This is a genomic window from Mycobacterium sp. (assembly GCF_036273375.1).
Classification (GTDB): Bacteria; Actinomycetota; Actinomycetes; order Mycobacteriales; family Mycobacteriaceae; genus Mycobacterium.
Window position 1 is genome coordinate 1 of sequence record NZ_DASUHS010000238.1, and the last position, 99781, is coordinate 99781.

A 99781-nucleotide genomic window follows, 5' to 3' on the forward strand; every position below is an offset into this window, starting at 1 on the left:
AAGGCCAACATGCGCCAAAGTACCAACACCGTCAATTATTTCCGGTGACTTACCGCTGGTCCAGGGAGTGGAGTTCGGATGAATCCAATGTGGCTGGCGTCTCATGTCAGATGAGTACTATCTGACACATGCCAACAGCCCGCAGGCGCTTATCCCCCGAGGATCGACGCGCTGAGCTGCTCGCTTTGGGAGCAGAGGTCTTTGGGAAGCGACCTTACGACGAGGTCCGCATCGATGAGATCGCGGAACGCGCCGGGGTGTCTCGGGCCCTGATGTACCACTACTTCCCCGACAAGCGCGCATTCTTCGCGGCGGTTGTCAAAGACGAGGCCGACCGCCTGTACGAGAACACCAACATGGACGACGCGACCGGTCTGACCATGTACGAGGAGATCCGGGCCGGTGTGCTGGCCTACATGGCCTACCACGAGCAGAACCCGGAGGCCGCGTGGGCCGCGTACGTCGGCCTGGGCCGGTCCGACCCGGTGCTGCTTGGCGTCGAGGACGATGCCAAGAACCGCCAGATGGAACACATCATGTCCCGGATCAACCGGTTGCTCGGCGAGGTCAACGGGTCGAGCATGGCGCCCGCCGTCGAGCGGCACCTGCGGGTGATTCTGAACGGCTGGCTGGCATTGACCTTCGAGATCTGCCGGCAACGGATCATCGACCCCACTACCGACGCCGAGAAGCTCGCCGACGCCTGCGCGCACTCGCTGCTGGACGCGATCGCGCGGGTTCCGGAGGTCCCCGAGGAACTCGGCGAGGCGATGTCCACCTCGCGCCTGTGAGCGGAGCTGCATCTTGTCGGTGGCGGTTGGCACGATGGGTGAGTGAGCACTCGCGCTGATTCCGGGCCGTCCGGCCGCCCCGACCCGCTGGGCCGGTTCAGCGCGATCACCCGCGAGTGGTTCACCAGCACCTTCGACGCACCGACCACCGCGCAGGCCGAAGCCTGGAACGCCATCGCCGACGGCCACAACACCCTGGTGATCGCGCCCACCGGATCGGGCAAGACGCTGGCGGCGTTTCTTTGGGCGCTGGACAGCCTCGCCGGCTCGACGGAGCACCCGCCCGGTACGCGAGTGCTTTACGTATCACCACTCAAGGCGCTGGCGGTCGACGTCGAGCGCAACCTGCGCACTCCGCTGGCCGGGCTCACCCGCATCGCGGAACGCCAGGGGCTGGACGCGCCCGACATCAGCGTCGGGGTCCGTTCCGGGGACACCCCGCCCGCCGCCCGTCGTCAACTGATCAACCGACCGCCCGACGTGTTGATCACCACTCCCGAGTCGCTGTTTCTGATGCTCACCTCGGCCGCCCGCGAGACCCTGGCCGGCGTGCAGACGGTGATCGTGGACGAGATCCACGCCATCGCCGCCGGAAAGCGCGGCGCGCACCTGGCCGTGTCGCTGGAGCGCCTCGACGCGCTGCGGGAGGACAAGCCCGCGCAGCGCATCGGGTTGTCGGCGACGGTGCGCCCGCCCGAGGAACTTGCGCGGTTCCTGTCCGGACAGGCGCCGACGACCATCGTGGCCCCGCCGTCGGCCAAGACGGTCGAGCTCAGCGTGCAGGTGCCGGTGCCCGACATGGCCAACCTGGCGAACACGCCCCCGCAAGCGGGAGGTACCCCCTCCATCTGGCCAGACGTTGAGAACCGCCTGGTCGACCTGATCGAATCGCACAATTCCACCATCGTCTTCGCCAATTCACGGCGGCTGGCCGAGCGACTTACCGCACGCCTCAACGAGATTCACGCCGAACGCAGCGGCATGGAGCTCACCACGGACGCCAATCCGAAGGTGGCCGGCGGCGCTCCGGCGCACATCATGGGCAGCGGCCAGACCTACGGCGCCGCCCCGATGCTGGCCCGCGCTCACCACGGTTCGGTGAGCAAGGAGCAGCGCGCGCTGGTCGAAGAGGACCTCAAACGTGGGCTGCTCAAGGCGGTGGTGGCCACCTCGAGCCTGGAGCTGGGGATCGACATGGGCGCCGTCGATCTCGTGATCCAGGTGGAGGCGCCGCCCTCGGTGGCCAGCGGCCTGCAACGCATCGGCCGCGCCGGCCACCAGGTCGGCGAGGTCTCGCAGGGAGTGCTGTTCCCCAAGCACCGCACCGACCTGATCGGCTGCGCGGTCAGCGTCCAGCGCATGCTCACCGGCCAGATCGAAACCATGCGGGTGCCCGCCAATCCGCTCGACATCCTCGCGCAGCAGACCGTGGCGGCGGCGGCACTGGAGCCGCTGGACGCCGACCGGTGGTTCGACACGGTCCGGCGGGCCGCACCGTTCGCGACGCTGCCGCGCAGCGTGTACGAGGCCACCCTGGACCTGTTGAGCGGCAAGTATCCGTCCACCGAATTCGCCGAGCTGCGACCGCGGTTGGTGTACGACCGCGACACCGGCACGTTGACCGCCCGCCCCGGCGCGCAGCGGCTGGCCGTGACGTCCGGCGGCGCCATCCCCGATCGGGGACTGTTCACCGTCTACCTTGCCTCCGAAGCCGAAAAGCCTTCGCGGGTAGGCGAACTCGAAGAGGAAATGGTCTACGAGTCGCGGCCCGGCGACGTCATCTCGCTGGGCGCCACCAGCTGGCGGATCACCGAGATCACCCACGACCGGGTGCTGGTGATTCCCGCACCGGGCCAGCCGGCCAGGCTGCCGTTCTGGCGCGGCGACGGCCTGGGCCGCCCGGCCGAGCTGGGTGCCGCGCTCGGCGCGTTCACCGGCGAGCTGGCCGGCTTGAAGCGCGAGGCCTTCGATTCGCGCTGCGCCGGCCTGGGTTTCGATGCATACGCCACGGACAACCTTTTGCGTCTGCTCGATGAACAGCGGAGCGCCGCCGGGGTGGTGCCCACCGACACCACCCTGCTGGTCGAGCGGTTCCGCGACGAGCTGGGCGACTGGCGGGTGATCCTGCACTCGCCGTACGGGCTTTCAGTGAACGGACCGCTGGCGCTGGCGGTGGCCCGCCGGCTGCGCGAGCGCTACGGCATCGACGAGAAACCCACCGCTTCCGACGACGGCGTCGTGGTGCGCCTGCCGGACGTGTTGTCCGACTCCGGGGATGCCCCGCCCGGCGCCGACCTTTTCGTCTTCGACGCCGAGGAGATCGACCCGATCGTCACCGCCGAGGTGGGCGGCTCGGCGCTGTTCGCCTCGCGGTTCCGCGAGTGCGCGGCCCGCGCCCTGCTGTTGCCGCGCCGGCACCCCGGGCGCCGATCGCCGTTGTGGCAGCAGCGCCAGCGCGCCGCCCAGTTGCTGGCAGTGGCCCGCAAATACCCCGATTTCCCGGTGGTGCTGGAGACCATCCGCGAATGCCTACAGGACGTCTACGACGTCCCGGCCCTGACCCTGCTGATGACCGGTATCGCGCAGCGGCGGGTGCGGGTGCTCGAGGTCGAGACGCAGCGGCCGTCGCCGTTTGCGGCGTCGCTGCTGTTCGGCTACGTCGGCGCGTTCATGTATGAAGGCGACAGCCCGCTGGCCGAGCGCAGGGCCGCCGCGCTCTCCCTGGACAGCACGCTGCTGGCCGAGCTGCTGGGCCGGGTGGAGCTGCGCGAACTGCTCGATCCCGAGATCATCGCCGCCACCGGCCGCCAACTTCAGCACCTCTCGGCCGACCGGGCCGCCCGCGACGCCGAGGCCGTCGCGGACCTGTTGCGGCTGCTGGGCCCGCTGGCCGAGGACGAGGTGGCCGCGCGTGCCGGCGGCGCCGACGTGGGCGGCTGGCTGGAGGGGTTGCGCGCGGCGCGGCGCGCGCTGACGGTTTCGTTCGCCGGGCGCAGCTGGTGGGTGGCCATCGAGGACATCGGCCGGCTGCGCGACGGCATCGGCATCGCGGTTCCCCTCGGCGTGCCGGCCGCCTTCACCGAGGAGGTCGCCGACCCGCTGGGCGAATTGCTGGGTCGCTACGCGCGCACCCACACCCCGTTCACCACGGCCGAGGCCGCCGCCCGGTTCGGGCTGGGGCTGCGAGTGACCGCCGACATCCTGGGCCGGCTGGCCGGTGACGGCCGGCTGGTGCGCGGCGACTTCGTCGCCGCGGCCGAGGCGGCAGGGGCGCCCGTGGCCGGGGGTGAGCAGTGGTGTGACGCCGACGTATTGCGCATCCTGCGGCGGCGGTCGCTGGCGGCGCTGCGGGCCCAGGTCGAGCCGGTGAGCACCGCCGCCTACGGGCGCTTCCTGCCGGCCTGGCACCGGGTGGGGGTGGCCGAATCGTCGCGCTCCCCAGGCCATTCCGGGCTGGACGGCCTGGTGTCGGTGATCGACCAGCTGGCCGGGGTACGGATGCCGGCCTCGGCGATCGAGCCGCTGGTGCTGGCCCCCCGGGTCCGCGACTACTCCCCCGCGCTGCTCGACGAGCTGCTGGCCACCGGCGAAGTCACCTGGTCGGGTGCCGGGTCGATTTCCAGCGGCGACGGCTGGATCGCGTTGCACCCCAGCGAATCCGCGCCATTGACACTGCCCGGGCCCGCCGACATCGAATTGGGCGACGCCCACCGCGCCGTCCTGGACACGCTCGCGCCGGGGGGTGCCTACTTCTTCCGCCAGCTCACGCAAAGCGGATTCCCCGAGTCCGAGCTCAAAGCCGCGCTGTGGGAACTGATCTGGGCCGGGTGGATCACCGGCGACACGTTCGCCCCGGTGCGCGCCCTGATCGGTGGCACCGGAACCCGCAAGCGCTCGGCGCCCGCGCACCGGTCGCATCGCCCGCCACGGCTGAGCCGATACAGCGTCGCGCACCCGCAGTCCCGCCCCGCCGACCCGACCGTGGCCGGGCGGTGGTCGATCCTGCCTGCCCCGGAGCCGGACTCCACGCTGCGCGCCCACTACCAAGCCGAACTCCTGCTGGGCCGCCACGGCGTGCTGACCCGGGGCGCGGTGACGGCCGAGGGCGTGCCCGGCGGGTTCGCCACCCTGTACAAGGTGCTGAGCACATTCGAGGACGCCGGCCGGTGCCAGCGCGGCTACTTCATCGAGTCGCTGGGCGGGGCGCAGTTCGCCGTCGCGTCGACCGTCGACCGGCTGCGCGCCTACTCCGACGGGGTCGACCCGGAACGGCCCGAGTACCGGGCGGTCGCGCTGGCCGCCGCGGATCCGGCCAACCCCTACGGCGCGGCGCTGGCATGGCCCGCCTCCCGGGGCGAGGCCTCGGGGTCTGGAGGGCCGGGGGCACGCCCGGGCCGCAAGGCCGGTGCGCTGGTGGTGCTGGTCGACGGCGAGCTGGCCTGGTTCCTCGAGCGCGGCGGGCGGTCGCTGCTCACCTTCACCGACGACCCCGCCGCACATCTCGCCGCGGCCACGGCGCTGGCCGACCTGGTCTCGTCCCGGCGGGTCGCGTCGATCCTGGTCGAACGGATCGACGCGGTGCCGGCCCTGCAGCCCCGCCCGGACGGGCCCGGCCCGGTCGACGCGCTCTCCGACGCCGGATTCGCCCGGACTCCGCGTGGAATGCGGCTGCGCTGACATGCCCGAAGGTGACACCGTCTGGCACACCGCCGCCGTGCTGCGCGAGCGCCTGGTCGGCGGCACCCTGACCCGTTGCGACGTCCGGGTGCCGCGGTTCGCCACCGTCGACCTCACCGGGCAAGTGGTCGACGAGGTGCTCAGTCGCGGAAAGCATTTGTTCATCCGGGTGGGAACCGCCAGCATTCACTCGCATCTGAAAATGGACGGCAGCTGGCGGGTCGGCAACCGCTCGGTGCGGGTCGACCACCGCGCGCGCATCATCTTGGAGACCGACAGCGTCCGCGCCGTCGGCGTCGACTTGGGCGTGCTGGAGATCCTGGAGCGCGAGCGTGACGGCGACGCGGTCGCGCACCTCGGACCCGATCTGCTGGGCGAGGATTGGGATCCCGCGCTCGCCGCCGCCAACCTGACGGCCGACCCGGACCGGCCGATCGCCGACGCACTGTTGGACCAGCGCCTGCTGGCCGGGGTCGGCAACGTCTACAGCAACGAATTGTGTTTCCTTTCCGGGCATCTGCCCACCGCGCCGGTGCGCGACATCGCCGACCCGCATCGGCTGGTCTCGCGCGCGCGAGACATGTTGTGGCTCAACCGCTTCCGTTGGAACCGGTGCACCACCGGCGACACCCGGGCGGGACGGCAGCTGTGGGTCTACGGGCGATCCGGGCAGCCGTGCCGCCGGTGCGGTACCCGGGTCACCTTCGACGACTCCGGGGATCGGGTGACGTATTGGTGCCCGTCCTGCCAGCGCTGAAGCGCGTGGCACTTCTTCGCGGGCTTAGTCGCGTGCGTGGGCGAGGAAGAACTGGGCGATGGCCTCGGACCCGTCGAGCGCGCGCGTGGTGGGACCGATGACGGCCGCCGGCAGATATTGCCTGCCGCCCGGCCAGGTGTGCCCGCCCCTGTTGATCTTGTAGAACACCACCTCGGTGTTGGCCGCGCACACCGTGGACCGGTAGCGGTGCACGACGGTGCCGTCGCGGACATCCGGTAGCGCCTCCATCGCCGGCTCTCCCTGGCAGCCATCGACCGAGCGCCACTTGTCCACCATGTTGTCCGCCGAGATGGAGTGGCTGACCCCGCCGCGCCCGCGCACTGTCCCACCCTTGAACGGCACCAGCGGGTCAGCGGTCCCGTGGGCTTCCCAGACCGACACCGGGCGCGACGGATTACAGGCCACCCCGACGCCCAGGGTCCCGGCCACCGGCGCGACCGCGGCGAAAACGTCGGCTCGGTCGCACGCCAGCCGGTTGCTCATGAAGCCCCCGTTGGACATCCCGGTGACGAAAACGTGCCCGGGAGCGATGCGGTAGTCGTTCTGCAGCTTGTTCACCAGCCCGACCAGGAAGGTCACGTCATTGATGTGGCGGCGATCGGCGGGCGACGCGCCACGCCCGTCGGCCCAGCTCTTGTCGTAACCGTCGGGGTAGACCACCAACAGATTGTGGGCATCAGCAACTGTGTTGAAGCCCGTCAGGCCGCGCTGCGAGAACCCGGTACCGCCGCCGCCGTGCAAACTGAGCACCAGCCCGACGGGCTCGCCCGCCGGCACGTGCAACATGTAGGTTCGGTCCATGCCGCCGGATCGAAATGTGCCGGAGATTTCTCGAGCGCTAGCCGCCGACACGTGCCGCACACCGCAGCCGACCACGCAAATTGCCACCACACCGAGCCACAACCACCGCGCGTATGCCATGTCGTCAGATCACCGGCGGCGCGTCGCCGAAGCCTCGCCGGTAACGCGCATCCGACCGCGGAGCAAACGCTTGTGTGGCACACACCGCATTATCGGCGATACGGCACCGGGCCACGCCGCGAGATGCAAGCATGCGAACTAGCCCCGCCTTCAGCAAGCAACGGCACTTCTGTTCCACGGGAGTATCAGAAATGACGACCACCCAGATGCGCAAGCCCATCCGACCGCTATCGCTCCTGGCGATCGGCGTGCTGCCGGCGGCCGGGCTACTCGGCACGCTGGTGGCATCCGCGACCGCCCACGCCACGTCCGCCGATGACGCATTTTTGGCCGCACTGAAAGCCAAGGGCATCAACTACGAGTCGCCCGACACCGCGGTCAACTCCGGGCATACCGTCTGTCACGAACTCGACACGGGCCAGTCACCGGAACAGGTCGCCAACAACGTGCTGTCCAGCAGCACGCTGGACAGCTATCACGCCGGCTATTTCGTCGGGGTCAGCATCAAGGCGTACTGCCCGAAGTACGCGGATAGTGCGGCATCGTCTGGATCCTGAGATCTGCACGTCAGCGCGACCCTATCCCAATCAGGGTATCTCCTAAGGAGTTTCGATTCGTCCCGTCGCTGCCCGCAACGCCGCCTACAGCCAGTCGCGGCGCTTGAACATCGCGAGCTGCGCCTTGCCCCCGCGCCATACCTGGCCCTGCACATGCGACCTGCGGAAATACGTTGTTCACGATCGGTAAACCCGCCAGCCACTCACTAGCGCCGCGGTCGCCGACTACCCGTGATGGTCTTGACGTAACCGGGGGTCGTCAGACCCCGGAGATTCTGCGAGCAGGTGGGTGACATGGAGCAATCAAACCGGTTGCAGCTCAAGCCATATCGGGCTGTGTCCGAGCACGTCGACGGCGCCTGGTGGCCGCGGTCGACGAACCTGGCCGACGAGCTGCCGGGCCTCGTGGCGTCGTTGTCGGGTCGGCTAGGGCAGATCGTCATGGTGGGCTACCGCCGCAACGGCTGGCACAATGCGCCCGCGCTCGCTGAAATCGACGGGCACACAATCGAATTACTGGGCTTTGCCAGTGACGAGGAGGCCAGCGTCATCGTGATGGGCGGGAACGGCCGCCACCTCACCCTGCATGTCATCCGGCCGGACACCGATGAGGACGCCGCCCTCCGGGCACTCGACGCGGTGCGAGCGTCCACCGCTGCCGCCGCCGCAGTTCCCCCGGCCGTCCGGGTCACGGTTGGGCGATCGGTGGCGGAAGTGGCCGACAAGCTGGCCCGTCACGAGGGGAACGCTGACGAACGGCGCAACGCTCAGATCAGGCGCTGGTGCGAAGAGACGGCGCAACGATTCATCGACGCGCCGGTGCAGACCTTCGTCCCCATCCTGGTCGAACACATCGTCCGCAACCGCATGATGAAATCGCGCAGGCAGCGCTATCCGGCCGACGGCGGCCTGTGCATTACGGTGCCCGGCAGCTCTGCGCCGTATTCAATATCGTCGTAGTCGCGTCCCTTACGCCGGCGACGGTTCGCCGAACCACGCGTCGGGCGCATCGGAACCATCGGGAGCATGGGTGTCTGGCCGGCCCCCGGGGGCAGCGCGGAGACCGCTGACGCCAGCTGCACCGGTGCCGAAGACCCCAGCATTCCCACCGTCGCGGGCGGCATGGTCAGGTTGCCGAGCGAAATACCGACGCCCAGCGTCGCACGGGGCGCCAAGGATCCGGCTGCACTGACCAGGCTCGCGTCCGCCGCCGACAAATCAGCCGCGGCTTCGGACAGGCCGCCGAAAATATCGGTGGCAACGCCACCTTGCAGGGCCTGCGCGCTGCTGACCTGCGCGAGGTAGCTGAGCATGTTGACCGGGAATCCACTTGCGATGAACTGCCATCCCCAAACGCTGAAGTATCTGAACCAGCCCGAGTCAGGATCTAGACCAAAGGCGCTGGAGGCGGCGAGGTTTTGACTTGTCCCCGAGAGAGCGGCCGCGGTCTGCGTTCCGACATTGGCGGTATTCGTGGCCGGCACCATGGCGGCTTGCGTCGTGACGCCCGACGGATTGGCAACTGGGGGCGGCGGCACGAAGGCGGGCGGTCTGACGGTGCTCGCCGAGGTCGCGTCGTAGCGGACCAATGCCGCCGAGTTGTTCACCCACATGGCGTTGTACTCGGCTTCGGTTTCAGTGATGGCCGGGTAGTTGATCCCGAAGAAGTTGGTGGCCAACAACATCGCCAGCCGCGCGCGGTTGGCGGCGACCAGCGAGGGATGCACCACCGTCCAGTGCGTCAACTCGAATGACGCGGCCATGACTTCCACCGACGCGGCGATCTCCTGGCACTGCTGCGCGGTGAGGCGCAGCCAGTCCAAATAAGGTTCTAGCGCTTGGGCCATCGCCAGGGCGGACGGGCCATGCCAGGTCGTCATCAGCCACGACAACTCCGCGGTGTAGCCGGCGGCGGATTGTTCGAGCTCCGTGCTGAGCTCCTGCCAGGCGCCGGCGGCCGCGATCCATGACCAAGCGCCGGGCCCAGAATGGATCAGCGCCGAAGTAACCTCCGGCGGCAGTATCCCGAAATCCATGAACCTTTACCTTGGGGAAGAACGTGGGTTGGGCGAACGCTCTGCGTCGGCCCGTCCGGCGATTCGCGAGAGAATGAGGGCTGGACATCGCGGTGTCGTGCTGCTGGTCGCCGTTGACCTGCGCGGTGGCGGTGTCCGGCATCCGCGGTCGTGGGGCGCCATCGCCTCAACCCGCCGATGGGTTTCGAGGCATCACTTTGCCCTTGACCTCCCGGCCGACGGCGACATCCTCGTACTTCTGCTGTTTGCGTTTGCGCCAGCCGGTGCCCGCCGAGCCCGTCGTCGGCGGCACCATCATCGGCATCATCGGGAACCCCGATTCCGCCGCCGACAGCGGCGAGGCGGCGGATGCGAGCTGCACCCCGGTCTGCGTGCCCGGTAGCAGCCCCACCACGGCGGGAGGAGCGGTCAGCTTGCCCAGCGACACCCCAACGCCCATTGCCCCCGTCGGCGCCATGCCCGCGCCGATGCCTTTGACCGCGTTGGACAGGCTCGCCGTGGCCGCTCCGAGCCCCTCCGACAGGCCGCTGCCGATGTCGCCGCCCACGCTCTGCAGCGCGCTGGCCGACGAGTTCTGCGCCAGGTAGCTGAGCATGTTGACGGGAAAGCCGGACGAGATGAACTGGTTGCCCCAGGTGCTGAAGTAGCCGAACCACCCGCCGTTGGGGTCACCGTCGCTGCCGAAGAGACCGGCGCCCGAGAGGTCCGAAGCCAATGCGTTCCCCGCGTTGCCTGCGCCCAAAGCCTGGGCCTGGTTCACCGCCAGCTCTTGCCTGGCCGTCCCGCTCGGATCGGTGGTGGACAGCGGGGAATTGAAATTCGACAGCGGCGTGGTCGCCTGCGACGACGACGCCTGATATCGGCTCATCGCCGCCGAGTTGTTCGCCCACATGGTCTGGTATTCGTTCTCGGTCTCGGCGATGGCCGCCGTGTTGGTGCCGAAACGGTTGGTGGCCAGCAGCCGCGCCAACCGCGTCCGGTTGGACGTAACCACCGAGGGATGAACGACCGTGGACCGGACGGCGGTGAAAGCCGACGCGGCGGCCTCGGCCGAGGTGGCCATCTGCGCGGATTGCTGGGCGGTCTCGCGCAGCCAGAGCAGGTAGGGCTGGACGGACTGCAGCATCGCCATCGCCGACGGCCCGTCCCAGGAATCGATGAGCGACGACAACGTCGAGGCATAGGTGGAGATCGAATTCTCCAGCTCGACGGCCAGACGCTGCCAGGCGCCGGCGGCCTCGATCAGCGAACCCGCTCCCGGCCCGGTGTGGATGAGCGTCGAGGTGACCTCTGGGGGTGCAAAAAGATCCATCACGTCTCACAATGCCCACGCTGAGAACGCCTCAGCAAATTTGCGTTGACCAGGCCGCGAAGAACCCTGAAACTCTGCAACTCGAAGCCTGTCACCTGCGGCCGGGACCTCCCAATTCGACCGACACGTGTTAGGACACCCTATACCCAACGCTGAGAGCGATTTGACATTGCCGGCCAGGTGCACTGGCGCGACACCGGCCGTCTTTCAAACGGTCACCGAGGCGCCGCGGTCCAGCGTGATGATCCGGTCCCCCATGCCTCGGTGCTGCATTTCCCGGGTGAAGTCGGCCAGCGGCGACGCGAAGACCGCATAGTCGTCAAAGTGCACCGGGATGGCCTTCGGGAGGGCCAGCATCGCGACGAGTTCGGCGCCCTGACGGCCGTCCATGGTCACGGTCAGTCCGAACGGAAGGCGCCCGCCGGCGGGCAGTCGGGTGCCGCCGAGGTGCAGCATGCCCACATCGATCGGGTTGAACCGCGCGGGAATCTCCGTGAGCTCCTCGATCAGCAGGGTGTCGCCGGAAATGTAGAGGCGGCGCCGGGCCGAGCCATCGTCGGCGGCGACCTCCAGCATGGTGCCCATCACCGGCGGGAGCAGCCGCTGGCTCCACCCCGGCGCGTGACGCCCCGGCAACGATGTGAGGGTGAACGTGGTGCGGCCCTTCGTGATCGTGTACTGCTGCCAGGTGGTCAGGCCACGCGCCTGCGCGAAGCCACGCCTGTGCAGCCGCTTGGCGGCGTGCGGGGTGGTGACGACGGGCAGTTCGTGGTCGAGGCCCTGCTGCGACACCCTGTCCCAGTGATCGCCGTGCATGTGTGACAGCACGATCGCGTCGACCGGGGGAAGTTCGCTGAGCCGCAACGCCGGCTCCTTGAGCCGCTTGGATACCAGCCCATGGCCGAGGTAGGCGCGTTGCCCCCGGTGCAAGAAATTGGGGTCGGTCAACAGAGTCAGCCCGCCCGCGGAAATCAGCGTGGTGGCGTTGCCCACGAATGTGACGGTGATGTCCATAGGCGCGGGCTACCCGGTCGTGCGGCGTCCATACCGCTAGAAGGGTGGCGGATCGTCGGCGCCGGGTGGCCCGGCACCGCTGCTCCAGCCCGAGCCCATGCTCACGCTTTCGGCCCGCCAACTCCCGCGGGCGTCGCTGTTGCGCCGGCGTTCGACCGCGATGCGCCCGGCGCGGTCCTGGGCGCGGGTGCGGCGCCGAGTGGGCATCATCGCCGTGCGGTCACCGCAGTAATCGGGCGCCACGTCGGCTTCGGCGGCCGCGATCGCGCCGACGCCCTGGCACAAACTCGGGAACAGCAGTGCGCTGCCCGGCGTGGTGACATAGGTGCGCCCGGCCGGTGAGGTCAGGATCAGCGTCGCGTCGGGCAGCTGCTTTTCCTGCCAGCCCCAGAAGGTTTCACCAAATGATGTGTGCGGCAATAACATTTGAGGTTCGACGCGTGCGTGCGCCCACCGTCCGCGTAAGGAATCGTATGGTCGACGTCGCAATTGGCGGCGGGCTGGTCGCAGCCGGGCCAGCGGCACGTCAGGTCGCGGCAGCGCACGAAATCGGCCAGCGCCTTTGACGGCACATAACCCGGCTCGGGTGGCGCATCGCCCGGGTGAGTCAGCGGCGCCGGCGTGGCCGAAGCGGCCAGCTCGGCGACCAACTCCGGCGCGATCAAACCCTCGGCGCCCAGTTCGTAGCCCGGCGCCGAGCCGGTGCCGTCCAGACTGCCGCGCTCGGCGACCACGTGGATCACCACCGGCCCCGCGGACCGTTTGCCGGCCGCGCAATCGCCGCGTCCGCAGCGACATCCCAGCCGGTCCGCCCCGCCCGCCAACGCTCCCAACGCATCGGCGCGGCGCTGCTCGCGGGTGCGTGGGTCGTGCACACACACCGTGGCCGCCAACGCGTCCAGGCGCCGGTCCAGCAGATGCGCATCCGGGGCGAGCAGGGTGCCCTCGATATGCGAAAGGCCGTCCCCCACGTCGCCAATCCATATCTCTCGCTGCACTACGCGCTCCCGGCGACGCCGCACCGCATCCGCGTCGGCCCGCGCGACGATCTTGTCCATCTGCGCGGCCAGCCGGCCGGGAGTCATCGACGGCCAGCGCGCCACATTGGCCGCCAGCAGGGCATCCACCGCCGCCAGCACCAGAGGGTCGGTGATCAGGTCCGTGCGGTATACCACCGTGGCGAACATCCGAAAGTCGATATCGCCGGCCTTGAAGACCTCGCCCACCCGCGGCAGCCGCTCCCGCATGGCGCGGGCGTAGCGAACCTTGCTGCCGGCCAGGCCCTGACTGATCCGCAGCTCGGCTGCGACCTCCGCGCTGACCGCCGCCTCGGTGTCGACGGCCCAGCTTTCGGTCTCCGCGCAGCGCGACAGCCGATACCCGAACAGCTCACCGATGGCCGCGAGCTGGGCGGCCGCCGCCCGGTTCTCCGCGCGCGCGGCCGCGCCGATCTGTTCCAACAGTCCCGCCGACACCGGCGTTCGTGACGGGTAGTGCCGCTCGAACAGCTCGTCGAAGTAGTCGATCACCTCCGGTGGGGACCGATGACCCGACGGTTGTTCAAACATAGTTCGACCATGCCACGGGCCACCGACAAAACCTCGGCGCAGCGTCACACCTACGGCTCGACTCGGCGGCTGACGAACTCCCGCCGGACGCCGGTCAGCGGATCGGTGAACTCGATGCGCTGCGCCAATAGCCGCAGCGGCGTGCTGAAATCGCCGGGTGCGACGTCAATGACATTGGGATACAACGGGTCACCCTCGATCGGTATCCCCAGCGACGTCATGTGCACGCGCAGCTGATGGGTGCGCCCCGTGCGGGGACTGAGCCGGTACAGCCCCTCCGGTGATACCAGCTCCACGGCGGTCTCGGCATTGGGCGCGCCGGGCTCGCACACGGCCTGTAAGTGACTGCGGCGCTTGATGATTCGGCTCCTCACCACGCAGGGCAACTCCAGCTGCGGGTGCACGGCGGCCCGGGCCAGATATGTCTTGCCGACCAATCCGCGGGAGAACAGCGTTTGGTAGGCACCGCGCACCTCGCGCCTTGCGGTGAACAGCAGCACCCCGGCGGTCAGCCGGTCCAGCCGGTGCGCCGGGCTCAGCTCGGGCATCCCCAGTTCCCGCCGCAACCGCACCAGCGCGGTCTGAGCGACGTGGCGTCCGCGCGGCATGGTGGCCAGGAAGTGCGGCTTGTCGACGACCACGATGTTGGCGTCGCGATACAGCACCGGGACGTCGAACGGGACGGGCACCTCGTCCGGCAGCTCGCGATAGAGGTAGACACTCGCGCCGGCGGGAAGCACTGTGGTGGTATCGATTACCGCACCATCGGCGCCGACGACCTCTGCAGCCAGCACCTTGGCGCGGGCCTGCGCACCGAACCGGGCGGTGAGCTCGGCCAGCACCGGGCCGCCCCGCAGCCGCACCCGCGCCGGGCCGAGTCCGTCCCGCATGGGCAGTGGCGCCGGCCTTGATGCCATATCAGGGCCTGCTCAACTGAGCGGGACCGGCTCGAGGATCTCGGCGCGGGCCTCGGGCGCGCTGGCCCGCAACTCGTCGGCGGACACGTCGTCGGGCTGGGCCTGCGACAGGATCTCCGCCTCCACCCGGGCGGCGTAGTTGGCGACCTCACGCTCGACATCCTCGACCGACCAGCCCAGCACCGGCGCGACGACGTCGGCAACCTCGCGGGCGCAGTCGACGCCGCGGTGCGGGTATTCGATGGAGACACGCATCCGCCGGGCCAGTATGTCCTCCAGATGCAAAGCGCCCTCACCTATTACCGCGTACAGCGCCTCCACCCGCAGGTAGCCCGGCGCTTCCTTGATCGGGTTGAGAAGATCGGGGCTTTCGGCCGCCAGCGATAGCACGTCGCCGATCAGCGAGCCGTAGCGGTCCAGCAGATGACGCACCCGGTAGGGATGCAAACCCTGTAGCTGGGCAACGTGTTCGGCCTGGTTGATCAGCGCGAAGTAACCATCGGCGCCCAGCAGGCTGACCTTTTCGGTGATCGACGGCGCTACCCGGGCCGGAATGAATTGGGCCGCAGCATCAATCGCGTCGGCGGCCATCACCCGGTAGGTGGTGTACTTGCCGCCGGCGATGGCCACCAAGCCCGGCGCGGGCACCGCTACGGCGTGCTCCCGGGACAGCTTGGAGGTTTCCTCGCTCTCCCCGGCCAACAGCGGCCGCAGCCCCGCGTACACCCCGTCGATATCGGCGTGGGTCAGCGGGATGGCCAGCACCGTGTTGACGGTCTGCAGGATGTAGTCGATGTCGGCCTTGGTGGCCGCGGGGTGGGCCAGGTCGAGATTCCAGTCGGTGTCGGTGGTTCCGATGATCCAATGGCTCCCCCACGGGACGACGAACATCACCGATTTCTCGGTGCGCAGGATGATCGCGACGTCGCTGACGATGCGGTCGCGCGGCACCACCACGTGCACACCCTTGGACGCCCGGACCTGAAATCGACCGCGCTGCTTGGACAATGCCTGGATCTCGTCGGTCCACACCCCGGTCGCGTTGACCACGACGTGTCCGCGGACTTCGGTGATCGCGCCGTTTTCGGTGTCGCGGACGCGCACACCGGTCACCCGATCGCCCTCGCGCAGCATGGCGACCACCTGAGTGGAGGTGCGCACCACCGCGCCGTAATGGGCGGCGGTGCGCCCGACGGTCAGGGTGTGCCGGGCGTCGTCGACCACTGTGTCGTAGTAACGGATTCCACCGATCAACGAGCTTCGCTTGAGGCCCGGGCTCAACCGCAACGCGCCGGCGCGTGTCAAATGCTTCTGCGCCGGAACAGATTTCGCTCCGCCCAGCCGATCGTAGAGAAAAATGCCGGCGGCGATGTACGGGCGTTCCCACATACGACTCGTCAGCGGGAACAGGAACGGCATCGGCTTGACCAGATGCGGCGCCAGCGTGGTCAGCGACAGCTCACGCTCGTACAGCGCCTCGCGCACCAGCCCGAACTCCAGTTGCTCGAGGTAACGCAGGCCGCCGTGGAACATCTTCGACGACCGGCTCGAGGTGCCCGAGGCGAAATCGCGCGCTTCCACCAGCGCCACCTTGAGCCCGCGGGTCGCGGCATCCAGCGCGCACCCCGAACCCACCACGCCGCCACCGATCACCACCACGTCGAACTGCTCGGTGCCCAGCCGGTTCCAGGCCAACGCACGTTGCCTAGGCCCCAGAGAGGAAGCCGTCCAGGTTTGCTCGCTACCCGGTGCCTGAATCGGGTTGCTCACGGCAGAGGACTCCTCATCGGGGAAACTCCTGTCGGTTACTCGTCAGTAGGAACGGTGCCTCACCAAGGCTAACTGTTCGGGCGCTGGCCCGTGGTTCGACGCCGGGTGCACTGGTCCGAGGGTGGCGACCCGCCGCGCCCGGCTACGCCGCGCTGGCGATCACCACTAGTCCAGGTCGTCGTGCGCCATCAGCCGCCGCGCGGCCTCGGTGACCGAGCCGGACAACGACGGGTAGACCGCCAGCGTCTGCGCCAGCTCGTTGACGGTGATCCGGTTCGTCACCGCCACGGCGATCGGCAGGATCAGCTCGGAGGCGATGGGGGCCACCACCACGCCACCGATGACCACACCGGTGGCCTGGCGACAGAACAGCTTCACGAAGCCCTGGCGCAGCCCCGACATCTTGGCCCGGGCGTTGGTCCGCAGCGGCAGCATGACCGTGCGGGCCGGTACCGAACCATCGTCGATCATGGTCTGCGGGACCCCGACGGCCGCGATCTCGGGCCTGGTGAACACCGTCGCCGCCACCGTGCGCAGCCGGATCGGGCTGACGCCCTCGCCCAGCGCGTGATACATCGCGATTCGGCCCTGCATGGCGGCGACCGAGGCCAGCGGCAGCAGACCGGTGCAGTCACCGGCGGCGTAGATGCCGGCCACCGAGGTCCGTGATACCCGGTCGACCGTCAGGTAGCCGCCGCGGCCAAGCTCAATGCCGACCCGGTCCAGGCCCAGGCCGCTGGTGTTGGGCACCGACCCGATGGTCATCAGGGCGTGGCTGCCCTCCACCGTGCGCCCGTCGGCCAGGGTGACCAGCACGCCGTCTTCGGTACGGGTGACCGATTGCGCGCGGGCGTTCTTCACCAGCTGGACGCCGCGCTCGGAGAACGCCTCCTCCAGGACCAGGGCGGCGTCGGCGTCCTCGTAGGGCAGCACTCGATCCCGGCTGGCCACCACGGTCACTGGGACGCCCAATTCGGTGTAGGCGTGCACGAATTCGGCGCCGGTGACCCCGGACCCGACCACGATGAGGTGTTCGGGCAGCGCCTCCAGGTTGTAGAGCTGGCGCCAGGTCAGGATCCGTTCACCGTCGGGCGGCGCCGACGGCAGCACCCGCGGGCTGGCGCCCGTGGCGATCAGCACGACGTCTGCCTCGTACTCGCTGTTTACGGGGCCGTCGGGCCCCGCATCGGAATGTGTCGCTTTGACGCGGTGGCAGGCCAGGCCGGGCGTGGGATCGATCAGCTCGCCGCGGCCGGCCACCACGTGCACGCCCACGCCGAGCAGCTGGTCGGTGATGTCGGCGGACTGCTCGGTGGCGAGTTGCTTGACCCGGGCATGGATCTGCGGCAGCGAGATCTTGGCATCGTCGATGTCGATCTCGAACCCGAGCCGCGGCGCCCGGCGCAGTTCGGTGCGCAGCCAGGTCGAGGCGATGAACGTCTTGGACGGCACACAATCATCTAGGACGGCCGCCCCGCCGATGCCCTCGGAGTCGATCACCGTGACGCGGGTCGTGTCGGGGTGCGAGGTCGCGGCCACCAGCGCGGCTTCGTAACCGGCAGGGCCTCCACCGAGGATCACGATGCGGGTCACCACAGCCCCTAACCTAACGAAGCAGCGGGGAGCCTGCGAATGCTCAGGGAAGACCGGCCAGCATCGGACGTCTAAGCTTTCCCCGTGCCGCTCTACGCCGCTTACGGGTCGAACATGGATCCCGAGCAGATGCAGAAACGCGCGCCACATTCGCCGATGGCCGGAACCGGCTGGCTGCACGGATGGCGATTGACCTTCGGCGGCGAGGACATCGGCTGGGAGGGCGCGCTGGCCAGCGTCGTCGAGGACCCGGAGTCGAAGGTGTTCGTCGTCCTCTACGACATGACACCGGCGGACGAGAAGAACCTGGACCGCTGGGAGGGCTCGGAGTTCGGCGTCCACAAGAAGATCCGGTGCCGCGTGGAGCGCATCTCGTCGGACACCGACACCGACCCCGTCCTGGCGTGGCTGTACGTTTTGGACGCCTGGGAAGGCGGAATGCCGTCGGCCCGATACCTGGGGGTGATGGCCGACGCTGCCGAAATCGCCGGGGCGCCAAGCGAATACGTGCACGGCCTGCGGACCCGCCCGGCCCGCAACATCGGCCCGGGCACCAGCGGCTGATCCGGAAGGAAACTCGGCTGTCAGTTTTGTCCCTACCGCTGGTCGCCGACACGCTCGCGCGCACGTTCGCCGCCACGGTCAACCCCACCCCCAAGGCCGTCGTTCGCTTCCCGGAGATTGCGGGCCGAACCACGCAGGTCATCATCGGAACCCGCCACGGCCCGGTATCGGCAACCGTCTATCACCCGCCGGCGGCGACGAACCCGCCCGTTTACGTCAATGTGCACGGCGGCGGGTTCGTGGTCGGACACCGCGAGCAGGACGATCCGTGGTGCCGATACCTGGCCGCCAACGCGGGCGTGCTGGTGATCAACCCCGACTATGTCCTGGCACCGCGGCACCGCTTTCCCGCTGCGGTGCATCAGATTTATGACGTCGTGTGCTGGGCGGCCGGCCCCGACCGCAACTGGGACGGCACGCGACTGTGCGTCGGCGGTCAAAGCGCGGGCGGCAACCTGTCCGCCGCGGCGGCGCGGCTCGCGCTGGAGAACGGCGGGCCCGACATCGCGCTGCAGGTGCTGCACTACGCGCCGCTGGACCTGGTCACGCCCAGCCGCGACAAGCCATCCACGGTCGGCCGCCGGGCGGTCATGAAGCCGTGGATGAGCGAGGTCTTCGACACCGCCTACATACCCGAGCTGGCGCAGCGGCGCGACCGCCTGGCCTCGCCCGCCTGGGGCGACAACGCCGACAACATTGCCGGCATCGCGCCCGCGCTGATTGTGACGGCCGAGCACGATCGGCTGCGCGACGAAGCCCGCAGGTACGCGGGCAAACTCGGCGCCGCCGCGGCGTTAGCGGAGTACCACGAGGTGGCCGGCGTCGACCACGGCTACAACATCATGAGCGAGGCCGGCGATGTCACGCGGCGCACGTACGCCCATATCGCCGAACACGTCGTCCGCGCCGCAGGCGCCTAGGACCGCTCGAACGCGGCCGACTGCTCGACGATGTTCGTCATCACCCGGACACCGATCGGCAGGGCCCGCTCATCGAGATCGAACGTCGGCTGGTGCAGGTCCAGCTGAGGCCCTACTCCCGGCCACACCCCCAACCGGGCCATCGCACCGGGAACCTCCTCCAGGTACCAGGAGAAGTCCTCGCCACCACCGGACTGACGGGTGTCGGCAAGCGCGTCCGGACCGATCTGTTCGATCGCGTGGGTGAGGATGCGCGTCGAGACGTCCTCGTTGACCACCGGCGGTACGCCGCGCCGGTATTGCAGCGTGTGCTCGATGGCCAGCGGCGCCAGCAGCCCGGACACCGTCTCGCGGATGATGTCCTCCAAACCCAACCAGGTCTGCCGGCTCGCCGTGCGCACGGTGCCCGCCAGCACGCCGGTCTGCGGGATGGCGTTGGCGGCCACGCCGGCGTTGACCGCGCCCCAGACCAGCACGGTGCCGTTGCGCGGGTCGATGCGCCGCGACAACACCCCGGGCAGCCCGGTGATCAGCGTGCCCAGCCCGTACACCAGGTCGGCGGTCAGGTGCGGGCGCGACGTGTGCCCGCCGGGTGAATACAACGTGATCTCGATCTGGTCGGCCGCCGAGGTGATGGGGCCGTGCCGGACGGCGACCTTGCCGACTTCCAGCCGGGGGTCGCAGTGCAGGGCGAAGATCCGCGACACCCCGGTGACGGCGCCGGCCGCGATGGCGTCGATCGCCCCGCCGGGCATCAGCTCCTCGGCGGCCTGAAAGATCAGCCGCACCCCGACCGGCAGCTCGGGCACCGACCCCAGCACCAGGGCGGTGCCCAGCAGGATCGCGGTGTGCGCATCATGACCGCAGGCATGCGCCACGCCTGGCATAGTGGAGGCGTACGGAACGCCGGCGAGCTCGGCCATCGGCAGGGCGTCCATGTCGGCGCGCAACGCGATCCTGGGCTCGTGCTGGGGGCCGATGTCGCAGACCAGTCCGGTGCCGCCCGGCAGCACCTTCGGGTTGAGCCCGGCTTCGGCGAGCCGCTCGGCGACGAACTGGGTAGTGGCGTACTCCTGGCGGCCCAACTCCGGGTAGCGGTGAATGTGGCGGCGCCATTCGACCAGGTCTTGGTGATGGGTGGCCAGCCAGAAATCGGCGGCGTCGATCAGGCTCATGATCGCCCCCCGCCGCGCCTGCGCTCCTGCGCGTCCATCACCCGGTCGCGCTGGGCGGGCGTCTGGGCCAGCTGAACCACCGTGCGCGCCAGCATGATCGCCCCCTCGACGACCGCGCGGTCGGCGCTAGGACCCGCGGCGGCGTCGGCGAAGGCGCGCTGGTGAACCATGGCCCCCCCGGCGTCGACCCCGACCACCGGGTGGATCCCCGGCAGCACGTGCGTCACGTTGCCCATGTCGGTGCTGCCCATGGGAAGCGTCGCCTCGTACTCGCGGGCCACCGGCTCGCGGCCGAGCCGGCACATCTCGTCACGGAAGGTGTCGGCCAGCCATTGGTCGGGCTGCAGTTCGTCATACGGGGGCGCGGGAATGTCGACCTCGTATTCGCAGCCGGTGGCCAGCGCGCCCGCGGCGAAGCAGGCGTACATCCTGCCCTCCAGCTCGCGCAGCGAATCCGATTCGACCGCTCGCATCGCGTACTGAAGCGCCGCGTGCCCGGGGATGACGTTGACCGCCTGTCCGCCGTTGGTGACGATCCCGTGCACCAGCTGCCCGGGCGCCAGTTGCTGGCGCAGCAGCCCGATGGCCACCTGCGCGACCGTGACCGCGTCGACGGCGTTGATGCCCAGGTGCGGCGCGACGGCCGCGTGGGATTCCTTGCCGCGGTAGTTCACGGTCGCCTCGGAGAGGGCCAGCGAGCGGGCCGCGGCGATGTCAGCCGGCCCGGGGTGGAGCATGACCGCCGCGGCGATGTCGTCGAACACCCCGGCCTTCAGTAGCAACACCTTGCCGCCGCCGGCCTCCTCGGCCGGCGTCCCCAGCAGCGACACCCGCAAGCCCAGGTCGTCAGCCACCTCGGCCAGCGCCAGGGCGGTGCCCACCGCCGACGCCGCAATGATGTTGTGGCCGCAGGCGTGGCCGATCTCGGGCAACGCGTCGTATTCGGCGCAGATCCCGATGGTCAGTGGCCCGCTGCCGAAGTCGGCGCGAAAGGCGGTGTCCAGCCCACCGGCGGCCGCGGTGATGTCGAAGCCGCGCTCGGCGACCAGCGCCTGCGCCTTGGCACAGCTGCGATGCTCGGCGAAGGCCAGCTCGGGCTCGGCATGGATGTCATGCGATAACTCGACAAGGTCGGCACCACGTCGCCGCACGACATCCTCGACGCTGTCTAACGGAGTTGTGGGCACTCTCGCAGTATGTCACCGCGGCCAGACGCCGCCGGCTACACCAGCCGGGCGATGAATCCCGCCGCCTGGCCGGGGTAGGGCGGTACGGAGTAGTCGTGGTGCGCGTCCCGGTCGCGGCCGCCGACGACACAGACGGGATCACCTTCGCTGCACAGGTCGATGGCGCGGCCGGCGAAGGCGCCCGTCGACGACAGCGGTGTGTTGAAGCGGTTGCCGGGGTTGCCGAACACCGCGACCGCCGCGATCTTGTTCGCCAGGCCGGGATCCAGCGCCGGAGCCGATCCGAAGTTGCCGATGCGCTGTCCGACCGGCGGCACCCCCGCGAGCATCGAGACCGCGGCGGCGCCCTGGGAGAAGCCACCCAGCACCAGCCGCGTGGACGGGCACTGGTCGACCATCTGCGCGATGTGATCGCGCGCGTCGTTGGCGCCGTCGGCGGTGGTCAGGAAGTTGTAGCTGGCCGGATAGTTCACCGCATAGGAGTCGACGCTGCGCGAACCCAGCGCGGGCTGCAGCGCGCCGAACAGTGCGTCGCCCGCCGCCCCCAGGCCGGGCGGCTCGGCGGTACCGCGGACGAAGATGAGTTGCACGTCTGGACAGTCCGCTTTGGCCTGCGGTGCCGGGCCGAGTGTGATCGAAACCACCGACAGCACAACACCGACGGCTAGTCCCATGACCGGGCCAACCACCGGCCCCCTACGAAGATTCATACGGCAGATCCTGACATATGGCGGGGACACCGTCGCGCGGCCAGGCTCGATCGCCCCGCTCCTCACTCGCGCCCTACCGGCGCTCGCCGTCGCGCGGCTAGGCTCCCCCACTGTGACCGAAACCCCGTCGGACCCAGGCGACCTCGCTCGCCGGGCGGCTGAGGTCATCGCCGAACGCACCGGAATCGCCGAGCACGACGTCGCGATCGTGCTCGGATCGGGCTGGCCGCCGGCGGTCACAGCGCTCGGGACGCCCACCGCGGTGCTGGCCCAGGCCGAGCTGCCCGGCTTCTCCCCGCCCACCGCGGTCGGCCACACCGGGGAGCTGTTGTCGATGCGCATCGGTGCACACCGGGTGCTGGTGCTGGTCGGCCGCATCCACGCCTACGAGGGCCACGACCTATGTCACGTCGTGCACTCGGTGCGGGCGGCCTGCGCGGCCGGCGTGCGCGCCGTGGTGCTCACCAACGCGGCGGGCGGCCTGCGCCCGGACATGACCGTCGGCGAACCCGTGCTGATCAGCGACCATCTGAACCTGACCGCCCGTTCCCCGTTGGTCGGCCCGCAATTCGTGGACCTGACCGACGCCTACTCCCCGCGACTGCGTGCGCTCGCCCGCCAGGCCGACCCGACGCTGACCGAAGGCGTCTACGCCGGGCTGCCCGGCCCGCACTACGAGACTCCCGCCGAGATCCGGATGCTGCGCACGCTGGGCGCCGACCTGGTCGGCATGTCGACGGTGCACGAGACCATCGCGGCCCGGGCGGCCGGGGCCGAGGTGCTGGGGGTGTCGCTGGTGACCAACCTGGCCGCCGGGATCAGCGGCGAACCGCTGAGCCACACCGAGGTACTGGCCGCCGGCGCCGCGGCGGCGACCCGGATGGGGGCGCTGCTGGCCTTGATCCTTTCTGAGCTCCCCCGGTTCTAGGGCCGTGACGCCCGAGGAGTGGATCGCCCACGATCCCGACCCGGCGACGGTGGCCGAGCTCGCCGCGTGTGACCCCGAGGAAATCGCCGAGCGGTTCGCCCACCCCCTGATGTTCGGCACGGCGGGCCTGCGCGGACCCGTGCGCGGCGGGCCGGACGCCATGAACGTCGCGGTGGTCTCGCGGGCAACCTGGGCAGTCGCACAGGTACTGATCGGGCGTGGCCTGCACGGCTCGTCGGTGATCGTGGGACGCGACGCCCGCCACGGCTCGGCAGTATTCGCCACGGTGACCGCTGAAGTGCTTGCCGCCCAAGGATTTTCCGTGCTGCTGCTGCCCGGTCCGGTCCCCACCCCGGTGGTGGCGTTCGCGGTGCGGCACACCGGCGCGCCGGCCGGGATCCAGATCACCGCTTCGCACAACCCGCCCGCCGACAACGGGTACAAGGTGTACCTCGACGGCGGCATCCAGATCGTCTCCCCCACCGACCGCGAGATAGAAGCCGCGATGGCAGCCGCCCCGCCGGCCGACCAGATCGGCAGGGCCCCCGTCGAACCCGCGCGGGCCGATCTGGTCGAGCGCTACATCGAGCGGGCCGCCGGGTTGCGGCGCGGCAACGGTTCGGTGCGGGTGGCGCTGACCGCGCTGCACGGCGTGGGCGGTGCGGTGGCCGTCGAGACATTGCACCGCGCGGGGTTCATCGAAGTACACTCCGTCGCAACGCAATTCGCACCCGACCCGGACTTTCCCACGGTCGCGTTCCCCAACCCTGAGGAGCCCGGCGCCACCGACGCGCTGCTGGCCCTGGCCGCCGACGTCGGCGCCGATGTGGCGATCGCGCTCGACCCCGACGCCGATCGATGCGCCGTCGGCATCAAGGATGGGCCGTGTTGGCGAATGCTATCCGGCGACGAAACCGGTTGGCTGCTTGGCGATTACCTACTGTCCACGACTCAGGCGGATAAACCCGTGGTGGCCAGCACGGTGGTGTCGTCGCGGATGCTGTCGGCCATCGCCGCACGCTACGGCGCCGTCCACGTCGAAACCCTCACCGGCTTCAAATGGCTGGCCCGCGCCGACGCGAAAGTGCCCGGCGGCACGCTGATCTACGCCTACGAGGAAGCGATCGGGCACTGTGTGGACCCCGCGGCCGTGCGCGACAAGGACGGCATCAGCGCCGCGGTGCTGGTGTGCGACCTGGTGGCCACGGCGATAACGCAGGGCGGTTCGGTCCGCAACCTGCTCGACGAACTGGCCCGGCGGTACGGGGTGCACGACGTCGCCGCGGTGTCGCGCCGGGTCGCCGATGCCACCGAGGCGGCCGGACTGATGCAGCGTTGGCGGGCGGACCCACCGAAAACGCTGGCCGGTCACACCGCGATTCTCACCGATATCACCGACGCGCTGATCTTCACCGGCGGCGACGGCGACACGTCGATCAGGCTGGTGGTTCGGTCTTCCGGTACCGAGCCGAAGCTGAAGTGCTACTTGGAGATTCGCTGTGCCGTTTACGACGACCTGGACTCTTCGCGGCGGCGCGCCGGCGCCCTGCGCGAGGAGCTGATCGCGGCTGTGCGGAGCTGGTGAACAGGTTGGAGCCGAATTGGCGATCGCCGGCATCGCCAAGACCCGGCACGATATAGGCCGACTTGTTCAGCCCCTTGTCGACCGCGGCGGTGAACACTCGCGCGTCCGGCGCCGCTTTCCCCACCGCCGTAAGCCCTTCCGGAGCCGCCACCACACAGAGCACGGTGATATCGGTTGCGCCGCGGCGTTGTAGGAGGCCGATGGTGTGCGCCATCGACCCGCCGGTAGCCAGCATGGGATCGAGGATCATCACCGGCCTGCCCGCAAGCTTGTCCGGCAGCGCCTCCAGATACGGCACCGGCAAGTGGGTTTCCTCGTTGCGGGCGACACCGACGAATCCGGCCTCCGCCTCTGGTATCGCGGCGTGGGCAGCGTTGAGCATGCCCAGCCCGGCCCGCAGCACCGGCACCAGCAGCGGCGGCTTGACCAAGCGCGTCCCGACGGCCGAAGCCACCGGGGTGCGAATCCTCACCGACTTTCGCGGGGCGTCCCGGCTGGCTTCGTAGACCAGCATCAGCGTCAGCTCGCGCAGCGCGGCGCGAAAACCTGCGTTATCGGTGCGTTCGTCACGCAGCGCCGTCAGCCGGGCGGCGGCCAACGGGTGGTCGATGACGCGAATCTCCATGGGGTCGAGGGTATATAACGATCAGGCTAAACCCTTCTGACACGCTTGCTTCCGACCCGGAAAACGCCTGCGCCCGTTCATATACTCCGGACGTGTTGCGCGAAATTCGAATTCCGGTCGCCACGGCATATCGGAGCCTTCGGCTACTGGGAGCGCTGGCGTTGGTTGCACTGGCGGCCAGCCCGTTGACGCCGCGCATAGGCCTTGCGGCAGCGGCCATTCCGCAACCCGCGCACATCGTGATCGTGGTCGAGGAGAACCGCTCCGAGAACGGCATCATCGGAAACAAATCGGCGCCGTTCATCACCACGCTGGCCGCCGGCGGCGCCAACATGACCCAGTCGTTCGCCGAAACCCATCCCAGCGAACCGAATTACCTGGCGCTGTTCGCCGGCAATACCTTCGGGGTGACCAAGGACCTGTGTCCGGTCAACGGCGGCGCCGCACCGAACCTCGGCTCCGAATTGCTCGCCGCGGGCCACACATTCGTCGGTTTCGCGGAGGGCCTGCCTGCGGTCGGCTCACCGGTCTGCAGCGCGGGTAAGTACGCGCGCAAGCATGTGCCGTGGGCCAACTTCACCAATGTGCCGGCGGCCAACTCGCTGCCATTCTCCGCGTTCCCGATGGGCAACTACTCCAGCCTGCCGACCGTCTCGTTCGTCATCCCCGACAACGACGACAACATGCACGACGGCTCGATCGCGCAAGCCGATTCCTGGCTGAACCGCGAGCTGTCGGGGTACGCGAACTGGGCGGTGGCCAACAACAGCGTGCTGATCGTGACGTTCGACGAAGACGATAACGGCAGCCGCAACCAGATCCCCACGGTGCTCTACGGCGCCCACGTCCGTCCGGGCAGCTACAGCGAACAGATCAACCACTACAACGTGCTGTCCACGCTGGAGCAGATGTACGGATTGCCCAAGACGGGCTATGCCGCCGGCGCCGCGCCCATCACCGATATCTGGGGCTAGGTCTGATGGTGGCGACCCGCTTCGCCCGGCTCCGCCGCGCTCGCGATCGCCACTAGCCCCGATGGCGGAGATAACGCGTTCGCCGGTCGTCGCTATTCTGTGCCGCATGGTTGCTGACCTCGTGCCGATCCGCCTGAGCCTGTCCGATGGTGACCGCTACACCGTGTGGGCGCCCCGCTGGCGTGACTCCGGCGACGAGTGGGAGGCGTTCCTGGGCAAGGACGAGGACCTGTTCGCGTTCTCCTCCGTCGCCGACCTGGTCGCTTTCGTGCGCTCGGACGACGACAACGACCTGACCGACCACCCGGCATGGAAGGAGCTGCGGGCGGCACACGCGCACGCGTTCGAGCCGGCCGACGACCAGCGGTTCGACCTGATCGCCGTCGAGGAGCTGGTGGCCGAGAAACCCACCGAGGAGTCGGTGTCCGCGCTGGCCGGCACGCTGGCCATCGTGTCGTCCATCGGATCGGTGTGCGAGCTGGCGGCGGTGTCGAAGTTCTTCAACGGCAACCCCAGCCTGGGCACAGTGTCCGGCGGAACCGAGAACTTCATTGGCAAGGCCGGCGCCAAACGCTGGAATGCGATCGCCGAGGTGATCGGGCGCAGCTGGGACGACGTGCTCGCCGCGATCGACGACATCGTCACCACCCCGGAGGTCGACTCCAAGCTGTCGGACAAGGCCGCCGACGAACTGGCCGAAGAGCGCGAAGAGGACGAGCCGGACGAAGACACCGGCACCGAGGACGCCGTCGAGGAACAGACCCCCGAGGAATCCGCGGCGGACGACGACGCGGCCGAGGACGAGGAAACCGAAGACGAGGCAGAGCGGGAGACCGGCGACGCCGTCGTGCTGGGCAGCGACAAGGACTTCTGGCTGCAGGTGGGCATCGATCCGATCCGGATCATGACGAGTTCGGGCACCTTCTACACGCTGCGCTGCTACTTGGACGACCAGCCGATCTTCTTGGGCCGTAACGGACGCATCAGCGTCTTCACGTCCGAGCGCGCGCTGGCCCGCTACCTGGCCGACGAGCACGACCACGACCTGGCCGACCTGAGCACCTACGACGACATCCGCACCGCCGCGACCGACGGCTCGCTGGCGGTCGAGATCACCGAGGACAACATCTACGTGCTCAGCGGGCTGGCCGACGACCTGGCCGACGGACCGAGCGCCGTGGATCGCGAGCAACTGGAGCTCGCCGTCGAGGTGCTCCGCGACATTGGCGACTACTCCGAGGAGAGCACCGTCGACAACGCGCTCGAGACCAGCCGCCCGCTGGGCAAGCTGGTGGCCGCCGTGCTCGAGCCCGACTCGGTCACCAAGCCGTCGCCGCCGTACGCCGCGGCGGTCCGCGAGTGGGAGAGACTGGAGCAATTCGTCGACGGGCGGCTCCGCCGCGAGTAGTGCCGTCGTTTGACGGGTCGGCTCTAGACGGGAAGGTTGGGTGACGTGTCCCTTCCGGGTATCGGTCCGCTACCGCTCTACGGATTCCAGCGCCCCGCCCTGTTGTTGTTCGGGTTGGTGCCCCTGGCCCTGCTGGCCGTGTACGTCTGGGTCCAGGCACGGCGGCGCCAACGGCTGCACCGCTACACCGATACCCCGGTCGCGCAGTCGCCGTGGCGGCATCTCCCGATCGCCGTGTCGCTGCTGTGCCTGGCGCTGTTGACCATCGCGCTGGCCACGCCCACCCACGACATGCGCATCCCACGCAACCGCGCCGTCATCATGCTGGTGATCGACATGTCGCAGTCCATGCGGGCGACCGACGTCGAACCCAACCGGCTCAAGGCCGCCGAACAGGCCGCGACCCAGTTCGCCGGTCAGCTCACGCCCGGCATCAACCTCGGGCTGGTCGGATTCGCCGGCACGCCTTATCTGCTGGTGCCGCCGACCCCGCAACACCAGGCCACCATCGACGCCCTGAAGAAGCTGGATTTCGCCGACAGCACCGCCACCGGCCAAGCGATCTTCACCGCCCTGCACGCGATCAGCGCCACCGCGGTCGCCGGCGGCGACACCCCGCCACCGGCCCGTATCGTGCTGCTCTCCGACGGTGGCGAGAACAAGCCCTCCAATCCCAGCGATCCGCACGACGGCGTCTTCACAGCGGCGCGGCTGGCCAAGGACGAGGGCGTGCCCATCTCGACGATCTCGTTCGGGACCAAGGGCGGCGAGATCGAGATGGACGGGCAGCGCCACGCCGTCCCGGTCTCGACCGACCAGATGAAGACGGTCGCCAAGCTGTCCGGCGGCCAGTCCTATACCGCTGGCACCCTCGGCGAGCTGCAAAAAAGCTACAACGCCATCGAGAACGAGATCGGCTACCGCACGGTGCCGGGGCCGGGCAGCAGCGGCTGGCTGCGCCTCGGCGTGCTGGCCGCCCTGATCGCGACGGCGCTGGCGCTGCTTATCAACCGGCGCCTGCCCAGCTGAGGAATCAGGCGGGCAGCCTGCGGTTCAGCAGCAGGCCGGCCAGGACGGCGCCGGCCATGACGAAGGCGCCGAGCAGCATCCAGGCCAGGCTCGCGTCGCCCTTCACGGTCTCGTAGCCAATCTGGCGCTGCAGCGTCGAATACACGTTCTTCAGCGATTCCAGGCTGTCGGCGTGGAACGACTGGCCGTCGGTGATCTCGCAGATCTTCTGCAGGGTCTGGTCATCCACCGGAACCGGGATGGTGGCGCCCTCGTAGTCGACGGTGCCGTACGGGGTGCCGAACGAGATCGTCGAGATCTGCACGCCCTCGGCCTTGGCGGCCCGGGCCGCGGTGAACGCCCCCTGCGGGGCGTTGGGGTCCAGCGGCACGTTCTCGGCTCCGTCGGACTCCAGCACGATCCGCGCCGGCGGTGGACCGTCGCCGCCGCCCATTACCGACCCCACCGTCGCGATCGCCTGCAAAGCGGTGAAAAGGCCTTCTCCCGTCGCGGTTTTGGGCAGCGGCTTGAGGCTGTCGATGCCCGCTTTCACCGCGCCGCGATTGGTCGTCGGGGGCACCAGCAGCGTGGCGTTGGCCGCGAACTCCACCAGCCCCAGGTTGATCGCCGGGGTCAGCTGGTCGGCGAACTGCTTGCCGGCCTCCTTGGCCGCATCCAGGCGGTTGGGCGGCACATCGGTGGAGGCCATCGATTCCGAGACGTCGATCACCAGCATCACGACCGCGCGGTTCAGCGGAATCCGGACATCCGAGGTCGGCCCGGCCATCGCGGTGGTCAACAACACCAGCGACACGGCCAGCAGGATGGTCGGCACGTGGCGCCACTTGCCGGGCCTCGGAGGCGCCACCCGCTCCAGCACCTCCATGTTCGCGAAGCGCAGCACCCGGCGACGACGGGCGAATTGCTGCACGACGTAGAGGCCGATCACCAACAGCACGATCAGCAGGACCAGGAAGAACCAGGCGTTCTGAAACCCGGTGAGCGACACCGGTCCCAGCAGGGGCACCTTCATGTCCAGTCACACTATGCGTCGAACTCCGGCGCTGCATGGGCCGCCGCCGGAGACTATCCGGCGACGAGATCGCGGCGCTGGGTGAACTTGATGTCGAGGCTGCGCAGGTGGGTCTGCAGCCCGGCGTCCTGGATCGGGACCAGGTGGGCGGACACGTCGGTCTCGTTGTAGTGGGCGTGCCACATTCCCGGCGGGGTGGTGAAGGCGCAACCGGCCCGCCAGTCCACCCGGGTGGGGTCGACGATGTGACCGTGCTCGTCGAGGCGGGTGCCCAGCAGCGTGTAGCAGCCGAACTCCGGCGCATCGAGGATGAGATCCAGAGCGACCGACTGGTGCCGGTGCGGGCGCTGGACCTGGTTGGGTGGCAGCACGCCGAACATGGCCCACAGCACGTGGGTGATGGTCAGCGTCTGCTCCTGACCGGCGTTGGCCAGCAGCACGCTGACCCGGCTCTTGTCGTTGGCGCCGGGGCGGGAGGCGATCTCTTGCAGCTTGGCCACGGCGTCGGCGCGGCGAAACTTGGTCGCCTCAAAGCGCGGCTGGGTGGCTTCGGCGCCCAGGTAGCGCATCAGCGGTTCGTCGTGCACCCAGTACATGACCGTGTCGGTGGCCGCGTAGAACACTGCGTGGCTGCTCGCGGGCAGTGTCACGAAGTCGCCCTTCTCCCACTCGATCAGCCACCCGTTGATCGCCGCGAAGCCCCGCCCGTACAGCACGTAGTACAGCTGCGAGGTGGCGTTTGGGCTGGTGTCGACTTGCTGCGTGGCGCGGATGCTGACGAAGTTGGCCAACAGCGCCGGGCTGGTCGCCGCGCCGGAGTCAATACCCAGTTCCTCGGACAGATCCAGCGGGATCACCCCGGTCGGTGCGTCGAGGTAGATCTCGGGATCGAACCGCCGCATCGGCACCGGTGGGACATGCCCGGATCCGATCGGGTTGGCCGCCTTGGAGTACTCGAAGTATTCGGCCTGCTGCGCCCACTCCTCGAAGCGGCCCTCGAACCCGTACTCGGCCACGTTGATCATCGGTGCCGGAATCGTGGGATCCAGGTTCGGCGTCACCAACTGCTGCGTGGCGGGCATTCGCGGCTCCTTTTTGCTTGGATTGTCTCGTATCTGAATAGTATTTATCTTGTATCTTAGTGTCAATCCTCGCAGGTAGGCCTGGCGGTGTACGGTCATGAGCAGGCTTGAGATACGACTTAGCTACCAGAAAAGGCGGCCATGGCAGCAAAGGACCCTCGGTCGGGCACGGCCAAGGACCGCGCGCTGGACTACGTCAAGACGCAGGTACTCACCGGCGAGTTCCCGGGGGGCGAGCTGATCAGCGAAGGCGACGTCGCCACCGCGCTGGGTATGTCGCGCACCCCGGTGCGCGAGGCGTTCCTGCGACTGGAGGCCGAGGGGCTGCTGCGGCTGTATCCGCAGCGCGGCGCCCTGGTGGTCCCGGTGTCGCCCGACGAGGTGCGGGCGGTCATGGAGGCCCGGCTGGTGCTGGAGCAGTTCGCGGCCGGCAAGGTGATCCAACGCGGCCCCGCCGTACGCGCCGTGGTCTTCGAACGGCAATCGGGCGAACTGAAGCGGCAGCGCGACGCCGCGAAGTCGGCCGACTGGTCTGGATTCCTGGAGTCCGACCGCGCCTTCCACGCCATCACCCTGGAAGGGTCGGCCAACACCATCCTGTCGAATTTCTACTCGACGTTGCGCGACCGTCAGATGCGGATGATCGGGGAATCGGCGCTGCGCGAACCCGATCGGGTGGCCACCATCATGGCGGAGCATCAAGGCATCGCGGAAACGTTGCGCGACGGCGACTTACCGCGCGCACTGCAAGCCGTGCAGACCCACTTGGCCAGCACGGTGCGGGCCATGGGGCTCTCGGTGCTCTAGGACTCGGGTCGCAGATCCGCGGCGATTGTCGGCCGCGCCGTGAGGTGATCGAGCGGTGTTCGCATCCGACCGCGGTCGATCGGCACGCATTCGTTGGGGAGTTGTGTGGTGACCTCCACACCGGAGTGAGTGAGTTCGTCGAGAAATCTCGGTAGCTGCTCCATCGCGCCGGTGGGCAGGTCGTGCAGTACGACCACGGTGTGCTGATGGCTGCGGGTATCGCCGAGCGCTCGGCTAACCCATTCTCCCGGGTCGGCCCAGTCGCGCGGGACGCTGTTCCACAGGACGCAGGTGTACTTTTCCGCGATGAGGTAGTCGACGGCCGTTTGATTCAGACAGCGCCGTTCGAGTGCGCCCTCCGTTCCCCACGGTCTGAAGTACCGATCGACATCGGTGAAATCGTCCAAAAGCGTTTGCGTGCCGCTGATTTCGTGAACGGTTTGCGCCGGGGAAAGCTCTCCGAGAGGTAGTCCGTGGGTGTACGAGTGATTGCCGATCCGATGTCCCTCACGCACAGCCCGCGCTATCAGCCGGCGTCCCGCCGGCGCGTGAACATTCTGCCCGACGACGAAGAACATGGCGGACATCTGACGCTGAGCGAGGGCATCGAGAACCCGATCCGTGACGCCAGGCGTCGGGCCGTTGTCAAAGGTCAAAGTGATCTTCGGCAACCGATTCTCCTCCATAGCAGGTACTCACCCGTCACATCATAGTTGCCTGACTGATTGATCAGACAGTATGTTATCGGGGAGCCGGCGATGAAGAGAAGAGTCGATGTTGACCGCAACCGTCCCGAAAGCGCTGCACACCGCTAATTCCGCGGTGGCGGCCGGCGACGCCCGACAGCGAATCCTGCAGACGACGATGCGGTGCTTCGGCGCGTACGGCTATGAAAAATCGTCGATGAAGCTGATCTCGGCGAAGGCCGGCGTTTCGCAGACCCTGCTGCACTATCACTTCGAGACGAAGGAAAAGCTTTTCCAGGCCGCGATCGACGACATGGCCAAGACGATGTTCTCTGCCGCGTCTGCACGACTGGCGGACCGGATGTCCGTGGGTGACAGCCTGAACAAGGCGGCCGATCTGGTGTATGCCCTGTTCATCGACAACCTCGAAGCGGTCACGTTCATGGTCGAGTTCGCCGCAGCGGCCAACCACAATGAGTTCTTGCGGACCGCGTATGTCGACTATCGCGATACTCAGCGGCGGCGGCTCGCCGAACTACTGCGCACAATCGTTGGTGACGATGCGCCGCCAACTTTGATCGACGAGACGGTGCATCTCCTGGAAATCGTGCTGCTGGGCATGTCGATGCAGCGCCCGTTCATTTCCGACACTTCACGCTTCCGCGGCGATTTCGACGCTTTCGCGCGCATGATCGCGACCCACATCACCGAAGGATTGAATTCGAGGCGCTGATGACCCCGGACACCACCACGCAGGCAGTACCGCCGATGATCGAGGATGCGGTAACCGGATCCGGCGCCAGACGTATCTTCGTGCGCCGCTACGACAACGACAACGCCGACTATGTCTTGGTGCTGGTGCATGGCACCGCCGGGAACAGCGAAGGTTACGACACGTTCGCCGAGCACATGCGCCGCCACCATCGGGCGGCGGTCTATTCGTTCGACCTCACTGGGCACGGTCGCACCGAAGGCAAGGCGGGTGTCTTCAGTTTCGAAGACTTCCTCGAAGACACCAGGGCGGTAACCGATTACGCCGCGCGACGCACTTCCCTACCCGTCATCGTGCACGGCGCGAGCCAGGGCGGCGAAGTCGCATTCCACGCGCTCGACGCGTGCCCCGCCGTGGTGGCCGGTGTGTGCATGAACATCTTGCTGAACCACGAGGCGCCAATGAGCTTGGCGATCCGGCTGTTTCAGTCGCGCCCAGCGCAATACGCGGCAGCGAAGATAGGTGATCGGCTGCCGATCCCGCTGCGGCGGTTCATCGACTTCAAGGCCGCCTACCAAGAAGACCCCGGATTACTGGAAACGAAGAAGAAGGACCCGCTGTACGTCTGGTCGTATGGGTTCAGAAGCTACCACTCGGTGTTCAACTATGTCCCGCCACTGCCCGCCGCCGCCAACACGAAACCTGTCCTGATCACTTGCGGCGAGCACGATGAAATAGTGGGCGCCCAGCACTGCCGGGCATGCTTTGAGCGGATCGGCGGGACCAAAGACTTTTTCATGATGCCCGGCGGCGGCCATCAGCTCATGTTGTTCGACAGAAACCTCTACAGCCGGGTCATCGACTCGTGGATTCGGGAGCGTGTGCTCAGCAAGGCCCAATCATGGGAAGCGCCAATCGAACCCGAAGAGCGAAGCTACTTCGAGTTCCTCGACCATGAACGGGCCAACGAAGCAGCTGGTGAGCCCGAGTACCACTATTCGATGATCGATCGCGCGCTGATGCGGATCAACAACGGCACGATCGAGCGCGGGGTCCGCTACTTCTCCAACGCTGACGTCAGCGCACAGTGGCGTTTCACCGCAGAACTGGTCAGCGAAATCGACTACACCGCATGGGATTTCCTCCGCGACTACCTACCATCCACAAACAATCAACGCCCTAGGATGGCAGTGGTCGGCTGTGGCGGCGGAGGGGCGATCGCGGGATTGCTGGAACGATATCCGGAGCTGGGCGAGTGGGACATCGTCGGCGTCGACGTTGACTATAAGGCGATCGACGCAGCCCGAAAGCGCTTCGCCGACCAGCCCGGGGTGAACTTGGTTGTCGGCGACGCACGAAACGCGGATGTGTTGGCGGCCAGTCGGTTCGACCTAATCTACCTGCACGGAGTCTTCGACCATTGCACGGAGCACCGCCGTCTGCTCGATAACGTGTTCACCGCGCTGAAGCCAGGCGGCCGGATGTTCTATGTCACGCCAGATCGCAACCTGTTTACCTGGCTTTGCTTCGTCGCGGTTGGGCCGCTGTACGTGTTCGGTCTGCACAAGCCCAACCACGACTTTCGGCGATTCCCCCGCCCAGCCGAGTTGAATACCATGCTCCAGCACGCCGGTTTCGAGCTGCTGCCCAGGCGGGGCCGGCCGACCGCACCGGCCATGGTCGGCCTCGAGTACAAGTCTGGGATGAATCCGTTCCCGGTCAGGCGGTCGGTGCGCACTCGCGTCCTCGACGACAAGATCTTCAAGCACACCAGCCCCAGGTGGTGGTTGCGGAACGGCTTCATCGGTGAGTATGTGGGAGCGGCCCAAAAACCGAGCCGATGATATTTCGAGTGCAGTGCTCGAAATTTCGTGGCCGTGCAAATTTACTGGCTTCCGATGCAGGGCGTCCTTAGTATGCTGCTATGCGTGCGGGGCGCCCGCACATAAAGGGGGGCTTATGGGTTGGGCGATGGTTTCGAGAATCCGCGCAGCGATGACGAGAGCGGCAGTGGCCGGGGCGCTGCTCGGGGTCGCCGCGACGGGTGCGGCAATTCCAGCGAACGCGATGCCGCCGCGCACACCCCTTGCGCCGCAAGACGATCCCGACCCTGGCCTACCCACCAACCCGCTCGATCCCCGATGTGCCGGCATCCCGGGGTTGGCGCAGTGTCAGGGCGGGCCGTATGCCAGCGGTGGCGCTCCCACCGGTCCGGCGGATTTGAGTTGCATCAGCATGCCCACCGACCCGGTGTGCGCGGGAGGCCCGTACGCCCCGCCGCCCCCGGCGCCGCCCATTGCGCCGCCCCCGCCCGAGCCCATGGGTGCGCCGCCGATGGAACCGCCACCGGTAGCCCCGCCACCTGTGGAACCGCCACCCATGGCCCCGCCGCCTATGGTGGAGCCGCCACCCATGGCCCCACCGCCTATGGCACCGGCGGCCGACCCGTCGATGGGGATGCCCGGGCACATCTGACGCCCCGACGGTCTAGCCGATCAGCACGGCATAGCGCGGTTTGATCACCTCGTCGATGATCGCCAGCCGCTCGCCGAACGGAATGAACGCCGACTTCATCGCGTTGATGGTGAAGCGTTCGAGGTCACTCCATCCGTAGCCGAAAGCCTTTACCAGTCGGTGCATTTCGCGGCTCATGAAGGTGTCGCTCATCAGCCTGTTGTCGGTGTTGACGGTCACCCGGAAGCGCGCGCGGGCCAGCAGATCGAACGGATGCTCGGCGATGCTCTTGACGGCACCGGTCTGCACATTGGAGCTGGGACACAGTTCCAACGGAATTCGCTTGTCCCGCAGGATCGATGCCTGTCGGCCCAGGCGGACTTTGCCGTCGTCGGACACCTCGATGTCATCAACGATGCGTACCCCATGACCCAGCCGGTCCGCGCCGCAAAAGGCGATCGCCTCGTGGATGGACGGCAGACCGAACGCCTCACCGGCGTGAATGGTGAAGCGGGCGTTGTGGTCTCGCATGTACTCGAAAGCATCCAGGTGCCGTGTCGGCGGGTTGCCGGCCTCGGCGCCGGCGATGTCGAACCCGACGACGCCCTTGTCCCGGAATCGGATTGCCAGCTCGGCGATCTCCCGGGACACCGCCGCGTGCCGCATCGCGGTGACCAACAGGCGCACCACGATCGGGCGCCCCGCCGCCGCACTTGCCTTTTCGCCCTCGGCGAAGCCGGCCAGCACGGCGTCGACGATCGCATCGAAGGACAGCCCACGGTCGATGTGCAGCTCGGGCGCGAACCGGATCTCGGCGTAGACCACCGAGTCCTCGGCCAGGTCCTCCACGCACTCGTAAGCGACCCGATGCAGCGCCTCGGGTGTCTGCATCACGGCCACGGTGTGCGAGAACGGCTCCAGGTAGCGCTCCAGCGAGCCGCTGTGCGAGCGGGTGCGAAACCACCTCGCCAGCTCGTCGACGTCGGTGGCGGGCAGCCCGTCGTAGCCGACCTGCCCGGCGATCTCCAGCACGGTCGACGGGCGCAGCCCGCCGTCGAGGTGATCGTGCAACAGGGCCTTGGGGGCCCTTCTGATCTGCTCCAGCCCCACCGGTGCGGTCATGTGACGATCCGATCGATGATCAGCGGTCGGGACTGGATCCCGGCCGCGTCGCCGTCGATGCTCCACCCGCCGTCCAGCTCGGCGAGCGCGGCATCGAAGCGCCCTGGGGTGTCGGTGTAGAGGGTGAACAACGGCTCACCGGCGGTGACGGGCTCGCCGGGGCGGCGGTGGATCCGGATACCGGCGCCCGACTGCACCCGTTCGCCCGGACGGGACCTGCCCGCGCCGAGCCGCCATGCCCCCAGCCCCACTGCCATCGCGTCGATATCGCCCATTGTGCCGCCCCGCGGGGCGGTCACGTTCTCGGCATGCCGACCGATGGGCAACGGCACCGCCAAGTCGCCGCCCTGGGCCGCGATGAGCCGGCGGAAGCGGTCCATCGCGGTGCCGTCGCGCAGGGTGTCGGCGGGATCGCGGTCGTCGATCCCGGCCAGCTCGAGCATTTCGGAGGCCAGTCGCAGGGTCAGCTCGACGACATCGGGCGGGCCGCCCCCGGCCAGCACCTCGAGCGACTCGGCGACCTCGAGGGCATTGCCGACGGTCGCGCCCAGCGGGCGGCTCATGTCCGTCAGCAGCGCGCGGGTGGGCACCCCGTGCGCCGCGCCCAGTTCGACCATGGTGCGCGCAAGTTCGCGGCACTGCCGCTCGGAGTCCAGCAACGCCCCGGAACCGACCTTCACGTCGAGCACCAGCGCGCCGGCCCCCTCGGCCAGCTTCTTGCTCATCACCGAGCTGGCGATCAGCGGCAGCGACTCGACGGTGGCGGTGATGTCGCGCAGCGCGTAGAGCTTGGCGTCGGCCCGGGCTAGGTCGCCGGCGGCGAAGATGGCCGCGCCGACCTCGCGCAGTTGGTCGCGCACGCGCGGAGAGGACAGCTCGGCGGTGAACCCGGCGATGGATTCCAGCTTGTCCAGCGTGCCGCCGGTATGGCCGAGCCCGCGGCCCGACGCCTGCGGCACCGCGGCTCCGCAGGCGGCGACGACGGGCACCAGGGGCAGGGTGATCTTGTCCCCCACCCCGCCGGTGGAGTGCTTGTCGACCGTCCGTAGGCCTAGGTCGTCGAAGTCGAACGTGTCGCCCGACGCCAGCATCGCCGCGGTCCACCGGGCGGTCTCGCCACCGTCCATGCCGCGCAACAGGATCGCCATCAGCAGCGCGGCCATCTGTTCTTCGGCCACCCGGCCGTCGGTGTAGGCGCCGATGACCCAGTCGATGGCGGCGTCGGACAACCGGCCGCCGTCGCGCTTGGTCCTGATCACCGTGGGCGCGTCGAACGCGGGTTCAGTCAAGTGGGTCCCGGGGGCTCAGGGTGTCGTCCCGTTCTCTTTGAGGAACGACGCGAGTGCGCCGGCGAGCTGGGTGGAGAGCGGTAGGGCCTTCGTGTAGTTGGCCGGCGTTCTGCTGGCGTCGTCCTTCAGGACATGGTCCACACCGGTCAGGTGGACATAGTCGGTCTTGGTGCCCGCGCTGGTCAGGCCGGACACCAGGTAATCGACGTCCTGGCAGGTGATCTGAAGATCGGCGTCGCTGCAGGTGACCAACACCGGCATGGCGCGCGGCAGCTTCGCGGCCAATGCCACCGGGTCGATTGCGTCTTCCTGCAACAGGGCATGCGCATTGGCGGCATTGATCACCGACTTCAGCGCCGGCGGTTCGTCGGGCGGGACCTTCCCGGTCGCGCGGAACTCTTGTATGGCGTTGTCGATCGCCGCCGTGCTTTGGGCAGCCTGCGCGGCGGTGAGCCGCCCGGACCGCACGGCCGCGTCGGCCTGGGCATGGACCTGCTGGGACACCAGGTCGAGGATGCGGCGGCTCGCCGGCTCCACCAGCCCCAGGGCCTGCACCGCGGGAGCGGTCCCGGGCGCGGCGGTGGCCAGCATCATCGCGTAGAGGGCGCCCTCGCTGTGACCGAGCACCATGAGGTGAGTCCGGTCGATGCCGGATTGGCCGGCCAGGAAGTTCAGCGCGGCGGTCGCCTCGTCTTGGAACACGCCGATATCGACCTGCGTCGGGTCCGTCGCGTAGTGGCCGAGCCCGGTCTGACCGGTGCCGAGCTTGTCGTAGCGCAAGCTGGCGACGCCATCGTTGGACAGGGTCTGCGCCAGATTGCGCAGCGTGTCGATCTGGCCCGGCATGACGGCCGAGTCACCGTTGCGATCCGTCGGCCCGCTGCCGGCGATCAACAGCGCCCCCGGCACGGCCCGGCCGTGCCCTGCCGGATGACGCAACGTGCCGTACACCGTCATATCCGCCACCGAGAATGAGACGGCGTCCTCCACCCACGACGCGGACGCCGACGCCGCGGACGAAGGTGTCGGCTTCGCGGTGGGCGATTGCGACGCGCATCCCGCCGCCGCCATTCCCGCCGCGATCAGCACCGCACCCAAGAGTCTGGGCAGCAACCTGGGCAGCGATCCCGTCGGCATCATCGGTGCGCTCCCCCGTTGCACACGGATGACGGTAAGCCGACCGCCAACGCTCAGCAAGCGGCGGCGCCCCGGTTCGCGGAGGCGTTCAGCTGCGCCCTGCGGCCAGCTCGTCGGGGCCGAAGGCGTCCGGCAGCAGGTCACCGAGCCGGCGCGGCCCGCCCGGATGGTCGATCAGCAGTTCGGGCCCGCCGTGTTCGGCCAGCACCTGGCGGCACCGACCGCACGGCATCAGCACCGAGCCCCGCCCGTCCACACACGCCAGCGCGAGTAGCCGGCCGCCGCCGGTGGCATACAGCGCGCACACCACGGCGCATTCGGCACAGAGACCAAGGCCATATGAGACGTTCTCCACATTGCACCCGGTGACCACCCGGCCGTCATCGACCAGCGCGGCCGCTCCGACCCGGAACCGCGAGTACGGTGCATAGGCACCCACAGAGACATCGATTGCCTTGTCCCGCAACATATTCCAGTCGATCTCAGGCATAACGAGACCCCGCTCACCCATCGCCGATTCCGACAGTCACCCTAGCCGCAAAACGGCATTTCCCCGTAACGGACATTGGCGCAAGCCACACCGGGTCCGAGCTAAGCTCAAGTGCCCGGCGTGACTGACGTTGAAGTCGGAAGAAGGCGGTGAGGACTGGGGTGACTACGCAACCGACAACCGCGGATCCGGCGGCACCGGTATCGGCTCCCTCGCGCAGACGCAGGCCACCGCGGACGCTGTACCGGGGCGACCCCGGCATGTGGTCGTGGGTGCTGCATCGGATCAGCGGCGCGACGATCTTCTTTTTCCTGTTCGTCCACGTTTTGGACGCCGCGATGCTGCGGGTCAGCCCGCAGACCTACAACGCCGTGATCCACGACTATCAGCTGCCCATCGTCGGCCTGATGGAATACGGCCTGGTCGCCGCGGTGCTCTTCCACGGACTGAACGGGATCCGGGTGATCCTGATCGACTTCTGGTCCGAAGGCCCACGCCACCAGCGCCTGATGTTCTGGATCGTCGGCATCGTGTTCCTGCTGCTGATGGTTCCGGCCGGCGTCGTGACGGTCATCCACATGATGGAGCACTTCCGATGAGCAGTCCGGAGGTTCAGCTGGGCTCGCAATCCCAGCGGGGCCAGGTGGCCCCGGTCAAGCAGCGCCTCTACGACCGCCCCGCCAGCCTGGACAACCCCCGCTCGCCACGGCGGCGGGCCGGCATCCCCAACTTCGAGAAGTTCGCCTGGCTGTTCATGCGGTTCTCCGGGATCGCGTTGTTCGTGCTGGCGATCGGGCACCTGTTCATCATGCTGATGTGGGATGACGGCGTTTACCGCATCGACTTCAACTACGTGGCCCAGCGCTGGGCGTCGCCGTTCTGGCAGTTCTGGGACTTGGCGCTGCTGTGGCTGGCGCAACTGCACGGCGGCAACGGCCTGCGCACCATCATCGACGACTACAGCCGCAAGGACAGCACAAGGTTCTGGCTCAACAGCCTGCTGCTGTTGTCAATGGGGTTCACCTTGGTGCTGGGCACCTACGTGCTGCTGACTTTCGACCCGAATATCGGAGGCTGACCCGTGATCTCCCAACACCGATACGACGTGGTGATCGTCGGCGCGGGGGGTGCCGGCATGCGGGCCGCGGTGGAGGCGGGTCCGCGGGTGCGCACCGCGGTGCTGACCAAGCTCTACCCCACCCGCAGCCACACCGGCGCCGCCCAGGGCGGCATGTGCGCGGCGCTGGCCAACGTCGAAGAGGACAACTGGGAATGGCACACCTTCGACACCGTCAAGGGCGGCGACTACCTCGCCGACCAGGACGCCGTGGAGATCATGTGCAAGGAAGCCATCGACGCGGTGCTCGACCTGGAGAAGATGGGGATGCCGTTCAACCGCACCCCCGAGGGCCGTATCGACCAGCGCCGCTTCGGCGGACACACCCGCGACCACGGCAAGGCCCCGGTGCGCCGGGCCTGTTACGCCGCCGACCGCACCGGCCACATGATCCTGCAGACGCTGTACCAGAACTGTGTGCGGCACGACGTGCAGTTCTTCAACGAGTTCTATGCGCTGGACCTGGTGCTCACCCAGACCCCGAGCGGGCCGGTGGCCACCGGGGTGGTCGCCTACGAGCTGGCCACCGGCGACATCCACGTCTTCCACGGCAAGGCTGTGGTGCTCGCCACCGGCGGTTCGGGCCGAATGTACAAGACCACCTCCAACGCGCACACGCTGACCGGTGACGGCATCGGCATCGTCTTCCGCAAGGGACTTCCGTTGGAGGACATGGAGTTTCACCAATTCCATCCGACCGGCCTGGCGGGCCTGGGCATTTTGATCTCCGAGGCGGTGCGCGGGGAGGGCGGCCGGCTGCTCAACGGCGAGGGCGAGCGTTTCATGGAGCGTTACGCCCCGACGATCGTCGACCTGGCACCGCGCGACATCGTCGCCCGCTCCATGGTTTTGGAGGTTTTGGAGGGACGCGGCGCCGGGCCGCACAAGGACTACGTCTACATCGACGTCCGCCACCTCGGTGAGGACGTGCTGGAGGCCAAGCTGCCCGACATCACCGAGTTCGCCCGCACCTATCTGGGTGTGGACCCGGTGCACGAGTTGGTCCCCGTCTACCCGACCTGTCACTATGTGATGGGCGGCATCCCCACCACCATCACGGGACAGGTGTTGCGGGACAACACTTCTACGGTGCCAGGCCTGTACGCGGCCGGTGAGTGCGCGTGCGTTTCGGTGCACGGAGCCAACCGGCTGGGCACCAATTCGCTGCTGGACATCAACGTGTTCGGTCGCCGGGCCGGCATCGCCGCGGCCAATTACGCGCGGGGGCACGACTTCGTGGACATGCCGCCGGACCCGGCGGCGATGGTCGTCGGCTGGGTCGGCGACATCCTCTCCGAGCACGGCAACGAGCGCGTCGCCGACATCCGCATCGCGTTGCAGCAGTCGATGGACAACAACGCCGCGGTGTTCCGCACCGAAGAGACGCTCAAGCAGGCGCTCACAGACATCCACGCGCTGAAGGAGCGGTACGCGCGAATCAGCGTGCACGACAAGGGGAAACGATTCAACAGCGACCTATTGGAGGCCATCGAGCTGGGCTTCCTGCTGGAACTCGCCGAGGTCACCGTGGTCGGCGCTTTGAATCGCAAGGAGTCTCGCGGTGGCCACGCCCGCGAGGACTACCCCAACCGCGACGACGTCAACTTCATGCGCCACACCATGGCCTACAAGCAGGGCAGCGACCTGCTGAGCGACATCGCGCTGGATTTCAAGCCGGTGGTGCAGACGCGCTATGAACCCAAAGAACGGAAGTACTGATGGCCGACAGCGTCGGAACCGAAGAGGAAGCCGAGGTCGAGACCAGCCTGGAGCCGCCGCTGCCGGCGATTCCCGACGGGGCGGTGATGGTGACCGTCAAGATCGCCCGCTTCAACCCCGACCAGCCCGACGCCTTCGCGGAAACCGGTGGCTGGCAGAGCTTTCGGGTGCCGTGCCTGCCCAGCGACCGGATGCTCAACCTGCTGATCTACATCAAGAGCTACCTGGACGGGACGCTGACGTTCCGGCGCTCCTGCGCGCACGGGGTGTGCGGCTCGGACGCCATGCGCATCAACGGTGTCAACCGCCTGGCCTGCAAGGTGCTGATGCGCGACCTGCTACCCAAAAGTAGGCCGGGCAAGCGCCACAAAACCTTGACCATCACGGTCGAGCCGATCCGTGGGCTGCCGGTGGAGAAGGACCTGGTGGTCGACATGGAGCCGTTCTTCGACGCCTACCGGGCGGTGAAGCCGTACCTGATCACGACCGGCAACCCGCCGACCCGCGAACGCATCCAGAGCCCGACCGACCGGGCCCGCTACGACGACACCACCAAGTGCATCCTGTGCGCGGCGTGCACCACCAGTTGCCCGATCTTCTGGCACGAGGGCAGCTACTACGGCCCGGCGGCGATCGTCAACGCGCACCGGTTCATCTTCGACAGCCGCGACGAGGCCGCCGCGGAGCGCCTGGACATCCTCAACGAGGTCGACGGCGTATGGCGGTGCCGCACCACGTTCAACTGCACCGAGGCCTGTCCGCGCGGCATCCAGATCACCAAGGCGATCCAAGAGGTCAAGCGCGCGATCATGTTCTCGCGCTAGACGGCTTCGCGGCCGCGTGTCGTCGGATCAGGGCTTTGACTCGCCCCGCCGAGCACCCGCCACGTGTCCCGGGCCGACGCCGTCGTCGTCGCGGTCGGATTCCGGCATCTCCGAAGCCGGTTGTTCGTCTGCCGGAGACTGAGTCGCACCGCCAGGGGTGTTCGCCGGGCTGGGTGACTTGTAATCGGAATCCGCCTCGGGGCTCGTCGCGCCTGTGCCTTCGGGGGTGCTCGTGGCACTTTGTTGGCGTCCCTCGTATGGCGGGATCGCACTCCCCGTGTCTTGCGGAGGCAACTCGCCCGTGCCGCCGTAGGTGTCCGACGCGGTCGGATCGCTCATAGGCGGATTCGCGTCTTCGTCTACGGTTCCGGCCGGACGGTCCCCCTGGCCCCGTTCGGGAGTGTCCGTGCCGGTGTCGCGCACGCCGCTACCCAACTCGGGGTCATCGAAGTGTTCCAGCCTCGTATTGTCCGACTGTTGATCATCTTGAGAGGTCATAACCTGTCTCCTCACCCTCTCGTTACCCTGCCGCACCGGTTGGCGTGGCGAGGGTGAGAGTCGAGTACCCGGACCTATTGACGGGAAACACCTGCTCACGCCGATCGGACCGACCGTGCCGTCACACATTGCGGTCCCGCCTCGTCTGAGGCGGTATGACACAGAAAACTCGCATCGAGCCTCTGCCGCCCAAGCGCACCGGATTGCTGACCCGGATTATGTACCGGATCGCCAAGCGGCGCTATGGCCAAGTTCCCGAACCCTTCACCGTCACCGCGCATCATCGCGGGCTGATGATCGCCGGCGCCATGCACGAGACCATGCTGGACCGGGCGTCGAAGACGCTGCCGGTCAGCGTGCGCGAACTCGCGGTGTTCTGGACCGCCCGCACGGTCGGCTGCTCGTGGTGTGTCGACTTCGGGTCCATGCTGCAGCGCCTGGACGGCCTGGACATCCAGCGCCTGAAGGAGATCGACGACTACGCCAGCGGGGCGGCATTCAGTGACGACGAGCGCGCCGCCATCGCCTACGCCGACGCGATGACCACCGATCCCCACACCGTCACCGACGAGCAGGTCGCCGATCTGCGGGCCCGCTTCGGTGATGCCGGGGTGATCGAGCTGACCTATCAGATCGGGGTGGAGAACATGCGGGCGCGGATGAACACCGCGCTGGGCATCACCGAGCAGGGCTTCAATTCCGGTGACGCCTGCCGGGTTCCCTGGGCCAGCGACGATCGCAAGCGCGGCGTAGCCGGGCGCAGCGGGTCGTCGCCATCGGCCACGGAGCTCAACCAGCCCGCAGCGGGGAGCCGGTGAATTTGTCGGGGTTGGCGACATCCCATAGGGCGCAGACCTTTCCGTCGCGCACCGTCGCCGCCATGATCCGCGGCATCATCTCGCGATACCCGTCACTGGCGGGGCAGCCGGTCGTGTAGCCGCCCAGCTCGCCGTTGACCAGCCCCAGCTGATACGAGGTGAACATCGCCGGGCCGTAGCGCTGGGCCAGGCCGAAGAAGAATCGGGCCACCTTGTCCGCGCCGTGGATGACGTTGATTGCGGTGGGCGCCTTGCCATTCGCGTCGCCGGTCAGGATCACGTCGGGGTGCAGCAACGCCACCACGGCTTCCAGATCGCCGGATGCCATGGCGGCCAGCAACTTTCCGACCACTTCGTCGTGCGCCGGATCGGGTTTGGGTGGGGCCTCGGCCGCGACGGCCTTGCGGGCCCGCGACGCCAGCTGCCGGGCGGCGGCCTCGTTGGTTCCCAGTACCTGTGCCACCTCCGCGAACGGCACGGCGAACCCGTCGTGCAACACGAAGGCAACCCGCTGATCGGGTGACAGCCGCTCCAGCACCACCATCGCCGCGAACCGCGCGTCCTCGCCGGCCACCACCGCGGACAGCGGATCGGCCGCGTCGAACCCGGTGACCACCGGCTCGGGCAGCCAGTTTCCGGTGTAGGTCTCGCGTCGATGCGCGGCCGAACGCAACCTGTCCAGGCCCAGCCTGCTCACCACCGTGGTAAGCCAGGCCCGCAGGTCGGTGATCTCTGTTCCCTTTTTGGGATCCTGCCGGTGCCAGCGCAGCCAGGCGTCCTGGACGATGTCCTCGGCATCGGCCACCGTCCCGGTGAGCCGGTAGGCGACCGACATGAGATGGGGCCGTAGCGACTCAAACTCGCTGACCTGCTGCGCTGCGGTCATGTCGTCGAGCCTAGCGTTAGGCTCCAACAACATGACAGATCACCTCTGGCTGCACTTCGCCCGGCATGGCCCGGACATCACGCCGCCGATCATCACCCGCGGCGAGGGTGTCACCATCTTCGACGACCGCGGCAAGAGCTACCTCGACGGCCTGTCCGGACTGTTCACCGTGCAGGTCGGCCACGGCCGCACCGAACTCGCCGAGGCCGCCGCCCGCCAGGCCGGCACGCTGTCGTTCTTCCCACTGTGGGGGTACGCGACTCCCCCCGCGATCGAGCTCGCCGAACGCCTCGCCGGCTACACGCCCGGCGATCTGAACCGGGTCTTCTTCACCACCGGCGGCACCGAGGCCGTCGAGACCGCGTGGAAACTGGCCAAGCAGTACTTCAAGCTCACCGGCAAACCCGGTAAGCACAAGGTGATTTCGCGCGCGGTCGCCTACCACGGCACCACTCAGGGCGCCCTCGCGATCACCGGGCTACCGAAATACAAGGCACCGTTCGAGCCGGTCACGCCCGGCGGTTTCCGGGTGCCCAACACCAACTTCTACCGCGCGCCCGAGCCGTTCGGAACCGATCCGAAGGCCTTCGGGAAATGGGCCGCCGACCGGATCGCCGAGGCCATCGAGTTCGAGGGCCCCGACACCGTGGCCGCGGTGTTCCTGGAGCCGGTGCAGAACGCGGGTGGCAGCATCCCGCCTCCCCCAGGGTATTTCGAGCGGGTGCGCGAGATCTGCGACGAATACGATGTGCTGCTGGTCTCCGACGAGGTGATCTGCGCGTTCGGCCGGATCGGGTCGATGTTCGCCTGCGACGACTTCGGCTACGTGCCGGACATGATCACCTGCGCCAAGGGAATGACGTCGGGCTACTCACCGATCGGCGCCATGATCGCCAGCGAGAGGTTGTTCGAACCGTTCAACGACGGCGCCACCATGTTCCCGCACGGGTATACCTTTGGCGGCCATCCGGTTTCGGCCGCCGTGGGGCTGGCCAACCTCGATATCTTCGAGCGTGAGGGCCTCAATGATCACGTCCGGACCCACGCGCCCGCCCTCCGAGCCACCCTGGAAAAACTCTACGACCTGCCCATCGTCGGCGACGTGCGCGGCGAGGGTTTCTTCTACGGCGTGGAGCTGGTCAAGGACAAGGCGACCAAGCAGACCTTCACCGACGACGAACGCCGCACGCTGCTCGGCCAGGTGTCGTCGGCGCTGTTCGAGGCCGGGTTGTACTGCCGCACCGACGACCGCGGCGATTCCGTCATCCAGCTGGCGCCGCCGCTGATCAGCGGCCAGGCCGAATTCGACACCATCGAAGCCATCGTGCGTGAGGTGCTGACGCGGGCCCAAGCGCGGCTCTAAAGTCCTGGGCATGGCCCGCAAACCCCCGATCCACCCGGTGCGGTGGCAGCCGCCGCCGGTCGAGAAGTTGCCCGATATGCCGGACCCGCGCGTCACCGTCGTCCCGCTGCCCGGCAACGGTCCCGAGGATGTCGTCGTCGACGCGGCCGGCCAATTGTGGACGGGCCTCGAGGACGGGCGCATCGTGCGGCTTTCCCCCGGCTCCGACGACCCCACGGTCGTCGCCGACACCGGCGGGCGGCCGCTCGGCCTGCACATCGCCCGCGATGGCCGGGTCCTGATCTGCGACAGCCATCGCGGATTGCTCGCACTGGACCCGGACAGCGGCACGCTGGACGTGCTCGCGGAATCGGTGGCCGGCAGACGGCTCAAGTTCTGCTCCAATGTCATCGAAACAACCGACGGGACAATCTATTTCACCGAGTCGACGAGCGACTTTCATTTCGAGCACTTCACCGCCCCCATCGTGGAGGCCCGCGGGCGCGGCGGGTTGTTCCGGCTCGGCACGGACGGCACCGTCAGCACGCTGGTCGACGGGCTGTACTTCGCCAACGGGCTCACGCCGACGGTCGACGGGTCGGCGCTGGTCTTCGCCGAGACGCAGGCGCGCCGGCTGTCGAAGTACTGGCTGAGCGGGCCGCAGGCCGGATCGGTGACGCCGTTGGCGGTGCACCTGCCCGGCATGCCCGACAACCTGTCCACCGGCGCCGACGGCCGCATCTGGACAGCGATGGTCAGCGAAGCGAACGCGTCGCTGGAGTGGATGCTGCCGCGCGCCCCGATCATTCGCAAGCTGGTGTGGCGACTGCCCGAACGGCTGCAACCGCAGATCAAGCCGGAGATCTGGGCGGTCGCGTTCGATCCGGACAGCGGTGCGCCCGTCGCCGGCCTGCGCACCCGGCATCCGGAGTTCGGCTCGGTCACCGGCCTGGTCGAGGCGGCCGGCAAGCTGTGGATGAGCACGATCAGCTTCCCGGCCGTCGCTCATGTGGACCTTGCGGCCACCACGCTGTGAGCCTCGCTAACCGGCGGGCACCCGCCTGACCGCGTCGGCGGCCATCACCACCTCACGTGCGTGCGTGGCGGTCGGGTTGTGCCCGAACCGCGATACGGCGTTGCACAGCCAGGCCAGCGCCGACCGCAGCTCCGGGTCGGTGGCGGCGTCACGGTGCAGCTTCAGCTCCGCCAACACCTGGTCGAACCCGGAACGTCGTACCTGCGTTGCCTTCTCGACCTGCTTGAGCAGATCGTTCAACGCTCGCGGGCCGACACCGGGCGAAACGCCCGCGCCGCCACGATTCCGCCGCCAGGCGGACCAAAACCGATCGCGTGAAATGGCAAAACCCCTCCGAATTCAGTGCGGTGGGTGGCTTTCGGGCTGACCGCGTGCCCAGCGTATCGCGGCTTCGCCGGCGCCGCCCAGTAACTTCCGTCTCACCAGTCACAGCGCGGCTGCTCGGATTCGGGCCGCCGATCGCATACTGTGCACAGACGATGACCCTGTTACGTTCCGCATCATGCCTGGCAGCGGCGCTTTTCCTAATGGCCGCCCCGGTCACGTTGGCAGCACCGGCAACGATGCCGCTCGCGAAGGCTGAACCCGGTGCCGAACCCAATGCCGCCCCGGCGAACTGCCCGTACAAGGTGAACACCCCGGCCGCGGTGGACTCGTCGGAGGCTCCCACCGCCGGCGACCCGCCGATCCCGCTGGCGGTGCCCGCCAAGCCGGTCGGCGGTGACGCACTGGGCAGCTGCGGCATCGTCGCCGCGCCGAATACGCCGGCGCTGCCGAACGACGTCTCCGCGGACGCCTGGCTGGTGGCGGACCTGGACAGCGGCGCGGTCATCGCGGCCAAGGACCCGCACGGTCGGCACCGCCCGGCCAGCATCATCAAGGTGCTGGTCGCGATGGCCTCCATCAACGCCCTCAACCTGAACAAGTCGGTCCCCGGAACCGCCGACGACGCCGCCGCCGAGGGCACCAAGGTCGGCGTCGAAGATGGTGGCGTCTTCACCGTCAATCAACTGCTGCACGGGCTGCTGATGCACTCCGGCAACGATGCCGCCCACGCGCTGTCCATGCAGCTGGGCGGCATGCAGCAGGCGCTGGAGAAGATCAATGTGCTGGCCGCCAAGCTCGGTGGCCAGGACACCCGGGCGGCGTCGCCGTCGGGGCTGGATGCGCCCGGCATGAGCACCTCGGCTTATGACATCGGGCTGTTCTACCGCTACGCCTGGCAGAGCCCGACGTTCGCCGACATCGTCGCGACGCGGACCTTCAACTTTCCCGGCCACGGCGACCACCCGGGCTACGAGCTGGAGAACGACAACCAGCTGCTCTACAAGTATCCCGGCGCACTCGGCGGCAAGACCGGTTACACCGACGACGCGGGCCAGACGTTCGTGGGTGCGGCCAATCACGACGGACGACGCCTGGTGGCGGTGCTGCTGCACGGGACGCGGGTGCCGATCGCGCCGTGGGAACAGGCCGCGCACCTGCTGGACTACGGCTTCTCCACGCCACAGGGCACACAGGTCGGCTCGCTGATCGCGCCCGACCCGTCCCTGGCGCCGGCCAAGCACGACGCCGCCGCGGACCCGCTCGCCAATAACGCTGCCGCCGGCGGGATCATCGGATCCGCGGACGCCATGCCGATCCGGGTGGGCGTGGCGGTGATCGGCACCATCGTGGTGTTCGCGCTGATCATGATGGCCCGCTCGATGAACCGCCGACCGCAACACCGCTGAGCCGTGCCCATCGGATCGCGGCGCGGACTGCTGGTCGCGCTGACCGCTGCCAGCGTGGGCATCATCTACGGCTACGACCTGTCCATCATCGCCGGGGCGCAGTTGTTCGTCACCGAGGACTTCGGATTGTCCACGCGCCAGCAGGAACTGCTGACGACGATGGTGGTGATCGGCCAGATTGCCGGGGCGCTCGGCGCCGGAGTGCTGGCCAACGTGATCGGGCGGAAAAGGTCGGTGGTGCTGATCCTGTTCGCCTACGCGGCTTTCGCGCTGCTGGCCGCGTTCTCGGTCTGTATGCCGATGTTGCTGACGGCGCGGTTGCTGCTGGGGCTGACCATCGGCGTGACGGTGGTGGTGGTCCCGGTCTTTGTGGCGGAATCGGCGCCGACGGCGGTGCGGGGTTCGCTGCTGACGGCCTATCAGCTGGCGATCGTCAGCGGCCTGATCGTCGGCTACCTGACCGGTTACCTGCTGGCCGGCACTCACAGCTGGCGGTGGATGCTGGGGCTGGCCAGCGTGCCCGCAGTGTTGTTGCTGCCGTTGGTGATTCGGATGCCCGACACGGCCCGATGGTACGTGCTGAAGGGCCGGATGGACGACGCCCGGCGGGCACTGCTGCGGATCGAGCCCACCGCGCGCGTAGACGACGAGCTCGCCGAGATCGGCCGCGCGTTGAGCGAGGCCCCGCCCGGGACCGGGGGCGCGTCCTCCGAGATGCTGCGGCCCCCGTATCTGCGGGCCACCGTTTTCGTGGTCGTCCTCGGCTTTTTGATCCAGATCACCGGCATCAACGCGATCATCTATTACAGCCCCCGAATCTTTCAGGCCATGGGCTTCACCGGCAATTTCGCGTTGCTGGGACTGCCCGCGCTGCTTCAGGTCGCCGGGTTGGCGGCCGTCGGCGTCGCGCTGCTGTTGGTCGATCGGGTGGGCCGGCGGCCAATCCTGTTGTGGGGCACCGCCATGATGATCGTCGCCGACGTCGTGCTGATGGCCGTGTTCGGACAGGGTTTCGGCGGCACGATCGCCGGGTTCGCCGGCATCCTGCTGTTCATCTTCGGCTACACCATGGGCTTCGGCTCCCTGGGCTGGGTGTACGCCAGCGAAAGCTTCCCGTCCCGGCTACGCTCGATCGGGTCGAGCACCATGTTGACCTCCAACCTGGTGGCTAACGCCATCATCGCCGCGGTTTTCCTGAGCCTGCTCCATTCACTGGGCGGCGCAGGGACTTTCGCGCTGTTCGCGGCGCTCGCGGCCGTCGCGTTCGTCTTCGTGTACCGGTACGCGCCGGAAACCAAGGGCCGCCAGCTCGAGGACATCCGCCACTTCTGGGAAAACGGCGGCCGATGGCCGTGATCGCCGCGGGCACCATGGTGCTCGGCGGTCAGGTCTGCCACCCCGGCTGGCTGCAGACCTCCGGCAGACGGATCGCGGCCTGCTCGCCCGGCCCCCCGCCCCGCCCGGCCGACTTCGACTTCCCCGATTGCACCGTGGTGCCGGGCTTTATCGACATGCACGTGCACGGCGGCGGGGGTGCCTCCTACACCGACGCCGGCGGCATCGTCGATGCCGCCGCGTTCCACCTGCGGCACGGCACCACCACCACGCTGGCCAGCCTGGTGACCGCCTCGCCGTCCGAACTGCTGGGCGGGGTGCGCGCGCTCGCCGAAGCCACCCGGCGGGGCATCATCGCGGGTGTCCACCTAGAGGGGCCGTGGCTGAGCCGGGCACACTGCGGAGCCCACGACCGCACCCAGATGCGTCACCCGGACGCCGCAGAGATCGACGCGGTGCTGGCCGCGGGCGACGGCACGATCCGAATGGTGACGCTGGCACCCGAGCTACCGGGGGCCGACGCGGCGATCAGGCGTTTCGTGGACGCGGGAGTCGTTGTGGCGGTGGGACATACCGATGCCACCTACGAGCAGACCAGGGACGCCGTCGCGCTGGGTGCAACCGTCGGTACGCATCTGTTCAACGCGATGCCGCCGCTGCACCATCGCGCGCCCGGCCCGGCGCTGGTCCTGCTGCAGGACCCGCGAGTGACCGTCGAGGTGATCGCCGACGGTGTGCACCTGCACCCCGACGTGGTGAAGGCGGTGATCGCGGCGGCGGGAGCGGACCGCGTCGCCATGATCACCGACGCGATCGCCGCGGCGGGTCGCACCGACGGCGCGTTTCGGCTCGGCGCGGTGCCCATCGATGTCGTCACCGGTGTCGCACGAGTGCACGGGACGTCGACGATCGCGGGCAGCACCGCCACCATGGATCGGCTGTTCCGCACGGTGCATACCGATGCCGGCCTGGCCGCCGCGGTGCAGACGACCGCCGCGACGCCGGCGCGAGCACTTGGCCTGCAGCGAGTGGGCGTTCTGCGCGCCGGTTACGACGCCAATCTCGTTGTGCTGGATCAGCGTTTAGCCATATTGGACGTCATGGTGCGCGGCGCCTGGCGCGGCCGTCCGTCGGATGTTTGTTAGCATCGAGCCCGTCGGCACCCGACACCAGGCCCGTACCCGGCCAGCGACAAGACGGCGCCGGGGAGGTGCGTGATGGCCTGGCTCGTCTTGATTGCGTCGGGGATCCTGGAGGCGGTGTGGGCGAGCGCCCTGAACAAATCCGATGGCTTCTCCCGGCTCGGGCCGTCGCTGGTATTCCTTGTCGCCGTGGCACTTTCGATGACCGGATTGGCGATCGCCATGCGCACTTTGCCGGTTGGAACCAGTTATGCGGTCTGGGTCGGCGTCGGGGCGGTGCTCACAGTCGGCTACGCGATGCTGATCGGTGACGAACCGGCGTCGTTGATCAAGCTGGTGCTGATCGGCGGGATCGTGGCCTGCGTCGCGGGCCTGAAGCTGGTCGGCTAGCGATCGCGGCGGGTCAAGCGGGCGATTCGGGAAAGTGTCAGGGCACCAACGGCTCCCAGCGCCATCGCGGTCAGCGTCTGGCGGGTACCCCGGCCCTCGTCTATTTGCACGCGCGGCGCGATGATCGCCGGGGCCGGAGGGGCGACGGGTTGGCTGCGCGGATCATTCGAGGCCGTCGCCGCCCACGCCGCGCAGAACAGGACGAGGTAGGCCGTGATGTAAGCGAACACCATCAATCCCAGCACCGGGCCGAAGGTCGCGCCCGCCGGGCTGCGCAGCACCGCCTTGAGATAGATGGAGGCGACCTGTTTGAACACCTCGAAGCCGATCGCCGCGATCAGCCCGGCCCGCATCGAATCGAGGAGGCTGACCTTTTCGCGGGGCAGGCGGGCGATCATCCAGGTGAACAGCAGCCACGACACCAGCGTCGCGATCAGAATCGAGAACAGCCAGAAGAGCCAGTCGAACACCACAAACTGCGGTATGCCAAGCCATTTCAACAGCGCGGCCATGGGCGCAGCATGGCCGAAGGTGGTCAGCGCGACGGTGGCCACGATGATCGCGAACGTCCCCATCATCGCCAGCAGATCGGAGAACTTGTTGCGCACGAAGCCCGGCGACTCGATGTGTTGGTCCCACCACATCTCCGTCAGCGCCTGGCGCAGGTGCGATATCCAGCCCAGTCCCGCCCACACCGCGGTGGCCAAACCGATCACGCCGACCGACGTCCGGGCGTCGATCGCCGAGTTCATCAACTCCTGCAGCTGATTACCCAGCGTGCCGGTCACCTGGGAGCGGATGTGGTCGTCGATGCTGCTCAGCAGCTGGGGCCTGCGGGCGAGCACGAACCCGAAGGCCGCGAAACCGACCATGAGCAAAGGGAACAACGCGAAAATCGTGTAATAGGTGAGGCCGGCCGCAAAGAACCCGCCGTTGCGCTCGTCGAAACGCTGGTAGGCGCGAATGACGTGATCGATCCACCCGTAGCGGGCCCGCAACCGATCAAAAACGCCCGCCTTGGCCGGCTCGCTCATCGCACGACTCCAAAGGGAAGCGGTACTAGCTCCGTTGTGGAAGAAACCCAAGCCGATCGTAAACCCGCTGAACCGTTTTCCCGGCCACATCGTTGGCCTTTTCCGCCCCGGACGCGAGCACGGCCTCCAATTCGGCGAGATCGGCGGTCAGTTCGTCGACTCGGGCCTTGATGGGGGCGACGAACTCGAGAACCGCCTCGGCGGTGTCCTTCTTCAAATCGCCGTAACCCCTTCCGGCATAGCCTCCCACGAGCTCATCGATCCCGACGCCGGTGATCGCGGACTGGATGCTGAGCAGATTGGACACGCCCGGTTTGGCCTCGGTGTCGAAGCGGATCTCGCGCTCGCTGTCGGTGACCGCCGAGCGAATCTTCTTGGCCGACACCGCCGGGTCGTCGAGCAGGTTGATCAGCCCGGCATCGGTGGCCGCCGACTTGCTCATCTTCGACGTCGGATCGGCTAAGTCGTAGATCTTCGCGGTGGCCTTGGGAATGAGCATGTCCGGCACCACGAACGTCTCCGGGAAGCGGCTGTTGAACCGCTCGGCGATGTCGCGCGCCAATTCGAGATGCTGACGCTGGTCTTCACCCACCGGCACCAGATCGGTGTCGTAGGCGAGCACGTCGGCCGCCTGCAGCACCGGGTAGGTGAACAACCCCACGGTGGTGAAGTCGGCGCCCTGGCGCAGCGACTTGTCCTTGAACTGCGTCATCCGCGACGCCTGCCCGAAGCCGGTGAAGCAGCCCAGTACCCAGGCCAGCTGGGTGTGGGCGGGCACCTGGCTCTGCACGAACACGGTGCTGCGGGCCGGGTCGATGCCGAGTGCCAGATACTGGGCGGCGGTGATCAAGGTGCGGCGGCGCAGCGACTCCGGATCCTGGGCGACGGTGATGGCATGCAGGTCGACCACGCAGAAGAACGCGTCATGGTCGTCCTGCAGCGAGACCCACTGCTTGAGGGCGCCCAGCGCATTACCCAGGTGAAGCGAATCGGAGGTGGGCTGCACGCCGGAGAAAATCCGGCGTGATCCGGTAGCGGTGCTCATGATGAACCGATCTTTTCACGCGCAACCGTTGGGGCCGCACAGACCGACCCCCGATGTTGCGGTACCCGCGGTACCGCATTTAATGTCGGGTTATGACGACTCGTTCGCCGATCCACCTTGGTTCCGGAGAGCCGGTCCTGATGCTGCACGGATTCCTGATGTCGCAGACGGTGTGGGATCCGGTCGCGCCGCGGCTGGCCGAGACGGGTCGCTTCGAGGTCTTCGCCCCCACCATGGCCGGGCACAACGGCGGGCCCTATGCGGGCACCTGGCTGCTGAGTTCGTCGGTGCTGGCCGACCATGTCGAGCGCCAGCTCGACGAGCTCGGCTGGGAAACCGCCCACATGGTGGGCAACTCGCTGGGCGGCTGGGTGGCCTTCGAACTCGAGCGGCGCGGGCGTGCGCGCAGCGTGACCGGCATCGGCGCGGCGGGCGGATGGACGCGGTGGAGCCCGGTGAAATTCGAGGTCATCAGCAAGTTCATCGCGGGCATGCCCGTCCTGGCGCTGGCCCGGCTGTTCGGCCAGCGCACCATGAAGCTGCCGCTGAGCCGGCGGCTGGCGACCCTGCCGCTCACGGCGACGCCGGACGGCATCAGCGAGGATCAGCTGTCCGTCGTCATCGACGACGCCGCGCACTGCCCCGCGTACTTCCAGCTGCTGGCCAAGTCGCTGCTGAATCCCGGCCTGCTGCAGTTGGCCGACACCGCGGTGCCGGTCCAGCTGGTGCTGTGCGAGAAGGACCGGGTGGTGCCCGCGAGCAGATTCAATCGGCACTTCACCAACTTCCTGCCCCCGGGCACCAAGATCACCAAGCTCGACGGCGTCGGTCACGTGCCGATGTTCGAGGCCCCCGACCGGGTCGCCGCGACCATCTCCGAGTTCATCGACGAGTGCGGCACCGGGGCCCACCGGCAGCAACCACCGGCTAGCTAGCCAGCCGCTTTTCCAGGTTTTCCGCGATCGAGTCGAGGAATTCCTCGCTGTGCTGCCACTTTTGGTCGGGGCCGATGAGGATGGCCAGGTCCTTGGTCATCTTCCCGCCCTCGACGGTGGACACCACCACGTTCTCCAGGGTCTGCGCGAACTCCGTCACCTCGGGGGTGTCGTCCAGCTTGCCGCGGTGCGCCAGTCCGCGCGTCCAGGCGAAGATCGAGGCGATCGGGTTGGTCGAGGTCGGCTTGCCGGCCTGATGCTGCCGGAAGTGCCGGGTGACGGTGCCGTGCGCGGCCTCGGCCTCGACCGTCTTGCCGTCGGGGGTCATCAGCACCGACGTCATCAGCCCCAGTGAGCCGTAGCCCTGCGCGACGAGGTCTGACTGCACGTCGCCGTCGTAGTTCTTGCAGGCCCACACATACCCGCCCTCCCACTTCAGGCACGCCGCGACCATGTCGTCGATCAACCGGTGCTCGTAGGTCAGTCCCTCGGCCTCGAACTGGTCGGAGAACTCCTCGTCGTAGACGCGCTGGAACTCGTCTTTGAACATGCCGTCGTAGGCCTTGAGGATGGTGTTCTTGGTGGACAGGTACACCGGCCACTTGGCGTTCAGCCCGTACTTCAACGAGGCGCGGGCGAAGTCCCGGATGGACTCCCTGAAGTTGTACATCCCCATCACGACGCCGCCGTCTTCAGGGATGGACACCACCTCGTGCACCATGGGTTCGCCGCCGTCGGCGGGGGTGAATGTGATTGCGACGGTGCCGGGTTTATCGACCTCGAAGTTGGTCGACCGGTACTGGTCGCCGAACGCGTGGCGGCCGATGACGATTGGCTTGGTCCAGCCCGGTACCAGCCGCGGCACGTTCGAGATCATGATGGGCTCGCGGAAGATGGTGCCGCCCAGAATGTTTCGAATTGTCCCGTTGGGCGAGGGCCACATCTTCTTGAGATCGAACTCTTCGACACGGGCCTCGTCGGGAGTGATGGTCGCGCACTTGACACCAACGCCGTACTTCTTGATGGCGTCGGCCGCGTCGATGGTCACCTGGTCGTCGGTGCGGTCGCGGTGCTCGATGCCCAGGTCGTAGTAGTCCAGATCGATGTCGAGGTGCGGCAGGATCAGCATGTCCTTGATCGACTTCCAGATGACGCGGGTCATTTCGTCACCGTCGAGCTCTACGACGCGACCTTTGACCTTGACCTTGGCTTCGCCTGCCATGTCGAGTCCGGCTTCCTGCTCGGGGGCCCTAGCCTGTCGAAGCCGCTAGCGCCTCATTGAAGGTCTTGCTCGGGCGCATGATCGCCGTCGTCTTTTCGGTGTCTGGCCGGTAGTAGCCGCCGATGTCGACAGCCTCGCCCTGCGCCTCGGCCAGTTCGGACACGATGGCGTCCTCGTTTTCGCTCAACGAATCGGCCAGAGCGGCGAAGTGCTTGCGCAACTCGTCGTCGTCGGAATTCGCCAGTTCGGCCGCCCAGTACAGGGCCAGGTAGAACTGGCTGCCGCGGTTGTCAAGTTCACCGGTCTTGCGCGACGGGCTCTTGTTGTTCTCCAGCAGCTTGCCGATCGCGGCATCCAGCGTCTTGCCCAGGACCTTGGCGCGCTCATTGTCGGTCTTGATGCCGATATCTTCGAAACACGCTCCGAGAGCAAGGAATTCACCCAGGGAATCCCAGCGCAGATGGTTCTCCTCGACGAGTTGGTGGACGTGCTTGGGCGCCGAACCGCCCGCGCCGGTTTCGTACATTCCGCCGCCGGCCATCAGCGGCACGATGGACAGCATCTTGGCGCTGGTACCCAGCTCCAGGATCGGGAACAGGTCGGTGAGGTAATCGCGCAGGATGTTGCCGGTCGCGGCGATGGTGTCCTGCCCGCGCATCGCGCGCTCGATCGTGTACCTCATGGCCCACACCTGCGGCATGATCTGGATCTCCAGGCCCTCGGTGTCGTGTTCCTTCAGGCACGCCTTGACCTTCTTGCGCAGCTCGACCTCGTGCGGCCGCTCGGTGTCCAGCCAGAACAACACCGTCATACCGGAGTTCCTCGCCCGGGTGACCGCGAGCTTGACCCAGTCGCGGATCGCTTCGTCCGTGACGATGGGCATGCGCCAGATGTCGCCCTCCTCGACGTTCTGGGTCAGCAGAACTTCCCCCGTGTCGAGGTCGACGATGTTGGCGACACCGTCCTCGGGAATCTCGAACGTCTTATCGTGCGAGCCGTACTCCTCGGCCTGCTGCGCCATCAGGCCGACGTTGGGAACCGTGCCCATCGTCCGCGGATCGAACGCGCCGTGGGTCTTACAGAAGTTGATGATCTCTTGATAGATACGGGAGAAGGTGGACTCGGGGTTGACGGCCTTGGTGTCCTTCTGGCGCCCGTCGGCGCCCCACATCTTGCCGCCCGCGCGGATCATCGCCGGCATCGACGCATCGACGATCACGTCGCTGGGCGAATGGAAGTTGGTGATGCCCTTGGCGGAATCGACCATGGCCAGCTCGGGGCGGTGTTCGTGGCAGGCGTGCAGGTCGCGGATGATCTCCTCGTGCAGCGACGCGGGCAGCGACTCGATCTTGTTGTAGAGATCGACCAGTCCGTTGTTGACGTCGACGCCGAGCTCGTCGAAGAGTTCCTGGTGCTTGGCGAAAGCGTCCTTGTAGAAGATCTTCACCGCGTGACCGAAGACGATGGGGTGCGACACCTTCATCATCGTCGCCTTGACGTGTAGCGAAAACATCACGCCGGTCTCGTAGGCGTCCTGCATCTGCTCCTCGTAGAACTCGACGAGGGCCTTCTTGCTCATGAACATGGAATCGATGACGTCGCCCTCGCGCAGCTCGACCTTGGCCTTCAGCTCAAGGGTCTCCCCGCTCTTGGTCTCCAGCACCATCTTCACGTCGCGCGCGCGGTCCAGCGTCATCGACTTCTCACCGTGGTAGAAGTCGCCGTGCCGCATGGTCGCCACGTGAGTGCGCGATGCCGGCGACCAGTCCGCCATGCTGTGCGGGTGCTTGCGGGCGTATTCCTTGACGGCCTTGGGCGCACGCCGGTCCGAGTTGCCCTGCCGCAGTACCGGATTCACCGCGCTACCGAGGCACTTGGCGTAGCGCGCGCGGATCTCCTTGTCCTCGTCCGTCTTTGGACTCTGCGGAAGGTCCGGGATCTTGTATCCCTTCCCCTGCAACTCCTTGACGGCGGCGATCAGCTGGGGGACCGAGGCGCTGATGTTCGGCAGCTTGACGATGTTGGTGTCGGCGAGCTCCGTCAGCCGGCCCAGTTCGCCCAAGTTATCCGGCACCCGCTGCTCTTCGGTCAGATGATCGGGGAACTCCGCCAGAATTCGGGCGGCCACGGAGATGTCACTGGACCTGATCTCGATGCCCGCCGGCTCGGCGAAGGCGCGCACGATCGGCAGGAACGCGTAGGTCGCCAGCAGCGGCGCTTCGTCGGTCAGTGTGTAGATGACGGTCGGCTGTTCGGCGCTCACGGTCCCTCTCCCGGCGGCAATGATGGGTTGGAAATTTTGGGGGCTCAGCGTTCTGACTGCCACGTTAGCAAGGGTGTTTGGACACGTGTCGACCTGCACGTGCACCGCGATAGTTGGCACCGACTCGGCACAGTACGATAATCTTCGTATTGGTCATGAGCGCCAGCATCAAGCCCCGGCTTGCTGGCCGGCAACCCTCCAACCGCGGTGGGGTGCCCCGGGTGATGACCAGGTTGAGTAGCCAAACGACCGGCTATCCGGCAAGCGCGGGTCCGCCATGACGGGCCCCTGAGTAGACAGGGAAACGTGATGTGCATTCTCCCGGCCTTTGCGCGCCTCATCGTGTGTCGCTGCTAACCCGTGGCGCCGGCTGACGCCCCATTCCGGCGTCCCGGCCGTCGATTAGCAGATTCCCTACCAGCAGAAAGCAACCCCGTGACCTCCGACAACGCCGATCACGACACCGACCCGACCGCAAATTGGTCGTTCGAGACCAAGCAGGTGCACGCCGGCCAGCAGCCGGACACGGCCACCAGTGCCCGCGCCCTGCCGATTTACCAGACCACGTCGTACACCTTCGACGACACCACGCACGCCGCCGCCCTGTTCGGGCTGGAAGTGCCGGGCAACATCTACACCCGGATCGGCAACCCGACCACCGATGTCGTCGAGCAGCGCGTCGCCGCGCTCGAGGGCGGGGTGGCGGCGCTCTTCCTGAGCTCCGGACAGGCCGCTGAGACCTTCGCCATCTTGAACCTGGCTTGTGCCGGCGATCACATCGTCTCGAGCCCGCGGCTGTATGGCGGGACATACAACCTGTTCCACTATTCGCTGGCCAAGCTCGGCATCGAGGTCACCTTCGTGGCGGACCCCGACGACCTGGATTCGTGGCAGGCCGCGGTCCGGCCGAACACCAAAGCCTTCTTCGGCGAGACCATCTCCAACCCGCAGATCGATGTGCTGGACATCCCGGGGGTCGCCGGGGTCGCGCACACCAACGGCGTTCCGCTGATCGTCGACAACACCATCGCCACGCCGTACCTGATCCAGCCGTTCTCCCACGGCGCCGACATCGTCGTGCACTCCGCCACCAAGTACCTCGGCGGCCACGGCTCGGCGATCGCCGGGGTCATCGTCGACGGCGGCACCTTCGACTGGACGCAGGGCCGCTTCCCGGGATTCACCACCCCTGACCCGAGCTACCACGGCGTGGTGTTCGCCGAGCTCGGCCCGCCGGCCTACGCGCTCAAGGCGCGCGTGCAGCTGCTGCGCGACCTCGGTTCGGCCGCTTCGCCGTTCAACGCGTTCCTGGTCGCCCAGGGCATCGAGACGCTGAGCCTGCGCATGGAGCGCCACGTCTCCAACGCGCAGCGCGTGGCCGAGTACCTGGCCGGCCATGAGGGAGTGGTGTCGGTCAACTATGCGGGCCTGCCCGGCTCGCCCTGGCATGAGCGGGCAAAGAAGCTGGCGCCCAAGGGAACCGGCGCGGTGTTGGCCTTCGAGCTGGCCGGCGGTGTCGAGGTCGGCAAAGCGTTCGTGAACGCGCTGAAGCTGCACAGCCATGTGGCCAACATCGGCGACGTGCGCTCGCTGGTGATCCACCCGGCGTCCACGACGCACGCCCAGCTGAGCCCGCAGGAGCAGCTCAGCACCGGGGTCAGCCCCGGGCTGGTCCGCCTGGCCGTGGGCATCGAGGGGATCGACGACATCCTCGCCGACCTGGAGCTCGGCTTTGCCGCGGCACGCAAGCTCGGTGCGACGGCGGGGGCGTCCGGCACCGATCCGCAAGCCGTGGCGGCATTTTGAGGAGGCCCGCGGTGACGATCTCCGACGCTGCGACCCAGCCGCTGCCGGCCGAAGGCGAGACCGGCGTGGTGCGGATCGGCTCACTGACCACCGAAAGCGGCGCGGTGATCGACGATGTCTGCATCGCCGTCCAGCGTTGGGGGGAGTTGTCCCCGAGCCGCGACAACGTGGTGGTGGTGCTGCACGCACTTACTGGTGATTCGCACCTGACCGGACCCGCCGGGCCGGGACATCCCACGCCTGGTTGGTGGGACGGTGTTGCCGCGCCGGGTGCCCCGATCGACACCAACCGCTGGTGTGCGGTGGTCACCAATGTGCTGGGCGGTTGCCGCGGCTCCACCGGGCCGAGCTCGGTTGCCCCGGACGGAAAGCCATGGGGCTCTAGATTTCCACAGATCACGGTGCAGGATCAGGTCGCGGCGGACGTCGCCGCGCTGGCAGCGCTTGGCATCGACCGGGTTGCCGCCGTCGTCGGCGGATCCATGGGCGGGGCAAGGGCTTTGGAGTGGATCGTCGCCCAGCCCGACCGGGTTCGGGCCGGGTTGGTGATAGCGGTCGGCGCGCGCAGCACCGCCGACCTGATCGGCCACCTGACTACGCAGATATCGCTGATCCAGGCAGACCCGGACTGGCAGGGCGGCGACTATTACGGCACCGGGCGTAAACCAGACACTGGAATGGCGCTCGCCCGGCAATTCGCCCACTTGACTTACCGCGGCGAGCTGGAGCTCGACACCCGGTTCGGCAACGGCAGCCAGGGTGGCGAAGATGCGGCGAACGGCGGCCGCTACGCGGTGCAAAGCTACCTGGAATATCAGAGCGACAAGCTGGTCGACCGCTTTGACGCCGGCAGCTACGTGGCTTTGTCGGACTCGATGACCAGCAACGACGTGGGCCGCGGCCGCGGCGGAGTCCGAAAAGCATTGAGCGAGTGTCCGGTACCGGTCGTGATCGGCGGCATCACCAGTGACCGGCTTTACCCGCTGCGTCTGCAGGAAGAGCTGGCTGAGCTGCTGCCGGGCTGCGCCGAACTGGACATCATCGAGTCCATCTACGGGCACGACGGATTCCTGATCGAAGCCGACGCAGTCAACGAATTGATTGGGAAAACCCTCAAACTGGCCGATGAGCAAGGCGCGTGACGACTGTGACCCGTTCTCGCCAGGACCGCTCCCTATCGTTTGGCTCGGCGGCCGCGGCTTATGAGCGTGGGCGTCCGTCTTATCCCCCGGAAGCGATCGACTGGCTGTTGCCGGTCGGGGCGCGCCAGGTGCTCGACCTGGGTGCCGGCACCGGGAAGCTGACGACGCGGCTGGTGGAACGCGGCCTGGACGTGGTGGCCGTCGACCCCATCCAGGACATGCTGGAGGTGCTGCGTACCTCGCTGCCGGAGACCCAATCGCTGCTGGGCACGGCGGAGGAGATTCCGTTGGAGGACAACAGCGTTGACGTGGTGCTGGTGGCACAGGCCTGGCATTGGGTGGATCCGGAGCGCGCGATTCCGGAGGTGGCGCGTGTGCTGCGGCCCGGCGGGCGGCTGGGACTGGTGTGGAACACCCGCGACGAACGGCTCGGCTGGGTGCGAGAACTAGGTCAGATCATCGGCAGCGACGGCGACGGCGGCCGCACCCAGGTGACGCTGCCCGAGCCCTTCGCCGACCTGGCGCATCATCGGGTCGAATGGACGAGTTACCTTACGCCGCAAGCATTGATCGACCTTGTTGCATCGCGCAGCTATTGCATCACCTCGCCGACCGAGGTCCGCACCCAAACGCTCGACCAGGTGCGTCGATTGCTGGCCACCCATCCGGCGCTGGCGAATTCGACGGGCCTGGCGCTGCCCTATGTCACGATGTGCACCCGGGCGACACTGGGAGGCTGACCGAAGGTCAGGGTGCCCGTCGATGATCCCCGGCACGCATGGGTGCTGCAGTGGGCAGGTCAGGCCGCATTTGACGGCGACGATCTCGCCGCATCAGCACTCTCGAGATGATCCACGATGAAATCGTTTGCGGAAGCTTGCTTCCCAGGAATTCCAAAGGCGAGTTACCACTCGTCGTCGTCTTCATCGCGAAGGAGTTTCTCGGGGTGATGGAACGTGTTGATTCGCGGCTGGCCTCGGTCCAAGTGCGCGGGCGGGATCCATTCGGTGTCGCCCCTGGCATTCTTGCGGGTGGTCCAGCCTCCCGGTTGCAGGAGGCGGTGGTGAGGTCCGCAGGCGAAGGTCAAGTCGTTGACGTCTGTGCTGTGACACTTGGCGTAGTCGGTGACGTGGTGGACTTGGCAGTAGTAGCCGGGCGTGGTGCATCCAGGCGCCGAGCACCCATGGTCCTTGGCGTACAAGACAATTCGCTGCCCGGGTGAGGCCAGCCGCTTGGTGTGATAGAGCGCCAACGCCTTGCCCTGGTCGAAGATCGCCAAGTAGTGGCCGGCGTGGCGGGCCAGGCGGATCACATCGCTCATCGGCAGGATGGTGCCGCCGCCGGTCAATCCCCTGCCGGCCGCGGCTTCGAGCTCATTGAGCGTGGTGGTGACGACGATGGCGGCCGGCAAGCCGTTGTGCTGACCCAACTTTCCGGAGGCCAGCAGTGCGCGCAGCCCTGCGTTGAGGCCGTCATGGTTGCGTTGCCCGGCTGATCGAGGGTCGTGGTCGATACCGTCGCGGGTGGGTGCCCCGTCCACGCACGGCGTCTCGTCGAAGGGGTTGCACATGCCCGGTGCGGCCAGCTTGGCCAGCACGGCTTCCAGGGTGGCACGCAGTTCGGGGGTCAGCCATCCGCGAAGCGCGGACATGCCGTCGGATTCTTGGTTGCCCAGCGTCAGCCCGCGGCGGCGGGTCCGGTCCTCGTCGCTGAACGTCCCGTCGGGGTTGAGGCAATCGGCCAGTGTGTCAGCCAGCCCGGCCAACTGCTCGGGCCGATACTGACTGCCTTGCTTGGCCAGATCGGATTCGGCGCGCTCCCGGGTGAGCTGGTCGACCCAGCCGGGGAGATGATGCCAGAAGCGGCGGATCACGGCGACCTGCCCGGCTCCCAGCGTGCCCTCGCGCTGCGCCGTGGCGGTGCCCGCCAGTGCCGGTGCAATGGGCTCGCCGGTCAGTCCGAGGCGAGGTCCCAGGTCGGCGGCTTCTTTGATGCGCCGCGAGGCTTCGGCGCGGCTGATCAAGGTCCAGTCGGCGAGCGCGTGGGAAAGTTTGCCGCCGAGTTCCACCGGGCTGGCTTGGCGGGCAACGTGATTGATTAATTGATGCTCGGTGACCGGCAGCCGTCGGCGCACCTTCTCGAGGCGCTTCAAGAGTGCCAGGCACTCTCGCGGCGTCAACGCGTCGAAAACTCAAATCCCCTACGCCGTCGAGCGCGTCATCGAGGGCATCGAAGGCCGATATGATCGCGTCCCGATCGATGATGCCACCCGAGCTCATACAGCGAAACTATCCGAGCCCACCGACAAAACGGACGCCTGTGCCGCCACAGATTCACACTCGCGCAAAAACTTTCGCGCAAGTATCCACCCCAGAACATCAGCCGGTTGGAGTTGGCGAGTTACTTCACGCCGCACGCATGATCCGGCTTATCGCTTCCGCAGCTGCTCCATCACCTCACCAGATCTTCGGTTCGAGCCGCCCGCGTTCAGATCACGGTGTGGCGTCGATCTGCCACCCGGCCTTGCGCAATCGGGCTGCGTAATAGCCGACGTTGCGGACACGGCGAGCTCACGAAACGCTTATTGTGCGAACCTTTATCCCACCGTGTCGCAAACGTGACAGTGATAGCTCAGAGTTCGTAGGCGTGATTCGAGTGCCGCTGACGCACTCCATGGCGGACGGGGAGGCTGGCGTGAAGGCACTTGCACGAACTCATCAATGGGTCTGGGTTTTTCGTCGTCAGCCCCTTACCATCCGCCTGCTGGCCGCGGCCGCCGGCCTGCTGACCGTGGCCTCGGCGTTCGCGGCGCCGGCCGGAGCGGAGGGGAACGGTGACGACTTCATCGACGCGCTCAACCACGCCGGCATCGACTTCGGCGAGCCCGGAAACGCGATGTCCGTCGGCGAATCGATCTGCCCGATGCTGTCGCAGCCGGGTGGCAATTTCGCGGCGGCGGCGTCCAGCGTCGCGGGCCGGGGCATGTCACCCATGATGGCCCGCATGTTCACCACGATCGCGATCCAGACGTACTGCCCCCAGGAGATGGCAAACATCGCCAACGGCAACCTGTCCGGCGCCATGCCGCAGGTTCCGGGAATGCCCGGGCAGATGCCAGGCATGCCGGGACAAATCCCGGGCATGGCAGGCCAACTGCCCGCGATGGCCGGGCAGGCCCCGGCGCTGCCGCGGTTCTAGCGGGTGCCCAGCGGGTCGATGGTCCACGCGATATAAAACATTGCCGCCCCGACCGTCGCGGTGGTCATGAAGTCGATTCCCTTGCCGCGCACCACCAGAAGGCCGGCCCTGTCCTCGGACAACATCAGCCGCAACAGCGCCGCCACACCGACACCGATACCGATCAACAGCGAACCGCGACGCCAGAAGTTGGCCCCCACCAGGGCAAGCGCCACCGCAAAGATCAGGACCACCAACACAATTGGCCATTGGGCTCGCAGCACGGTGCGCGCGGTCATTGCCGCTCGGCCAGCTCGACGACGTTGGTCAGCAGGAACGCGCGGGTCAGCGGTCCCACGCCGCCCGGGTTCGGCGACACGTGGCCGGCCACATCCCACACGTCGGGGTGCACATCGCCGGCGAGCTTGCCGTCCACCCGGCTGACGCCGACGTCGAGCACGGCAGCGCCGGGACGCACCATCTCGGGAGTCACCATGTGCGGCACCCCGACGGCCGCGACGATGATGTCGGCCTGCCTAGTGAGCGCCGGCAGGTCACGAGTTCCGGTGTGGCACAACGTCACCGTGGCGTTCTCGGAGCGACGAGTCAGCAGCAGCCCCAGCGGGCGGCCGACCGTGACACCGCGGCCGATGACGACCACGTGCGCTCCGGCGATCTCAACGTCGTAGCGGCGCAACAGGTGCACGATGCCGCGCGGGGTGCACGGCAGCGGGGCCGGGTTGTTGAGCACCAGCCGGCCCAGGTTGGTCGGGTGCAGTCCGTCGGCGTCTTTGTTCGGGTCTACCCGCTCCAGCGCCGCGTTCTCGTCGAGATGCTTGGGCAGCGGCAACTGCACGATGTACCCGGTGCAGTCGGGGTTGGCGTTGAGTTCGTCGATGGTCTCGTTGAGCGTCGCGGTGCTGATGTCGGCGGCCAGGTCACGGCGGATCGAGGTGATGCCCACCTTCGCGCAGTCGGCGTGCTTGCCCCGGACGTATGCCTGGGAGCCGGGGTCATCGCCCACCAGGATGGTGCCGAGGCCGGGGGTGCGGTCCGATGCCCTCAATGCGGTCACGCGCTGTTTGAGGTCGACGAACATCTCGTCACGGGTGGCCTTGCCGTCCAGCGTGATTGCTCCCACGCTGACAGTCTGGCAGACATCGATGATGGCGACCCGCCGCGCCCGGCTCCGCCGCGCTTGCGATCGCCATTAGGCTCCCGGTATGTCTACCCCTCCGGACGTGTTCAGCCCCGCGAAGCTCGGTCCGATAACGCTGCGCAACCGCACCATCAAGTCCGCCACCTTCGAGGCGCGCACACCCGAGGCGCTGGTGACCGACGACCTCATCGAATACCACCGGTTGCCGGCGGCCGGTGGGGTTGGCATGACGACCGTCGCGTACTGTGCCGTCTCCCCCGGCGGCCGCACCGAGGGCAACGGGATCTGGATGCGACCGGAGGCCGTGCCCGGGTTCCGGCGGCTCACCGACGCGATCCACGCCGAGGGCGCGGCGGTCAGCGCGCAGATCGGTCACGCCGGCCCGGTGGCCAACGCCAAGTCCAACAAGGCGAAGGCCCTGGCGCCGGTCCGGTTCTTCAACCCGATCGGGATGCGGTTCGCCAAGAAGGCGACCCGCGAGGACATCGACGAGGTGATCGTCGGGCACGCCAACGCCGCCCGCCTGGCCATCGAAGCCGGCTTCGACGCCGTCGAAATCCACCTGGGCCACAACTATTTGGCAAGTTCGTTTCTGTCCCCGCTGATCAACCGCCGCGACGACGAGTTCGGCGGATCGCTGCAGAACCGGGCCAAGGTCGCCCGCGGCATGGTGATGGCCGTTCGGCGCGCGGTGGAAAAGGAGGGCACGCCCATCGCGGTGACCGCCAAGCTGAACATGACCGACGGCGTTCGCGGCGGCATCAGCACGGAGGAGTCGCTGACCACCGCCAAGTGGCTGGAAGAAGACGGCGGGCTGGACGCGATCGAACTCACCGCGGGCAGCTCGCTGGTCAACCCGATGTACCTGTTCCGCGGCGACGCGCCGCTCAAGGAGTTCGCCGGCGCGTTCAAGCCGCCGCTGCGCTGGGGCATGCGCATGACGGGCAAGAAGTTCCTGCGCGAATACCCCTACCGCGAGGCCTATCTATTGCGCGACGCCAAGCTGTTCCGCAACGAGTTGAAGATGCCGTTGATCCTGCTCGGCGGAATCACCAACCGGGAGACGATGGACCTGGCGATGGCGGAGGGATTCGAGTTCGTCGCGATGGCCCGGGCGCTGTTGGCCGAGCCGGATCTGATCAACCGAATCGCGGCTGATGGCGCAGGGCACCACGTGCATTCGGCGTGCACGCACTGCAACCAATGCATGCCCACGATCTACACTCGAACGCACTGTGTGGTCACCGGCGCGCCCGACGCTCATCGGTAAACCACAGGGCTGCAAGCTACAGTTGTGGCGATGTCAGCACCAGCCCCGCCAGCGCTAACCGTCCATCACGAAGGATCGGAACACACCTTCGCAGCGGGCCACGACGTAGTAGTCGGGCGCGATCTGCGAGCGGACATGCGTATCACCCACCCGTTGATTTCGCGTGCCCACCTGCTGCTGCGTTTCGATCAGGGCAAGTGGCTGGCCATCGACAACGGTTCGCTCAACGGCACTTTCGTCAACGGTCGGCGCGTGCCGGTCGTCGAAATCCACGACGGGCAACACTTGAACATCGGCAACCCGGACGGACCGCTGCTGACGTTCGACGTCGGCCGCCACCAGGGCATGGCCGGGCGCCCGCCCCGAACCGAATCGATGAACATCCCGGTGGCGGCACCGCCGCAGGCCGCGGCGTGGTCGGCACAGCCGGCCCCGCCCGCCGTCACTCCACCGCCTCCGCCGCCGCCCGGGCGCACGCCCAATTGGGCGGCGCCGCCGCGACGACCGCAGCCCGCGCCCGTGCAGCGGCACGGCCCGCCGGGTCACAGCATGTACGGGGGCGGCGGCGGTGGACGCCCGCCCGCTGCACCACCCCCGCCGCACAACGCCCCGCCCATCGCGCAGATGCCGGCGAGGGGCTCGGGGAGCCCACACACCCGCATGGCCCCCGCCTCCGCCAAGCCGCCCGAGGTGGCGAACCTGGCGACGAAGATGTTCCAGGCGCTGATGCCGTCGCGGTCCGGCGCGATTGCGCAGCCGGCCGGGTCGCAAACCATCGGCCGTGCCACCGACAACGACATCGTCATCCAGGACGTTCTGGCCTCGCGTCACCACGCCTTCTTGATCCAGACGCCGCTGGGCACCGAGATCCGCGACGCGCACAGCGTGAACGGGACCTTCGTCAACGGCGTCCGGGTCGGTTCGGCGGTGCTGACCGAGGGCGACGTGGTCACCATCGGCAACGTCGACCTGGTGTTCACCGGCGACAGCCTGGTTCGGCGCACCGAGGCGGCGACACGCACCGGCGGGCTGGAGGTCAGCTCCGTCTGCTACACCGTCGACCACGGCAAGCAGCTGCTGGACCACATATCGCTGACCGCCCGGCCCGGGACACTGACCGCCATCATCGGTGGGTCGGGTGCCGGCAAGACCACCCTGTCGCGGCTGATCGTCGGCTACACCAGCCCGACCTCGGGCGTGGTGACCTTCGAGGGTCACAACATTCACACCGAGTACGCCTCCATGCGCAGCAGGATCGGCATGGTCCCGCAGGACGACGTGGTGCACCGCCAGCTGACTGTCAACCAGGCCCTGAACTACGCCGCCGAACTGCGCCTGCCACCCGACACCAGCAAAGAGGAACGGGCCCGCGTCGTCGCGCAGGTGCTCGAGGAACTCGACATGACCCAGCACGCCGACACTCGCGTCGACAAGCTCTCCGGCGGCCAGCGCAAGCGCGCCTCGGTCGCCCTCGAGCTGCTCACCCAGCCGTCGCTGCTGCTGCTGGACGAGCCGACGTCGGGACTGGACCCGGCGCTGGACCGCCAGGTGATGCTGATGCTGCGCCAGCTGGCCGACGCGGGCCGCGTGGTGCTGGTGGTGACCCACTCGGTGTCGTATCTGGACGTCTGCGATCAGATCCTGCTGGTCGCGCCCGGCGGTAAGACCGCTTTCTGCGGGCCGCCCGACCAGGTCGAGTCCGCCATGGGGACGCGCAACTGGGCCGACATCTTCGCCAAGGTGGGTGCCGACCCGGACGAGGCCAACCGCCGGTTCAAGGAGCGCAACCACCAGTCGTCGCAGCCACCAACCCCGGAGAGCCCGGCGGATCTGGGCGAACCACCCCAAACCAACCTGTTCCGGCAGCTGTCCACGATCGCCCGCCGCCAGGTTCGCCTGGTCGTATCCGACCGCGGTTACACGATCTTCCTGGCGATCCTGCCGTTCCTCATCGGTGCGTTGTCGCTGACGGTGAAGGGCCCCCACCCCGGGCTCGGGCCGGCCGACCCGCTGGGCCCCGCCCCGACCCAGCCGCAGTACATCATGGTGCTGTTGAACATCGGTGCCGTCTTCATGGGCACCGCGCTGACCATTCGCGACCTGATCGGCGAGCGCGCCATCTTCCGGCGAGAGCAGGCCGTCGGCCTGTCCACCACCGCCTATCTACTGGCCAAGATCGCGGTGTTCTGTGTCTTCGCGACGGGCCAGGCGGCGATCGCCACCATGATCGTGCGGCTGGGCAAGGGAGCGCCGACGGCGCATCCCCAGTTCTTCGGCAACTCCACCTTCTCGCTGTTCGTCACCGTCGCGGGCACCTGTGTGGCGTCGGCCATGCTGGGCCTGCTGCTGTCCGCCATCGCGCAGTCCAACGAACAGATCATGCCGCTGCTGGTGGTGTCGATCATGTCGCAGCTGGTGTTCTCCAGCGGCATGATCCCGGTGTATCAGCGCGTCGGCCTCGAGCAGATGGCGTGGCTGACGCCGGCCCGGTGGGGCTACGCGGCGGGGGCGTCCTCGATCGACTTCCCGTCGCTGGTGAAGGTCAAGCAGATCCCGAGCAACGACCCGATCTGGCAGCACTCGAAGCACATTTTCGTGTTCGACATGTTCATGCTCGCGGCGCTGTCGATCGGCTACACCGGCTTCGTCCGCTGGCATATCCGGCTGAAACGCTGAGGCCGCTCACAGGCAACGATCTTTAATCTGGATGTGATGACTCGACCTGCGCAGCCCGTGCTGACGGCTCGATCTGACCGCTCCCAAGGTAGTTTCGCCGCCGGGCGCGACGTGGTCGTGGGCAGCGACCTGCGCGCCGACCTGCGCGTGGCGCACCCGCTGATCGCCCGCGCGCACGTGCTGCTGCGCTTCGATCAGGGGCGCTGGCTGGCCCTCGACAACAACTCGCTGAACGGGGTCTACCTGGACGGCCAGCGGGTGCCGGTCGTCGACATCCACGACGGCCAGACGATCAACATCGGCAAGCCCGACGGTCCGCGGATCACCTTCGAAGTGGGCCAGCATAGGGGCGACGTCGGCCTGCTCCCGCCGACCACGAAGTCGATCCCCATCATCACCGCTGCGCCCAGCGCCCCGGCGCCCCTGCGGGCGCAACCCACCGGACCGCGACCCGCGGCCGGCCCGCCCCGGCCCCCTGCGCATCCTCCAAGACCGCCCGCCCCGCCGCCGTCGCGCCCCTTCCCGCGGCGCGACCGACAGCGCAGGTCGGCCGTTCCGATCGTCCCGCCTGAGGCCGCGACCCGCGCCGTACCGCACTCCGGGCCGAATCCCGCCGCGGTGAATCCGCCCGTCGGCAGGAGCAGCGACGCCGGAGAATTCCCGACCACACAGGTCAGCGTTCCGGGAGCCGAGTCCGATCGCCGGCCGTCCGCCGGCCGCGGCGCCTCGATCGGGCGCGCGCTCAACAACGACATCGTCATCCACGATGTCCTGGCGTCGCGTCATCACGCCTTCCTGACGCCGACGCCGACGGGCGCCGAGATCCGCGATGCGAACAGCGGCAACGGCACCTTCGTCAACGGCGTCAAGGTTGGGTCCGCGGCGCTGTCCGAGGGCGACGTGGTGACGATCGGCAACGTCGACCTGGTGTTCCACGACGGCATGCTGGTCCGCCGCCAGGAGGCGGCGACCCGGGCCGGCGGCCTGGAGGTGCGCGAGGTCAACTTCGGCATCGACGGGAAGAACCTGCTCGAGAGGATCTCGCTGGTCGCCCGGCCGGGCACGCTGACCGCGCTGATCGGCGGGTCGGGTGCGGGCAAGACCACGCTGTCGCGGCTGATCGCCGGGTATGCCACGCCGTCGTCTGGCTCGGTCACCTTCGAGGGGCACGACATCCACAGCGAGTACGCCTCGTTGCGCACCAGGATCGGGATGGTCCCCCAGGACGACGTCGTGCACCGCCAGCTCACGGTCAGCCAGGCGCTCGGCTACGCCGCCGAGCTGCGCCTGCCGCCCGACACCAGCAAGACCGATCGCGCGCAGGTGGTCGCCCAGGTCCTCGACGAGCTGGGCCTGACCGAGCACGCGGACACCCGGGTCGACAAGCTCTCCGGGGGCCAGCGCAAACGCGCCTCGGTGGCGCTGGAACTGCTGACCGGGCCTTCGCTGCTGATCCTCGACGAACCGACCTCCGGCCTGGATCCGGCGCTGGACCTGCAGGTCATGACCATGCTGCGACAACTCGCCGACGCCGGTCGCGTGGTGCTGGTGGTCACCCATTCGCTGACCTACCTCGACGTCTGCGACCAGGTGCTGCTGATGGCGCCGGGCGGCAAGACGGCGTACCTCGGCCCGCCCGGCCAGATCGGCGCGGCCATGGGGACCGCCAACTGGGCGCACATCTTCGCCAAGGTGGGCGCCGACCCGGACGAGGCCAACCGCCGCTTTCTGGCCCAGAACAGACCCCCGCCGCCAGCGCGGACCGAGGCGCCGGCCGAGCTGGGCGTCCCGCCGCACACCAGTAAGCGACGCCAGTTCTCCACGATCGCCCGCCGCCAGGTCCGGTTGGTGGTCGCCGACCGTGCCTACTTCCTATTCCTGGCGGTATTGCCGTTCGTCATGGGCGTGCTCTCGCTGACCGTTCCCGGCAGCGTCGGTTTCGGTTATGCGGATCCGGTGAGTGAGTCGGCCGGTGAAGCGGGGATGATCCTGACCCTGCTCACCATGGCGGCCGTGTTCATGGGGACCGCGCTGACCATCCGCGACCTGATCGGCGAGCGGCCGATCTTCCGGCGAGAACAGGCGGTTGGCCTGTCGAGCACGGCCTACCTGCTGGCCAAGGTCGTGGTGTTCTGCACGTTCGCGGTCATTCAGGCGGCCATCGCCACGGCCATCGTGGTGCTGGGCAAGGGGCCGCCGACGCGCCCGGCGGTGCTGCTCGGTAATGCCACCTTCGAGCTGTTCGTCGGGGTTGCGGCGACGTGTGTGGCGGCGGCGATGATGGGCCTGCTGCTCTCGGCGCTGGCCCGCACAGGTGAGCAGATCATGCCGCTGCTGGTGGTGTCGCTGATGATGCAGATGGTTCTCTCCGGCGGCATGGTGCCCGTCACCCACCGGATCTTCCTCGATCAGCTCTCCTGGCTGGTGCCCTCGCGGTGGGGTTACGCGGCGCAGGGGTCGACCGTCGACCTGTGGACGGTGTCACCCGGCCCGCAAAGCCCGCGGGACAGCCACTTCGAGCACACGGCGGCGGCCTGGCTGTTCGACATGGGCATGCTCGCGGTGCTCACCGTCGCCTACGCCGCGCTGGTGCGCTGGCGCATTCGGCTCACCCGCTGAGCACTCAGCCGTCGCCGTCCAGCCGCAGCCCGTGGGCGAGCGCGAACGCCACGGCCTGGTCGACATCGACGCGGGCGCCGGTTAGCGAAGCCGTCGTCCACAGCGTCGGATCCACGGTGCTGCCGCGCAGGTCGGCGCCGTCCAGCCGGGTGCCGGCGGTCCGCGCGCCACGCAGGTCCGCGCCGCGCAGCACGGCCTTGCGCAGGTCGGCCTCCACCAGGCTGCTGTCCCGCAGCCGGCAGCCGCTCAGGTCGACGCCGCGAAGGTCGATGCCGCCGAGCACGGCCAGCGTGAAATCCACCTCCTCGAACGTGATCGGCCGCAGCCGGCACTGCACGAACACCGAGCCCAGCATGGTGCACTGGGAAAAGCTGCTGTGCCACAACGACGTCCGCCGGAATGTGCAGTTACGAAAGGCCGAACCGCGGTGCCCCGACTCGGCGAGGTTGGCGCCGCTGAAGTTACATTCGGTGAACACGACCCGCTCGGTCTGCACGCGGCTGAGGTCGTCGTCGGTGAAGTCGTGGCCCTCGAATTCTTGGTCGACCAACCGCGTGGTCAATTGGCCGACAGGCTGGCCAGGGCGTATTCGCTGACCGCGATCAGGGCGTCGGTCGCCGACCGGCGATCCCTGGCGTCGACGGTGATCACCGGGATGTGCGTCGGCAGCGTCAGCGCCTGGCGCACCTCGGCGACGGGGTAGCGGGGCGCGCCGTCGAACTCGTTGACCGCGACGAGAAACGGCAGGTTGCGGTGCTCGAAGAAGTCGACCGCGGCGAAGCTGTCCTGCAGACGGCGGCAGTCGACCAGCACGACCGCGCCGATCGCGCCGCGCACCAGGTCGTCCCACTTGAACCAGAAGCGGCGCTGTCCCGGCGTACCGAACAGGTAGAGCACCAGGTCTTCGGCCAGGGTGATCCGGCCGAAATCCATTGCGACGGTGGTGGTCCGCTTGTCCGGCGTGGCTTCGAGCGCGTCGACACCGGTCGAGGCGTCGGTGAGCATCGCCTCGGTGCGCAGCGGCATGATCTCCGACACCGCCCCGACGAAGGTGGTCTTGCCGGCCCCGAATCCGCCGGCGATCACGATCTTCGTCGACGCGTGGGCGCCGGAATCACGCTGCACGTCAGAGTGCGCGTAAGCCACGCAGTGTCCTTCCTATGAGTTCGTGGCGCTCATCTCTGGTCGAACGCTCGGACAACGTCTTGTGCACTCGAACGTAGCCGGACAGCACCAAATCTCCGACCAGGACGCGCGCAACGCCCAGCGGAAGGTCCAGCCGGGCCGAGATTTCGGCGACCGACGGGTGCTCGACGCACAGTTGAATGATTCTGCCTCTGGGGTCGTTGGGCGGCCACCGGTGCGTCAGGCCGGCCTGCAGCGACTGAATCGGCGCCTCGAGGGGAAGGTCGACCTTGGTGTCGGTCCGCCCCGATGTCAGGGTGTACGGGCGGACCAGGTTCCCCTTACGGTGCGCCGGCCAGGTCTCGGGAGTATCCATCGGGCTCAGGAGTGCTGCTCCACGGCAGACCGGCGGGTCGACTGGACCACGCCGCCCACCCGTTCGACCAGGACGGCCATCTCGTAGCCGATCTGACCGATGTCGCACGACGCCACCGCGAGCGTCGCCAGGTGCGATCCGTCCCCGACGCGCATCAGCAACAGGTAGCCGTTCTGCATTTCGACCACCGACTGCAGCACCTGCCCGCCCTCGAACAGCTGCGCGGCGCCGGTGGCCAGGCTGGCCAGTCCGGAGGCCACGGCCGCGAGCTGGTCGGCGCGTTCCCGCGGGAGATGCTCGCTGGCGGCGATGGGCAGCCCGTCGACGGACACCAGCAGCGCGTGCGCGACGCCGGGGACCTCGCGGGCGAACTTGGTCACCAGCCAGTCCAGGGAGTTGTCCGATGACGTCATTGTTGGTCGGATCCTTGGTCGGTCTCACGGGCGTGCGAGCGTCCGGTGCGCACGCCACCGAAATGGCTACTGAACGAGGCGCGAACCGCCTCGGGGTCGCGGGCTAGGGGTCCAGTGGCCGCGTGCTGCGGCTCCCGGTGCGACGGGGACCGGCCGTTCATGCCCTGCTCGGGCTCGGCCGGCTCGTCCTGTTCGACGCCGTCGGCGCCGCCGGGCACCAGCCGGGCGCCCGGCGTGCGCACCGGCAGGCCGTGGTCGGTGGTGTGCGCCTCGACGGGTTTTTCGTCGGCCGCGGCCGCCAGCGTCCAGCCGCGATCCCAAACCGACTGCCAATCCAGGTCGGGGCTGTTGACCAGGTCGTGTGGGTCGCCCAGCATCTCCGACAGCATCCGCCGGTAGATGACGTCGTCGTCGGCCGGACCCGTCTGGGCCTGCGGGGCCGACGGGATGGACGAGACCGGGGCCGGTCGCGCCGGCTGGTCGTGCCGGAACTCCGTGCGGCTGTCCGCCTCCCGGGAGCGGGCGGAGAAGAACGCCGAGGTGTCCGACGCCGCCCGGGCCGGCTGCGCCGACGCCGGTTTGGGCGCCGGTTTCGGCTCGGGCGCCGGTTCGGGCTTCCGAACCGCCGTGGGCGCCGGCTTGGGGGCGTTCTCCCACCAGGGGGTCGCCAGCTCGCGGCGCTGGCGGCGCGGCGGCTGTTCGGCGGGCGGGGCGGGCACTTCGGTGATGCCGCTGGAACCCGGGTTGCGGCGCGGCAGCAACGTGACGGACGGCCCGGACGCGTCCGGGGCGGTGCGCGCCGCCGGCTCCATAGGGCCGTCGTCCTGCCCGGTGTCATCCGCGGCGGCGTTCACGCTGGCGAGCTTCGCGCTCGGCGAGGAGACGGCGCGGATGTGGCGGGGTGCCGCCGACTCGGCGACGGCCAGGCCGGCGAGCACCGTCGGCGGCAGGTAGATCTCGGCTGTGGTACCCGAGCCCGATTCGTTGGCCGCCGGACCGCGCAGTCCCACCCGCATGCCGTGCCGGGCCGCGATCCGGCCGACCACGAACAGACCCATGTGCCGGGCGTTGTCGGGGCTGACGTCGCCGCCGGCCTGCAGCCGCATGTTGGCCATGCGCCGGTCGGCGTCGTTCATCCCCAGACCGGCGTCGGCGATGCGCACCACGACTCCCCCGTCGCCGCCGCGTGACGCCGAGACCCGGGCGGAGGTCGTCGGCGGTGAGTAGCGCAGGGCGTTGTCGATCAGCTCGGCGAACAGATGGATGGCGCCGCCGGCGGCCGCGCCGATCAGCGCACACTCGGGCATCCCGGCGAGTTCGACGCGGCGGTAATCCTCGACCTCGGACACCGCGGCGTTGATCACCGTGGCCAGCGGCACCGGGTCGCGCTGGTCGCGGGCGAGCTGCGCGCCGGCCAGCACCAGCAGGTTGGCGCTGTTCCGGCGCAGCCGCGCCGCAAGGTGGTCGAGCCGGAACAGGCTGTCGAGGCGTTCGGGGTTCTCCTCGTTGCGCTCCAGCCGGTCGATGAGCGCCAGCTGCTGGTCCACCAGCGTGCGGTTGCGCCGCGACATGGTCTCGAACATGTCGTTGACCAGCAGCCGCAACCGCGCCTCGTCGCCGGCCAGCAGCAGGGCTTGGGTGTGCAGCTCGTCGACCGCGTGGGCGACCTGGCCGATCTCCTCGGTGGTGTACACCGGCAGCGGGCTCGGAACGGGTTCGGCCCCACCGGCTTTCACGCTCGCGATCTCCTCTTCGAGATCGGTGTGGGCGACTTTGAGGGCGCCGTCACGCAGCATGCGCAGCGGCCGCACCAGGGCGCGCGCCACCAGCAGCACGATCAGCAGCGCGATCACGATGGCGGCCAGCACCAGGACGGCGTCCAGGATCGCGGCCGAGCGGCGCTCGGCGGCCTGGGCGTGCACCGACTTCGTCACCGACGCGGTGGAATCTTTGATGACCTGATCGGCGATGTCGTCGGTGGTCTGGATCGAACGCAGCAGGTCGCCGTTGTCGACGAGCACGCTGGCCGGATCGGACATGATCGCCATCCGGCTCACCATCTGCTGTTGCAGCGTCTTGGCCTGGGGCGATCCGGCGCCGAGTACTTCGCTCATGCCGAACAGCGTCGACGGTTCGGTGCCCGCCAGGGTAATCATCGACGTCCGCAGCTGCGGCTCGGGAAGCTCGGCCCCGCGGGTGATCAGGATTTTCTGCATGGTCATCTGTCCGCGGGCGCCGACCGCTCGGCTCAGGCCCTGCGCCTGGGCGCGGATCTTTTCGTCGTCGACGCGGACCGAGGCGTTGATGACGTCTTCGGCCGTCAACAGGATCGGCGCGTAGAGCGTCACTCGCTCCCGCAAACCGAGGCCGGCGTCGGACGCCTTGTTCACCAGCATCTGACCGCCATCGAGCAGGTTGCTCACCCCCGAGCTGACGTCGGCACTGATGTTGGTGTCGTCCAGCCTGGTCTGCAACTCGTACCTGCGCGCCTCATAGTTTTTCTTGGCGCCCTCGACGTCGCGTCCGCTGGAACTGGCCAGCAGCGCGACGTCCAGCGCCGACATGTACTTGGTGATCACCGGCACCACGTCGGCGCGGGTGGCGGCCACCCGCAGGCCGGCCGCGTTGGCCATGGCGCCGTGGATGCGCAGCACCCCGAACACCGTTGCCAACATCAGCGGGACCAGCACAATCGCCAGCACCTTCCAGCGCACCGGCCAGTTGCTCAGTGACCAGGTCGGTGGGCGTTTGGCCGGCGCAGCGCCTCCACCGCTGTTGGGTGCCGGCTCTACGACATCCGCCTCGGCCGGGTTGGTCGGGCGGCTGAACATGGTCACGTCATCGCGGCCGCGCGACCGGCCGCTGCGCTGACGCTGAGCGCTGAAAGAAACGAGAGGCTCATGAAACTTCCTGCTTTATTTGGCCCGCCCCGCGCCAAATACGCGTGTGCGTGTAGGTGTGGCAATCCGACGAGTATGACAGCCCGCGGCGCATGCCACCAGAATCGTTACTGAGCAGACAGGTCCCTCCAAGGTGACGCCGCACCCGCGGGGCCACCCCTGGCAAACACCGGAAGCGCGAGAGTCTAGGCGGGGCGAAGGAGCGCGACGAGGAAGTCGGAGTGGTCGGTGAACGGCCGCATATCCCAGGTCGATAGCAGCAGATCGGGCGCGAAGCCGGCGTCGACCGCGTCGTTGAGAAAGTCGGCGAACTCGTATTCGCGGTAGGCGCCGAAGCCGATCGCCGCCCGGCCGTCTTCGGCGACGTGGGCGCGTAACCGGCTCAGCACCTGAACCCGGGTGCTCGGGGCAAGGAACGCCATGACGTTGCCGGCGGACACGATCACGTCGAAGGGTTCGGCGATGCCGCACGCGGGCAGGTCCAGCTCGGCGAGGTCGCCGACGAGCCAGCGCGGGCCGGGATAGTCGTGCTCAGCCGCCTCGATGAGCGCCGGATCGACGTCGACACCGACCACGTCGTGACCGGCCTTCGCCAGATACCCGCCCAACCGACCGGGCCCGCAGCCGGCATCGAGGATCCGCGCGCCGCGTGGCGCCATCGCGTCCACGAAGCGGGCCTCGCCGGCCAGGTCGTCGCCGGCGCGGGCCATGGCACGGAAACGCTCGATGTACCACTGCGAATGCCCCGGATCAGCAGCGACCTTCTGCATCCAGATGCTCTGCTCGACCATGCGACCATTATCCCGTTGTGTTCAAGCTGATGTTCTACTCGCCGCGGATCCCGCCCAACACCGGCAACGCCATCCGAACGGCGGCGGCGACGGGCTGCGAATTGCATCTGGTCCAGCCGATGGGCTTCGACCTGTCCGAACCCAAGCTGCGCCGGGCGGGCCTGGACTACCACGACCTGGCATCGGTCACCGTGCACGCGTCGCTGGCGGCCGCGTGGGCGGCGCTGTCACCGCAGCGGGTGTTCGCGTTCACCGCGCACGCGCCCACCTCGTTCGCCGATGTGCGCTACCGGGCCGGCGACGTGCTGATGTTCGGTCCCGAACCCACCGGGCTGGACGCCGCGACGCTGGCCGACCCACACGTCACCGCGCAGGTGCGCATCCCGATGCTGGCTGGCCGGCGCTCGCTGAACCTGTCCAACGCCGCGGCGATCGCCGTATACGAAGCCTGGCGGCAGCAGGGCTACCCGGGCGCGGTGTAGCGACGAGTTCTGCATCAGAGAAGAGTCAGCATTAATATGCCTATCTTCATCACGATCGGTTACGGCGAAGAGGCCGGATACCACCAATTGGCCGACGACCGCAAACAGGCCGCGCACGCCCGCGACGACGAACTCGGCGCGTCCGGCGCGCTGGTCGGGCGAGCTGGAGATCCCGTCCAGGTGCGCAATCCGGACGGCGCGGGGGTACGGATCGAGCCCGGCCCCTTCCTCCGATCGGCGTTGCCGATCGCGGGGTTCGCGGTCATCGACGCCGAAGACATTGACGCGGCGATTGAGCGGGTCAGCCAGACGCCATGTGCGGTCGCGCACGGGGTCGTCGAGGTTTGGCCTCTTCAGACCTGATTACCAAGTGTCCCAGTGCGTGACCTGGTCGGCGGGCAGCCGCTTGGCCGGGCGAAAGTCGGTCCCCTTGGTGTAGGCGATCGGGAACAGCCCGCCCTGGCTGTATTGGTCATGGGGGATGCCGAGCACCTCGGCGGCCTGCTTGTCGCCGTCGTTGATCAGGTGCAGCGTGGTCCAGCAGGTGCCCAGGCCGCGCGAGCGCAGCGCCAGGCAGAAGCTCCACGCCGCCGGGAACAGCGACGCCCAGAACGACGCGCTCAGTCCCAGCGGCGCCTTCTCCACCCGTCCCTGAAGGCACGGGATCATCAGCACCGGCGCCTCGTGCATGTGCTCGGCGAGGTAGACCGCGGAGTCCTTGACCTTGGGCATCCGCTCGCCGCGGGTATCGCCCTCGGGGTACTCGGCCGACGGCATGCTCAGATAGCCGCGGGCGTTGGCCAGGTAGATGTCGGCGATCGCCTTCTTCTTCTCGGCATCCTCGACGAAAATCCATTGCCAGCCTTGCGCATTGGATCCGGTGGGCGCCTGCAGCGCCAGTTCGAGGCATTCCATCAGCACATCGCGGCCCACCGGCTTGTCGAAGTCGAGACGCTTGCGGACCGAGCGGGTGGTGGTGAGCACTTCGTCGACGGACAAGTTGAGGGTCATGAATGGAGGCTACATTCGCAACTATGGGCATCGAACTGACACGAGAGGTTTCCAGCAGGCTCAAGACTGACGACTTCGGGTGGTTGACCACAGTCGCCAAATCGGGACAGCCGGTGCCCCGGCTGGTCTGGTTCTACTTCGACGGCACCAGGCTGACGGTGTACTCCATGCCGCAGGCCGCCAAGGTCACCCACATCAAGGCGCACCCCGAGGTGAGCCTGAACCTGGATTCGGACGGCAACGGCGGCGGCATCATCGCCGTCGGTGGGACCGCGACCGTCGACGCAACCGATGTGAATTGCAAGGACGACGAACCCTACTGGGCGAAGTATGGCGAGCTCGCCAAGGAATTGGAGTCGGCCGAGGGTATTTCGATGGACGCGTTCAGCACCCGATTGGCGATCACCCCGACCAAAGTCTGGACCACCCCGGGCGCATAGAACGCCCGTCACCGAAAGTCGCGGGATTTGGAACCGACCGCCAGGGTGATGCGGCCCAGCCGTTCGGCGACGACGGTGATCGCGCCGCTGGCGTTTTGGACCTGCCCGCGCACCAGCAGCGCCGGGGCCGAGTTCGCCAGCTTGCGATGCCGTGCCCACACCCCCGGCACGCAGAGCACGTTGACCATCCCGGTTTCGTCCTCGAGGTTGATGAACGTGACCCCCTGCGCCGTGCCGGGCCGCTGCCGATGGGTGACCGCGCCCGCGATCAGCACGCGGTCGCCGTCGGGCACCGAGCCCAGCTTCTCGGCGGGCACCACGCCCATCGCGTCCAGATCGGCCCGCAGGAACTGTGTCGGATAACTGTCCGGGGAGACGCCGGTTGCCCACACGTCGGCGGCGGCCAGTTCCAACTCGCTCATCCCGGGCAGCGCCGGGATGTGCGACGACGATCCCACCCCGGGCAGCCGGCCCGGCCGCTGGGTGGCCGCGGCCCCGGCCGCCCACAACGCCTCGCGCCGGGACATGTCGAAGCAGCCCAGCGCCCCCGCCGTCGCCAGCGCCTCGGTCTGCGGCACCGAAAGCTGCAGCCGGGTCGTCAGGTCCAGCAGAGAAGCGAACGGGCCGTTGGCTTTTCGCTCGTCGACGAGTTCTTCGGCCAGGTCGTCGCCGATATGGCGGACGGCGCCCAGACCGAGGCGGACCTCGGTTCCGGCGTCGTGCAGGGTGGCGTGCTCCAGGCTGGCGTTGACGTCCGGGCCGTGCACCGTCACACCGTGCCGGCGCGCGTCGGCCACCAGCGATTGCGGCGAGTAGAACCCCATCGGCTGGGCGCGCAGCAGCGCCGCACAGAACGCCGCCGGGTGGTGCAGCTTGAACCACGACGAGTAGAACACCAGCGACGCGAAGCTCAGCGCATGGCTTTCGGGAAAGCCGAAATTGGCGAAGGCTTCCAGCTTTTCGTAGGTGCGGTCGATCACCTCGTCCGGGGCGCCGTGCAGCGTGCGCATGCCCTCGTAGAACCGGCCGCGCAGCCGTCGCATGCGTTCGGTCGAGCGCTTGGACCCCATGGCGCGGCGCAGTTGATCGGCCTCGGCGGCCGAGAATCCGGCACAGTCGACCGCGAGCTGCATCAGCTGCTCCTGAAAGAGCGGCACCCCCAGCGTCTTTCGCAGTGCCGACTCCATCGACGGGTGGTCGTAGACCACCGGGTCCAGGCCGTTGCGCCGCCGGATGTAGGGATGCACCGACCCGCCCTGAATGGGGCCGGGGCGGATCAGCGCGACCTCCACCACCAGGTCGTAGAACACCCGCGGCTTCAGCCGCGGCAGCGTGGCCATCTGCGCTCGCGACTCCACCTGGAACACGCCGACGGAATCGGCGCGGGACAGCATCTCGTACACCGCCGGCTCGGAGAGGTCGAGGCGGGCCAGGTCCACCTCGATCCCCTTGTGCTCGGCCACCAGGTCGATGGCATAGTGCAGCGCCGAGAGCATCCCCAGCCCCAGCAGGTCGAACTTCACCAAACCGATTGCCGCACAGTCATCTTTGTCCCACTGCAGGACGCTGCGGTTCTCCATGCGCGCCCACTCCACCGGGCACACGTCGGCGATCGGGCGGTCGCAGATCACCATGCCGCCGGAATGAATACCCATGTGTCGCGGCAGGTTCCGGATCTGGTTCGCCAGGTCGACCACCGGTTCGGGAATGCCCTCCACGTCGGGCGCTGGGTCACTTGAATTGGGGCCAAGCCCGTTCCAGTGGCTGATCTGCTTGCTCCACGCGTCCTGCTGGCCCTGCGAGAAGCCCAGGGCGCGGGCCATGTCGCGCACCGCGATCTTGCCCCGGTAGGTGATGACGTTGGCGACCTGGGCGGCGTAGTCGCGGCCGTATTTGTCGTAGACGTACTGGATGACCTTTTCGCGCTGATCGGATTCGATGTCCATGTCGATGTCGGGCGGCCCGTCGCGGGCCGGCGACAGAAAGCGCTCGAACAGCAACTCGTTGGCCACCGGGTCGACGGCGGTGACACCAAGGGCGTAACAGACCGCGGAGTTGGCCGCCGATCCCCGGCCCTGGCACAGGATGTTGTTGTCCCGGCAGAACCGGGCGATATCGTGCACCACCAGGAAATAGCCCGGAAACGTCAGCTGGGCAATGACTTTCAGTTCGTGTTCGATCTGGGCATACGCGCGCGGCGCGTGCTCGGCCGACCCGTAACGGTCGCGCGCCCCGGCCATGGTCAACTGCCGCAGCCAGCTGTCCTCGGTGTGCCCGTCGGGCACGTCGAACGGCGGCAGCTGCGGCGCGATGAGCGCCAGCCCGAACGCGCACTGCTCGCCCAGCTCGGCGGCCGCGGTCACCACGTCGGGCCGCTGCCCGAACAGTCGGGCCATCTCCTCACCCGAGCGCAGGTGCGAACCGCCCAGCGGAGCCAGCCACCCGGCGGCCGAATCCAGCGACTGCCGGGCACGGATGGCGCCCATCGCCATGGCCAGCCGGCGCCGCGACGGCCCCGCGAAATGCGCGCCGGTGGTGGCGACGACGCCGACACCGAAGCGTGGGGCCAGCGCGGCCAGCACCCCGTTGCGTTCGTCGTCGAGCGGTTGACCGTGATGGGTCAGCTCGATGCTTACCCGGTGAGCACCGAACCGTTCCACCAGATCGGCCAGCGCCCGCTCCGCCGCCGATGGGCCGCCCTCGGAAAGTGCTTGGTGGACATGACCTTTGCGACAGCCTGTCAGGATGTGCCAGTGCCCGCCGGCGGCCTCGGTCAGCGCGTCGAAATCGTAGCGGGGCTTGCCTTTCTCGCCGCCGGCCAGATGCGCCGCGGCCAGTTGCCGCGACAACCGCCGGTAGCCCTCCGCGCCGCGGGCCAGCACCAGCAGGTGCGGGCCGGGCGGATCCGGCTGCTCGGTGCGGGCACCCGGGCCAAGCGACAGTTCGGCGCCGAACACGGTGCGCATGTCGAGCTCGGCCGCCGCTTCGGCGAACCGCACCGCCCCGTACAAGCCGTCGTGGTCGGTGAGCGCCAGGGCGCGCAGGTCCAGCCGGGCCGCCTCCTCGACCAGCTCCTCGGGTGTGCTCGCCCCGTCCAGGAAGCTGAACGCCGAATGCGCATGAAGTTCGGCATAAGCGACGGACGAGCGAGACGCCCGGCCGTCATCCGGCGGCTGATACGTCGCGCGCCTGCGCGACAGCGGGCCGTCGGATTCCGGACCCGCCGACTCCCCGGCATGGCGCGGCTTGCTGTCGAGCACCCGCTCCATTTCCGCCCAGCTCGGCGGCCCGTTGAACCAGCCCACGGATGCGAGTATATCGAACTGGTGTTCGATATAACCGCGGCTCAGCACAACGGTTGTTAAGCCGATCTTCAACTCTTAAACAAGGTTTTAACGCGCGGGTACTACCGCGGATCACGAGGTCGAAAGATACTGGCACAAGTTCAACAAAGCGGACTACAGCGGGAGCCGGCATGGCACAGACATTGGACACGGCATTCCTTCAAGCCCACGATCCGGATCGGCACGCGAGCTTGGCGATTGGCGCGGTGGCCATCGTCGACGGCACCGCGCCCGACTACGAGCGGCTCAAACGCCTTCTGGCGGAACGCATCCTGCCGATCGCACGGTGCACGCAGCTGCTGCGGGCTCATCCGCTGAACCAGGAATGGATCGACTGCCCGGACTTCGACCTGGCCCACCACGTGCGCCGGGTAGCCATTCCCCACCCCGGCGACGAGGCCGAGCTGTCCAGGGCCATCACCTACGCCCTGGAACGGCCCCTCGATCTGGACCGCCCACCGTGGGAGTGCTGGGTCATCGAGGGCCTGATGGGCAACCGGTGGGCGATCCTGATGAAAACCCATCACGGCATGCTCGACGGCAACTCGGCCGCCCGCCTGATCAGCAGGCTGTGCGACGACGCCGACGCCGATACCTTCGCCAACAACGCTACGGGAAAACAGGTTTCGCCACCGGTAGCGAGCAAGCCGGGCTGGGTGGACGCGCTGTGGCGGGCTTCGTCGGCCGCCGGCAACCTCACCGGCGCACTGGTCGGCGCGATGTGGCCGGCCGTGCGCACCGAGGCGGTCACCGCCTCGCGGCGCTACAGCACGGTGCGGGTCCCGATCGCCGACGTCGACAGCGTCTGCCGCAAGTTCGGTGTCAGCGCCAACGACGTCGCGCTCGCCGCCGTCACCGAGGGATTCCGCACGGCGCTGCTCGGGCGCGGCGAGGAACCGCGGGCGGACTCGCTGCGTACCCTGGCGCCGATGCCGGTCCGCTCGGCGATGCTCTCGCACCTGCCCGTCGAGCACGACGACCCGGTGCGGCGGTTGCAGACGGTGCATACCAGGTGGCAGGCCAAGCAGACCGCCCAGCCGCGACCGGTCGGCATCGTGGAGTCGGTGATCGGCTTCCTGCCAACCGTGTTGCGCAGCAACGTCTTACAATTGCTCTCCCGCCTTCCGCAGCGCGCCATCGTGACCCTGGCCACCAACGTGCCCGGGCCGCGGAGTCACCTTCAGGTGATGGGCCAGACGTTGGAACGGCTGCTGCCGATCCCCCCGACCGCCACGGCACTGCATACCGGCGTCGCGGTGTTGAGCTACGGCGACGAACTGGTCTTCGGGATCACCGCCAAACAGGGCGACGCGTTCGACGTCCAGCAGCTGGCCGCCGGCATCGAGTTGGGCATGGCGCGCCTGGTGGCCCTCGGCGACGATTCCGTGCTGGTGTTTGCGCGCAGGCGTTCCGCGCGCCCGGTAATCCGCCCCGTGCCGCCGACGCATCCGTCGGCGCCGGGTCGCGCGCGTCGCTGACCCGTTCTCCACGCGGCTGACCACCGTGAGAAGGTTGGTCAATGGGCAAGTTCGGGCCGGTCATCATCGACCCGCGCCGCCATGACGCGGTGCTGTTCGACACCGAAACCGCGCTGGGCTCCCCGCTGGCCACACAGCTGCGCGAGAGCGAGCTGGGCATCGCCGTCATTTCGGCGGACGGTCCGGTGCAGGCGGCCAACCGTCTGCGGGTGCGCCCCGGCCGCTGCGTCGTGATCGCCGGGGACGCCGCGGGCGTCGAGGCCGCGCGCGCCGACGGCTTCGCGTTGGTGATCGGCGTCGCACCGGCCGGGCACGGCGATGCGGTGCGCGAGGCGGGGGCCGACGCGGTGGTCGCCGACCGGGGCGACGTCACCGTGCGGACCGGCGACCGCCGCATGTCGCAGCTGCCCGATGCGTTGCAGGCCTTGGCCGATGGGCTGGCCGACCGGCGACCGGCGGTGTTCTTCGACTTCGACGGCACACTCTCCGACATCGTCGATGACCCGGACTCGGCGCGGCCCGTCACCGGGGCCACCGACGCGCTGGAGAAGCTGGCCGCGCGGTGCCCCGTCGCGGTGCTGTCCGGCCGCGATCTCGCCGACGTGACGAAACGCGTTGGCGTGCCTGGCGTCTGGTATGCCGGTAGCCACGGTTTCGAGCTGACCGCCCCCGACGGCAAGCACCACCAGAACGACGACGCGGCCGCCGCCATCCCGGTGCTCGAGCAGGCGGCCGGTCAGCTGCGCGACCAGCTCGGCGCGATTGCCGGTGTTGTGGTGGAGCACAAGCGATTCGGGGTGGCCGTGCACTATCGTAAGGCCGCGCGCGACCGCGTCGGCGAGGTGCTGGCGGCGGTGCGCGCCGCTGGTCGCCGCGACGAGCTTCGGGTCACCACCGGCCGCGAGGTCATCGAGCTGCGCCCAGACCTGGACTGGGACAAGGGAAAAACGCTGCGCTGGGTGATCGATCACCTGCACGAGGCCGGGTCGGTTTCGCTGACGCCGGTCTACCTCGGCGACGACATCACCGACGAGGACGCGTTCGACGCGGTGCTCGCCGATGGGGTGCCGATCCTGGTGCGGCACGGCGACGACGGAGACCGCGCCACCGCGGCCCTGTTCGCGCTGGACAGTCCCGCTCGGGCCGCCGAATTCACCGACTTGCTGGCGGATCAGCTGGCGCGCTAGCGGCGGTCGCAAGCGCGGCCGTGGCGATCGCAAGCGCGGCGCGGCCGGGTGAAGCGGGTCGCCACGATCAGCGCAGCCGGGCGCAGCGGGCCGCCGCCATCAGCGCTAGGCGTATTCCACCGCGCCGTCGTCGAGCACCACCCGCGTGTCGGCCCCGTCGGGGCCGCAAGCCTCGGTGCGGAACACCGCCTTGCCTGGATCGGTCCGCCAGATCAGCGTGGTCAGTGTCTCGCCGGGGAACACCGGCGAGGTGAACCGCGAGGCGATCGAGGTGATGTTGGCCGCGAGGCCCTGGCCCAGCTCGGATACCAGCGCGCGACCCGATACCCCGTAGGTGCACAGCCCGTGCAGGATCGGCTTGGGGAAGCCGGCCAGCTCCCGGGCGAACCACGGGTCGCTGTGCAGCGGGTTGCGGTCACCGGAGAGCCGGTAGATCAGCGCCTGGTCCTCGCGGGTGGGCAGCGAGATGCGCGCGTCGGGCTCGCGGTCCGGGAATTCCGGTGCGACGGGCCGCTGACCCGGCATGCCCCCGAAGCCGCCCTCGCCCCGGATCACCAGGGTGGTGAGCGTCTCGGCGATCAGCTGCCCGGATTCCGGCTCGGTGCCCCGGCCGCGCAACACCAGGATCGCGTTCTTGCCCTCGCCCTTGTCCTGGATGTCGGCGACCTCGGAAACCACCGAGAGCTTGCCCGCGGGCGGCAGCGGCGCATGCAGCCGGATGCTCTGCGAGCCGTGTAACAGCATGGCCCAGTTGAACTTTCCGACCAGGCCGGCCGCGCCGAAGGCCGGGCAGCAGATGACCGCATACGTGGGCAGCACCTGCTGGTCGATGTCGTGGCTGTTCTCGGTCGTGAAAGGCAGGTCGTCGACCCCGGCGCCCACACCGAGCGCGTAGAGCAGCGTGTCCCGGTCGGTCCATTCGAACTGCATGGGCTCGGTGACCGCCCCGACGGCACTCGGATCAATCGCCATGGAAGTCTCCTGATCGTTGGTAGGGATCCTCGGTCCACTCTGGCATCCGGCGAAATCGCGGCGCGACCAAGGCCCGTTGCTGCCGGCCGAGGTGTCAATCAACACCGCCCTGAGCGCCGCCTCGATCATCACCCGAGCCGACCTCCCCGAGGCCGCGCGGTAACAAACCAGCGCAAACCCTTCCCACCGGAGCCGTCGGCAGGGCAGGCTATCGACATGCCCAAGCGCAGCATGATCCGGAAAGCCGCGGTAGCGCTCGCTGCGCTCACCGCCACGATGATCGTCGCCGGCTGCGGTGGTTCCCCGCAGGCCAAGTCCATCACCGTGACATTCATCCGGCACGCCCAATCCGAGGCCAACGTCGGCGGCACCATCGACACCGAGGTGCCGGGGCCGGGCCTGACCCCGGAGGGTAAGGGGCAGGCCGAACAGCTCGCGCACCAACTTGGCCGCAAGGACTACGACAGCGTCTACGCCTCCACGATGACCCGGGCTCAGCAAACCGCCGCCCCGTTGGCTGCCGAGCTCGGCAAGCAGGTGGAGGTCCTGCCCGGCATCCAGGAGATCAACGCCGGCTGGTACAACGGCAAACCCGAGTCGATGGCGAAGTCGACGTACATGCTGGCGCCGGTGAACTGGATCAACGGCGACGTGTCCGACAGCATCCCCGGTTCGGTCAGCGGCAAGGAGTTCAACGACCAGTTCACCGCGGCGATCAACAAGATCTACAACAGCGGCCACCACAACCCGGTGGTGTTCTCGCACATGAACGCGATCATGGTGTGGACGCTGATGAACGCGCAGCACGCCAAGGACAGCCTGATGAACAGCCACCCGATTCCCAACACGGGCCACGTGGTGATCAGCGGTAACCCGATGACCGGCTGGACGCTGGTCGACTGGGACGGGATCCGCGACTTCCACAACTAGTGGCGTAGCCGGGATCACAGTTGACGTGCGCGGCTGCCACCGCCACCATGTCTTCATGCGGTATGTCGTTACCGGCGGTACCGGGTTCATTGGTAGCCGTGTCGTGTCTCGTCTTCTGGAAACCCGTCCCGATGCGCAACTGTTTGTGCTCGTGCGACGGCAGTCGCTGGGCCGCTTCGAGCGGCTCGCCGAACCCTGGGGCGAGCGGGTGAAGCCGCTGGTCGCCGGGCTGCCGGAGCTGGAGCTGAGCGACGAGGTGCTCGCCGAGCTGGGCGAGATCGACCACGTGGTGCACTGTGCGGCGATCTACGACATCACCGCCGGCGAGCCCGAGCAGCGGGCCAGCAACGTCGAGGGCACCCGCGCGGTGATCGGGCTGGCGCAGCGGCTGGACGCGACGTTGCACCACGTGTCATCGATCGCGGTGGCCGGCGATTTCGCCGGCGAATACACCGAGGACGATTTCGACGTCGGCCAGCAGCTGCCGACGCCGTATCACCAGACCAAGTTCGAGGCGGAGCTGCTGGTGCGCTCGGCGCCCGGACTGCGTCATCGCATCTACCGCCCGGCGGTGGTGGTGGGCGATTCACGCACCGGCGAGATGGACAAGGTGGACGGGCCGTACTACTTCTTCGGCGTGCTGGCCAAGTTGGCCGTGCTCCCGTCGTTGACCCCGATCCTGCTGCCCGACACCGGCCGCACCAACATCGTCCCGGTCGACTACGTCGTCGACGCACTGGTCGCGCTGATGCATGCCGACGGCCGGGACGGACAGACATTCCACCTGACCGCCGAGAAAACCATTGGCCTGCGCGGCATCTACCGCGGCGTGGCCAAGGCGGCCGGGCTGCCGCCGCTGCGCGGTTCGCTCCCCCGCTCGGTGGCTGCCCCGGTGCTCAAGGTGCGCGGACGCGCCAGGGTGGTGCGCAACATGGCGGCCACTCAGCTCGGCATCCCCGCCGAGGTGTTCGACGTCGTCGACCTGGCCCCCACCTTTGTCAGTGAGAAGACTCGAAACGCCCTGCAGGGCACCGGCATAGACGTTCCGGAGTTCTCCAGCTATGCGCCCAAGCTATGGCGGTACTGGGCAAAGTACCTCGATCCGGACCGGGCGCGCCGCGACGATCCTCAGGGACCGTTGCAGGGCCGGCACGTCATCATCACCGGCGCGTCCAGCGGCATTGGCCGGGCGGCGGCGATCGCTATCGCCGAGCGGGGCGCAACCGTGTTCGCGCTGGCCCGCAACGGCGAGGCACTGGATGCGCTGGTCGCCGAGATTCGCGCCAATGGTGGTGCCGCCCATGCCTTTACCTGCGATGTCACCGATTCCGCGTCGGTGGAACACACGGTCAAAGACATCCTGGGGCGCTTCGACCACGTCGACTACCTGGTGAACAACGCCGGGCGGTCGATCCGCCGCTCGGTGGTCAACTCCACCGACCGGCTGCACGATTACGAACGGGTGATGGCGGTCAACTACTTCGGCGCGGTGCGGATGGTGCTAGCGCTGTTACCGCATTGGCGCGAGCGCCGATTCGGTCACATCGTCAACGTGTCGAGCGCCGGCGTGCAGGCCCGCAATCCCAAGTACAGCTCCTACCTGCCGTCCAAGGCCGCGCTGGACGCATTCTCTGACGTGGTGGGTTCGGAGGTGCTGTCCGACCACATCACCTTCACCAACATCCATATGCCGCTGGTGCGCACGCCCATGATCGTGCCGTCCCACCGGCTCAACCCGGTGCCGGCGATCAGCCCCGAGCGCGCCGCGGCGATGGTGGTGCGCGGCCTGGTGGAAAAGCCGGCCCGCATCGACACTCCGCTGGGCACGCTCGCCGAGGCCGGCAATTACTTCGCGCCGAGGACCTCGCGACGCGTTCTGCATCAGCTCTATCTCGGCTATCCCGATTCGGCCGCGGCGCGCGGGCTCACCGCCGAACCTGCGCCGACGCCGGCTGCTCGCACCGCACGGCGCAAGCCCAGCCGGCCCGTGCGTGCCGTCACCCGGGGCATCCGGGCATCCGGTCCAGTCAAGCGGCTGGTCCGCCTGGTGCCCGGCGTGCACTGGTAGTCATTTCTGCAGCGTGAACTGGTTGACGTCGGTGTATCCGATCCGGAATGCGTCTGCACAACCGGTCAGGTACTTCATGTACCGCTCGTAGACTTCCTCGGACTGCACCGCGATGGCCTCATCCTTACGGGCTTGCAGTGCAGCAGACCAGATGTCGAGCGTCTTGGCGTAGTGCGGCTGCAGCGACTGCACGCGGCTCACGGTGAAGCCGTTCGCGGTGGCGCGCTCCTCCACCATTGGTATCGACGGCAGCCTCCCGCCCGGAAAGATCTCGGTGACAATGAATTTGATGAATCGGGCGAACGTGAACGAAAGCGGCATCCCGCGCTCGGCCATCTCCGTCGGGTGCAGCCCGGTGATGGTGTGCAGCAACATGACCCCGTCGTCGGGTAACAGGTCATGCGTCAGGGTGAAAAACGCGTCGTAGCGCTCGTGCCCGAAGTGTTCGAAGGCGCCGATGCTGACGATTCGGTCTACCGGCTCGTCGAACTGCTCCCAGCCCTCCAGCAGGACCCGCGCCGAACGGGGGCTACCGGACTGGGCGATCAGCTGTTCTACGTGATCGGCCTGGTTGCGGCTCAGGGTGAGGCCGACGACGTTGACGTCGTACTTCTCCACGGCGCGCATCATCGTGGCGCCCCAACCGCAGCCGATGTCGAGCAACGTCATGCCCGGCTGCAGGCCAAGTTTGCCCAGCGCGAGGTCGATCTTGGCGATCTGTGCCTCTTCCAGCGTCATGTCTTCGCGCTCGAAGTAGGCGCAGCTGTACGTCCGGGTCGGGTCCAGAAACAGCCGGAAGAACTCGTCGGACAAGTCGTAGTGGGCCTGCACATCGTCGAAGTGCGGCGTTAGATCAGTTCCCTCGGGGGGCTCCGACGTCGTTGGCATCGTGTCAGCCTAACCCCGGTATCTTGGAAGCAATGAACTCGCCCGTTTTCGTCGACGTCGATACCGGCGTGGACGATGCACTGGCGCTGATGTACCTGTTCGCCAGCCCCGACGCCGAAGTGGTCGGCATCGCCTCGACCGGGGGAAACGTTGGGGTCAAGCAGGTTTGCGAAAACAATCTGGGCCTGCTGGAGCTGTGCGAACGCACCGGCATCCCGGTGTCCAAGGGTGCCGGACAGACCCTGACCGGACCGATGCGGCTGCCGTCAAAAGTCCACGGTCCCAGGGGGTTGGGCTACGCCGACCTGCCGCCGGGCTCCCGAGGCCTCACCGACTACGACTCGGCCGGCGCCTGGGTGCGCGCGGCGCGCGGCTGGCCCGGTGAGCTGATCGGCGTCGCGACCGCGCCGCTGACCAACCTGGCGCTGGCACTGCGCGCCGAGCCCCAGCTGCCCACGCTGCTGAAGCGGCTGGTGATCATGGGGGGTTCCTACGATCACCGGGGCAACACCACCGCGGTGGCGGAGTGGAACATCAGCGTGGACCCCGAGGCGGCGGCCGAGGTGCTGGCCGCCTGGTGCCCGGAAGTCGTTGGGCGACAGCGGCTTCCGATCCTGTGCGGCCTTGATCTGACACGCAAGGTCGCGATGACGCCCGATCACCTGGCGCGACTGGCGGCGGCCGCGGAGTCGACGACGACGCAGCTGAGCGAATACGACGCACCCGGGACCCGGTCGATGGCGTCCAACCCGCTGATTCGGGTGATCGAGGACGCGATGCGGTTCTACCTGGAGGCCTATCACGAACTCGGCCACGGGTATCAGGCACACATGCACGATCCGTTGGCCGCCGCCGTCGCACTGGATCCCGAGCTGGTCGCGACGCGTCCGGCGACGGTGGACATCGAGCTGACCGGGACCCTGACCCGCGCCATGACGGTGACCGACTGGTCGGACCGTCGAGAACCCAACGCGCTCATCGGGATTGATGTGGACGCGGCGGTATTTTTCGATCGGTTCATCGAACGGGTGGGATTGTTTGCACATCAATTAGGGAGTGTCCGATGAAGATTCGTGCGATCGAGCTGATCCGGGCGGGGTGGGGCGCTGTGCTGCTGGCCGCCCCGACCGAGGTGCTCGACCACATCCACGGGGTGCAGGTCGACCGCAAGGCGCTCGTCGTCACCCGGATCCTGGGCGCACGCCACCTGACCCAGGCGCTGCTGTCGGGAATCAATCCCGGCCCGGAGGTGTTGGCTGCCGGGGTCTGGGTCGACACCGTGCACTCGGCGACAGCGCTCGGCCTGGCCGCGCTCGACCGGCGCCGCGGTCGCGGTGGGGTGATCGACGCCGTGGTCGCGGGGTCGTGGGCGGTTTTGGGCTGGCGCCACCTGCGCGCCGGCAAGGTCCGGACCGACGGTGTGCGCGGCCGCGACCGGCTGGCCCGCACCGTGGTGGGCGCGCTGCCCGGCGGTCGCGGGCTGATGGCGCGAGCGCAGGCGGTCCGCGGCGAATAACGCCACGTGAGGGTGCGGTATCCGCAAAGCGAAACGCAGTCGTCCAACGTTTCCGGCGTTGGGGGCCGGATCCTCGAGCGCTCGTTTGGTGATCCGAGCACGGGGAAGTCAGCGCCTATGGCTTTCGCCGATTATCAAAACGAGCTGTACGACCAGTCGCTGCACGGCAATCAGCCGCAGTACCCGATCAGGTTCGAGGAGCTGGAGAACAAGGCGACGGCGGCGATGACGCCGAAAGTGCTGGGATACGTGGCCGGCGGCGCGGGTGACGAACACACCCAGCGCATCAACTGTGAGGCTTTCAAGCGGTGGGGGTTGTATCCGCGCATGGGGATCGCCCCCGAGCAGCGCGATATGTCGGTCGAGTTGTTCGGCATCAGGTTCGGATCCCCGATATTCATGGCGCCCATCGGCGTCATCGGGGTGTGCGACCCGGACGGCCACGGGGACATGCTGTGTGCGCGGGCCTCGGTCCGCACGGGTGTGCCGTTTTTCGTGGGGACACTGTCGGCCGACCCGATGGAAGACCTCGCCGCCGAACTCGGCGATAGCCCGGCGTTTTTCCAGCTGTACACGCCGCCGGACCGCAAGATGGCCGCCAGCCTGGTGCACCGGGCCGAGGCGGCCGGCTTCAAGGGCATCGCCGTCACCCTCGACACGTGGGTCACCGGCTGGCGCCCCCGCGACCTGAAAGGCGGGAACTACCCGCAGGTGCCCAGCGGCTGCCTGGCCAACTACACCAGTGATCCGGTTTTTCGCGCCAACCTGAGCGGGGAGGAAGACGCCACCGAGGCGGCGGTGCGCAAGCTGCCGATCTTCGGTGGGCCGTTCCGGTGGTCGGACCTGGAATGGCTGCGGTCCGAGACCGGCCTGCCGCTGATGGTCAAGGGCATCTGCCATCCCGACGACGTTCGCCGCGCCAAAGATATTGGTGCAGACGGCATTTACTGCTCCAACCACGGCGGCAGGCAAGCCAACGGCGGGCTGCCCTGCTTGGATTGCCTGCCCGCGGTGATCGAGGCCGCCGACGGGATGCCGGTGCTGTTCGACTCGGGCGTGCGCGGCGGCGCCGACATCATCAAAGCGCTGGCGCTGGGCGCGACCGCCGTGGGGATCGGCCGCCCCTACGCCTACGGTCTGGCGGTCGGTGGCGTGGACGGCATCGTGCATGTGCTGCGTTCGCTGCTGGCCGAAGCGGATCTGATCATGGCCGTCGACGGATATCCCTCGCTCAAGGATCTGACCCCCGACGCGTTGCGGCGCGTCGAACATGTTGGGGAGCCTGATCTTTCACATTAGCCGTAGTGCCGTGTGGCCGTGGCGCGACGAACTCGGGCCAGCGTGTTTCGCACTCGAAGTCCCTTCAGCAGCAACGCTTTGCGTGTCAGAATATGGGTTCGTTCGTCGGGTCGGTCGCGCCGGTAGCGCTTTGCTTGGGCACCCGTCGGGTCGGTCGCGCCGGTAGCGCTTTGCTTGGGCGCCCTTCGGGCTGGACGCGCCGAGTGTTTACCGCACCGCCGCACAGTGACACGCATGAACCAAGCGGATCAGGATGGTGTTCAATCGCGGCCCTTCTGCGCTGGTTCAGCGGTATGGTCAATGAGTGAGCCGTGAATGCTCGGGCATTTCACGGTTGACGTCCTGGGCGTGACCTTCTCAGACGCCGCCGATGTGGTTGCTGCGTTGGGTCGGTCGGGCAAGGGTCGAGGTGCGATGATGAAGGCATGTCAGCGTTAGTGCGCCGTCGCGGGTTGTGCCGTGATCGCGGCCGTGTCGGGCCGGTGTGAGGTGGCGGAGCCAATCGAGCAGCGGCTGCTCAGCGCGATAGGCGGGCGGCGCGGCGTGGCGGCCGCTGACCGGCTGTGTGAGGCGTGTGCGCAGCTGTTGAGCGTGGACGGGGCGGCTATCTCGTTGGTCTTTGACGGTGCCAATGTGGGCACGTTGGGTGCCAGTGACGCCCGGGCACGGATGTTTGATGAGTTGCAGTTCACCATGGGTGAGGGGCCGTGTCTGGATTCGGTGGCAGCGCGCGGTGTGGTGATGGTGGCCGATCTGGCCGATCCTGATGAGCTGCGCTGGCCGGGGTACGGGCCGGTGATGTTGGCCCATCAGGTTCGCACGGTGTATGCGATGCCAGTAGTGGTGGCCGGCGAATATGTGGGGGCCCTGGACCTGTTTCGGGCCGATCCGGCTGTCTTGGATGCTGAACAGATGGCCACACTGGTGATGGCCGCCGAATTGGCCCAGATGCCGGTGCTGGATCTGCTCGCCGCGGATTTTGAAGCCGCGGTCGCTGACCCTGGTAGCGATGCGTGGAAGGAACTCAACACGCTCTCACGGGCCGAGGTCAGCCAGGCCACCGGGATGGTGATGGCCCAACTCGGTATCGAGGCCGCGGCGGCGCTGGCGCGGCTACGCGCACATGCCTATGCAACCGCTCGAAGTGCCACCGAGGTGGCCCGCGATATCCTGGATCGAACCCTGTACTTGGAGGCCGACTAATGTTTCCCGCCTTCCGCCTCTGCCGCCCCGGCCATTATGGATATGTGCAAGGGGGTGTTTGCTCGTGACCGAGTCACCGCGTGAAACCCGTGTCCTGGATGCGGTGGTGTCGCTGGTGGACAGCCTGCTCGAGGACTTCGACGTCATCGAATTGCTCACCGAACTGACCGAGCAGTGTGCACAGCTACTGGATGTCGCCGCGGCGGGCTTGCTGCTGGCCGACCCACGCCACCGTTTGCATCTGATGGCGGCCACCTCAGAAAGTTCTCGTGACCTTGAATTGTTCCAATTGCAGTCCGACGAAGGACCGTGCCTGGACTGCTACACCAGCGGGCAGTCGGTTTCGGTGGCGGACTTGGCGGAGGAAAAGACGCGATGGCCCCAGTTTGTTGAAGCCGCCACAGCAGAAGGTTTCGGCTCGGTGCACGCGGTGCCGATGCGCGCGGGCGGTGCCGTCTTAGGGGCGCTGGGATTGTTCGGCACCAACGCCGGGGAGCTCAACCACGCCGATCTGTTGGTCGCCCAAGCCTTGGCACACATCGCCACCGTGGCGATCTTGCAAGAACACCCAGCCACCCCGGTGACCGTTCTGCCTTCCTTACGGACCGCGCTGACCAGCCGGATCATCGTGGAACAGGCCAAAGGGTACCTGCGTGAACGCCTCAACGTCTCCGTCGAAGACGCGTTCGGGTTGCTGCGCCGACACGCGCGCGACCAGGGCGAGCATCTGACCGAGGTGGCCCGGCTGCTGATCCACGACCCGCCACAGCGCGACACGATCCTGTCGGCGCTGCGCCGCGACAGCACCGCACCCTCGGGACCCCAGACGTGAAAGTTCACCAATGGCGCCCATCACAGCGGATTCTGCGATGACGACCGATACGCCTCCAGCCCTCGCTGCTCAGCTGGCCGCGCTGGTCGCGGATCTGCACCGACACGATGCGGGCATGACCGTCGAGTTGAACAAACTCATCGACAGCGCCGGGCGTAATGTGCCCGGTGCCCAGTACGTCGGCATCACCTCGGCCCACCGCCAACGCGGGGTCCGCAACGTGGTGGCCACACACCGCTATGCGGCCGTATTAGACGAAATCCAACACCACCACCAGCAGGGGCCTTGCCTCACGGCGGCCTGGGAACACGCCGTGGTACGGATCAACGACCTCACGCTGGATGAGCGTTGGCCGCACTACCAACGTGACGTACTCGATCAAACCCCGATCCGGTCGGTGTTGGCCTTCGAGCTGTTCACGACCAGCGATGCCATGGGGGCACTGAACTTCTATGCCGATCAGCCCCGCGCGTTCAGCGAGGACTCCGTCGAGCTCGGCCTGGTCTTTGCCACCAACATCGCCTTGGCATGGGTCGTGCTGGAGCGCAACGAGCAATTCCGCAGCGCGTTAGCCTCCCGCGATGTCATCGGCCAGGCCAAAGGCATGATCATGGAGCGCTACCGCGTCGATGCCGTGCAGGCGTTCGAACTATTGAAAAACCTCTCGCAGCAATCCAACCTCAAACTGGCCGAGGTGGCCCAGCGGCTCATCGAGACCGAACTGCCACGATGACCTCTTCATCGCAGCGGTGAACGGGCCCCGACAGCCACAGTGCGCGCGGGGTTAACTACTTGTCCGATTCCGCACTGTCCCGAGGCGTTTGTGCCTTGAGCGCTGTCGGTGAGCAGCCTGTCGATGCTTGCGGGCAGCGTCTTGGTGGCCGCTGCCCCGCCGGCCTCCGGCTTGTGCCGCCCATTCGTGGCCTTGGGCCACCATCTCTTCATAGGTCTGGGCGGCGCCCCATGGTCAGCTCGGTTCTCATCGTCAGCTTGATCACCATGATGCGCAGATCGCGCGCCGGCGCGATCGCCTGCTGATTGATTCACCCCAGTCACGCGAGCCCGCCACCAGACTCCCGGCGCGCCGAGCGTCCGGGGTGGGGTGCGGCACACGATCGGATGGTGCTCAGCAGATTAGCGAGTCGTTTTCCGGGCCGTACCGTACCCGAACCGGGTGATCCAGCGCGGCGACGCTGGGATCGCCGCCCAGGCCACGCAGTTCCAACAGGTGCCCCCACCGGTCTAGGGCCTGTGCCCGATGCGGTGACAAACGGTCGTCGTTGCCGCTGGCCAGATCGGCCAGAGCGCGCCCGAGATCGCCTGCAGCAATACCGGTTTCGTGGACCGCGGTGCTGAATTCGCTGGCCGCTTCGGTCTGCGAACATCCCCGCAACCCCATGAGCACCCCGATCCCCACCTCGATCTGCCAGCGGGCCGCGAGGGCTTCGACCACACTGCGCTGCTGCGGGTCACGGCCGGGGCTTTTGTCGCTGCTGTCGAAACCTTTTTGGGGTCGCCGTTCACGATTCGCCGCCTGCTGGGGTACCTCATCAGCGCTGCCGGCGATGAACTCCTCGATCGCGGCGACCACCGCGCCGGGGTCTTGGACCTGCGGGAAATGCCCCAGACCGGGTAGCACGACCAGCTGGCTGCCCGGCCGCGCAGCGGACACCCCGTAGCCATGATCGACGGGGATGATCGGGTCGTGGTCACCCCAGATCACCAAAGTGGGCACCTCAGTGCGCAGCCGCAAGCGGCTTAATGCGCTGACCGATTGCCCGCGGTAGTCGACGACCGAGCGCAGCGTGCGCAGAAACGCGGCACGAGTGGGCGCATCCGAGAGCGAACTGTAGGCCGCCCAGATCTGCTCGGCTCGTGGAGAGCCCCGCCCCGCCGCAGTCAGCCAGGAGCGCATCCGGTTACCGATGGCCAGCACCGCTTTCGGCGCAATGACCGGCAGCCAGAATTCGGCTCCCGGTGCGGCCAGCAGCCGCAAGATCCAGCCCACGTCGGGGCCCAGTCCGCCGCTGCTGACCAGGATCAGGCGCCGGCAGTACTCGGGGTGCTGGTAGAGGAACTGCATGGCGACTCCCCCGCCCAGGGAATGCCCGACGATGGTGGCCCGGCTGATCCCCAACTCGTCACACAAGTCCCGCAGCCCGGCGGCGAAGGCACCCAACGAGTAGTCGGTGCGCGGTTTGGCGGACTGACCATGCCCGAGCAGATCAGGCGCAATCACCCGATAACGCTCACCCAGTTGCGCAATCACCGCCTCCCAGCTCTCGGAGCTTCCAGCCATGCCGTGCAGCAACACCACGGCTTCACCGCGGCCTTCCTCCCGGTAGGCGACGCGCTCACCGTGCAGCTCAACATATTTGACGTCATTCACGAAAACCCCTTCACTTCCCAACCCGGATAACCACCGGCGTTCCTCCCAAACCCCACCAAGCTGGGGCATCGGTGTGTTTTTGCTCGCAACTCACGGGTGGTGATGACTGACGACCAATGACGATTTGAGTAGCAACCAGCTTGGCGTTTGACGCAAGGGTGACTCGGGTAGAAATTTGTTGCGGCAAACCGAGCCAAATCCGAGCCGGCGTTCCGATAAGTCGGTGAGTAGCCGCTCGACATCGTGATCGACTCACCACCGTAGTGCGAGCTTTGAGAACCCCAGAGCGCACCATAGGGGGCACGGGCTGAGCCTGCCCCGCACCGACTCGAACATTTGCCGGAATACGGCCATCACCAATATGAAGGAAACTCACATTGTCCACATATGGAACACCGCAACAATTCCGTTCCACGTCCAGGCTCCGCGAGCGGATACTGTCAATGATTGCCGGTGCGCTGAGCATCCTGGGCCGCGAACCGCACGAAATCGCGGCCCAGCGTGAAAGGGCCAGCGACCAACCCGCTCGGGCCAAGAATCCCAATTTAGTCCGCGCTGCTAACAGGTACTCGACCTACGGCCGGTTGACCTCTCAGCAGGACATCATTGAATCCCGTTGTCGCGCAATGCTCACGAGCTAGAAGTCTGCCCAACCAACGCCCTCGCGAAGGCGCGATGGACCTCACCTGGGGCTGCTTCCCTGGCTGTCACTGGGTCAGCGGGTGTCGCCCACAATTTTTGTCTGATGTCGCTTCACGCCCGGCATCCCGGCGGTTGCGGTCGGAAACCGGTCCGGCAGCGCCAGCTTGTGGATGGTGCGTACCGTCTGCAGGTATTGACTCAGCAGCGAACCGGTGGTGTAAGGCAGGTCGAACTTCTCGCACACCGCCCGCACCCGTAGGGCGATTTGGGCGTATCGGTTGCTGGGCAGGTCGGGGAAAAGATGGTGTTCGATCTGATAACACAGGTTTCCGCTGGCGAACGCGAGTAGCGGACCGGCGTCGAAGTTCGCGGTACCCAGCATTTGGCGTAGATACCACTCTGGTTTGCTTTCCTCTTCGACCACGGCCGCGCTGAATTTTTCCGCGCCGTCCGGGAAGTGTCCGCAGAAGATCACCA

84 protein-coding genes, 5 pseudogenes and 1 riboswitch are annotated in these 99781 nt (G+C 67.9%); of the genes and pseudogenes, 48 read left to right on the plus strand and 41 right to left on the minus strand.

Going from position 1 to position 99781, the window contains the following annotated elements:
- Positions 1-128: 128 nt before the first annotated feature.
- The 3 genes from VFW69_RS20730 to nei2 are packed head-to-tail and all read left to right on the plus strand — an operon-like array spanning position 129 to position 6225.
- On the plus strand, positions 129-791 hold the full coding sequence (locus tag VFW69_RS20730; protein WP_526504079.1) for a TetR/AcrR family transcriptional regulator: 663 nt from the start codon (positions 129-131) through the stop codon (positions 789-791).
- A 42-nt stretch (positions 792-833) separates the two neighbouring features.
- The gene (locus tag VFW69_RS20735) at positions 834-5468 is read left to right on the plus strand and encodes an ATP-dependent helicase (RefSeq protein ID WP_526504081.1); all 4635 of its coding nucleotides are present in this window, start codon (positions 834-836) and stop codon (positions 5466-5468) included.
- Position 5469: 1 nt separating this feature from the next.
- A complete protein-coding gene (gene nei2 / locus VFW69_RS20740; protein ID WP_526504083.1) occupies positions 5470-6225 on the plus strand; it encodes an endonuclease VIII Nei2 in 756 nt (251 codons plus the stop codon).
- Positions 6226-6249: 24 nt separating this feature from the next.
- On the opposite strand, the gene VFW69_RS20745 is transcribed toward nei2, so the two are convergent.
- Complete coding sequence (locus VFW69_RS20745; RefSeq protein WP_526504085.1) at positions 6250-7167, minus strand: extracellular catalytic domain type 1 short-chain-length polyhydroxyalkanoate depolymerase; 918 nt, start codon at positions 7165-7167, stop codon at positions 6250-6252.
- 191 nt (positions 7168-7358) lie between these two features.
- Here VFW69_RS20745 and VFW69_RS20750 point away from each other — a divergent pair, with 191 nt between their 5' ends.
- Entirely contained in the window at positions 7359-7724 is a 366-nt protein-coding gene (locus tag VFW69_RS20750) for a DUF732 domain-containing protein (RefSeq protein WP_526504087.1), read from the plus strand.
- Between the two features lie 294 nt (positions 7725-8018).
- The gene (locus tag VFW69_RS20755; RefSeq protein WP_526504089.1) at positions 8019-8684 is read left to right on the plus strand and encodes a DUF5994 family protein; all 666 of its coding nucleotides are present in this window, start codon (positions 8019-8021) and stop codon (positions 8682-8684) included.
- On the opposite strand, the gene VFW69_RS20760 is transcribed toward VFW69_RS20755, so the two are convergent.
- The 7 genes and pseudogenes from VFW69_RS20760 to VFW69_RS20790 form a co-directional block, all read right to left on the minus strand.
- Complete coding sequence (locus tag VFW69_RS20760; protein ID WP_526504091.1) at positions 8615-9760, minus strand: PPE family protein; 1146 nt, start codon at positions 9758-9760, stop codon at positions 8615-8617. The genes VFW69_RS20755 and VFW69_RS20760 overlap by 70 nt on opposite strands.
- 166 nt (positions 9761-9926) lie before the next feature.
- Positions 9927-11072: a PPE family protein gene (locus tag VFW69_RS20765; RefSeq protein WP_526504093.1), complete on the minus strand. Its 1146-nt coding sequence runs from the start codon at positions 11070-11072 to the stop codon at positions 9927-9929.
- A 207-nt stretch (positions 11073-11279) separates the two neighbouring features.
- Positions 11280-12086, minus strand: a complete 807-nt coding sequence (locus tag VFW69_RS20770) for an MBL fold metallo-hydrolase (protein WP_526504095.1) — start codon at positions 12084-12086, stop codon at positions 11280-11282.
- A 36-nt stretch (positions 12087-12122) separates the two neighbouring features.
- Positions 12123-13654, minus strand: a pseudogene (locus VFW69_RS20775) (HNH endonuclease signature motif containing protein).
- A gap of 50 nt (positions 13655-13704) precedes the next feature.
- Entirely contained in the window at positions 13705-14571 is an 867-nt protein-coding gene (locus VFW69_RS20780; RefSeq protein WP_526504097.1) for a pseudouridine synthase, read from the minus strand.
- Positions 14572-14583: 12 nt separating this feature from the next.
- Positions 14584-16341 (minus strand): glycerol-3-phosphate dehydrogenase/oxidase, encoded by a 1758-nt coding sequence (locus VFW69_RS20785; RefSeq protein ID WP_526504099.1) that lies wholly within the window; start codon positions 16339-16341, stop codon positions 14584-14586.
- Between the two features lie 165 nt (positions 16342-16506).
- Positions 16507-17937 (minus strand): NAD(P)H-quinone dehydrogenase, encoded by a 1431-nt coding sequence (locus VFW69_RS20790; protein ID WP_526504101.1) that lies wholly within the window; start codon positions 17935-17937, stop codon positions 16507-16509.
- 81 nt (positions 17938-18018) lie between these two features.
- On the opposite strand from VFW69_RS20790, the gene VFW69_RS20795 reads away from it, so the two are divergent.
- Together VFW69_RS20795 and VFW69_RS20800 are read left to right on the plus strand one after the other, a co-directional pair.
- A complete protein-coding gene (locus tag VFW69_RS20795) occupies positions 18019-18498 on the plus strand; it encodes a gamma-glutamylcyclotransferase family protein (RefSeq protein WP_526504103.1) in 480 nt (159 codons plus the stop codon).
- Positions 18499-18515: 17 nt separating this feature from the next.
- On the plus strand, positions 18516-19418 hold the full coding sequence (locus VFW69_RS20800) for an alpha/beta hydrolase (protein ID WP_526504236.1): 903 nt from the start codon (positions 18516-18518) through the stop codon (positions 19416-19418).
- Here the strand turns inward: VFW69_RS20800 and VFW69_RS20805 are convergent.
- From VFW69_RS20805 to VFW69_RS20815, 3 genes are read right to left on the minus strand one after another with little or no spacing between them, the layout of a single operon-like run.
- Complete coding sequence (locus tag VFW69_RS20805; RefSeq protein WP_526504105.1) at positions 19415-20593, minus strand: M20 family metallopeptidase; 1179 nt, start codon at positions 20591-20593, stop codon at positions 19415-19417. The genes VFW69_RS20800 and VFW69_RS20805 overlap by 4 nt on opposite strands.
- Positions 20590-21780: a M20 family metallopeptidase gene (locus VFW69_RS20810; RefSeq protein ID WP_526504107.1), complete on the minus strand. Its 1191-nt coding sequence runs from the start codon at positions 21778-21780 to the stop codon at positions 20590-20592. The genes VFW69_RS20805 and VFW69_RS20810 overlap by 4 nt, the downstream gene beginning before the upstream one ends.
- 35 nt (positions 21781-21815) lie before the next feature.
- On the minus strand, positions 21816-22430 hold the full coding sequence (locus tag VFW69_RS20815) for a cutinase family protein (protein WP_526504238.1): 615 nt from the start codon (positions 22428-22430) through the stop codon (positions 21816-21818).
- 172 nt (positions 22431-22602) lie between these two features.
- Here VFW69_RS20815 and VFW69_RS20820 point away from each other — a divergent pair, with 172 nt between their 5' ends.
- Positions 22603-23418 (plus strand): purine-nucleoside phosphorylase, encoded by an 816-nt coding sequence (locus VFW69_RS20820; protein ID WP_526504110.1) that lies wholly within the window; start codon positions 22603-22605, stop codon positions 23416-23418.
- Between the two features lie 4 nt (positions 23419-23422).
- Positions 23423-25003, plus strand: a complete 1581-nt coding sequence (locus VFW69_RS20825; protein WP_526504112.1) for a phospho-sugar mutase — start codon at positions 23423-23425, stop codon at positions 25001-25003.
- A gap of 10 nt (positions 25004-25013) precedes the next feature.
- Here VFW69_RS20825 and upp read toward each other — a convergent pair.
- Positions 25014-25628 (minus strand): annotated as a pseudogene (gene upp / locus VFW69_RS20830) (uracil phosphoribosyltransferase); the annotation flags it as partial.
- Between the two features lie 92 nt (positions 25629-25720).
- Between upp and VFW69_RS20835 the strand changes: the two are divergent.
- From VFW69_RS20835 to VFW69_RS20845, 3 genes are all read left to right on the plus strand, one after another.
- Complete coding sequence (locus VFW69_RS20835; protein WP_526504114.1) at positions 25721-26602, plus strand: alkaline phosphatase family protein; 882 nt, start codon at positions 25721-25723, stop codon at positions 26600-26602.
- Between the two features lie 106 nt (positions 26603-26708).
- The gene (gene satS / locus VFW69_RS20840; protein WP_526504116.1) at positions 26709-28010 is read left to right on the plus strand and encodes a protein export chaperone SatS; all 1302 of its coding nucleotides are present in this window, start codon (positions 26709-26711) and stop codon (positions 28008-28010) included.
- Between the two features lie 45 nt (positions 28011-28055).
- On the plus strand, positions 28056-29039 hold the full coding sequence (locus tag VFW69_RS20845; protein ID WP_526504118.1) for a vWA domain-containing protein: 984 nt from the start codon (positions 28056-28058) through the stop codon (positions 29037-29039).
- A gap of 4 nt (positions 29040-29043) precedes the next feature.
- Here VFW69_RS20845 and VFW69_RS20850 read toward each other — a convergent pair whose 3' ends face one another.
- Positions 29044-30051, minus strand: coding sequence for a vWA domain-containing protein (locus VFW69_RS20850; RefSeq protein ID WP_526504120.1), 1008 nt, complete (start codon positions 30049-30051; stop codon positions 29044-29046).
- Between the two features lie 53 nt (positions 30052-30104).
- On the minus strand, positions 30105-31133 hold the full coding sequence (locus VFW69_RS20855) for a cupin (protein ID WP_526504122.1): 1029 nt from the start codon (positions 31131-31133) through the stop codon (positions 30105-30107).
- 141 nt (positions 31134-31274) lie between these two features.
- Between VFW69_RS20855 and VFW69_RS20860 the strand changes: the two genes are divergently transcribed.
- Entirely contained in the window at positions 31275-31940 is a 666-nt protein-coding gene (locus tag VFW69_RS20860) for a GntR family transcriptional regulator (RefSeq protein WP_526504124.1), read from the plus strand.
- Here the strand turns inward: VFW69_RS20860 and VFW69_RS20865 are convergent.
- Positions 31937-32611 (minus strand): polysaccharide deacetylase family protein, encoded by a 675-nt coding sequence (locus VFW69_RS20865; RefSeq protein ID WP_526504126.1) that lies wholly within the window; start codon positions 32609-32611, stop codon positions 31937-31939. The genes VFW69_RS20860 and VFW69_RS20865 overlap by 4 nt on opposite strands.
- 103 nt (positions 32612-32714) lie before the next feature.
- On the opposite strand from VFW69_RS20865, the gene VFW69_RS20870 reads away from it, so the two are divergent.
- From VFW69_RS20870 to VFW69_RS20880, 3 genes are all read left to right on the plus strand, one after another.
- On the plus strand, positions 32715-33359 hold the full coding sequence (locus tag VFW69_RS20870) for a TetR/AcrR family transcriptional regulator (protein WP_526504128.1): 645 nt from the start codon (positions 32715-32717) through the stop codon (positions 33357-33359).
- Positions 33359-35182, plus strand: a complete 1824-nt coding sequence (locus tag VFW69_RS20875) for an alpha/beta fold hydrolase (protein ID WP_526504130.1) — start codon at positions 33359-33361, stop codon at positions 35180-35182. The genes VFW69_RS20870 and VFW69_RS20875 overlap by 1 nt, the downstream gene beginning before the upstream one ends.
- Positions 35183-35333: 151 nt before the next feature.
- Complete coding sequence (locus VFW69_RS20880; RefSeq protein ID WP_526504132.1) at positions 35334-35813, plus strand: hypothetical protein; 480 nt, start codon at positions 35334-35336, stop codon at positions 35811-35813.
- 12 nt (positions 35814-35825) lie between these two features.
- Here the strand turns inward: VFW69_RS20880 and VFW69_RS20885 are convergent, their stop codons facing one another.
- The 4 genes from VFW69_RS20885 to VFW69_RS20900 form a co-directional block, all read right to left on the minus strand.
- Positions 35826-36914 (minus strand): adenosine deaminase, encoded by a 1089-nt coding sequence (locus VFW69_RS20885; RefSeq protein ID WP_526504134.1) that lies wholly within the window; start codon positions 36912-36914, stop codon positions 35826-35828.
- Positions 36911-38203 carry a thymidine phosphorylase gene (locus tag VFW69_RS20890; RefSeq protein WP_526504136.1) on the minus strand — a complete coding sequence of 431 codons (1293 nt, stop codon included), beginning with the start codon at positions 38201-38203 and terminating at the stop codon, positions 36911-36913. Before VFW69_RS20890 ends, VFW69_RS20885 begins: the two co-directional genes overlap by 4 nt.
- Positions 38204-38218: 15 nt before the next feature.
- On the minus strand, positions 38219-39292 hold the full coding sequence (locus VFW69_RS20895; RefSeq protein WP_526504138.1) for an alpha/beta hydrolase family protein: 1074 nt from the start codon (positions 39290-39292) through the stop codon (positions 38219-38221).
- A 136-nt stretch (positions 39293-39428) separates the two neighbouring features.
- The gene (locus tag VFW69_RS20900; RefSeq protein WP_526504140.1) at positions 39429-39830 is read right to left on the minus strand and encodes a cytidine deaminase; all 402 of its coding nucleotides are present in this window, start codon (positions 39828-39830) and stop codon (positions 39429-39431) included.
- Positions 39831-40090: 260 nt separating this feature from the next.
- Between VFW69_RS20900 and sdhC the strand changes: the two genes are divergently transcribed.
- From sdhC to VFW69_RS20920, 4 genes are read left to right on the plus strand one after another with little or no spacing between them, the layout of a single operon-like run.
- Entirely contained in the window at positions 40091-40429 is a 339-nt protein-coding gene (gene sdhC / locus VFW69_RS20905; RefSeq protein WP_526504240.1) for a succinate dehydrogenase, cytochrome b556 subunit, read from the plus strand.
- Positions 40426-40908 carry a succinate dehydrogenase hydrophobic membrane anchor subunit gene (locus VFW69_RS20910; RefSeq protein ID WP_526504142.1) on the plus strand — a complete coding sequence of 161 codons (483 nt, stop codon included), beginning with the start codon at positions 40426-40428 and terminating at the stop codon, positions 40906-40908. Before sdhC ends, VFW69_RS20910 begins: the two co-directional genes overlap by 4 nt.
- 3 nt (positions 40909-40911) lie before the next feature.
- Entirely contained in the window at positions 40912-42666 is a 1755-nt protein-coding gene (gene sdhA / locus VFW69_RS20915; protein WP_526504144.1) for a succinate dehydrogenase flavoprotein subunit, read from the plus strand.
- Complete coding sequence (locus tag VFW69_RS20920) at positions 42666-43490, plus strand: succinate dehydrogenase/fumarate reductase iron-sulfur subunit (protein ID WP_526504146.1); 825 nt, start codon at positions 42666-42668, stop codon at positions 43488-43490. Before sdhA ends, VFW69_RS20920 begins: the two co-directional genes overlap by 1 nt.
- A 27-nt stretch (positions 43491-43517) precedes the next feature.
- On the opposite strand, the gene VFW69_RS20925 is transcribed toward VFW69_RS20920, so the two are convergent.
- Positions 43518-43988, minus strand: coding sequence for a hypothetical protein (locus VFW69_RS20925; protein ID WP_526504148.1), 471 nt, complete (start codon positions 43986-43988; stop codon positions 43518-43520).
- A 121-nt stretch (positions 43989-44109) separates the two neighbouring features.
- On the opposite strand from VFW69_RS20925, the pseudogene VFW69_RS20930 reads away from it, so the two are divergent.
- Positions 44110-44725, plus strand: a pseudogene (locus VFW69_RS20930) (carboxymuconolactone decarboxylase family protein); the annotation flags it as partial.
- A gap of 52 nt (positions 44726-44777) precedes the next feature.
- Here VFW69_RS20930 and sigJ read toward each other — a convergent pair.
- Positions 44778-45692 carry an RNA polymerase sigma factor SigJ gene (gene sigJ / locus VFW69_RS20935; RefSeq protein ID WP_526504150.1) on the minus strand — a complete coding sequence of 305 codons (915 nt, stop codon included), beginning with the start codon at positions 45690-45692 and terminating at the stop codon, positions 44778-44780.
- Here sigJ and VFW69_RS20940 point away from each other — a divergent pair.
- The gene (locus VFW69_RS20940) at positions 45691-47055 is read left to right on the plus strand and encodes an aspartate aminotransferase family protein (RefSeq protein WP_526504152.1); all 1365 of its coding nucleotides are present in this window, start codon (positions 45691-45693) and stop codon (positions 47053-47055) included. The genes sigJ and VFW69_RS20940 overlap by 2 nt on opposite strands.
- Before the next feature lie 10 nt (positions 47056-47065).
- Positions 47066-48070: an SMP-30/gluconolactonase/LRE family protein gene (locus VFW69_RS20945; protein ID WP_526504154.1), complete on the plus strand. Its 1005-nt coding sequence runs from the start codon at positions 47066-47068 to the stop codon at positions 48068-48070.
- 6 nt (positions 48071-48076) lie between these two features.
- Here VFW69_RS20945 and VFW69_RS20950 read toward each other — a convergent pair whose 3' ends face one another.
- Positions 48077-48310: a hypothetical protein gene (locus VFW69_RS20950; protein WP_526504156.1), complete on the minus strand. Its 234-nt coding sequence runs from the start codon at positions 48308-48310 to the stop codon at positions 48077-48079.
- A gap of 323 nt (positions 48311-48633) precedes the next feature.
- On the opposite strand from VFW69_RS20950, the gene dacB1 reads away from it, so the two are divergent.
- The 4 genes from dacB1 (at position 48634) to VFW69_RS20970 (ending at position 52670) form a co-directional block, all read left to right on the plus strand.
- Positions 48634-49803, plus strand: a complete 1170-nt coding sequence (dacB1, locus tag VFW69_RS20955) for a D-alanyl-D-alanine carboxypeptidase DacB1 (RefSeq protein ID WP_526504158.1) — start codon at positions 48634-48636, stop codon at positions 49801-49803.
- A gap of 3 nt (positions 49804-49806) precedes the next feature.
- Positions 49807-51159, plus strand: a complete 1353-nt coding sequence (locus VFW69_RS20960) for a sugar porter family MFS transporter (protein WP_526504160.1) — start codon at positions 49807-49809, stop codon at positions 51157-51159.
- Positions 51150-52283: an N-acetylglucosamine-6-phosphate deacetylase gene (nagA, locus tag VFW69_RS20965; protein ID WP_526504162.1), complete on the plus strand. Its 1134-nt coding sequence runs from the start codon at positions 51150-51152 to the stop codon at positions 52281-52283. The genes VFW69_RS20960 and nagA overlap by 10 nt, the downstream gene beginning before the upstream one ends.
- A gap of 72 nt (positions 52284-52355) precedes the next feature.
- Positions 52356-52670: a DMT family transporter gene (locus tag VFW69_RS20970; RefSeq protein WP_526504164.1), complete on the plus strand. Its 315-nt coding sequence runs from the start codon at positions 52356-52358 to the stop codon at positions 52668-52670.
- Here the strand turns inward: VFW69_RS20970 and yhjD are convergent.
- Entirely contained in the window at positions 52667-53704 is a 1038-nt protein-coding gene (gene yhjD, locus VFW69_RS20975) for an inner membrane protein YhjD (RefSeq protein WP_526504166.1), read from the minus strand. The genes VFW69_RS20970 and yhjD overlap by 4 nt on opposite strands.
- A 25-nt stretch (positions 53705-53729) precedes the next feature.
- Positions 53730-54749 carry a tryptophan--tRNA ligase gene (gene trpS, locus VFW69_RS20980; RefSeq protein ID WP_526504168.1) on the minus strand — a complete coding sequence of 340 codons (1020 nt, stop codon included), beginning with the start codon at positions 54747-54749 and terminating at the stop codon, positions 53730-53732.
- Positions 54750-54886: 137 nt separating this feature from the next.
- Here trpS and ephH point away from each other — a divergent pair, with 137 nt between their 5' ends.
- A complete protein-coding gene (gene ephH / locus VFW69_RS20985; RefSeq protein ID WP_526504242.1) occupies positions 54887-55684 on the plus strand; it encodes an epoxide hydrolase EphH in 798 nt (265 codons plus the stop codon).
- Here ephH and VFW69_RS20990 read toward each other — a convergent pair.
- Both VFW69_RS20990 and VFW69_RS20995 read right to left on the minus strand, forming a co-directional pair.
- Positions 55677-56906, minus strand: coding sequence for an NADP-dependent isocitrate dehydrogenase (locus VFW69_RS20990; RefSeq protein WP_526504170.1), 1230 nt, complete (start codon positions 56904-56906; stop codon positions 55677-55679). The two genes, ephH and VFW69_RS20990, sit on opposite strands and share 8 nt — an antisense overlap.
- A 28-nt stretch (positions 56907-56934) precedes the next feature.
- On the minus strand, positions 56935-59169 hold the full coding sequence (locus VFW69_RS20995) for an NADP-dependent isocitrate dehydrogenase (RefSeq protein WP_526504172.1): 2235 nt from the start codon (positions 59167-59169) through the stop codon (positions 56935-56937).
- Positions 59170-59320: 151 nt separating this feature from the next.
- Positions 59321-59442, plus strand: a riboswitch (SAM riboswitch).
- Between the two features lie 162 nt (positions 59443-59604).
- Here VFW69_RS20995 and VFW69_RS21000 point away from each other — a divergent pair.
- From VFW69_RS21000 to VFW69_RS21010, 3 genes are read left to right on the plus strand one after another with little or no spacing between them, the layout of a single operon-like run.
- Positions 59605-60975, plus strand: coding sequence for a bifunctional o-acetylhomoserine/o-acetylserine sulfhydrylase (locus VFW69_RS21000; protein ID WP_526504174.1), 1371 nt, complete (start codon positions 59605-59607; stop codon positions 60973-60975).
- Between the two features lie 11 nt (positions 60976-60986).
- Positions 60987-62117: a homoserine O-acetyltransferase MetX gene (gene metX / locus VFW69_RS21005; protein ID WP_526504176.1), complete on the plus strand. Its 1131-nt coding sequence runs from the start codon at positions 60987-60989 to the stop codon at positions 62115-62117.
- Positions 62118-62122: 5 nt separating this feature from the next.
- The gene (locus VFW69_RS21010) at positions 62123-62857 is read left to right on the plus strand and encodes a class I SAM-dependent methyltransferase (RefSeq protein WP_526504244.1); all 735 of its coding nucleotides are present in this window, start codon (positions 62123-62125) and stop codon (positions 62855-62857) included.
- A 164-nt stretch (positions 62858-63021) separates the two neighbouring features.
- Here the strand turns inward: VFW69_RS21010 and VFW69_RS21015 are convergent.
- Positions 63022-64396: pseudogene (locus tag VFW69_RS21015) on the minus strand (HNH endonuclease signature motif containing protein).
- 415 nt (positions 64397-64811) lie between these two features.
- On the opposite strand from VFW69_RS21015, the gene VFW69_RS21020 reads away from it, so the two are divergent.
- Positions 64812-65315, plus strand: a complete 504-nt coding sequence (locus tag VFW69_RS21020; RefSeq protein WP_526504178.1) for a DUF732 domain-containing protein — start codon at positions 64812-64814, stop codon at positions 65313-65315.
- On the opposite strand, the gene VFW69_RS21025 is transcribed toward VFW69_RS21020, so the two are convergent.
- Positions 65312-65593 (minus strand): DUF3017 domain-containing protein, encoded by a 282-nt coding sequence (locus VFW69_RS21025; RefSeq protein WP_526504180.1) that lies wholly within the window; start codon positions 65591-65593, stop codon positions 65312-65314. The two genes, VFW69_RS21020 and VFW69_RS21025, sit on opposite strands and share 4 nt — an antisense overlap.
- The gene (locus VFW69_RS21030) at positions 65590-66435 is read right to left on the minus strand and encodes a bifunctional methylenetetrahydrofolate dehydrogenase/methenyltetrahydrofolate cyclohydrolase (RefSeq protein ID WP_526504182.1); all 846 of its coding nucleotides are present in this window, start codon (positions 66433-66435) and stop codon (positions 65590-65592) included. Before VFW69_RS21030 ends, VFW69_RS21025 begins: the two co-directional genes overlap by 4 nt.
- Positions 66436-66517: 82 nt before the next feature.
- Between VFW69_RS21030 and VFW69_RS21035 the strand changes: the two genes are divergently transcribed.
- The 3 genes from VFW69_RS21035 to VFW69_RS21045 are packed head-to-tail and all read left to right on the plus strand — an operon-like array spanning position 66518 to position 73018.
- The gene (locus VFW69_RS21035) at positions 66518-67723 is read left to right on the plus strand and encodes an NADH:flavin oxidoreductase (RefSeq protein WP_526504184.1); all 1206 of its coding nucleotides are present in this window, start codon (positions 66518-66520) and stop codon (positions 67721-67723) included.
- A gap of 30 nt (positions 67724-67753) precedes the next feature.
- Positions 67754-70399, plus strand: a complete 2646-nt coding sequence (locus VFW69_RS21040; RefSeq protein ID WP_526504186.1) for an FHA domain-containing protein — start codon at positions 67754-67756, stop codon at positions 70397-70399.
- 36 nt (positions 70400-70435) lie between these two features.
- Positions 70436-73018 carry an ATP-binding cassette domain-containing protein gene (locus tag VFW69_RS21045; protein WP_526504188.1) on the plus strand — a complete coding sequence of 861 codons (2583 nt, stop codon included), beginning with the start codon at positions 70436-70438 and terminating at the stop codon, positions 73016-73018.
- Between the two features lie 4 nt (positions 73019-73022).
- On the opposite strand, the gene VFW69_RS21050 is transcribed toward VFW69_RS21045, so the two are convergent.
- The 6 genes from VFW69_RS21050 to VFW69_RS21075 all read right to left on the minus strand — a co-directional run bounded on the left by VFW69_RS21050 (position 73023) and on the right by VFW69_RS21075 (position 78623).
- Positions 73023-73568 (minus strand): pentapeptide repeat-containing protein, encoded by a 546-nt coding sequence (locus VFW69_RS21050; RefSeq protein ID WP_526504246.1) that lies wholly within the window; start codon positions 73566-73568, stop codon positions 73023-73025.
- An 8-nt stretch (positions 73569-73576) separates the two neighbouring features.
- Complete coding sequence (locus VFW69_RS21055; protein ID WP_526504190.1) at positions 73577-74164, minus strand: GTP-binding protein; 588 nt, start codon at positions 74162-74164, stop codon at positions 73577-73579.
- A complete protein-coding gene (locus VFW69_RS21060) occupies positions 74145-74519 on the minus strand; it encodes a DUF742 domain-containing protein (protein WP_526504192.1) in 375 nt (124 codons plus the stop codon). The genes VFW69_RS21055 and VFW69_RS21060 overlap by 20 nt, the downstream gene beginning before the upstream one ends.
- 5 nt (positions 74520-74524) lie before the next feature.
- Positions 74525-74932 (minus strand): serine protease inhibitor, encoded by a 408-nt coding sequence (locus VFW69_RS21065; protein ID WP_526504194.1) that lies wholly within the window; start codon positions 74930-74932, stop codon positions 74525-74527.
- Entirely contained in the window at positions 74929-77763 is a 2835-nt protein-coding gene (locus VFW69_RS21070) for a HAMP domain-containing sensor histidine kinase (RefSeq protein ID WP_526504196.1), read from the minus strand. Before VFW69_RS21070 ends, VFW69_RS21065 begins: the two co-directional genes overlap by 4 nt.
- A gap of 254 nt (positions 77764-78017) precedes the next feature.
- The gene (locus tag VFW69_RS21075; protein WP_526504198.1) at positions 78018-78623 is read right to left on the minus strand and encodes a class I SAM-dependent methyltransferase; all 606 of its coding nucleotides are present in this window, start codon (positions 78621-78623) and stop codon (positions 78018-78020) included.
- A 17-nt stretch (positions 78624-78640) separates the two neighbouring features.
- On the opposite strand from VFW69_RS21075, the gene VFW69_RS21080 reads away from it, so the two are divergent.
- Together VFW69_RS21080 and VFW69_RS21085 are read left to right on the plus strand one after the other, a co-directional pair.
- Positions 78641-79105 (plus strand): tRNA (cytidine(34)-2'-O)-methyltransferase, encoded by a 465-nt coding sequence (locus VFW69_RS21080; protein WP_526504200.1) that lies wholly within the window; start codon positions 78641-78643, stop codon positions 79103-79105.
- Positions 79106-79141: 36 nt separating this feature from the next.
- Positions 79142-79468: a YciI family protein gene (locus tag VFW69_RS21085; RefSeq protein WP_526504202.1), complete on the plus strand. Its 327-nt coding sequence runs from the start codon at positions 79142-79144 to the stop codon at positions 79466-79468.
- Here VFW69_RS21085 and VFW69_RS21090 read toward each other — a convergent pair whose 3' ends face one another.
- A complete protein-coding gene (locus VFW69_RS21090) occupies positions 79469-80116 on the minus strand; it encodes a nitroreductase family protein (protein ID WP_526504204.1) in 648 nt (215 codons plus the stop codon).
- Positions 80117-80139: 23 nt separating this feature from the next.
- On the opposite strand from VFW69_RS21090, the gene VFW69_RS21095 reads away from it, so the two are divergent.
- Positions 80140-80556 (plus strand): TIGR03667 family PPOX class F420-dependent oxidoreductase, encoded by a 417-nt coding sequence (locus VFW69_RS21095; protein WP_526504206.1) that lies wholly within the window; start codon positions 80140-80142, stop codon positions 80554-80556.
- An 8-nt stretch (positions 80557-80564) separates the two neighbouring features.
- Here VFW69_RS21095 and VFW69_RS21100 read toward each other — a convergent pair whose 3' ends face one another.
- Positions 80565-83861 carry a DNA polymerase III subunit alpha gene (locus tag VFW69_RS21100; RefSeq protein ID WP_526504208.1) on the minus strand — a complete coding sequence of 1099 codons (3297 nt, stop codon included), beginning with the start codon at positions 83859-83861 and terminating at the stop codon, positions 80565-80567.
- A gap of 170 nt (positions 83862-84031) precedes the next feature.
- Here VFW69_RS21100 and VFW69_RS21105 point away from each other — a divergent pair, with 170 nt between their 5' ends.
- Together VFW69_RS21105 and otsB are read left to right on the plus strand one after the other, a co-directional pair.
- Positions 84032-85378, plus strand: a complete 1347-nt coding sequence (locus VFW69_RS21105) for a wax ester/triacylglycerol synthase family O-acyltransferase (RefSeq protein WP_526504210.1) — start codon at positions 84032-84034, stop codon at positions 85376-85378.
- Between the two features lie 41 nt (positions 85379-85419).
- The gene (gene otsB, locus VFW69_RS21110) at positions 85420-86565 is read left to right on the plus strand and encodes a trehalose-phosphatase (protein ID WP_526504212.1); all 1146 of its coding nucleotides are present in this window, start codon (positions 85420-85422) and stop codon (positions 86563-86565) included.
- Between the two features lie 105 nt (positions 86566-86670).
- Here the strand turns inward: otsB and VFW69_RS21115 are convergent, their stop codons facing one another.
- A complete protein-coding gene (locus VFW69_RS21115; RefSeq protein ID WP_526504214.1) occupies positions 86671-87537 on the minus strand; it encodes a MaoC family dehydratase in 867 nt (288 codons plus the stop codon).
- 216 nt (positions 87538-87753) lie between these two features.
- Here VFW69_RS21115 and VFW69_RS21120 point away from each other — a divergent pair, with 216 nt between their 5' ends.
- On the plus strand, positions 87754-88467 hold the full coding sequence (locus VFW69_RS21120) for a histidine phosphatase family protein (RefSeq protein WP_526504216.1): 714 nt from the start codon (positions 87754-87756) through the stop codon (positions 88465-88467).
- A 55-nt stretch (positions 88468-88522) separates the two neighbouring features.
- Complete coding sequence (locus VFW69_RS21125) at positions 88523-90535, plus strand: SDR family oxidoreductase (RefSeq protein WP_526504218.1); 2013 nt, start codon at positions 88523-88525, stop codon at positions 90533-90535.
- Here the strand turns inward: VFW69_RS21125 and cmaA1 are convergent, their stop codons facing one another.
- Positions 90536-91423, minus strand: a complete 888-nt coding sequence (cmaA1, locus tag VFW69_RS21130) for a cyclopropane mycolic acid synthase CmaA1 (RefSeq protein WP_526504220.1) — start codon at positions 91421-91423, stop codon at positions 90536-90538.
- 32 nt (positions 91424-91455) lie between these two features.
- On the opposite strand from cmaA1, the gene VFW69_RS21135 reads away from it, so the two are divergent.
- The 6 genes from VFW69_RS21135 to VFW69_RS21160 all read left to right on the plus strand — a co-directional run bounded on the left by VFW69_RS21135 (position 91456) and on the right by VFW69_RS21160 (position 97006).
- A complete protein-coding gene (locus tag VFW69_RS21135) occupies positions 91456-92490 on the plus strand; it encodes a nucleoside hydrolase (RefSeq protein ID WP_526504222.1) in 1035 nt (344 codons plus the stop codon).
- Entirely contained in the window at positions 92487-92939 is a 453-nt protein-coding gene (locus tag VFW69_RS21140; RefSeq protein WP_526504224.1) for a hypothetical protein, read from the plus strand. Before VFW69_RS21135 ends, VFW69_RS21140 begins: the two co-directional genes overlap by 4 nt.
- 117 nt (positions 92940-93056) lie before the next feature.
- Positions 93057-94238 carry an alpha-hydroxy-acid oxidizing protein gene (locus VFW69_RS21145; protein ID WP_526504226.1) on the plus strand — a complete coding sequence of 394 codons (1182 nt, stop codon included), beginning with the start codon at positions 93057-93059 and terminating at the stop codon, positions 94236-94238.
- 489 nt (positions 94239-94727) lie between these two features.
- Entirely contained in the window at positions 94728-95441 is a 714-nt protein-coding gene (locus VFW69_RS21150) for a GAF domain-containing protein (protein WP_526504228.1), read from the plus strand.
- A gap of 64 nt (positions 95442-95505) precedes the next feature.
- Positions 95506-96273, plus strand: a complete 768-nt coding sequence (locus VFW69_RS21155; RefSeq protein WP_526504230.1) for a GAF domain-containing protein — start codon at positions 95506-95508, stop codon at positions 96271-96273.
- 37 nt (positions 96274-96310) lie between these two features.
- The gene (locus VFW69_RS21160) at positions 96311-97006 is read left to right on the plus strand and encodes an ANTAR domain-containing protein (RefSeq protein WP_526504232.1); all 696 of its coding nucleotides are present in this window, start codon (positions 96311-96313) and stop codon (positions 97004-97006) included.
- Positions 97007-97834: 828 nt separating this feature from the next.
- On the opposite strand, the pseudogene VFW69_RS21165 reads toward VFW69_RS21160, so the two are convergent.
- Positions 97835-98662, minus strand: a pseudogene (locus VFW69_RS21165) (alpha/beta fold hydrolase); the annotation flags it as partial.
- 715 nt (positions 98663-99377) lie between these two features.
- On the minus strand, positions 99378-99781 hold a 404-nt coding region (locus VFW69_RS21170; protein WP_526504234.1), incomplete at its 5' end, for a fatty acid desaturase family protein.

Bases quoted from the DNA above. Each gene is read 5' to 3' on its own strand.
- VFW69_RS21065 (WP_526504194.1), bottom strand. From the start codon at position 74,932: ATGACGTCATCGGACAACTCCCTGGACTGGCTGGTGACCAAGTTCGCC.
- satS (WP_526504116.1), top strand. From the start codon at position 26,709: ATGGTTGCTGACCTCGTGCCGATCCGCCTGAGCCTGTCCGATGGTGAC.
- VFW69_RS20925 (WP_526504148.1), bottom strand. From the start codon at position 43,988: ATGACCTCTCAAGATGATCAACAGTCGGACAATACGAGGCTGGAACAC.
- VFW69_RS20780 (WP_526504097.1), bottom strand. From the start codon at position 14,571: ATGGCATCAAGGCCGGCGCCACTGCCCATGCGGGACGGACTCGGCCCG.
- VFW69_RS21025 (WP_526504180.1), bottom strand. From the start codon at position 65,593: ATGACCGCGCGCACCGTGCTGCGAGCCCAATGGCCAATTGTGTTGGTG.
- sdhC (WP_526504240.1), top strand. From the start codon at position 40,091: ATGTGGTCGTGGGTGCTGCATCGGATCAGCGGCGCGACGATCTTCTTT.
- VFW69_RS20940 (WP_526504152.1), top strand. From the start codon at position 45,691: ATGTCGTCGAGCCTAGCGTTAGGCTCCAACAACATGACAGATCACCTC.
- VFW69_RS20755 (WP_526504089.1), top strand. From the start codon at position 8,019: ATGGAGCAATCAAACCGGTTGCAGCTCAAGCCATATCGGGCTGTGTCC.
- VFW69_RS21045 (WP_526504188.1), top strand. From the start codon at position 70,436: ATGACTCGACCTGCGCAGCCCGTGCTGACGGCTCGATCTGACCGCTCC.
- VFW69_RS21035 (WP_526504184.1), top strand. From the start codon at position 66,518: ATGTCTACCCCTCCGGACGTGTTCAGCCCCGCGAAGCTCGGTCCGATA.
- VFW69_RS20750 (WP_526504087.1), top strand. From the start codon at position 7,359: ATGACGACCACCCAGATGCGCAAGCCCATCCGACCGCTATCGCTCCTG.
- dacB1 (WP_526504158.1), top strand. From the start codon at position 48,634: ATGCCGCTCGCGAAGGCTGAACCCGGTGCCGAACCCAATGCCGCCCCG.
- VFW69_RS21160 (WP_526504232.1), top strand. From the start codon at position 96,311: ATGACGACCGATACGCCTCCAGCCCTCGCTGCTCAGCTGGCCGCGCTG.
- VFW69_RS20875 (WP_526504130.1), top strand. From the start codon at position 33,359: ATGACCCCGGACACCACCACGCAGGCAGTACCGCCGATGATCGAGGAT.
- VFW69_RS21145 (WP_526504226.1), top strand. From the start codon at position 93,057: ATGGCTTTCGCCGATTATCAAAACGAGCTGTACGACCAGTCGCTGCAC.
- VFW69_RS21060 (WP_526504192.1), bottom strand. From the start codon at position 74,519: ATGGATACTCCCGAGACCTGGCCGGCGCACCGTAAGGGGAACCTGGTC.
- VFW69_RS20885 (WP_526504134.1), bottom strand. From the start codon at position 36,914: ATGACCGCACCGGTGGGGCTGGAGCAGATCAGAAGGGCCCCCAAGGCC.
- VFW69_RS20745 (WP_526504085.1), bottom strand. From the start codon at position 7,167: ATGGCATACGCGCGGTGGTTGTGGCTCGGTGTGGTGGCAATTTGCGTG.
- VFW69_RS20855 (WP_526504122.1), bottom strand. From the start codon at position 31,133: ATGCCCGCCACGCAGCAGTTGGTGACGCCGAACCTGGATCCCACGATT.
- VFW69_RS20730 (WP_526504079.1), top strand. From the start codon at position 129: ATGCCAACAGCCCGCAGGCGCTTATCCCCCGAGGATCGACGCGCTGAG.
- otsB (WP_526504212.1), top strand. From the start codon at position 85,420: ATGGGCAAGTTCGGGCCGGTCATCATCGACCCGCGCCGCCATGACGCG.
- VFW69_RS21135 (WP_526504222.1), top strand. From the start codon at position 91,456: ATGAACTCGCCCGTTTTCGTCGACGTCGATACCGGCGTGGACGATGCA.
- VFW69_RS20880 (WP_526504132.1), top strand. From the start codon at position 35,334: ATGACGAGAGCGGCAGTGGCCGGGGCGCTGCTCGGGGTCGCCGCGACG.
- VFW69_RS21075 (WP_526504198.1), bottom strand. From the start codon at position 78,623: ATGGTCGAGCAGAGCATCTGGATGCAGAAGGTCGCTGCTGATCCGGGG.
- VFW69_RS21125 (WP_526504218.1), top strand. From the start codon at position 88,523: ATGCGGTATGTCGTTACCGGCGGTACCGGGTTCATTGGTAGCCGTGTC.
- VFW69_RS21105 (WP_526504210.1), top strand. From the start codon at position 84,032: ATGGCACAGACATTGGACACGGCATTCCTTCAAGCCCACGATCCGGAT.
- VFW69_RS20970 (WP_526504164.1), top strand. From the start codon at position 52,356: ATGGCCTGGCTCGTCTTGATTGCGTCGGGGATCCTGGAGGCGGTGTGG.
- VFW69_RS20900 (WP_526504140.1), bottom strand. From the start codon at position 39,830: ATGCCTGAGATCGACTGGAATATGTTGCGGGACAAGGCAATCGATGTC.
- VFW69_RS21070 (WP_526504196.1), bottom strand. From the start codon at position 77,763: ATGTTCAGCCGCCCGACCAACCCGGCCGAGGCGGATGTCGTAGAGCCG.
- VFW69_RS20910 (WP_526504142.1), top strand. From the start codon at position 40,426: ATGAGCAGTCCGGAGGTTCAGCTGGGCTCGCAATCCCAGCGGGGCCAG.
- VFW69_RS21120 (WP_526504216.1), top strand. From the start codon at position 87,754: ATGCCCAAGCGCAGCATGATCCGGAAAGCCGCGGTAGCGCTCGCTGCG.
- VFW69_RS21085 (WP_526504202.1), top strand. From the start codon at position 79,142: ATGCCTATCTTCATCACGATCGGTTACGGCGAAGAGGCCGGATACCAC.
- VFW69_RS21140 (WP_526504224.1), top strand. From the start codon at position 92,487: ATGAAGATTCGTGCGATCGAGCTGATCCGGGCGGGGTGGGGCGCTGTG.
- sigJ (WP_526504150.1), bottom strand. From the start codon at position 45,692: ATGACCGCAGCGCAGCAGGTCAGCGAGTTTGAGTCGCTACGGCCCCAT.
- VFW69_RS20770 (WP_526504095.1), bottom strand. From the start codon at position 12,086: ATGGACATCACCGTCACATTCGTGGGCAACGCCACCACGCTGATTTCC.
- VFW69_RS20860 (WP_526504124.1), top strand. From the start codon at position 31,275: ATGGCAGCAAAGGACCCTCGGTCGGGCACGGCCAAGGACCGCGCGCTG.
- nagA (WP_526504162.1), top strand. From the start codon at position 51,150: ATGGCCGTGATCGCCGCGGGCACCATGGTGCTCGGCGGTCAGGTCTGC.
- VFW69_RS20765 (WP_526504093.1), bottom strand. From the start codon at position 11,072: ATGGATCTTTTTGCACCCCCAGAGGTCACCTCGACGCTCATCCACACC.
- VFW69_RS21095 (WP_526504206.1), top strand. From the start codon at position 80,140: ATGGGCATCGAACTGACACGAGAGGTTTCCAGCAGGCTCAAGACTGAC.
- cmaA1 (WP_526504220.1), bottom strand. From the start codon at position 91,423: ATGCCAACGACGTCGGAGCCCCCCGAGGGAACTGATCTAACGCCGCAC.
- VFW69_RS20805 (WP_526504105.1), bottom strand. From the start codon at position 20,593: ATGAGCCTGATCGACGCCGCCGATTTCTGGCTGGCCACCCATCACCAA.
- VFW69_RS20870 (WP_526504128.1), top strand. From the start codon at position 32,715: ATGTTGACCGCAACCGTCCCGAAAGCGCTGCACACCGCTAATTCCGCG.
- VFW69_RS21090 (WP_526504204.1), bottom strand. From the start codon at position 80,116: ATGACCCTCAACTTGTCCGTCGACGAAGTGCTCACCACCACCCGCTCG.
- VFW69_RS20920 (WP_526504146.1), top strand. From the start codon at position 42,666: ATGGCCGACAGCGTCGGAACCGAAGAGGAAGCCGAGGTCGAGACCAGC.
- yhjD (WP_526504166.1), bottom strand. From the start codon at position 53,704: ATGAGCGAGCCGGCCAAGGCGGGCGTTTTTGATCGGTTGCGGGCCCGC.
- VFW69_RS20945 (WP_526504154.1), top strand. From the start codon at position 47,066: ATGGCCCGCAAACCCCCGATCCACCCGGTGCGGTGGCAGCCGCCGCCG.
- VFW69_RS20760 (WP_526504091.1), bottom strand. From the start codon at position 9,760: ATGGATTTCGGGATACTGCCGCCGGAGGTTACTTCGGCGCTGATCCAT.
- nei2 (WP_526504083.1), top strand. From the start codon at position 5,470: ATGCCCGAAGGTGACACCGTCTGGCACACCGCCGCCGTGCTGCGCGAG.
- VFW69_RS21115 (WP_526504214.1), bottom strand. From the start codon at position 87,537: ATGGCGATTGATCCGAGTGCCGTCGGGGCGGTCACCGAGCCCATGCAG.
- VFW69_RS20850 (WP_526504120.1), bottom strand. From the start codon at position 30,051: ATGAAGGTGCCCCTGCTGGGACCGGTGTCGCTCACCGGGTTTCAGAAC.
- VFW69_RS20990 (WP_526504170.1), bottom strand. From the start codon at position 56,906: ATGGCAGGCGAAGCCAAGGTCAAGGTCAAAGGTCGCGTCGTAGAGCTC.
- trpS (WP_526504168.1), bottom strand. From the start codon at position 54,749: ATGAGCACCGCTACCGGATCACGCCGGATTTTCTCCGGCGTGCAGCCC.
- VFW69_RS21040 (WP_526504186.1), top strand. From the start codon at position 67,754: ATGTCAGCACCAGCCCCGCCAGCGCTAACCGTCCATCACGAAGGATCG.